This is a genomic window from Roseibium aggregatum, from assembly GCF_014692675.1.
In the GTDB taxonomy this organism is placed as follows: domain Bacteria; phylum Pseudomonadota; class Alphaproteobacteria; order Rhizobiales; family Stappiaceae; genus Roseibium; species Roseibium aggregatum_C.
On record NZ_JABFCZ010000008.1, the window covers coordinates 57339 to 171707 of the forward strand.

100 protein-coding genes, 1 tRNA gene and 1 pseudogene (2 of these 102 running past the window's edge) are annotated in these 114369 nt (G+C 61.6%); 67 read left to right on the top strand and 35 right to left on the bottom strand.

Annotated features, from left to right (window positions below; all coding sequences use genetic code 11):
- The 8 genes from HK439_RS08355 to HK439_RS08390 all read left to right on the top strand — a co-directional run.
- On the top strand, positions 1-72 hold the 3' end of the coding sequence (locus HK439_RS08355) for a cysteine desulfurase family protein (protein WP_190291079.1). The gene continues 1098 nt to the left of window position 1, outside the view; the window shows 72 of its 1170 coding nt (coding positions 1099-1170); its start codon lies beyond the left edge, outside the window; its stop codon occupies positions 70-72.
- A gap of 118 nt (positions 73-190) precedes the next feature.
- Positions 191-1663: a Fe-S cluster assembly protein SufB gene (sufB, locus tag HK439_RS08360; protein ID WP_190290946.1), complete on the top strand. Its 1473-nt coding sequence runs from the start codon at positions 191-193 to the stop codon at positions 1661-1663.
- 79 nt (positions 1664-1742) lie between these two features.
- A complete protein-coding gene (gene sufC, locus HK439_RS08365) occupies positions 1743-2501 on the top strand; it encodes a Fe-S cluster assembly ATPase SufC (RefSeq protein WP_190290947.1) in 759 nt (252 codons plus the stop codon).
- 17 nt (positions 2502-2518) lie between these two features.
- Positions 2519-3841, top strand: coding sequence for a SufB/SufD family protein (locus HK439_RS08370; RefSeq protein ID WP_190290948.1), 1323 nt, complete (start codon positions 2519-2521; stop codon positions 3839-3841).
- 61 nt (positions 3842-3902) lie between these two features.
- Complete coding sequence (locus HK439_RS08375) at positions 3903-5156, top strand: cysteine desulfurase (protein WP_190290949.1); 1254 nt, start codon at positions 3903-3905, stop codon at positions 5154-5156.
- 11 nt (positions 5157-5167) lie between these two features.
- Positions 5168-5563 carry an SUF system Fe-S cluster assembly protein gene (locus tag HK439_RS08380; protein WP_190290950.1) on the top strand — a complete coding sequence of 132 codons (396 nt, stop codon included), beginning with the start codon at positions 5168-5170 and terminating at the stop codon, positions 5561-5563.
- A gap of 82 nt (positions 5564-5645) precedes the next feature.
- The gene (gene sufA / locus HK439_RS08385; RefSeq protein WP_190290951.1) at positions 5646-6032 is read left to right on the top strand and encodes a Fe-S cluster assembly scaffold SufA; all 387 of its coding nucleotides are present in this window, start codon (positions 5646-5648) and stop codon (positions 6030-6032) included.
- Position 6033: 1 nt separating this feature from the next.
- Positions 6034-6711 carry a TenA family protein gene (locus tag HK439_RS08390; RefSeq protein ID WP_190290952.1) on the top strand — a complete coding sequence of 226 codons (678 nt, stop codon included), beginning with the start codon at positions 6034-6036 and terminating at the stop codon, positions 6709-6711.
- A gap of 24 nt (positions 6712-6735) precedes the next feature.
- Here the strand turns inward: HK439_RS08390 and HK439_RS08395 are convergent, their stop codons facing one another.
- From HK439_RS08395 to parE, 4 genes are all read right to left on the bottom strand, one after another.
- Positions 6736-7794 carry a GGDEF domain-containing protein gene (locus tag HK439_RS08395; protein ID WP_190290953.1) on the bottom strand — a complete coding sequence of 353 codons (1059 nt, stop codon included), beginning with the start codon at positions 7792-7794 and terminating at the stop codon, positions 6736-6738.
- A gap of 117 nt (positions 7795-7911) precedes the next feature.
- Entirely contained in the window at positions 7912-9414 is a 1503-nt protein-coding gene (locus HK439_RS08400) for a DEAD/DEAH box helicase (RefSeq protein WP_190290954.1), read from the bottom strand.
- A 303-nt stretch (positions 9415-9717) separates the two neighbouring features.
- The gene (locus HK439_RS08405; RefSeq protein ID WP_190290955.1) at positions 9718-10530 is read right to left on the bottom strand and encodes a sulfotransferase family 2 domain-containing protein; all 813 of its coding nucleotides are present in this window, start codon (positions 10528-10530) and stop codon (positions 9718-9720) included.
- A gap of 157 nt (positions 10531-10687) precedes the next feature.
- Complete coding sequence (parE, locus tag HK439_RS08410) at positions 10688-12739, bottom strand: DNA topoisomerase IV subunit B (protein ID WP_190290956.1); 2052 nt, start codon at positions 12737-12739, stop codon at positions 10688-10690.
- An 858-nt stretch (positions 12740-13597) separates the two neighbouring features.
- Here parE and HK439_RS08415 point away from each other — a divergent pair.
- The gene (locus HK439_RS08415; protein WP_190290957.1) at positions 13598-14437 is read left to right on the top strand and encodes a tetratricopeptide repeat protein; all 840 of its coding nucleotides are present in this window, start codon (positions 13598-13600) and stop codon (positions 14435-14437) included.
- Positions 14438-14445: 8 nt separating this feature from the next.
- Here HK439_RS08415 and HK439_RS08420 read toward each other — a convergent pair whose 3' ends face one another.
- The 3 genes from HK439_RS08420 to erpA form a co-directional block, all read right to left on the bottom strand.
- On the bottom strand, positions 14446-14808 hold the full coding sequence (locus HK439_RS08420; protein ID WP_190290958.1) for a hypothetical protein: 363 nt from the start codon (positions 14806-14808) through the stop codon (positions 14446-14448).
- Between the two features lie 88 nt (positions 14809-14896).
- A complete protein-coding gene (xth, locus tag HK439_RS08425) occupies positions 14897-15679 on the bottom strand; it encodes an exodeoxyribonuclease III (protein WP_190290959.1) in 783 nt (260 codons plus the stop codon).
- A gap of 119 nt (positions 15680-15798) precedes the next feature.
- Complete coding sequence (erpA, locus tag HK439_RS08430; protein WP_190290960.1) at positions 15799-16140, bottom strand: iron-sulfur cluster insertion protein ErpA; 342 nt, start codon at positions 16138-16140, stop codon at positions 15799-15801.
- A 180-nt stretch (positions 16141-16320) separates the two neighbouring features.
- Between erpA and HK439_RS08435 the strand changes: the two genes are divergently transcribed.
- The 4 genes from HK439_RS08435 to HK439_RS08450 all read left to right on the top strand — a co-directional run bounded on the left by HK439_RS08435 (position 16321) and on the right by HK439_RS08450 (position 22882).
- Entirely contained in the window at positions 16321-17544 is a 1224-nt protein-coding gene (locus HK439_RS08435) for a deoxyguanosinetriphosphate triphosphohydrolase (protein WP_190290961.1), read from the top strand.
- Positions 17545-17635: 91 nt separating this feature from the next.
- On the top strand, positions 17636-19405 hold the full coding sequence (gene argS / locus HK439_RS08440) for an arginine--tRNA ligase (RefSeq protein WP_190290962.1): 1770 nt from the start codon (positions 17636-17638) through the stop codon (positions 19403-19405).
- Positions 19406-19855: 450 nt separating this feature from the next.
- A complete protein-coding gene (locus HK439_RS08445; protein ID WP_190290963.1) occupies positions 19856-21826 on the top strand; it encodes an SPOR domain-containing protein in 1971 nt (656 codons plus the stop codon).
- Positions 21827-21952: 126 nt separating this feature from the next.
- Positions 21953-22882 (top strand): DMT family transporter, encoded by a 930-nt coding sequence (locus HK439_RS08450; RefSeq protein ID WP_190290964.1) that lies wholly within the window; start codon positions 21953-21955, stop codon positions 22880-22882.
- On the opposite strand, the gene HK439_RS08455 is transcribed toward HK439_RS08450, so the two are convergent.
- Positions 22879-23892 (bottom strand): alpha/beta hydrolase, encoded by a 1014-nt coding sequence (locus tag HK439_RS08455; protein ID WP_190290965.1) that lies wholly within the window; start codon positions 23890-23892, stop codon positions 22879-22881. The genes HK439_RS08450 and HK439_RS08455 overlap by 4 nt on opposite strands.
- Positions 23893-24029: 137 nt before the next feature.
- Between HK439_RS08455 and nagZ the strand changes: the two genes are divergently transcribed.
- The 11 genes from nagZ (at position 24030) to HK439_RS08510 (ending at position 34003) form a co-directional block, all read left to right on the top strand.
- A complete protein-coding gene (gene nagZ, locus HK439_RS08460) occupies positions 24030-25061 on the top strand; it encodes a beta-N-acetylhexosaminidase (RefSeq protein WP_190290966.1) in 1032 nt (343 codons plus the stop codon).
- Positions 25062-25087: 26 nt separating this feature from the next.
- A complete protein-coding gene (locus HK439_RS08465; RefSeq protein ID WP_190290967.1) occupies positions 25088-25897 on the top strand; it encodes a segregation and condensation protein A in 810 nt (269 codons plus the stop codon).
- A complete protein-coding gene (scpB, locus tag HK439_RS08470; RefSeq protein WP_190290968.1) occupies positions 25887-26579 on the top strand; it encodes an SMC-Scp complex subunit ScpB in 693 nt (230 codons plus the stop codon). Before HK439_RS08465 ends, scpB begins: the two co-directional genes overlap by 11 nt.
- 29 nt (positions 26580-26608) lie before the next feature.
- Positions 26609-27766 (top strand): ABC transporter ATP-binding protein, encoded by a 1158-nt coding sequence (locus HK439_RS08475; RefSeq protein ID WP_190290969.1) that lies wholly within the window; start codon positions 26609-26611, stop codon positions 27764-27766.
- Positions 27767-27906: 140 nt separating this feature from the next.
- Positions 27907-28131: a twin-arginine translocase TatA/TatE family subunit gene (locus HK439_RS08480; RefSeq protein ID WP_190290970.1), complete on the top strand. Its 225-nt coding sequence runs from the start codon at positions 27907-27909 to the stop codon at positions 28129-28131.
- 39 nt (positions 28132-28170) lie between these two features.
- Entirely contained in the window at positions 28171-28785 is a 615-nt protein-coding gene (tatB, locus tag HK439_RS08485; protein ID WP_190290971.1) for a Sec-independent protein translocase protein TatB, read from the top strand.
- Positions 28782-29579 carry a twin-arginine translocase subunit TatC gene (gene tatC, locus HK439_RS08490; protein ID WP_190290972.1) on the top strand — a complete coding sequence of 266 codons (798 nt, stop codon included), beginning with the start codon at positions 28782-28784 and terminating at the stop codon, positions 29577-29579. The genes tatB and tatC overlap by 4 nt, the downstream gene beginning before the upstream one ends.
- Before the next feature lie 75 nt (positions 29580-29654).
- Complete coding sequence (serS, locus tag HK439_RS08495; protein WP_190290973.1) at positions 29655-30929, top strand: serine--tRNA ligase; 1275 nt, start codon at positions 29655-29657, stop codon at positions 30927-30929.
- A 9-nt stretch (positions 30930-30938) separates the two neighbouring features.
- Complete coding sequence (gene surE, locus HK439_RS08500; RefSeq protein WP_190290974.1) at positions 30939-31697, top strand: 5'/3'-nucleotidase SurE; 759 nt, start codon at positions 30939-30941, stop codon at positions 31695-31697.
- Positions 31698-31723: 26 nt separating this feature from the next.
- A complete protein-coding gene (locus HK439_RS08505; protein ID WP_190290975.1) occupies positions 31724-32416 on the top strand; it encodes a protein-L-isoaspartate(D-aspartate) O-methyltransferase in 693 nt (230 codons plus the stop codon).
- 222 nt (positions 32417-32638) lie between these two features.
- Complete coding sequence (locus HK439_RS08510; RefSeq protein ID WP_190290976.1) at positions 32639-34003, top strand: M23 family metallopeptidase; 1365 nt, start codon at positions 32639-32641, stop codon at positions 34001-34003.
- Positions 34004-34077: 74 nt separating this feature from the next.
- Here HK439_RS08510 and HK439_RS08515 read toward each other — a convergent pair whose 3' ends face one another.
- A complete protein-coding gene (locus HK439_RS08515; protein WP_190290977.1) occupies positions 34078-34950 on the bottom strand; it encodes an ATP-binding protein in 873 nt (290 codons plus the stop codon).
- A 241-nt stretch (positions 34951-35191) separates the two neighbouring features.
- On the opposite strand from HK439_RS08515, the gene yajC reads away from it, so the two are divergent.
- The 6 genes from yajC to HK439_RS08545 all read left to right on the top strand — a co-directional run bounded on the left by yajC (position 35192) and on the right by HK439_RS08545 (position 41655).
- A complete protein-coding gene (gene yajC / locus HK439_RS08520) occupies positions 35192-35524 on the top strand; it encodes a preprotein translocase subunit YajC (protein ID WP_190290978.1) in 333 nt (110 codons plus the stop codon).
- Positions 35525-35626: 102 nt separating this feature from the next.
- Positions 35627-37237, top strand: coding sequence for a protein translocase subunit SecD (gene secD, locus HK439_RS26855; protein ID WP_190290979.1), 1611 nt, complete (start codon positions 35627-35629; stop codon positions 37235-37237).
- A gap of 15 nt (positions 37238-37252) precedes the next feature.
- Positions 37253-38209, top strand: a complete 957-nt coding sequence (secF, locus tag HK439_RS26860; RefSeq protein ID WP_190290980.1) for a protein translocase subunit SecF — start codon at positions 37253-37255, stop codon at positions 38207-38209.
- Positions 38210-38227: 18 nt separating this feature from the next.
- Positions 38228-38605: an Mth938-like domain-containing protein gene (locus tag HK439_RS08535; RefSeq protein ID WP_190290981.1), complete on the top strand. Its 378-nt coding sequence runs from the start codon at positions 38228-38230 to the stop codon at positions 38603-38605.
- 130 nt (positions 38606-38735) lie between these two features.
- On the top strand, positions 38736-39593 hold the full coding sequence (locus tag HK439_RS08540; protein ID WP_190290982.1) for a phytoene/squalene synthase family protein: 858 nt from the start codon (positions 38736-38738) through the stop codon (positions 39591-39593).
- Positions 39594-39777: 184 nt separating this feature from the next.
- The gene (locus tag HK439_RS08545; protein WP_190290983.1) at positions 39778-41655 is read left to right on the top strand and encodes a mechanosensitive ion channel family protein; all 1878 of its coding nucleotides are present in this window, start codon (positions 39778-39780) and stop codon (positions 41653-41655) included.
- Between the two features lie 261 nt (positions 41656-41916).
- On the opposite strand, the gene trmFO is transcribed toward HK439_RS08545, so the two are convergent.
- Entirely contained in the window at positions 41917-43311 is a 1395-nt protein-coding gene (gene trmFO / locus HK439_RS08550) for a methylenetetrahydrofolate--tRNA-(uracil(54)-C(5))-methyltransferase (FADH(2)-oxidizing) TrmFO (protein ID WP_190290984.1), read from the bottom strand.
- 219 nt (positions 43312-43530) lie between these two features.
- Between trmFO and HK439_RS08555 the strand changes: the two genes are divergently transcribed.
- A complete protein-coding gene (locus tag HK439_RS08555) occupies positions 43531-44148 on the top strand; it encodes a hypothetical protein (RefSeq protein WP_190290985.1) in 618 nt (205 codons plus the stop codon).
- A 139-nt stretch (positions 44149-44287) separates the two neighbouring features.
- Here the strand turns inward: HK439_RS08555 and HK439_RS08560 are convergent, their stop codons facing one another.
- From HK439_RS08560 to uvrA, 3 genes are all read right to left on the bottom strand, one after another.
- Positions 44288-44437: a DUF1127 domain-containing protein gene (locus HK439_RS08560; RefSeq protein ID WP_190290986.1), complete on the bottom strand. Its 150-nt coding sequence runs from the start codon at positions 44435-44437 to the stop codon at positions 44288-44290.
- A gap of 412 nt (positions 44438-44849) precedes the next feature.
- The gene (locus HK439_RS08565) at positions 44850-45002 is read right to left on the bottom strand and encodes a DUF1127 domain-containing protein (protein ID WP_190290987.1); all 153 of its coding nucleotides are present in this window, start codon (positions 45000-45002) and stop codon (positions 44850-44852) included.
- Between the two features lie 220 nt (positions 45003-45222).
- Positions 45223-48177 carry an excinuclease ABC subunit UvrA gene (gene uvrA, locus HK439_RS08570; RefSeq protein WP_190290988.1) on the bottom strand — a complete coding sequence of 985 codons (2955 nt, stop codon included), beginning with the start codon at positions 48175-48177 and terminating at the stop codon, positions 45223-45225.
- A 387-nt stretch (positions 48178-48564) separates the two neighbouring features.
- On the opposite strand from uvrA, the gene HK439_RS08575 reads away from it, so the two are divergent.
- A complete protein-coding gene (locus tag HK439_RS08575) occupies positions 48565-49116 on the top strand; it encodes a single-stranded DNA-binding protein (protein ID WP_190290989.1) in 552 nt (183 codons plus the stop codon).
- Positions 49117-49623: 507 nt separating this feature from the next.
- Entirely contained in the window at positions 49624-51570 is a 1947-nt protein-coding gene (locus HK439_RS08580) for a L,D-transpeptidase family protein (protein ID WP_209011652.1), read from the top strand.
- A 70-nt stretch (positions 51571-51640) separates the two neighbouring features.
- Here HK439_RS08580 and HK439_RS08585 read toward each other — a convergent pair whose 3' ends face one another.
- Positions 51641-52630 (bottom strand): zinc ABC transporter substrate-binding protein, encoded by a 990-nt coding sequence (locus HK439_RS08585; RefSeq protein ID WP_235987707.1) that lies wholly within the window; start codon positions 52628-52630, stop codon positions 51641-51643.
- Positions 52631-52896: 266 nt separating this feature from the next.
- On the opposite strand from HK439_RS08585, the gene HK439_RS08590 reads away from it, so the two are divergent.
- Positions 52897-53649 (top strand): sulfite exporter TauE/SafE family protein, encoded by a 753-nt coding sequence (locus HK439_RS08590; RefSeq protein ID WP_209011653.1) that lies wholly within the window; start codon positions 52897-52899, stop codon positions 53647-53649.
- A 63-nt stretch (positions 53650-53712) separates the two neighbouring features.
- Here HK439_RS08590 and HK439_RS08595 read toward each other — a convergent pair whose 3' ends face one another.
- From HK439_RS08595 to HK439_RS08615, 5 genes are all read right to left on the bottom strand, one after another.
- On the bottom strand, positions 53713-54861 hold the full coding sequence (locus HK439_RS08595; protein ID WP_190290991.1) for an acyl-CoA dehydrogenase family protein: 1149 nt from the start codon (positions 54859-54861) through the stop codon (positions 53713-53715).
- Positions 54862-54873: 12 nt separating this feature from the next.
- Positions 54874-56076 carry a pimeloyl-CoA dehydrogenase large subunit gene (gene pimC, locus HK439_RS08600; protein WP_190290992.1) on the bottom strand — a complete coding sequence of 401 codons (1203 nt, stop codon included), beginning with the start codon at positions 56074-56076 and terminating at the stop codon, positions 54874-54876.
- Positions 56077-56086: 10 nt separating this feature from the next.
- Complete coding sequence (locus HK439_RS08605) at positions 56087-57274, bottom strand: acetyl-CoA C-acyltransferase (RefSeq protein ID WP_190290993.1); 1188 nt, start codon at positions 57272-57274, stop codon at positions 56087-56089.
- Between the two features lie 64 nt (positions 57275-57338).
- Positions 57339-59009 (bottom strand): dicarboxylate--CoA ligase PimA, encoded by a 1671-nt coding sequence (gene pimA, locus HK439_RS08610; RefSeq protein ID WP_190290994.1) that lies wholly within the window; start codon positions 59007-59009, stop codon positions 57339-57341.
- Positions 59006-61120: a 3-hydroxyacyl-CoA dehydrogenase NAD-binding domain-containing protein gene (locus HK439_RS08615; protein ID WP_190290995.1), complete on the bottom strand. Its 2115-nt coding sequence runs from the start codon at positions 61118-61120 to the stop codon at positions 59006-59008. The genes pimA and HK439_RS08615 overlap by 4 nt, the downstream gene beginning before the upstream one ends.
- Before the next feature lie 159 nt (positions 61121-61279).
- On the opposite strand from HK439_RS08615, the gene HK439_RS08620 reads away from it, so the two are divergent.
- The 6 genes from HK439_RS08620 to HK439_RS08645 all read left to right on the top strand — a co-directional run bounded on the left by HK439_RS08620 (position 61280) and on the right by HK439_RS08645 (position 67063).
- A complete protein-coding gene (locus HK439_RS08620; protein ID WP_190290996.1) occupies positions 61280-62137 on the top strand; it encodes an IclR family transcriptional regulator in 858 nt (285 codons plus the stop codon).
- Positions 62138-62357: 220 nt separating this feature from the next.
- Positions 62358-63137, top strand: a complete 780-nt coding sequence (locus HK439_RS08625; protein WP_190291082.1) for an ABC transporter ATP-binding protein — start codon at positions 62358-62360, stop codon at positions 63135-63137.
- Between the two features lie 5 nt (positions 63138-63142).
- A complete protein-coding gene (locus tag HK439_RS08630) occupies positions 63143-63886 on the top strand; it encodes an ABC transporter ATP-binding protein (protein ID WP_190290997.1) in 744 nt (247 codons plus the stop codon).
- 11 nt (positions 63887-63897) lie between these two features.
- Positions 63898-64776: a branched-chain amino acid ABC transporter permease gene (locus tag HK439_RS08635; protein WP_190290998.1), complete on the top strand. Its 879-nt coding sequence runs from the start codon at positions 63898-63900 to the stop codon at positions 64774-64776.
- A gap of 5 nt (positions 64777-64781) precedes the next feature.
- Positions 64782-65810, top strand: a complete 1029-nt coding sequence (locus HK439_RS08640) for a branched-chain amino acid ABC transporter permease (RefSeq protein WP_419247580.1) — start codon at positions 64782-64784, stop codon at positions 65808-65810.
- 29 nt (positions 65811-65839) lie between these two features.
- Complete coding sequence (locus HK439_RS08645) at positions 65840-67063, top strand: ABC transporter substrate-binding protein (protein WP_190291000.1); 1224 nt, start codon at positions 65840-65842, stop codon at positions 67061-67063.
- A gap of 54 nt (positions 67064-67117) precedes the next feature.
- Here the strand turns inward: HK439_RS08645 and HK439_RS08650 are convergent, their stop codons facing one another.
- Together HK439_RS08650 and HK439_RS08655 are read right to left on the bottom strand one after the other, a co-directional pair.
- Complete coding sequence (locus HK439_RS08650) at positions 67118-67882, bottom strand: SDR family NAD(P)-dependent oxidoreductase (RefSeq protein ID WP_190291001.1); 765 nt, start codon at positions 67880-67882, stop codon at positions 67118-67120.
- Between the two features lie 2 nt (positions 67883-67884).
- Positions 67885-68931, bottom strand: a complete 1047-nt coding sequence (locus HK439_RS08655; protein WP_190291002.1) for an NADP-dependent oxidoreductase — start codon at positions 68929-68931, stop codon at positions 67885-67887.
- Between the two features lie 238 nt (positions 68932-69169).
- Here HK439_RS08655 and HK439_RS08660 point away from each other — a divergent pair, with 238 nt between their 5' ends.
- The 6 genes from HK439_RS08660 to HK439_RS08685 are packed head-to-tail and all read left to right on the top strand — an operon-like array spanning position 69170 to position 74384.
- Entirely contained in the window at positions 69170-69616 is a 447-nt protein-coding gene (locus tag HK439_RS08660) for a MaoC family dehydratase (RefSeq protein WP_190291003.1), read from the top strand.
- 19 nt (positions 69617-69635) lie between these two features.
- Positions 69636-70616 carry an NAD(P)H-dependent flavin oxidoreductase gene (locus tag HK439_RS08665; protein WP_190291004.1) on the top strand — a complete coding sequence of 327 codons (981 nt, stop codon included), beginning with the start codon at positions 69636-69638 and terminating at the stop codon, positions 70614-70616.
- 23 nt (positions 70617-70639) lie between these two features.
- Entirely contained in the window at positions 70640-71875 is a 1236-nt protein-coding gene (locus HK439_RS08670) for an acyl-CoA dehydrogenase family protein (protein ID WP_190291005.1), read from the top strand.
- A gap of 6 nt (positions 71876-71881) precedes the next feature.
- Positions 71882-72544, top strand: a complete 663-nt coding sequence (locus tag HK439_RS08675) for a histidine phosphatase family protein (protein ID WP_190291006.1) — start codon at positions 71882-71884, stop codon at positions 72542-72544.
- A gap of 27 nt (positions 72545-72571) precedes the next feature.
- A complete protein-coding gene (locus HK439_RS08680) occupies positions 72572-73603 on the top strand; it encodes a phosphotransferase family protein (protein ID WP_190291007.1) in 1032 nt (343 codons plus the stop codon).
- The gene (locus HK439_RS08685; protein WP_190291008.1) at positions 73596-74384 is read left to right on the top strand and encodes an SDR family NAD(P)-dependent oxidoreductase; all 789 of its coding nucleotides are present in this window, start codon (positions 73596-73598) and stop codon (positions 74382-74384) included. The genes HK439_RS08680 and HK439_RS08685 overlap by 8 nt, the downstream gene beginning before the upstream one ends.
- 9 nt (positions 74385-74393) lie before the next feature.
- Here HK439_RS08685 and HK439_RS08690 read toward each other — a convergent pair whose 3' ends face one another.
- A complete protein-coding gene (locus HK439_RS08690; RefSeq protein ID WP_190291009.1) occupies positions 74394-76475 on the bottom strand; it encodes an acetate--CoA ligase family protein in 2082 nt (693 codons plus the stop codon).
- On the bottom strand, positions 76472-78124 hold the full coding sequence (locus HK439_RS08695) for a thiamine pyrophosphate-dependent enzyme (RefSeq protein ID WP_190291010.1): 1653 nt from the start codon (positions 78122-78124) through the stop codon (positions 76472-76474). The genes HK439_RS08690 and HK439_RS08695 overlap by 4 nt, the downstream gene beginning before the upstream one ends.
- Positions 78125-78229: 105 nt before the next feature.
- Here HK439_RS08695 and HK439_RS08700 point away from each other — a divergent pair, with 105 nt between their 5' ends.
- From HK439_RS08700 to HK439_RS08745, 10 genes are all read left to right on the top strand, one after another.
- Positions 78230-79384: a TAXI family TRAP transporter solute-binding subunit gene (locus HK439_RS08700; protein WP_190291011.1), complete on the top strand. Its 1155-nt coding sequence runs from the start codon at positions 78230-78232 to the stop codon at positions 79382-79384.
- 71 nt (positions 79385-79455) lie between these two features.
- Positions 79456-81417 (top strand): TRAP transporter permease, encoded by a 1962-nt coding sequence (locus HK439_RS08705; protein ID WP_190291012.1) that lies wholly within the window; start codon positions 79456-79458, stop codon positions 81415-81417.
- 4 nt (positions 81418-81421) lie between these two features.
- A complete protein-coding gene (locus HK439_RS08710) occupies positions 81422-82225 on the top strand; it encodes an IclR family transcriptional regulator (RefSeq protein ID WP_209011654.1) in 804 nt (267 codons plus the stop codon).
- The gene (locus tag HK439_RS08715; protein ID WP_190291014.1) at positions 82222-82635 is read left to right on the top strand and encodes a PaaI family thioesterase; all 414 of its coding nucleotides are present in this window, start codon (positions 82222-82224) and stop codon (positions 82633-82635) included. Before HK439_RS08710 ends, HK439_RS08715 begins: the two co-directional genes overlap by 4 nt.
- Before the next feature lie 130 nt (positions 82636-82765).
- Complete coding sequence (locus tag HK439_RS08720; RefSeq protein ID WP_190291015.1) at positions 82766-83209, top strand: DUF3775 domain-containing protein; 444 nt, start codon at positions 82766-82768, stop codon at positions 83207-83209.
- 89 nt (positions 83210-83298) lie between these two features.
- Entirely contained in the window at positions 83299-84036 is a 738-nt protein-coding gene (locus HK439_RS08725) for an SDR family oxidoreductase (RefSeq protein ID WP_190291016.1), read from the top strand.
- Positions 84037-84150: 114 nt separating this feature from the next.
- On the top strand, positions 84151-85296 hold the full coding sequence (locus tag HK439_RS08730) for a CaiB/BaiF CoA transferase family protein (RefSeq protein WP_190291017.1): 1146 nt from the start codon (positions 84151-84153) through the stop codon (positions 85294-85296).
- Positions 85297-85327: 31 nt separating this feature from the next.
- Positions 85328-86491, top strand: coding sequence for an acyl-CoA dehydrogenase family protein (locus HK439_RS08735; RefSeq protein WP_190291018.1), 1164 nt, complete (start codon positions 85328-85330; stop codon positions 86489-86491).
- Complete coding sequence (locus tag HK439_RS08740; protein ID WP_419247582.1) at positions 86488-87300, top strand: HpcH/HpaI aldolase/citrate lyase family protein; 813 nt, start codon at positions 86488-86490, stop codon at positions 87298-87300. Before HK439_RS08735 ends, HK439_RS08740 begins: the two co-directional genes overlap by 4 nt.
- A complete protein-coding gene (locus HK439_RS08745) occupies positions 87297-88115 on the top strand; it encodes an FAS1-like dehydratase domain-containing protein (protein ID WP_235987709.1) in 819 nt (272 codons plus the stop codon). Before HK439_RS08740 ends, HK439_RS08745 begins: the two co-directional genes overlap by 4 nt.
- Positions 88116-88136: 21 nt before the next feature.
- Here HK439_RS08745 and HK439_RS08750 read toward each other — a convergent pair whose 3' ends face one another.
- The 5 genes and pseudogenes from HK439_RS08750 to HK439_RS08770 all read right to left on the bottom strand — a co-directional run bounded on the left by HK439_RS08750 (position 88137) and on the right by HK439_RS08770 (position 93903).
- On the bottom strand, positions 88137-88853 hold the full coding sequence (locus HK439_RS08750; protein WP_190291021.1) for a hypothetical protein: 717 nt from the start codon (positions 88851-88853) through the stop codon (positions 88137-88139).
- 185 nt (positions 88854-89038) lie between these two features.
- On the bottom strand, positions 89039-89842 hold the full coding sequence (locus HK439_RS08755; RefSeq protein WP_190291022.1) for a transporter: 804 nt from the start codon (positions 89840-89842) through the stop codon (positions 89039-89041).
- Between the two features lie 73 nt (positions 89843-89915).
- A pseudogene (locus HK439_RS26865) lies at positions 89916-91799 on the bottom strand (multiheme c-type cytochrome); the annotation flags it as partial.
- A 45-nt stretch (positions 91800-91844) separates the two neighbouring features.
- Positions 91845-92843: an HAD family hydrolase gene (locus HK439_RS08765; RefSeq protein WP_190291023.1), complete on the bottom strand. Its 999-nt coding sequence runs from the start codon at positions 92841-92843 to the stop codon at positions 91845-91847.
- A 268-nt stretch (positions 92844-93111) separates the two neighbouring features.
- On the bottom strand, positions 93112-93903 hold the full coding sequence (locus HK439_RS08770; RefSeq protein WP_190291024.1) for an aldolase: 792 nt from the start codon (positions 93901-93903) through the stop codon (positions 93112-93114).
- Positions 93904-94994: 1091 nt separating this feature from the next.
- On the opposite strand from HK439_RS08770, the gene HK439_RS08775 reads away from it, so the two are divergent.
- Positions 94995-95582 carry a toxin-activating lysine-acyltransferase gene (locus HK439_RS08775; protein ID WP_190291025.1) on the top strand — a complete coding sequence of 196 codons (588 nt, stop codon included), beginning with the start codon at positions 94995-94997 and terminating at the stop codon, positions 95580-95582.
- A gap of 186 nt (positions 95583-95768) precedes the next feature.
- Entirely contained in the window at positions 95769-96425 is a 657-nt protein-coding gene (locus HK439_RS08780; RefSeq protein ID WP_190291026.1) for a hypothetical protein, read from the top strand.
- Between the two features lie 49 nt (positions 96426-96474).
- Here the strand turns inward: HK439_RS08780 and HK439_RS08785 are convergent, their stop codons facing one another.
- On the bottom strand, positions 96475-97062 hold the full coding sequence (locus HK439_RS08785; RefSeq protein WP_190291027.1) for a hypothetical protein: 588 nt from the start codon (positions 97060-97062) through the stop codon (positions 96475-96477).
- Here HK439_RS08785 and HK439_RS26870 point away from each other — a divergent pair.
- A complete protein-coding gene (locus tag HK439_RS26870) occupies positions 97052-97552 on the top strand; it encodes an ATP-binding protein (protein ID WP_328804124.1) in 501 nt (166 codons plus the stop codon). The two genes, HK439_RS08785 and HK439_RS26870, sit on opposite strands and share 11 nt — an antisense overlap.
- Before the next feature lie 248 nt (positions 97553-97800).
- Here HK439_RS26870 and HK439_RS08795 read toward each other — a convergent pair.
- Positions 97801-97874: transfer RNA gene (locus tag HK439_RS08795), tRNA-Gln, on the bottom strand.
- A 297-nt stretch (positions 97875-98171) separates the two neighbouring features.
- Here HK439_RS08795 and HK439_RS08800 point away from each other — a divergent pair.
- The 4 genes from HK439_RS08800 to HK439_RS08815 all read left to right on the top strand — a co-directional run bounded on the left by HK439_RS08800 (position 98172) and on the right by HK439_RS08815 (position 103549).
- On the top strand, positions 98172-99806 hold the full coding sequence (locus tag HK439_RS08800; RefSeq protein ID WP_419247581.1) for a Ppx/GppA phosphatase family protein: 1635 nt from the start codon (positions 98172-98174) through the stop codon (positions 99804-99806).
- Positions 99803-100513 carry an RlmE family RNA methyltransferase gene (locus HK439_RS08805; RefSeq protein ID WP_190291029.1) on the top strand — a complete coding sequence of 237 codons (711 nt, stop codon included), beginning with the start codon at positions 99803-99805 and terminating at the stop codon, positions 100511-100513. The genes HK439_RS08800 and HK439_RS08805 overlap by 4 nt, the downstream gene beginning before the upstream one ends.
- Before the next feature lie 189 nt (positions 100514-100702).
- On the top strand, positions 100703-102205 hold the full coding sequence (gene guaB / locus HK439_RS08810) for an IMP dehydrogenase (protein ID WP_190291030.1): 1503 nt from the start codon (positions 100703-100705) through the stop codon (positions 102203-102205).
- Between the two features lie 51 nt (positions 102206-102256).
- Complete coding sequence (locus HK439_RS08815; RefSeq protein WP_190291031.1) at positions 102257-103549, top strand: RsmB/NOP family class I SAM-dependent RNA methyltransferase; 1293 nt, start codon at positions 102257-102259, stop codon at positions 103547-103549.
- A 6-nt stretch (positions 103550-103555) separates the two neighbouring features.
- Here HK439_RS08815 and HK439_RS08820 read toward each other — a convergent pair whose 3' ends face one another.
- A complete protein-coding gene (locus HK439_RS08820; protein WP_190291032.1) occupies positions 103556-104620 on the bottom strand; it encodes a tetratricopeptide repeat protein in 1065 nt (354 codons plus the stop codon).
- Between the two features lie 266 nt (positions 104621-104886).
- On the opposite strand from HK439_RS08820, the gene guaA reads away from it, so the two are divergent.
- The 3 genes from guaA to HK439_RS08835 all read left to right on the top strand — a co-directional run bounded on the left by guaA (position 104887) and on the right by HK439_RS08835 (position 108093).
- Positions 104887-106443: a glutamine-hydrolyzing GMP synthase gene (guaA, locus tag HK439_RS08825; RefSeq protein ID WP_190291033.1), complete on the top strand. Its 1557-nt coding sequence runs from the start codon at positions 104887-104889 to the stop codon at positions 106441-106443.
- Between the two features lie 148 nt (positions 106444-106591).
- Positions 106592-107311: a hypothetical protein gene (locus tag HK439_RS08830; protein WP_190291034.1), complete on the top strand. Its 720-nt coding sequence runs from the start codon at positions 106592-106594 to the stop codon at positions 107309-107311.
- A gap of 59 nt (positions 107312-107370) precedes the next feature.
- Positions 107371-108093 (top strand): GNAT family N-acetyltransferase, encoded by a 723-nt coding sequence (locus HK439_RS08835; RefSeq protein WP_190291035.1) that lies wholly within the window; start codon positions 107371-107373, stop codon positions 108091-108093.
- A gap of 10 nt (positions 108094-108103) precedes the next feature.
- Here the strand turns inward: HK439_RS08835 and HK439_RS08840 are convergent, their stop codons facing one another.
- From HK439_RS08840 to HK439_RS08855, 4 genes are all read right to left on the bottom strand, one after another.
- Positions 108104-111226: an efflux RND transporter permease subunit gene (locus tag HK439_RS08840; protein WP_190291036.1), complete on the bottom strand. Its 3123-nt coding sequence runs from the start codon at positions 111224-111226 to the stop codon at positions 108104-108106.
- A gap of 34 nt (positions 111227-111260) precedes the next feature.
- On the bottom strand, positions 111261-112439 hold the full coding sequence (locus tag HK439_RS08845) for an efflux RND transporter periplasmic adaptor subunit (protein WP_190291037.1): 1179 nt from the start codon (positions 112437-112439) through the stop codon (positions 111261-111263).
- 145 nt (positions 112440-112584) lie between these two features.
- On the bottom strand, positions 112585-112917 hold the full coding sequence (locus HK439_RS08850) for a TraR/DksA family transcriptional regulator (RefSeq protein ID WP_190291038.1): 333 nt from the start codon (positions 112915-112917) through the stop codon (positions 112585-112587).
- Between the two features lie 69 nt (positions 112918-112986).
- A complete protein-coding gene (locus tag HK439_RS08855; protein WP_190291039.1) occupies positions 112987-113961 on the bottom strand; it encodes a cation diffusion facilitator family transporter in 975 nt (324 codons plus the stop codon).
- Positions 113962-114090: 129 nt separating this feature from the next.
- Here HK439_RS08855 and HK439_RS08860 point away from each other — a divergent pair, with 129 nt between their 5' ends.
- On the top strand, positions 114091-114369 hold the 5' portion of the coding sequence (locus tag HK439_RS08860; RefSeq protein WP_190291040.1) for a hypothetical protein. The gene runs 93 nt beyond the window's last position; 279 of the gene's 372 nt are visible here — the first part of the coding sequence; its start codon is at positions 114091-114093; the stop codon falls past the right edge of the window.

Genomic DNA, 114369 nt, shown 5'->3' on the forward strand with positions numbered 1-114369 from the left:
GACCGTTTTCTGGAGGTTTGGCCGCAGGTCGTCGACCGGCTGAACCCGGAGGCCCGGAACCGGGCCGCATGACTTACCCGGCGGGCAACCGCCGACCCCGTTTTCGCTTGACGATCGTTAAGTCGGCGTCGGGCGATGCAAACTAAGAAGAACCGCGGGACAGGTGAGTCCCGCGCAATGGAGTGAAGACATGCCCGCTGTGCAGGAGACAATCGATCAGGTCAAGGCGATCGATGTTGACCAGTATAAATACGGCTTCGTGACCGACATCGAATCGGAAAGGGGCGCCAAGGGCCTTACCGAGGAAACCGTCCGTTTCATCTCCGCGAAAAAGAACGAGCCGGAGTGGATGACCGAGTGGCGCCTGGAGGCGCTGCGCCGGTTCAAGACCATGGACGAGCCGACCTGGGCCCGGGTGCACTATCCGAAGATCGATTTCGACGAGCTCTACTACTACGCGGCGCCGAAATCGGTGGAAGGGCCGAAGAGCATCGACGAGGTCGATCCGGAACTTCTGGCAACCTATGAAAAACTCGGCATTCCGCTGCGCGAGCAGGAAATTCTCGCGGGCATCAAGCCGGAGAACCGGGTCGCGGTCGATGCCGTGTTCGACAGCGTTTCCGTGGTCACCACCTTCAAGGAAGAGCTGAAGAAGGCCGGCGTCATCTTCTGCTCGATCTCCGAGGCGCTGCGCGAATATCCCGACCTGGTGAAGAAGTACCTCGGCTCGGTCGTTCCGGTGACGGACAATTTCTACGCCACGCTGAACTCCGCGGTCTTTTCCGACGGATCTTTCGTCTACGTGCCTGAAGGCGTCCGCTGCCCGATGGAGCTGTCGACCTATTTCCGCATCAACGAGCAGAATACAGGCCAGTTCGAACGTACGCTGATCATCGCCGACAAGGGCGCCTACGTCTCTTACCTGGAAGGCTGCACGGCCCCCCAGCGCGACGAGAACCAGCTGCACGCGGCCGTGGTCGAGCTCGTCGCCCTGGATGACGCCGAGATCAAGTATTCCACGGTGCAGAACTGGTTCCCGGGCGACGCGCAGGGCAAGGGCGGCATCTACAATTTCGTCACCAAGCGCGGCGACTGCCGGGGTAAGAATTCCAAGATCTCCTGGACCCAGGTCGAGACCGGGTCCGCGATCACCTGGAAATACCCGTCCTGCATCCTGCGCGGCGACAATTCCCGCGGGGAGTTCTACTCGATCGCCGTTTCCAACGGCTATCAGCAGGTCGACAGCGGCACCAAGATGATCCATCTGGGCAAGAACACCTCCAGCCGGATCATCTCCAAGGGCATCTCCGCCGGTCGGTCGCAGAACACCTACCGCGGTCTGGTCTCGGCCCACCGCAAGGCCTCGAACGCGCGCAACTTCACACAGTGCGACTCGCTCCTGATCGGTCAGGACTGCGGCGCCCATACCGTGCCCTACATCGAGAGCAAGAATTCGACGGCGACCTTCGAGCACGAGGCGACCACGTCGAAGATCTCCGACGATCAGATGTTCTATTGCCAGCAGCGCGGCATGTCCGACGAAGAGGCCGTGGCGCTGATCGTCAACGGCTTCGTCAAGGACGTCATCCAGCAGCTGCCGATGGAATTCGCGGTCGAGGCCCAGAAGCTGATTTCGATCAGTCTGGAAGGCTCCGTGGGCTAGGAACTCCACCGGAAAAACGAACTAATTAAACAGTCCAGGCCGCGAAGATCGGCCTCTTGAATGAACAAGGACTATCTCAATGCTTGAGATCAAAAACCTGCACGCCCGCATCGCCGAAGACGGCAAGGAAATCCTGCGCGGCGTCAACCTGACTGTGAACGCCGGCGAAGTGCACGCCATCATGGGCCCGAACGGCTCGGGCAAGTCGACCCTGTCCTATATCCTGGCCGGCAAGGACGACTACGAGATCACCGAAGGCGAGATCCTGTTCAACGGCGAGAACCTTCTGGAACTTGGCCCGGACGAGCGGGCGGCCGCCGGTGTCTTCCTGGCGTTCCAGTATCCGATCGAGATTCCCGGCGTCGCCACCATGGAATTCCTCAAGACGGCGATGAACGCCCAGCGGCGCGCCCGCGGCGAGACCGAAATGACGATCCCGGCCTTCATGAAGGCGGTCAAGGAAAAGGCGGCAGACCTCAAGGTCTCCATGGACATGCTGAAGCGTCCGCTCAACGTCGGTTTCTCCGGCGGCGAGAAGAAGCGCGCCGAAATCCTGCAGATGTCCCTGCTGGAACCGAAGCTCTGTGTGCTCGACGAGACGGATTCCGGCCTCGATATCGATGCGCTCAGGATCGTGTCGGAAGGCGTCAACAAGCTGCGGTCGCCGGAGCGCTCGATGATCGTCATCACCCACTACCAGCGCCTGCTCGACCATATCGTGCCGGACGTTGTGCACGTCATGTCGCGGGGCCGGATCGTCAAGACCGGCGGCGCGGATCTGGCGCTTGAGCTGGAAAAGAGCGGCTACGCCGATTACGTCGAAGACGCAGCAGCCTGAGCGGCGGGGAGACAAGGATGAACGCCAATACCCCGATCACGCATACCCAGGCCGAAACCGGCCTGATTGCGCGCTACGACAGCGCCCGCGCCGGGTTTGCCGGTACGGATGCGGTCATCGCGCTGCGCGATGCGGCCGCCGAGCAGTTGCGGCGGAAGGGCCTGCCGCACCGGCGGGTCGAGGAATACAAGTACACTGACCTGCGCGCCTTCATGAAGTCGAGCGCGCGGCTTTCGGCAGCCGCATCGGCAGACGAGGCCAGGGCCGTACTGGAGGCCTCCGACGGCTTCGGCGATCTCGGCCGCTACCGGATCGTGATCGCCAATGGCCGGTTCGTCGAGGCCCTGAGCGATGTTGCCGCTCTGGCAGGCGAGGGCGTCACGGTGACCGATTTCACCGAGGCACTTGGCGGTGACAACGGCGCGGCTCTGCTCGCGATCCCGGCCAGTGCCGAAGGCGACGGGACGCTCGCGCTCAATACCGCCTTCGTGCAAGGCGGCGTGATGCTATCGGTCAGGGAAGGCGCGGAGGTCTCGAAACCGGTCGAACTGCTGCATGTGGTCGCGGGCGAGGGCGCACAGGTCACCCGCTGCCGGATCGCGGTTGCTCCCGGCGCAAAGCTCAAGCTGCTTGAAACCTTCGCCGGCAATACCAGTTCGGGCGAAACCAACGCCGTCTTCGACTACGATATTGCCGATAGCGCGGAACTCACCGTTACCCGTCTGATCGACGGCGATGGCGAAGGCGCAAGGCTGTTCACGACCCTGGCCCGCCTTGGATCGGAAGCGCGGTTTCACACGCTCGGCTTCATCGCCGGACCGTCCTTCGTGCGCAACCAGCAGTTCGTCGCCTTTGCCGGCGAGAATTCCGAAGCCCGGCTGTTCGGCGTGACCATGGCCCGTGACAAGGCGCTCGCGGATCAGACGCTGATCGTCGATCACGCGGTGCCCAACTGCTCGAGCCGCGAGTTCTTCAAGACTGTTCTCGACGATGAGGCCAGGGGGGTCTATCAGGGGCGCATCAACGTGGCGCCTCATGCCCAGAAGACCGACGGCGAAATGATGACCCAGGCCCTCCTGCTGTCGGAAGGCCCGGAGATGGCCAACAAGCCGGAACTGGAAATCTTCGCCGACGACGTTCTGTGCGCCCATGGCGCCACGAGCGGCCAGATCGACGAGGACCTGCTGTTTTACCTGCGCGCGCGCGGCATTCCGGAAGACGAGGCCAAAACGCTCCTCGTCCTTGCGTTCCTGTCCGAAGCCATTGAAGAATTCGGCGAGGACGATGTGACCGGGATGCTGGAAGAGCGGGTCCGTGCCTGGCTGGCGGCCAGAAGCTGATGATCCTCGCCGGTGAGAGAACGCACCGGCGGGTCGAAAGATACAAAGGGAGCAAGGCGGCATGACGGTCGCATCTGCAATCGCTGAAACGGACGCCGGCTACGACGTCGAGGCCATCCGTAAGGACTTTCCGATCCTCTCCCGAGAGGTCTACGGCAAGCCTCTGGTCTATCTCGACAATGGCGCATCGGCGCAAAAGCCGCAGGCGGTAATCGACGCGGTCTCCTATGCCTATTCCAACGAATACGCCAACGTGCATCGCGGCCTGCATTTCCTGTCCAACACCGCGACCGACAATTACGAGGCCGCGCGCGAAAAGGTGCGTCGCTTCCTGAACGCACCGTCGGTGGACGAGATCGTGTTCACCCGCTCCACGACCGAGGCGATCAACCTGGTGTCCTACGGCCTCGGTCCGGAGACCTTCGGTCCGGGCGATGAAATCGTGATCTCCATCATGGAGCATCACTCCAACATCGTGCCCTGGCATTTTCACCGCGAACGCAACGGCGCGGTGCTGAAGTGGGTCTATGTGCGAGAGGACGGGTCCTTCGATCTCGATGCCTTCGCCGACACGCTGACCGATCGCACCAAGCTGGTCGCCATCACCCACATGTCCAACGTGCTGGGCACGGTCGTGCCGGTCAAGGACGTCTGCCGGATCGCCCATGAACGCGGCATTCCGGTGTTGGTCGACGGCAGCCAGGCCGCCGTTCACCTGCCGGTGGACGTGCAGGATATCGACTGCGACTACTACGTCTTTACCGGCCACAAGGTCTATGGACCGACCGGCATCGGGGCTCTCTGGGCCAAGTCGGACAAACTGAAAGCCATGCGTCCGTTCTGCGGCGGTGGCGAGATGATCCTGGACGTGACCGAAGACGTCGTCACCTACGCCGATCCGCCGCACCGGTTCGAGGCCGGCACGCCGCCGATCGTGCAGGCGATCGGCCTGGGCGCAGCTCTCGATTACATGGACAGCATCGGACGCGACCGGATTGCCCGCCACGAGGCCGATCTGTGCGCCTACGCCCATGAACGGCTGTCGACGATCAATTCCCTGCGGATCTTCGGCACGGCGCCGGGCAAGGGCGCGATCGTCTCCTTCGAGATCGAAGGGGCCCATGCCCATGACGTTGCCACGATTATTGACCGGGCCGGCGTGGCGGTCCGGGCGGGAACCCATTGCGCACAGCCGCTCTTGGCAAAATACGGCGTGACCTCTACATGTCGGGCAAGTTTCGGGCTCTACAACACCCGCGCGGAAGTGGATGCGCTTTACGAGGCCTTGATCAAGGCGCAGTCATTTTTCGCCTGAGGACGGACAAGATGGAAAACGGCACCACCATAGATCACAACGAGGCAGGCGAAGAACTGCGCGCGGACGTCGCCGCGGGCTCCGCCATCCCCATGGAGGAACTGGACCGGCTCACGAATGACATCGTGACGGCCCTGAAGACCGTCTACGATCCGGAAATTCCATGCGATATCTATGAACTCGGGCTGATCTACAAGGTCGACATCGAGGACGACCGGTCGATCAACATCGACATGACGCTGACCGCGCCGGGCTGCCCGGTTGCCGGCGAGATGCCGGGCTGGGTGGAAAATGCTGTCGCCTCCGTACCCGGTGTCGGGCCGGTCAATGTCGACATGGTGTTCGATCCGCCCTGGTCGCCGGAGCGCATGTCGGACGAAGCCAAGGTTGCGCTGAACTGGTACTGATTGCGCAGGCCCCTTTTTGACGATGGCCGGCACACCTATATGTTGGATATGACCCGAATCCTTTGCAAAACCCGAGGATGAGATGGCAGCAGCAAGCAAATTCCAGGTAATGACCATGACCGACGCCGCGGCGGAACGCGTGCGCGAACTGGTCGATAATGCCGATGGCGATGCGCTGGGTCTGAGGGTCGGCATCAAGAAGGGCGGCTGCGCCGGCATGGAATACACCATGGACCTGGTCAAGGAAGCCGGCCCCGGTGACGATGTCGTCGAGGACAAGGGCGCAAAGCTGTTCGTCGACCCGTCCGCCGTTCTGTTCCTGCTCGGCACGGAAATGGACTTTGAAGTGACCAAGTTCCGCTCCGGTTTCGTCTTCAAGAACCCGAATGAGGTGTCCGCCTGCGGCTGCGGCGAATCCGTGTCGCTGCAGGAGGCCAATCCCGCCGTCATGGCCGGCCAGGACCGGTAATTTGGACCTGTTCAAGCGGCTGAAGGCCGATGCGAAGCCGGAATGGTCCGCTTACGTTTCCCATGAATTCGTCGAAGAGCTTGGCGCCGGTTCGTTGCCGGAGGCCTGTTTCCGCCATTACCTGGTACAGGACTACCTGTTCCTGATCCAGTTCGCGCGCGCCTATGCGCTTGGCGTCTATAAAAGCCCGACCGTCGACGACATGCGTGCCTCGCTCGAAGGCGTCAAGGCCATCCTGGATACGGAACTCGACCTGCATATCGAATTGTGCGCCGGCTGGGGCATGACCAGGACCATGATCGAGGCGTCGGAGGAAGACAGGCCGACCATGGCCTATACCCGCTTCGTTCTGGAAACCGGAATGGCCGGGGATCTTCTGGACCTGCAGGTTGCCCTGGCACCCTGTATCATCGGTTATGCCGAGATCGGCGCCGATCTGGAACGGCGGTACGCAGACGGCCTTGCCGGCAATCCCTATCGGCGCTGGATCGCGGAATATGCGGGCGACATGTACCAGGCGCTGGCGCAGGATTTCGGAGGCTGGATGGACCGGACTGCGGAGATTTATCTCACGGAAGCCCGGTATCCCCGTCTTGCCGCGATTTTTCGCAAGGCCAGCATACTGGAGGCCGATTTCTGGCAGATGGGATTGAACGCAGCCGTTCCCGGACAACATTAGCCCGGATAATCATGGCTCTGCCGTTCAGGCGACGTCCGAGGCTTGATTTGAGGGCAGGTCGGATTCCGTTTTCACAGCATTCCGGCCGGCAGCCTTGGCTGCATACAATGCTTCGTCGGCGCGTCCGATGATCGAATGGGTGGTGTCATCCGGCCGGAAGATCGATATGCCGATGGAGATCGTGATCCGGCCGAGGTTCTCACCCGTGGACCGTTTGACCAGTTCCTTCGACATGACCGAATTGCGGATCAGTTCCGCGACCTCGACGGCTTCCTGCAGTCCGGTCTGCGGCAGCAGGATTGCGAATTCCTCGCCGCCATAACGGCAGGGAACGTCGCCGTTCTTGACGTTCTGCTTGACCGCCAGGGCCACAAGCCGCAGCACCTGGTCGCCGGTCTGATGGCCCCAGGTGTCGTTGAACTTCTTGAAGTGATCGATATCCGTCAGAAGCAGGGCGAATCCGCGTTTGCTTTCAGCCGCGTTGGCTATCAGCCGGCCGATCGATGTGTCGAAATGCTTCCGGTTGTTGAGCGTCGTCAGTTCGTCGGTCAGGGATTCGTAGCGGATCGTCTCAAGGCTCGATTGCAGGTTCTCGATCTGCCGTTTCGATTCAAGCAGTTGGGATTCGAGCTTGCGGTTAGAAGCGACCGCGGAGTGGGTCGATTTCATCAGATGGGTGACGAAGACTTCCAGATTTTCCGGGTCTTTCAGTTTCTTCAGCTTCTCGCCGGCGCGCTCGAGCAGCGTGCCGTAGTCCGAGGTGGCATCGGCCCCCATCTTCAGGGCATCGACCAGATCTTCCACTTCCCGCGATACCTTGTCGCCGACTTCATCCAGCTGATCGCCAAGCTTGTTCGGGGACAGGAAGCGACCGTAAATCGATTGCATTTCTTCCGTGCTGACACGACCTTTTTGTTTCAGCACGTCATTGATGGCGCGGTTCAGTCCGTGATTGTAGCCTGCACAATAGGTGTACCAGAATTCATAGGACCGAGGATACGCCGGAAGCACGTTCCTCTTGATATAGGCCAGGGCGGACTCTGCATAAACAATCGTCCGCTTATGGTCGTCTTCATCTGACATAAAAAATCCCACACACCGAGCTTGCGGATGGTTCCCGCACGTCACTTGCTCGAATCGTAAAATCCTACAGGAGGATTTAAGGCCGGGTTAAACTTGTCTCCCGGAGACCTTCGATACTCAAGAAACTTTCTTGGGGCGCGGTTCTCTGAGGAGAAATGCCGGAACATGTCCGTCCCTGCCGAATGCGGGTTCGTTCCTGTCCGGCTTTGAACGGGTTGTCGGCCGCGAGGAGGACGAATCGCTCTGATCCTGCCGTACGGGGCGCCGGCGCGGTTTCGGCTGTGTGTCTTCCGTAATGACGGCGTCGTCGTTGTCGGCCTTTTTGCGCCTCGCGGGTTTTTCCGCAGTCGATTTGGAGGCCGGTTTTTCTGCAGTCGATCTGGAGGCCGGTTTTTCCGCAGTGGTTCTGCTGGACGGCTTGCCATCGGTCGCTTCGGGCTTGGCCGTCTTCGAACGTCGGCGCGCCTTGCGTTCTTTCGCGGCTGCCTCGAAGTCGATCGGTTCGCCTTCCCATTCGATGGGGTTGTTGATCAGTTTTTCAATCGCATCGAGGTATTTCTGGTCGTCGGGGGTTACGAGCGTATAGGCAACCCCGGATCTTCCGGCCCGGCCGGTTCGTCCGATGCGGTGGACGTAGTCTTCCGCATGGCTCGGTACGTCGTAGTTGAAGACGTGGCTGACTTCCGGAATATCCAGACCGCGGGCGGCCACATCGCTGGCCACCAGCAGGGTGATGTTACCTTTGCGGAAATTGTCCAGCATCATCATCCGGGTCCGCTGGTCCATGTCGCCATGAAGGGCGCCGACATTGTAGCCGTGGCGCTCCAGGGACCGGAACAGCGTCGTGATGTCGCGTTTGCGGTTACAGAACACGATAGCGTTCTTGAGATCTTCGGACTTTTCCAGAAGCTCGCGCAGAGCAGCGCGCTTCTCGAAGTCCTGGTTTTCGGTAGCCTTCAGGAACTGCGCGACATTTTCCGCGGTCGTCAAAGTGGGGGCTACCTCGATTTTGGCCGGGTTCTGCAGAAACGCTTCGGTCAGGCGCTGAATTTCCGGCGGCATCGTCGCCGAGAAGAACAGGGTCTGGCGCGTAAACGGGATCAGCTTGCAGATACGTTCGATGTCCGGAATGAAGCCCATGTCGAGCATGCGGTCGGCTTCGTCGATCACGAGGATCTCGACCCCCTGCAGCAGCAGCTTGCCGCGCTCGAAGTGGTCGAGCAGGCGGCCGGGGGTCGCAATCAGGACGTCTGCGCCGCGATCGAGCTTCTTGTCCTGTTCACCGAAGGAAACGCCGCCGATCAGCAGGGCAACATTCAGTTTGTGGTTCTTGCCGTATTTTTCGAAGTTTTCTTCCACCTGAGCGGCGAGCTCGCGCGTGGGCTCCAAAATCAGGGTGCGCGGCATCCGCGAGCGTGCGCGGCCCTTTTCCAGAAGGGTCAGCATCGGCAAGGTAAAACTTGCGGTTTTGCCCGTTCCGGTTTGCGCAATGCCAAGGACATCGCGTCGCTCCAGCACGCGGGGGATCGCTCCCGCCTGAATTGCTGTCGGTTCCGTATATCCCGCCGCTTCCACTGCAGCGAGAACCTTCTCGCTAAGACCGAGAGTATTAAATGACATATAGAGCCTTTAGCCCGGATTTATTGATCGATCGAATGACACCAGTTGCCGGCAGACGCCGTGCAAAGTCGGGCACACCCTACATTTGTCGGCGCTAGTGTCAATGTGAAGACCAGGCAAAATACGAAGAAATTCGCCGATATCGGAGAATAAAAACGTATATCAGTTAACTGTGGCCGCCAGGGGGAGGTCGAAATTTAAATTATCTCGCAAATTGGTAGTACCCGATGACTTTGCCGTGAAAAGAAATTGCAACTTTAAAACGCAGTGTTGCATGAAATAACAATACGGGAGCGAAGCCGCTCAGACTGCTCCGGAAGAGCTTGCCTGCCCGTTCAGTTCATTGGCCGGATCGGAATTTTTCCACGAGCGTTGGCGAGCGGTCGGCCCGCCGGCGCCGTTTTCGAAAAACAGCTTGTAGTCGCGCCGGTAATGTCTCAGAACGTTGCCGAAATACTGGGAATTGCGAATGGCTTCCGCTGTTTCATGCGTCGGCATTTCGATGGCCGCCGGACCTTCGCCGATGTCCACATTGCTCTGCCGTTTCAGCAACGAGCGCAGCTTGCTCCAGTCCGACGGCAACCTGTTGAAGTCGAGGACCAGGTCCGGAATGAGCGCACCCTTGTGGTGGAGCATGGACGCCTGGCTGCGCAGCAGATTGTCGGCGCCGAGATCGGTCGTTTCCAGAACCCGTTCCAGAAACTCTTCGATCGGCATCTGTTTGCGGAAGCGGTTTTCCTCAAAATAGGCGGGCAGGTCGGCGTCGCCGAGAATAAGGTGCTCGTAGCAGGCGGCCAGTCGGGTATGGGGATACTGAACGACGGTAAAGACCGGAAAATCGGGATGCCGCCGTTTGAGCTCGCTGGCCGTCAGCAGCTGTATATCGCCTTCCCAAAGGCCAGTGTAGTCGTGTCCGGTGTAGTCGGCGGTATAGGCTTGCGCGGCATGCGGGTCTGCGGCCTGACCGCTCAGCATTTTCAGGACCGGGAAAACCGTTGCCATCGGGGCGCCGGGAATGCGGGCATATCCCACCCGCGCTTTCCGGAACACCATGTAGTGACGGTTTCTGAGCGGCCGTCGCTGACGGTCGAATACATCATACATCGCTTGCAGCATGGTCGCGGTCCGCAGACTTTTTACTTGCTTGTTTGCGCCAGAAGCGAGGGCAACAAAGACTTTTGCGTGAACATTGGGAAACATGATAGTGCCTAACCGCGCGGAGCGATAGGGCAGACTTGCGGTTTCCTTCGATTGATACAGTCGGGCCCCTGCCTCAGATGTCCAGATCCTCGGCGAATTCGGCGTTGTCCTGGATGAAGCGGAAGCGGGCCTCCGGCTTGTTCCCCATCAGGCGTTCCACAACGTCGTTGGTTTCCGCAACGGCCTGTTCATCGACCCGGACCAGCAGCATGGTGCGGTTTTTCGGATCCATGGTGGTTTCCTTCAACTGGGCGGGAAGCATTTCGCCGAGGCCCTTGAACCGGCCGATTTCGACCTTTGCCTTTCCCTTGAAGGTGGTCGCCAAAAGCTCGTCCTTGTGAGCATCGTCCCGGGCATAAAGCGTCTTGCCGCCCTGGGTCAGCCTGTAGAGGGGAGGGACGGCCAGAAACAGGTGGTCGTTGCGGATGAGCTCCGGCATTTCCCGATAAAAGAACGTGATCAGAAGCGAAGCGATATGCGCGCCGTCCACGTCCGCGTCGGTCATGATGACGACCTTTTCGTAGCGCAGGTCCGTATCGCGATAATTCGACCGGGTTCCGCAGCCGAGCGCCTGGACCAGGTCGGCCAGCTGCTGGTTGGCGGCAAGCTTATCCCGCCCCGCGTTGGCGACGTTCAGGATCTTGCCGCGAAGCGGAAGGACGGCCTGGTTGGAACGGTTGCGCGCCTGCTTTGCCGAGCCGCCTGCCGAATCCCCTTCCACGATGAACAGTTCCGTCCCGTCCGCCTGGTTGGCGGAACAGTCGGCGAGCTTGCCGGGCAGGCGCAGCTTGCGGACGGCCGTCTTGCGGGCGACATCCTTCTCCTGCCGCCGGCGCAGGCGTTCCTCGGCCCGGTCGATCACCCATTCCAGCAACTTGTTCGCCTGGTTGGGCGATGCCGTCAGCCAGTGGTCGAAGGCGTCGCGGACCGCGGTTTCCGTGATGCGGGTTGCCTCGTTCGTCGCCAGCCGGTCCTTCGTCTGGCCGACAAACTCCGGTTCCCGGATAAAGACCGAAAGCATTCCGCCGGCCGATGTCAGCACATCGTCGCCGGTGATGATGGACGCCTTCTTGTTGTTGGTCAGCTCGCCATAGGCCTTCAGGCCGCGCAGCAGCGCATAGCGCAAGCCTGCTTCATGGGTGCCGCCTTCCGGCGTCGGAACCGTGTTGCAGTACGAATTTATGAAACCGTCGCCGGCAAACCAGGTCACCGCCCATTCGACCGACCCGTGACTGCCCGCCTTGTCCGTGCGTCCGGCGAAAATGTCGTCGACAACGGTCCGCTCCTTGGAAAGCCGCTCAGACAGAAAGTCGCGCAGTCCGCCGGGGAAATGGAACACGGCTTCCGCCGGGGTTTCGTCCTTTTCCGACAACAGGGCCGGGTCGCAATGCCAGCGGATTTCGACGCCGCCGAAGAGATAGGCCTTCGATCGGGCCATCTTGAGCAGGCGCGCAGGAATGAATTTGGCGCCTCTGCCGAAAATCTCCGGATCCGGCTTGAAGCTGACGCTGGTGCCGCGGCGGTTCTGCGTATCGCCGACGAGCTCCAGCGGGCCTTGCGGGATGCCGCGCTGGAAGCGCTGCCGGTAGAGCTTGCGCGTCCGCGCCACCTCGACGACCAGGTCCTCCGACAGGGCATTGACGACCGAAACGCCGACGCCGTGGAGACCGCCGGACGTCTCGTAGACCTTGCTGTCGAATTTCCCGCCCGCGTGCAGCGTGGTCATGATGACCTCAAGCGCGGACTTGTCCTTGAACTTCGGATGCGGATCGACCGGAATACCCCGGCCGTTGTCGGTCACGGTCAGATAACCGTCCGCGGAAAGGGAAACATCGATCCAGGTCGCGTGGCCGGCGACGGCCTCGTCCATGGAGTTGTCGATAACTTCCGCAAACAGGTGGTGCAGCGCCTTTTCGTCGGTGCCGCCGATATACATGCCGGGGCGGCGGCGAACCGGTTCCAGGCCTTCCAGGACCTCGATATCGGCGGCGGAATAATCCTCGCCGCCGGTCACGGCTTTGAGGGCGGGCCGTGCGGTCTTTCGTGCCGGAGTTGCTGGCGGATCGCGGTCAATCGGGACAGCTGCCTGTGCGTTTCCTGCAAAAAGATCGTCTTTTCCGCTCATTCAGTTTCCGCCGTCTTGGTCTTTCCAGATCTCATTCGCCGACAAACCCTGTCCCGCGAATCACCAGATGAGTTTCGCAGGACAAAGCCGGAACAGCAAAGCGTTCCGCGCATTCACCCCCAATTTACACACGCAGCCGCAGCGAATGCTCTCGCGGCAACCGAATGTCAACCCGTCTGTGGTTTCATCGCACCTGGAAAAAAGAGCGGCGCAACAAAACCGCTGAAACCAAAGGGGAATGGGCAAATGATCAGACAGTATGGAGTCGCAGTCCGGCAGCAGGCAGATCTGTTCTGCGCGGGCACCTTGGCAATTTGTGCAGTGATTATGGCTCTGATGGGGTGAAAACCCAGGTGGGGGTGTGACATCGAGGCAACAGGCGCGCAGGAAGTCTCCTCTCAGGAGGGGTGTCGGCATTGCTGCCGTTCTTCGGCCATGTTTCATCTTCACCCGTTGATCTTGCGCGGCATGAGACCGGACTGTGTCGGTTGGCATCTTCCGGTCGGGATAATGGCGCGATGGAGATTTAACGGCACCAGGTTGGGGCAGCACGGTCCGCAAGGCCGGTTGCCGGATCGGCGGAAATGCGACGAACGCAAGCAAGCGGCCGGAAGCGCAACAGCAGCATGCATTGGCATGTGCGCTTCGGCCGGGCCTGCAGAAGGCGGGTTTGACAGAAGATTGTCCAGCTCCTGCCGCATTCCGTCCGACAAGGGCCCAACTCTGGTCGAAATGAGCGGATACGCTGTGCGCAACGTGTTCAATAAGACCGATTTCGCTGAGAAAAACGGTCAATGTGATGAGTTCAGGATGATGCCTCGGACGTGGCGACAGACAGGAACAGGGAAAAAGGCACCGATGCCGGCGGTATCGGCGTGCCTTGCTGTCTGTCTTGTTCTGGCAGGCGGCTTCGGTTCGCTTGGGCAGGCCTTGGCATTCGATGGCAAGCCGGCAGCCGACGATGCGATCAAGGTCGAGGATCTGTCCCCGCGCGAGGCGCTGCGGACCGGTGCCCGTCAATATTACGCCGGCGACAAGGCCGCCGCGTTGAGTTCCCTGCAGTACGCTGCAAAGAAGGGACAGCCGATGGCTGCCTGGAAACTTGGCGAAATGTACGCCAAGGGCGACGGCGTCAAGGAAGACGATATCAAGGCCTTCGAATATTACAGCCAGGTGGTGCGCGAACACGGCGACAGCGGGCCGCACGAACCGGACGCCCCGTTCGTGGCGAGTGCATTCGTCGCGCTTGGAACCTATTACCTGAACGGCATCAGCGATGCGGTGCCGCAGAACCTGGCGCGCGCCCGGCAGATCTTTACCCACGCGGCATCCTATTTCGGCGACCCGGAAGCGCAGTACGAACTGGGTCGCATGTACGAGGGCACCAGCAGCCGTCTGGCCGTGCGCTGGTACAATCTGGCCTCGCTCAAGGGGCATATCGGCGCGCAGGCCCGGCTTGGTGAAACGCTCTACAATATGGCGCATACGGACGCCCAGAAGGCCCGCGGCCTGATGTGGCTGACAGTTGCCCGCCGTCAGGCCCACGGAGCCGACGCCGACTGGATCAACGAAATGCACGAGCGGTATTTCTCGCTTTCAAGCGAGAACGTGCGGAAGCTGGCCCGTGGCATGGCCGACAGCTGGATCAACCAGAACCGTCCCGACATGGTCACGGCACAGCAGGTTCCCACGCAGTAGATCCGGAATTACCCGTTCGAACTGATCCGCAGGATGGACAACGGTACCGGTGTCATCCGGGCCGTGGGGCAGGGCGTCTTGCTGAAGCTCCAGGACGTGTTGTTGAGAACCATGTCACAGGTCGCCATTCTCGGCCCCGACGGCCCGTTCAGGCAGACCGCATCGCCCAGGTTATAATTGGTGCCCCGATAGCGGCAGGTGCAGTTGACGACGGGCTTTGGCGCCGCCGCGGCCTGCTTTATTTCTCCCGAAAATGCGGATGAAGCTCCTGAACCGATCAGGAAAGCGGCCGCTAAAAGCGAAGCGACAGATCTGTTCAGGCCCGCACGTTCCGGCAGGCCGCTTGCGAAGAAGGTCAGGATCTGTCTCATGGCCATCCCAATGCCGTGTCTTCTTAATAAGAGAAAACTCTAGCATATCCGTGACCGGGACGGAAATTCTTACAGAATGCCGCCGTTTTCAGGCAGCCAGGTCGACCCAGACGGGAACATGATCGGACGGCTTTTCCCAGCCGCGCACATGTTTGTCGATCCCGCAGCCCTTCATCCTGTCGGTCGCCTGGGGCGACATCAGGATGTGGTCGATCCGGATGCCGTTGTTCTTCTGCCAGGCGCCCGCCTGATAATCCCAGAAGGTATAGGTTTCCGGCGCTTGTGTGCAGGCGCGGACCGCTTCCGTCAGACCCAGGTTGATGAGGGTTCGGAATTTCTGCCGGCTTTCCGGCTGGAACAGGGCATCGTCAACCCAGGCATCCGGATTTCTGGCGTCGATCGGATCGGGAATGACGTTGTAGTCGCCAAGCAGCAGGAACGGGGTTTCCTCGGCAAGGCGCTTTTCGGCATGGGCGATCAGCCGGTCCATCCAGCCGAGCTTGTAGGGAAATTTCTCGGTTCCGAGCGGGTTGCCGTTCGGCAGATACAGGCAGCCGAAGCGTATCGCGCCTTTATCTGTCGAGACGCCCGCCTCGATGTAGCGTGCCTGCTCGTCGCTGTCGTCGCCGGGCAGGCCGCGCTCGACGTCTTCCATAGGCAGCTTCGACAGCAGTGCGACGCCGTTGAAGCTCTTCTGGCCGTGAGTCGCAACGTTGTAACCGAGTTCTTCGATCGCTTCTCTCGGGAAATTCTCGTCGACGGACTTGATCTCCTGGAAGCAGGCAATGTCCGGCTGGGCTTCCTTGAGCCATTCGAGCACCGTGTCGATCCGGGCCTTGACGCCGTTGATGTTCCAGGTGGCAATTTTCATCGCTTGCTTCCCGCTTCGCTACAGAATGCGGAAATTGGTAGCATCGCAGACACCGCTTTGTCCCGCCTTTGAAAACAAAACCGGGATCGGCCAACAGGAAACGGCGGAATGCGGGAAATTCAGATGGTAAAGCTGGTTCCGCACCCGCAGCCGGCGACGGCATTGGGGTTGTTGATCTGGAAGGACTGCCCGATCAGGTCGTCGACGAAGTCGATTTCCGATCCCGCCATATATTGCAGGGAGATGCTGTCGATCAGAACGGCGATGCCGTTCTTTTCGATCACCAGATCATCGTCTTCACGCTCGGTCACGAGATCGTATTTGTACTGCAGTCCGGAGCATCCGCCGCCTTCCACGCTGACGCGAAGATCCGTTCCGGCCGGTTCATTGGCCAAAATCCTTGCGATCCGCTTGGCAGCGCGGTCACTGACTGTTACGGGATGTTCAAGTGTCTCGGTCATGGTTCGCCGTCGTGAAAGATCGGTTGAAGTTGGCTGCTGCAGAACACGGTCAAGCCGTGCCGCTGTCTTGATCATGACAGATAGGTATGGTCTTCAAGGCACCGCGTCAATGTACGGGGGTACAGACATGGCGCTGAGGGTCGAAGCAAAATCATCGCACAGGGATAGGACTGCTCTGAAATGACTGCCCAGGGAAATCTCGGGTATGGCGCGCAGCCGCTGGCCCCATTTGCGCAGGATCCGAACGATACGCGCGGCCGTCTCTGTCCGGAACCGTCCAGCCCGACGCGCACGCCGTTCCAGCGCGATCGCGACCGGATCATCCATTCTTCCGCCTTCCGGCGGCTGAAGCACAAGACCCAGGTCTTCGTCTATCACGAGGGCGATCATTTCCGCACCCGGCTGACCCATACGATCGAGGTGTCCCAGATCGCCCGGGCGCTGGCGCGCGCCCTGCGGCTCGACGAGGATCTCGCCGAATGCCTGGCCCTTGCCCACGATCTGGGGCATACGCCCTTCGGCCACGAAGGCGAGGACGTGATGCACGAATGCATGGCGCCTTACGAGGGCTTCGATCACAATGCCCAGTCGCTGCGGGTGGTGACCAGCCTGGAACAACGCTATGCGGAGTTCGACGGGCTGAACCTGTCCTGGGAAACGCTGGAGGGGCTGGTCAAGCACAACGGTCCCCTGGTGTCGCCGGAAGGAAAGCCGCTTGGCAAATTTGAAGGCAGCGTGTTGCCTTTCGCCATTCGCGAATATGCGCAAAAGCAGGATCTGGAGCTTCATACCTGGCCGAGCGCGGAAGCCCAGGCGGCCGCGATTGCCGATGATATCGCCTATGATGCTCACGATCTTGACGACGGCCTGCGCGCGCGGCTGATCGCGGTCGAGGATATCAGGAGCGTTCCGTTCCTCGCCGATATCCTGCAGGAGGTCGACGCCAAATATCCCGGCCTTGAAGAGCATCGCCGGATCCATGAAATCGTGCGCCGGTCGATTACCCGCATGGTCGAGGATGTGATTACCGAATCCCTGCGCCGGATCGGCGAGGCGGATCCGAAATCCGTGACCGAGGTGCGCAACGCCGGCCGTTGCCTGGTGAATTTCTCCGACACCATGGCCAGGGCGGAACGCGAGGTGAAGACTTTCCTGTTCGCCAACGTCTACCGGCACGGCGATGTTCTGGCGATCCGCAAGCTTGTGGCCGGCATCGTGCGGGACCTGTTCGCCAGGTTCATGGCGGAACCCGGCCTGATGCCCGCGCCCTGGAACATGGACCTGGAGACAATCAGCGAATCGGTTCTGGCGCGCCGGGTTTGCGACTACATCGCCGGGATGACCGACCGTTTTGCCATCAGCGAACATCGCAGATTGTTTGACGATACTCCCGAATTAGGTTAGCCCGCCTTTCCAAGCCTGCGTTGCTCGACGGAAAATCCGTCTGCAGCACGCGGGTTTGTTGTGTTTGACGTTTCCAACCGGTCGGATGGTCATGAATATCTTTGCTGAATTCGCAGAACGGGTAAAAGCGGCCGTTCAGGGGCTTGATCTGAAAGGGAGCGACGGCGCGAGCCCCGACCTTTCCCGTGTGACCGTGGAATCGCCGCGCGATCCGGCTCATGGCGATCTGGCGACCAATGCGGCGATGGTGCTTGCCAAGCAACTGGGCATGAAACCGCGCGATCTGGCCGAGCAACTGGCCGAAAGCCTTCGCGCGGATGCCGACGTGACCGAAGTCAGCGTCGCCGGCCCGGGCTTCATCAACCTGAGGGTCGCGCCTGCTGTCTGGCACCGGATCCTGGGAGCGGTCATCGAGGAAGGGCTGGATTTCGGCCGGTCCGCGCGCGGCGCGGGCAAGAAGGTCAATGTCGAATATGTCTCCGCCAACCCGACGGGGCCGATGCATGTCGGCCATACGCGGGGCGCCGTTGTGGGCGATGCGCTCGCCGGCCTGCTGGCCTATGCCGGCTACGATGTAGTAAAAGAATACTACATCAACGACGCGGGCTCGCAGATCGACACCCTGGCGAAAAGCGCCTTCCTGCGTTACCGCGAGGCGCTGGGCGAGGAGATCGGCGAAATTCCGGCCGGCCTTTATCCGGGCGACTATCTGAAGCCGATCGGCGAGAAGCTTGCCAGGCAACACGGCGGCGCCCTGAAGGACATGGACGAAGCCGAGTGGCTGCCGATCGTCAAGGAAGAAGCCGTCGCCGGGATGATGGATCTGATCCGGGACGACCTGGCGACCCTGAACGTCCATCACGACGTCTTTTTCTCCGAGCGCACCCTGCATATGCATGTCGACGGCAAGCCGTCGAAAATCGACGAGATGCTCGAGGCGCTGCGCAAGGAGGACCTCGTCTACCAGGGCACGCTGCCGCCGCCGAAAGGGCAGGTGCCGGAGGATTGGGAAGACCGTGAGCAGACGCTGTTTCGGGCCGAGGACTTCGGTGACGACACCGACCGCGCACTGAAGAAGTCGGACGGGTCCTATACCTATTTCGCTGCCGATGTCGCCTATTTCCGCGACAAGTACCTGCGCGGCTTCGATGAAATGATCTATGTGCTCGGCGCCGATCACGGCGGTTACGTCAAGCGCCTTCAGGCCGTCGGCAAGGCGATTTCCGGCGGCAAGTCGGAAGTCATCGTGCGTTTGTGTCAGCTTGTGAAGCTGTTCCGCGGCGGTGAGCCGGTGAAAATGTCCAAGCGGTCTGGCGATTTCGTCACCCTGCGCGACGTGGTCGAGGAAGTCGGCCGCGATCCGGTGCGCTTCATGATGCTCTACCGCAAGAACGACGCGCCGCTCGACTTCGATTTCCAGAAGGTCACGGAGCAGTCAAAGGACAACCCGGTCTTTTACGTTCAGTACGGCCATGCACGTTGCCGTTCGGTCATGCGTCAGGCGCTGGAGGAACTGCCCGGGCTGGATGCGAGCGATGCCGTGCTTGCCGGAGCGGACCTTGCTCTGCTCGACGATGTCGGGGAACTGGAGCTGATCGGCAAGATGGCCATGTGGCCCAAGATTGTCGACGCGGCCGCGGAGACGCATGAGCCGCACCGCATTGCGTTCTACCTCCATGATCTCGCCAGTTCTTTGCATGCGCACTGGAATAGAGGCAAGGAATTGCCGCAATTACGTTTTATTAACGGCGATAATACCAAATTAACCCTAGCGCGTCTTGCCCTGGTCCGTGCAGTATCTTTGGTGCTTGCTTCAGGTCTCGCGATTCTAGGCGTTGATGCGCCGGAGGAAATGCGCTGAAGTTGCACTTGAATTTTTGTTGCGCAAACTGCGTGGCGAAGGAAACACGTCCGGCCGGATAGCAAATCGCAAATGTCTAGAGATTCCGACCATCCGAAATCCGATCTCCCGCAGACTGCGGCGGACGTGCGTGATGCTGGCTCCGCGCCGGGGGAAGATCCGTTGGTGGAATTGGCCAGGATTGTGCATCGAAGCAAGCAAACGGGTTCAGGCACGGCCGAAGCTCCCGTCCGGGCTCCGGTGCGGGATGAACCCGGCGATGCAGCGCCCCCAGTCAGCGTTCAGGAACCGGCGCCGGTCCGGCAATCGCCATACCTTTATCCGGGGCCGAAGGCTTCGATCCAGGAGCCGGTCGATGCAACAGGCGGCGTTGCCGGCCAGTCAATGCCGGGTTCCGACGAGAGTGAAACAATTGCTTCGCAAGCGACGCAGCATCCTGCAGCAGGTGACATGAGTACATATTCCGCAAGCGGTCCCACGGCTATGGCGGATGAACCCGTCGAAGCAGAGATCCCGCAGAGCCAGCTTCATCATGCGGTGTCCAAGAACCTGGAAGACAACCTGACGGCGGAACTGGAGGACGAACTGATCGGCGCCTTCCGCCAGTCCTTTGCACCCGCCGGGGTCTCCGATGTCCGGCCTCAGCCTCAAACGACGGAACCCGCGCAGCCGGAAGCCCCGGAAGCCTACGAATACGAGACCGAAACTGCCCCAGAGACCGCCCCAGAGGCGGTGCCTGAGGAGCGCGCACCGGAATACGCCGCTTCTTCCGCCTATCAGGAAACGGCTTCGGCTCAGGAGAGCGGGTGGCAGCATACCGGCAGCAGCAGCCTGGGTCATCTGGGCGTGAGCGCCTATGGCCAGCCGGCAAATGACCGGAACCCGCCGCAGGACGATGATCTTTTTGCCGGGCTCGATACCCTTGAGGCGGAAATCGGCGGCCGGCACAACGCGCGGTCCGAGTCGGAACCGTCCGGTCTGGACACGCTTTTCGCCGACCTTGAATTTTCGCCTGAGCGGGAAACCCGGCCTGAGCGGGATGTTCGGCCGGAACGGGATATCCGGCCCGAACGGGATATCCGGCCCGAACAGGGTATCCGGCCCGAACAGGATATCCGGAATGAGCCCGTTTTCGCCGAACCGGCCATCGAACAGCAACCGGTTCCGCGGTATGAGCAACCGGCGCGGTCCGATGACATTGATGAAATGGTCTGGCCGGATGCCGCAGCCGCGATACCGGTGGCGGACGAAAACGAGGAGATGCCGCCCCCGCCGGAAGGATATGATCTCGATGCCGTGGCGCGGGCCATGCAGGAGAGCGATCCCTCCCTCGACGGGTCCGGCGTTCTGCCGCCGCATCCCAGAAAGGAACGGGCGGCAGCGCCCGGATACGAGCGAAATTCCCGCAAGGGGCTCTACACGGCTGCCGGCGTCGTTGCGGTTGTGCTCGTGGGTGGTGCGGCATTCATGCTGTTCGACGGATCTTCCGTCGATGTTCCCTCCGGTCCGCCCCCCGTTATCGCCGGGCTTCAGGAGCCGTTGAAGGTTTATCCGGATAACAAGCCGGCACCGGAAGAGAATTCGGCCTCCAAGCTGATCTACGACCGTGTCGGAACGGCCGAAGACCAGACGAAAGAACGGCTCGTCCTGCCGGAGGAAACAAAGCCGGCAGAGTTGCCGCCAGCGCCTGAAGGGGCTGAGACAACCGATCCTCTCGTTCCTGGCGCTCCGAAGAAGGTAAGGACGCTGGTCGTCCGTCCGGACGGCACGATCATTTCCGGAGAACCGGACGCAGCACCTGTGCGGACCGTGGAAACGACGCCGGTCCGGCCGACGGGCGAGACGCCTGCACCGGCGCCGGCGGCGCCGGAAACCGCTACGCAGCCGGCGCCTGCCGCGGAAGCCCCCGTGCCGGCAGAACCCGAAACACCGCAAATTGTCGCTTCGACCGATGGCGGAACCCAGGAGGCCGAAGCTGCCGGCCCGGTGACGACCGTCGTTCCGCGGAAAAAGCCGGAGGTTCCGGCCCAGGTGGCACGTGCGCCGGAGCCGCAGGCAACGGCGCCTGCGCCTGCGCGAAACGATGGCCCGCTGAACCTTGTCAATCCGGCACCTGCCGCGCCGCAGGCCGCCGCACCGGCTGCTCCGGTCTCGACTGCCGGTCGGATCGCGCCGGGTACCTACGTGGTCCAGGTGACGTCGCAGCGCTCGGAGGATGCTGCCCGCTCCGCCTATCAGGCGCTGCAGCAGCGGTATCCGACCATTCTGGGATCCAGGCAGGCCGTGATCGTGTCCGCGAATATCGAAGATCGCGGAACCTTCTACCGGGCGCGGATCCCTTCCGGGTCGCGTGACGAAGCGATTTCGCTTTGCGAAAGCCTGAAAGCCGCCGGCGGCGATTGCTTCGTGCGGCGCAACTAGGGGCAGGCTTTGCCATCCGGTTCCGGCACAGGTCTCTTCGACGACACCCGCTCAACGTGAGTTGAGCGGGTTTTCATTTGGAAACCTGAAGAGGCGCGGATAGGAGGGACTGGAAAGGTTTCCCGGATGTCCCTGCAATCGCGCTACCAGCCAGTCGAAAGCACGCCGCTCGCCGTCGGCCTTGTCCTGTGCGGCGTCATCATGTTCACGCCTGTGTTTGCCGCCGGCAAGCTCGCTGACGGTCTTCTGCCTGCCGTGGTTCTCGTCTGGCTGCGGTATCTGGGCGGTGCGATGACCATGGGCGGTGTCGTCATGGTGCGCGGGTTGCCGGACGGGACGCTGAAAAGCCCGCAGTGGAAACTGCACCTGTTGCGGGCCGGTCTTGGAACGGGCGGCCTGGGGTGCATCATCTACGCAAGTTCGAGGCTTCCGGTTGTCGATGCCGCGGCAATCGGACTGACCAAGGGGTTCATGGCGATTGCCCTGGCCGGTCTTCTCCTCAGGGAAACAATATTGCTGCGCCACTGGATCGCCGGGGCCCTGTGCGCCCTGGGAGCCTACCTTGTCGTCCGTTCGTCTGTACCTCCAACCGGTCAGTCCGGATCATGGGTCTGGGACGGGGTGCTCGCGGCCCTTCTCGGGGCCTTCTTCATTGCCTGCGAAGCCTTGATGATCAAGGTTCTCGCCCGTCGCGAAAGTTCGGTTCTGGTGCTCGGCTACGTGAACATGTTTGCCGCGGTCATCATGACGGTTCCGGTGGTGTGGATCGCGGTGACCGATGGCATCGACTGGTCGTTTGCCCTGCCGTTCCTGGCGCTCGGGCCGGTTGCCATCATCGGCCAGACCTTCAATATCGAGGCGTATCGGCGGGCCGACGCGGCGACCCTGGCGCCTGTCGGCTATTCATGGGTGCTGAGCGCTGCCGCCTTCGGCTATCTCTTCTTCGGCGAGGTGCCGACCCCGAAGGCGGCCTTCGGCGCGTTGCTGATAGCAGCCGGCGGCTTCGTGCTGACGTTCGGCGGCCGTTTCCGGCTGCGGTTCTCGGCAGGCCGCTAGGCCATCAAGGCTTCAACCAGGAACGGCAGGCTGCGGTCGAGGCGGTAGTCGATCGAGGAATGATTGTCGTCGAATTCCTCGTAGGTATGCCTGACCCCGGCCGCATGGAGCTTGCGGGCCACGCGGCGCGCGCCGTAGAGAAGGTTGTACTGGTCGACCGTTCCGCAATCGATCCAGAGGCCTTTCAGGGATTTCAGGGCATCCGTATGGCGATCGGCCATCTGAACCGGGTCCCAGGAAAGCCAGTTGGACCAGCGGTCCTCAATCACGTCGCAGGTCTCAAGATCCACCGGCAGGCGGATGCCGCAGAACGTGTCCGGGTCAGGATCGGGATCGTAGGTGGCCGCCATGGCGAAGGTCATCAGGTCGTGCATCGCGCCGCCCGGATATTTGGGACCGCTTTCAAACTCGGTTACGAAGGTTTCGACCGATCCGTACCGCGCAATGGCCCTGAGTGCGCTCGGCATTTCCGGCAGGTAGCAGAGCTCAAACGCCATGTCGCCGGAGTGACAGGCGGCCGCCGACCAGACGTCGGGGTAAAGCATGGCGTGCACCAGTGCGCCATAGCCGCCTGACGATCTGCCGAACAGGCCCCGCCGCCCTTTTCCGCCGCAGCCGAAACGGCTTTCCACCGCGTCCAGCATGTCGCTCGTCAGCCATGTCGCCCAGGGGCCCATGGCCGCGCTGTCGATATACTGGTTGCCGCCGAGACGGGTGAAACAGTCGGGAAATGCGACGACGGTCAGGGGCAGGGCGCCTTCATGGATCAGCCGGTCGAGGCGTTCGGGAATATTCTCGCCGAAATTCTTCCAGTTGACATGGGCGGGTCCGCCGGAGGTGAAGCCGGCAAGGTCGACCAGTAGCGGCAGGCCGGCTCCGTCATGGCCGGCGGGCGTATAGACGATGATGTCCCGCGTCGACGGGTCGCCGAGGCGGTTCTGTTCCAGGACGGGAGACGTCACGCTCAGCCTGTGCAAGGTACCGGCGGGAATATCGGGGCGCGCGCGCATGACAATCTCCTTTCGATGGACTTCGGCACGAAGGCCGAAGCGGATCCCATGTCATCGCAGTCCGGAAGGGGGGATGCAAGTGCAGCCTGCATATCGTTCCGCTTGACCGTCGATTAGCTCCCACGGTAATCCAAACCATGATCAAAGCCTTTATCAGCGGCTGTTCCCGCGCTGCGCTGACACCTGAGGAAACGGCCTTTTTCCGGGAGGAAAATCCCTGGGGCCTCATCCTGTTCCGGCGCAATTGCGAAGCCCCCGACCAGGTCGCCGGTCTGGTGGCTTCGTTTCGCGATGCGGTCGGCCGGTCAGATGCGCCGGTCCTGATCGATCAGGAAGGCGGACGGGTTCAGCGCCTGCGCCCGCCGAACTGGCCGTCCTATCCGACTGCCGGAACCTTCGGGACACTCTATGAAAAGGACCGGCAGTGCGGCATGAGGGCAGCCTGGCTCGGCGCCCGGCTGATTGCCCATGACCTGCTGGCTCTTGGGATTACGGTCGATTGTTTGCCGCTGCTCGACCTGCGGCTGGCTGAAACCGTGGATGCCATCGGCGACCGGGCCTATTCGAGTGATCCTGAGACTGTTGCGGCTCTCGGCCGCGCCACCTGCGAGGGCCTGTTGGCAGGCGGCGTCCTGCCGGTGATCAAGCATCTACCCGGTCACGGCCGGGCCAAGGTCGACAGTCATCTGGAACTTCCCCGGATCTCCGCGTCCCGCCAGGAGCTTTCGCAAGCGGATTTCCTGCCGTTCAAGGCGCTGGCGGACATGCCGCTCGCCATGACCGCGCATCTGCTTTACCTGGAAATCGAGCCCCAGCATCCCGCCACGCAAAGCCCGACGATCATTCAGGACATCATCCGTGGCGAGATCGGATTTGACGGTTGCCTGATGAGCGACGATATCTCCATGAAGGCGCTAGGTGGGGATATGCGCGAGAGAGCGGCGCTAAGCTTTGCCGCAGGCTGCGATCTTGTGCTTCACTGCAACGGCGATATGGCGGAAATGAAGGCTGTTGCAGACGCCGCGCCGGCATTGCAGGGGAAGTCGCTTCAGCGCTGCGATGAGGCGCTGGCAAAGCGGAAGCAGCCGGATGCCGGCTTTGATCCGTTCGCCGCGCGCGAAGAGTTCGACGAGTTGCTTTCAGACGTCCCGGACCGGGCCGTCGGATAGGTAGGGAAAAGGGGATAAGACAGGCGATGGCCCGCGACACGCATCAGGATCTGCTGACGAGTGTGGATGCGACAGAGCGTGCCTCCTCCGATCCCCTGCTGGTGGTCGACGTCGAGGGGTTTGAAGGCCCGCTGGACCTTTTGCTGACCCTGGCGCGCAATCAGAAGGTCGACCTGACGCGCATCTCGATCCTGGCGCTGGTCGAACAGTATCTGGAATTCGTGGCGGAAGCCCGGCGTATGCGGCTGGAACTTGCCGCCGACTATCTCGTCATGGCGGCCTGGCTTGCCTATCTCAAGTCCAGGCTGTTGTTGCCGGAGCAGAAGGACGAGGACGAGCCGACGGGCGAGGAACTGGCTGCCGCCCTGGCGTTCCGCCTGCGCCGTCTTGAGGCCATGCGCGATGTGTCGGGAAAGCTGCTGGCGCGCAACCGGCTGGGCCGGGACATATTCGCCAGAGGCCGGCCCGAGACCACCTCAGTCGAACACAAGAGCGTCTGGACCGCTACCATCTACGATTTGCTCAGTGCCTACGCCACGCAGCGCCAGCGCCAGTCGGTCACCTCTGTCCGGGTGTTGCGGCGGAACGTCTGGTCCCTTCAGGAGGCGCGGGAGCTTCTGGTGCGGCTTGTCGGCCAGATCGCCGAATGGGCGCCGATCACCGGTTATCTGCAGGACTATCTGCGGGATGAGGAAGACTGGGCAACGATCGTCGCCAGCACGTTTTCCGCAAGTCTGGAAATGGTGCGCGAAGGTCAGGTAGAAATCAGGCAAGGCGATCCGTTTTCGCCGATCTACATTCGCGCGCGCCCTGCGGGAGACAAGAATGGACATTGAAGCCGACCTTCTGGATACGGCCGGTTCCGGTCCGGCGGACCAAAGCCGCGTCCCGGACCCGGACGGGCTGCGCATGGTCGAAGCCCTGCTGTTTGCGTCTGCCGAGCCCCTGTCGGTGGAGGAGCTCAAGGGGCGTCTGCCGGAAGGATGCGCGGTAGAGGATCTGCTGGAAGAGCTTCAAAAGACCTATGCCGCCAGAGGCGTCAATCTTGTCCGCGTGGCCGGCAAGTGGGCGTTCCGGACGGCCGAGGACCTGGCCTTCCTGATGCACCGGGACATGGAAGAGCAGCGCAAATTGTCGCGGGCGGCCCTCGAAACCCTGGCGATCATTGCCTATCACCAGCCGGTCACCCGGGCGGAGATTGAAGAAATCCGCGGCGTCTCCACATCAAAGGGCACCTTGGATGTGCTCTTGGAAACCACCTGGATCCGCATGCGCGGCCGCCGGAGGACGCCGGGCCGTCCTGTGACCTACGGCACCACGGAGGCATTCCTGGAGCATTTCGGCCTGGACACCGTCAAGGATCTGCCCGGTCTGGAGGAACTTAAAGGTGCCGGTCTTCTCGACAGTGCCGTGCCCGCAAGCTTCCTGGTCCCGTCGCCGAGCGACGATCCGGCCTTGACGGAAGACGAGGACCCGTTGGAAGAAGGCACGCTGTTCGAGGACGACGACAGGGATTAACAGGTAAGACCGTTGGTAATAAGACCCGCATGAGCGTTAAAGAAACTTCATTGCTGACCCGTCCCGGCCGGGATGCGGGGGCCGCCTTGCGCTGGGGCGCGCGGGGCACCGCTGGCGCCACCATCGCAGCCGGGCTCAAGTTCGAGAACGTCTATCACGCCTACGACGGCAATGAATCCATCGCCGGCCTGTCCCTGGAAATCGCGCCCGGCGAGGTGTTGTGCCTTCTGGGCCATTCCGGCTGCGGCAAAACAACGCTGATGCGCATCGCTGCCGGCGTCGAGCGCCAGGCGTCCGGACGGGTCCTGATCAACGGACGTGAAGTCTCCGGTGCGGGTGGTTTCGTTCCGCCGGAAAGGCGCGGCGTTGGCCTGATGTTTCAGGACTATGCGCTTTTTCCGCATATGACCATTCTCGATAACGTTATGTTCGGACTGACGAATTTGCCGCGCGAAGCGGCAAAGCGCGAGGCTCTCGCGTCCCTTGCCCGGGTCGGGCTCGAGGGTTATGCGGGCGATTATCCGCATGCGCTTTCAGGTGGCGAACAGCAGCGGGTGGCGCTGGCACGCGCCATCGCCCCGCGGCCCGGCGTTCTGTTGATGGACGAGCCGTTTTCCGGGCTTGACCGGCGCCTGCGTGACAACGTGCGTGAGGAAACGCTTGCCATTTTGCGCGAGACGCGCGCGACCTGCATCATCGTCACCCACGACCCGGAAGAGGCCATGCGCATGGGCGATCGCATCGCCCTGATGCGCCGGGGCCGTCTGGTTCAGCACGGTACGGCCGACGACCTTTACAACAATCCGGAAAGTATCTTTGTCGCGAGGTTCTTCTCCGAGGTGAATCAGTTTACCGGCACCGTGGCGGACGGCGGCGTCGATACGCCACTCGGCCTGCTGCCCGGTTCGGGCTACAATACCGGTGTAAAAGTGGACGCCGGTCAGAAAGTGGATGTCTGTGTTCGTCCCCAGGGAATTCTGGTGGGTAATCCGGAGGAGGGGGGCGTTGTCGGCCGGATTTCCAGCAGGCGGTTCGTCGGAGAAGTCGATCTCCTGTCAATCGTTGTGGATGGTCTGGACGACCCGGTACACGCACGGGTACGTGCCGGCGGCGGGTACAGGGCGGGAATGGATGTGGGTTTGACCACAGATCCCAAAGATGTGCTTGTATTTCCCGCCGAGGATTGACATCTGTCAGAATAGAAACCCGCCGGTTAAGCACTTCGGGCATTCATCGAAAGATGAAGCGTTGTCCGTGTTGCGGCTGGTGTGGAATTTTGCCATAAGGGCACTCCGGCCATAGGGCCGCGCAACTGGGAGTTTGGCGTATGAGCATTGGTTTTTGGCAGATCCTGATCATCGCGGTGATCGTTATCCTGCTGTTTGGACGCGGCAAGATATCCGATCTGATGGGCGATGTTGCCAAGGGGATCAAGAGCTTCAAGAAGGGCATGGCCGAGGACGATACCGCTGACGCTGCGAAGACCATCGATCATCAGCCGTCCGAGACCGTTTCGGCTGAAAAGACCGAAGATCAGTCCAAGGCGAGCTGATCCAAGTCCGCGTTTCCTGGCTTGAATGGCGGATTTTAGATGTTTGATATCGGATGGACTGAACTGCTGGTGATTGCCTGCGTGGCGATTATCGTGGTCGGTCCCAAAGACCTCCCGCGGATGCTGCGTACCCTTGGCCAGACAATCGGCAAGGTTCGGCGCATGTCACGCGAATTTCAGTCGACCTTCAACGATGCTCTGCGTGAAGCCGAGCAGCAGGCCGATATATCCGACATGAAGAAACAGGTCGAGGAGGCCGGTAACTTCAATCCGCTCGGCGATCTGAAGAAATCGATCGAAGACGACAAGGCCGCGTCTCAGGCAAAGGTCGACGCGGCAAACAAGGCTGCCAGCGAACCTCAGCCGTGGATGCCGAAGGACGAGGCGCCTGCCGAAAAGGCCGAGGCACCCGCCGAGGCGAAGGCTGCAGCCAAAGCCAGGGCGTCCGCCAAGGCATCGGCCGGGACCAAGGCCGGAAGCGCCCCTGCATCGAAAACTCCTGCTGAGGCGAAAACCCAGACTTCCGCTAAAGCAAAGGCGCCGGCCAAGGCTCCCGCAAAGGCCAAGGCCCCAGCCAAGTCTACGGCAAAGGCCAAGGCTCCTGCCAAATCGACGGCAAAGGCCAAACCGGCACGGGAAGACACCAAGGCATGAGCCAGGAAGATATCGAAGCGTCGAAGGCGCCCCTGATCGAGCATCTGATCGAACTGCGGCAGCGGCTGATGTGGTCCATCGTGGCCGTCGTCGTGATGTTCATCATCTGCTTTTATTTCGCGACCGATATCTACAACATCCTGACGGTGCCCTATCTGCGCGCCGCAGGGCCGGATGCGCATGTGGAGATGATCTACACCGCGCCGCAGGAATGGTTTTTCACCCAGATGAAGCTGGCGCTGTTCGGCGCCCTGTTCCTTGCCTTTCCGGTGATTGCGTCGCAGATCTACATGTTCGTCGCGCCCGGCCTCTACAAGAACGAGCGTTCCGCGTTCCTGCCGTTCCTTGTCGCCACGCCGATCCTGTTTCTGATCGGCGCCTGCCTGGTCTATTTCCTGGTCATGCCCATGGCCATGAAGTTTTTCCTGTCGATGGAACAGGCCGGCGCCACGGGCAAGGTCGCGATCCATCATCTGGCCAAGGTGAGCGAGTACCTCGGCCTGATCATGATCCTGATTTTCGCCTTTGGACTGGTGTTCCAGCTGCCGGTGGTGCTGACCCTGCTCGGACGGGCCGGGATCGTCACGGCCGACGGGCTGAGGTCCAAGCGCAAATATGCAATTGTCGCCGCCTTTGCGGCCGCGGCCATCCTCACGCCGCCAGATCCGATCTCACAGATCGGTCTTGCGCTCCCGACCTTGCTTCTCTACGAAGTCTCCATCATTTCTGTCCGGCTTGCCGAAAAGAAACGTGCGGAGCTCGAAGCGGAACGGGAGGCCGGAGAAGAGGCCTGAGGTTCCCCGTCTTCCCGCACAGTTCGTCAGGCCGCCAACCCAGGTTTGACCCTCAAGCGCTGTCCGGGAAGCACGATGTTCGATATCAGATGGATCAGGGAAAACAGCGAAGCCTTCGACAAGGCTTTGGCACGCCGCGGCTATGAAGCCTCTGCCGAAAAGCTGATTGCGCTCGACGATGCGCGCCGGTCCCATATTTCCCGCCTGCAGGAAGCCCAGGAGCGCCGGAACGCCGCCTCCAAGGAAATCGGCAAGGCAAAGGCGAGCGGCGACGAGGCCGCTGCCCAGGCCCTGATCGATGAGGTTGCCAAGATCAAGTCCTTCATCCAGGAGGGTGAAGAGGAGGAACGCCGCCTGATCGCCGATCTGGAAGCCGCCATGGCGGTTATCCCCAACTTGCCGCTCGATGACGTGCCGGACGGGGAAGATGAGGCGGACAACGTCGAGTTCAAGACATGGGGCGAAAAGCCGGCCTTCGACTTCGAGCCGAAGGAACATTTCGAGCTGGGCGAGGCCCAGGGCGGCATGGATTTCGCAACCGCGGCAAAGCTCTCCGGCTCGCGTTTCGTGCTCCTGAAAGGGCAGATCGCGCGCCTTGAACGGGCCATCGGCCAGTTCATGCTGGACGTGCACACCGGTGAGAACGGCTACACGGAAGTGTCGCCGCCGCTTCTGGTGCACGGCTCCGCGCTGTACGGTACCGGTCAGCTGCCGAAGTTCGAGGAAGACCTGTTCAAGACCGGCGGCGAACACTACCTGATTCCGACCGCGGAAGTGCCGCTGACCAACATGGTCACCGGTGAGATCCTGGCCGAGGAAGAGCTGCCTCTGCGCGTCACCGCGCTCACCTATTGTTTCCGCTCCGAAGCAGGCTCCGCCGGCCGCGACACAAGGGGCATGCTGCGCCAGCACCAGTTCATGAAATGCGAGCTGGTTTCCGTCACCGCGCCCGACCAGTCGCTCGAAGAACTCGAGCGCATGCTGGCCTGTGCGGAGAAAGTCCTGGAACTGCTTGGCCTGCATTACCGCGTCATGACGCTTTGTACCGGCGACATGGGCTTCGGCGCCCGCAAGACCTACGACATCGAGGTCTGGTTGCCGGGGCAGGATACCTACCGCGAAATCTCGTCCTGTTCCGTTTGCGGCGATTTCCAGGCCCGGCGCATGAATGCCCGCTACCGGGTCAAGGACAGCAAGCAGCTTGGTCATGTGCACACGCTGAACGGCTCCGGTGTCGCCGTTGGCCGGGCGCTGATCGCGGTTATGGAAAACTACCAGAACGCCGACGGGTCGGTCACGGTGCCGGAAGTTCTGCGTCCTTACATGAACGGCCTGGAAAAGATCGGTTAAAAGGTAGCCATGCGTATTCTCATTACAAATGACGACGGCATTCACTCGCCGGGACTGGCCGCGCTCGAGCGGATCGCGCTGACGCTTTCCAACGACGTCTGGGTGGTGGCGCCGGAGACCGACCAGAGCGGTGTCGCCCACTCGCTGACGCTGAGTGAGCCGCTGCGCCTGCGCAAGATCGACGACCGCCACTACGCGCTCAGGGGCACGCCGACCGACTGTGTCATCATGGGCGTGCGCAACGTTCTGCCCGGCCTGCCGGACCTGGTGCTGTCCGGCATCAACAAGGGCCAGAACCTGGCGGAAGACGTCACCTATTCCGGGACGGTTGCCGGAGCCATGGAAGGAGCGATCCTCGGCATTCGGTCCATTGCGGTATCCCAGGCCTACAGCTGGGATGTCAGCAGCGAACCCAATTACATGACCGCCGAAACCCATGCGCCGGACCTGTTCCGCAAGCTGATCGACTTTCCGCTCGCCCAGTACACGCTGCTCAACGTCAACTTCCCCGCCTTCGGGCCTGAGAACGTCAAGGGCGTAAAGGTGACGGTCCAGGGACATCACGAGCAAAGCGGACTGATCATCGACGAGCGCAGGGACGGTCGCGGCTATCCCTATTATTGGCTCGGTTTCCGGGACCGCGGCCCCTCCGTCCTCGGCAATTCCGATCTTCAGGCGGTCGCCGACGGCTATATTTCGGTCACGCCGTTGCGGATCGATCTGACCGCACATGATATGGTTGAAGGACTGGCAAGGGATTTGGGATAGATTCGAAAGGGGAGGCGGAGCGCATCATGACAGATCATCCGGGTTCGATCGTTCCCGAAGATGCGACCGCCGTTTCCCTTGATGAGGCCGAGGCCCGGGCCGGTCTGGTTCTTGCGCTGCGCGGGCGCGGTATCGGTGACCGGTCCCTGCTGTCCGCCATCGAACGCCTGCCGCGCCGGCTGTTTCTGTCCGCCCGCTATCACCGGCTGGCCTATGAAGATGCCTCGATCCCGATTGAATGCGGCCAGACGGTTTCAGCGCCCTCCTATGTTGCCCGTGTGGTCCAGGCATTGGGCCTGACCCGGGACCACCGGGTTCTGGAGGTCGGGACCGGTTCCGGCTATCAGACCGCCGTGCTGGGGCATCTGGCCGGCGAAGTCGACAGCATCGACCGCTACAAGACCCTGGTGGAGCTGGCGACGCAAAGGGCGGCGGCGCTCAAGCTGAAGAATGTGCGTATCCACCATGCGGACGGACTTGGCGGATTGAAAGAAAGAGCTCCGTTTGACCGGATCGTTCTGACCGGGGCCGTTCCCGATGTTCCGGAAGTCCTGATCAGCCAACTGGCACCCGAAGGCATTCTGATCGCACCTGTCGGCGAACCGGGCAAGCCGCAAGCCCTGACCAGGATCCTGCGCGGAGCGGCTGGAGATGACTATCAGGAGATCGATCGCGTTCGCCTGGTGTCGTTGACGCAAGGCCGTGCCGACCGGCTGTAGCAAAGCGCGAATAGATCGCAATATTCACCGTGCTGAATGGGAAGAATGCGTTGCAGTGGTTGTTCGGTTAAGCGCGCAATCCAATCAATGGCTCCGGATCTCGCATTTCCTCCCCATTCGTGAATATTGGGTGCAATTTAAGTCGGTATCTTAGCTCTTTATAAACCTTACTGGTTTCTACTCTTAACCATAACCTTCATGTCTATCGGTTTGAGTAGAACTATGAAAAAGCGGAAGCGTATCGTCCGCAGCGGCCGGGTCCTCAAGGTCGCTCTCGTTTCAGTGGCAGCCGGGATCCTTGCCGGATGCAGCGCCGATGTCGAGCGCTTCGGCGAAGCCCCGATTTATACCGGCGGGACGAACAATCAGCGTGCCATTCTGAGCGGCGGGACCAAGCAGCCGACCTACCAGGATATCGTGAACGGCCCCGGAGGGACCGAACGGGGCCTGCCGCCCGCGGCGTCCCAGCCGACCTATACGGGCTCGGTGACCAAACGCAGCGCCGTGGAACGGGCGAGCCTGCCGTCCTCAAAACCGCAGATCGTGAAAAGCCAGCAGTCCCGGCCGGTCGAAACCATGCCTGCGCCGGAGGTTGCCTCTTCCGGTGCCGTGCGGTGGAAGAACTGGACGTCCGCCGGCGGGACAAGGGTGACCGTTCGCGAAGGAGATACGGTCGACACCATATCCCGCCGCTACGGTGTGCCGGTCGAAGCGATTGCAGCCGTCAACGGCATCGAATATCCGGGCCAGGTCAAACCCGGCCAGTCCCTGCTGATCCCGACCTATGTCCATCCGGCAACGGCGTCGGTCAATACAACGGGGAAGACCGCCAGCCGGCCGCTTTATACCGGGTCGGTCCGTCCGACTGCGCCGGTTGGCGGCGATACGCCGTCTCCGGACCGCAAACCCGTTCACCAGCCGAGCTTCGCCGAAGTGCGTTCCGGCAAGACATCCGACACGGGCCCCATTCACGTTGCCGCCTTGCCGAAGCGCAAGCCGGTGACGACGACCGGATCGGTGCGCACCGCGTCTGTCCAGAGCGTCAGCGGCAATGTGCCGGTGCCGCCGGAAATGCCGGCCCATAACAGCAATTCCTCGACGCCGCGGGTCGCGGTCATCACCACCGAAAAGGGTGACGAGGCGAGGCCGACCGCGCCGATCAAGCCGCAGCAGCAGGTCGCCAGCGTCGAAAAGAGCGATGGCAGCGGGCCGCTGTTCCGCTGGCCGGTGCGCGGCCGGATCATTTCGGACTTCGGCTCCAAGCCGGGCGGAACCCGCAACGAGGGCGTCAACCTGGCGGTTCCTGAGGGAACGCCGGTGAAGGCAGCCGGAAGCGGGACCGTGATCTATGCCGGCAACGAACTGAAGGGCTTCGGCAATCTGGTTCTGCTGCGCCATGCGGATGGTTGGGTGTCGGCCTATGCGCACAACAGCAAGCTGAATGTGAAGCGCGGCGACAAGGTGTCGAGAGGCGAGGTGATCGCCAATGCCGGGGCGACCGGTTCGGTGTCCCAGCCGCAGGTCCATTTCGAACTGCGCAAGGGAAACAAACCCGTCGACCCGATCCAGTATCTGCCGAAAAGCTGAAGCCGACCGGGTTTCCCGGTGCCATGAACGAAGAAGCCCGGCCAGGCGCGCCGGGCTTTTTTTGTTTCGTCGGATCAGTCCAGGGTCTGGCCGAGACGGCCGGCAAGATCCTGAATGAACTGGAAAGCGACGCGGCCGGAGCGGCTGCCGCGTGTGGTGGCCCATTCCAGGGCTTCGGCCCGCAGCCGGTCTGCTTCGAGTTTCAGGCCGTAATGGGCCACATAGCCGTTCACCATGTCCAGATAATCGTCCTGGCTGCACTTGTGGAAACCGAGCCACAGGCCGAACCGGTCGGACAGCGATACCTTTTCCTCGACCGCCTCGGCCGGATTGATCGCGGTGGACCGCTCATTTTCGATCATGTCGCGCGGCAGGAGATGGCGCCGGTTGGACGTGGCGTAAAAGATCACATTGTCCGGCCGTCCTTCGATACCGCCTTCCAGCACCGCCTTCAGGGACTTGTAGGACGTGTCGTCCTGGTCGAAGCTCAGGTCGTCGCAGAAGATGATGAAGCGGTAGGGCGTGTCGCGCACCATCTTCATCAGGAGCGGCAGGCTTTCGATATCCTCCCGGTGAATTTCCACCAGTTTCAGGATGTTGGAGCCCAGTTCTGTGTTGATCGCGGCCTGTGCGGCCTTGACCAGCGACGATTTGCCCATGCCGCGCGCGCCCCACAAAAGCGCGTTGTTGGCCGGCAGGCCTTTGGCGAAGCGCCGGGTGTTGTCCAGCAGAAGGTCGCGCAGGCGCGAAACGGCGCAAAGCAGGGTGATATCGACCCGGTTCACCCTGGTCACGGGAACAAGCTCGCCCGGGTGAGGGGACCAGACAAAGGCTTCGGCTGCGTCGAAATCGGCCGGGCGGGGCGCCGCCGGCACGGCCCGTTCAATCAGGCCGATCAGGGTATCGAGTTTTTCGTTCAAGCGTGATAGGTCGCTTCCGTCAGACATCTGGTCTTGTAACCCTTTGCAATGGGGACCATTTCAGCCCCTGTGTGTGCGTGGCAAAGGACTATCATGGCTGGCGGTAACCGAAAACGCCGGATATTCCGGTTTCGGTACGCCGGATCCCGGTTCAATCCCTTGAAAACCGGAGCGCCGTCGTTATAGTCCGCGCCACTGGAATTGAGGCTTTCTTTCCGGAAACCGTTCAACGGGATCCGGAAGATGGAGCCGCCCTTAGGAGAGATTAATGTTCATCACCCCAGCCTATGCGCAGACCGGATCTCCCATGAGCCCGGATTTTCTCATGTCTCTGCTGCCTTTCGTGCTGATCTTCGCGATCATGTATTTCCTGATCATCCGCCCGCAGCGGCAGCGCATGAAGCAGCATCAGGACATGGTGGCAAACCTTCGCCGCGGCGACACGGTCGTCACGTCCGGCGGCCTGATCGGCAAGGTTTCCAAGGTCGTCGATGACAACGAACTGCAGGTGGAATTGGGCGAAGGCGTGAAAGTGCGCATCGTTCGGTCGATGGTTCAGGAAGTACGCTCCAAGTCGGAGCCGGCGAAGGACGGCGCCTGAGGCGCCGTCATTTTTAATCACCGTCTCACTTTGCCCGGCCGATGCTGCAGGCCGGGTAGCCCGGAAAGGGCCTTTGAACAGGCCCCAGCTTAGGCTCAAGTCATGCTATACTTCGCTCGCTGGAAGATCGCGCTGATTGCCGTTGTGATCGCCATAGGCGCCCTTACGACGCTGCCGAACTTCTTTTCTGCCAAGACACTGGAGAGCTGGCCCGGTTTTCTGCCGAAGAACAAGATGGTTCTCGGCCTCGACCTTCAGGGCGGCGCCTATCTTCTCTACGAGATCGACAAGCAGGACTACATGCAGAAGCGTCTGAAGACGCTGGTCGGTGAAATTCGCACGGCACTTCGCGAGCAGCCGCGCATCGGTTACACCGGATTGGGCATTCAGGGCGACAGCGCCCAGGTTCGCATCCGCGACCTGACCAAGCTGGACGAGGCGCGCAAGCGCCTTGACGGGCTGAGGAACCCGCTGGTCAATTCCCTGTTCGGCGGACAGCAGGTGTATGAATTCGCACTGTCCGTATCCGACGACGGCCTGGCCCGCTTCACCTATACCGAGGAAGGCCTCGCCGACAGGATGCAGTCGATCGTCGAACAGTCGATCGAAGTGATCCGCCGCCGCGTCGACGAACTGGGAACCACGGAACCCAACATCCAGCGCCAGGGATCGGACCGGATCCTGGTTGAGGCGCCCGGTGAAAGCGATCCGCAGCGGCTGAAGGATCTGATCGGCCAGACGGCGCAGCTCACCTTCCATATGGTCGACACCTCCATGTCCGCCGAACAGGCCCTGCAGGGCCGCCCGCCGGTCGGCACGATCATCCTGAATTCGGTCGATGACCCGCCCATTCCCTATCTGCTTGAGGAAAATCCGCTGCTGAGCGGCGAGGACCTCGTCGATGCGCAGGTCAGCTTCGATCAGCGCACCAACGAGCCGGTCGTGAATTTCCGCTTCAATACCGCCGGCGCGCGCAAGTTCTCGATCGTCACCCAGCAGAACGTCGGCAAGCCGTTTGCCATCGTTCTGGACGACGCGGTGATCTCCGCGCCGGTCATTCGCGAACCGATTACCGGCGGGTCCGGCCAGATCTCCGGCAACTTCACTGTCGAGGGCGCCAACGACCTGGCGGTTCTGCTTCGCGCCGGTGCGCTGCCGGCCAAGCTGACCGTCATCGAGGAACGCTCGATCGGTCCGGGGCTCGGCGCCGATTCCATCGAAGCCGGCAAGCTCGCCTCGCTGATCGCGGGCGCCGCGGTGGTCATCTTCATGGTGCTCGCGTACGGACGCTTCGGCGTGATCGCGGATATCGCGCTTGGCGCCAACGTGATCCTGATCTTCGGTGCGCTGACGGTGCTGCAGGCGACGCTGACCCTGCCGGGCATCGCCGGGATCGTACTGACGATCGGTATGGCGGTGGACGCCAACGTGCTGATCTTCGAGCGTATTCGCGAGGAGGCGCGGGCAGGGCGCTCCGCCATCTCGGCGATCGATGCCGGCTACAAGCGGGCATTGGGCACCATCATGGACGCCAACATCACGACCCTGATTGCGGCCCTGATCCTGTTCCAGCTCGGTTCCGGCCCGGTCAAGGGCTTCGCTGTGACGCTCGCCATCGGTATCTTCACCACGGTGTTTTCCGCCTTCACCTTCAGTCGCTTGCTCGTCTCCCTCTGGGTGCGGACGCGCCGGCCGTCGAAACTGCCGATCTGATCCGGGAGAAGAAAAATGGCATTGCTCAGACTTATTCCGGACGACACCAAGTTCCGCTTCATGTGGTTGCGGAAGGTCAGTTTTCCGCTTTCGATCGTGCTCGCGATCGCATCGGTGACGCTGTTCTTCACGGTCGGCCTCAATTTCGGTATCGATTTCAAGGGCGGTACGATCATTGAACTGAAGACCGACGGTCCCGCCGATATCGGGGGGATCCGGTCGGAACTCGGGGCCCTGAACCTGGGCGACGTTCAGGTGCAGCAGTTCGGCGCCGATGACGAGGTTCTCGTCCGGATCGAGGAACAATCCGGCGGCGAACTGGCCCAGCAGTCGGTGGTCGCAAAGATCAAGGCTGCCTTCGAGGGCCAGAAGATCGAATTCCGCCGCACGGAAGTGGTCGGTCCGCGCGTTTCCGGCGAACTGGCGCGTGCAGGTATAATGGCTGTCGCGGCGGCACTGCTTGCGATCCTGGTCTACATCTGGTTCCGGTTCGAATGGCAGTTCGCCATCGGCGCGATCCTGACGACCGCCAACGATGTGCTCGTCACCATCGGCCTGTTCGTCATCCTGCAGCTGGATTTCTCGCTGTCGAGTATCGCGGCGGTGTTGACCATCATCGGTTATTCGCTGAACGATACGGTGGTCGTCTACGACCGTATTCGCGAGAACCTGCGGCGCTACAAGAAGATAACGCTGACCGAACTGCTCGACCGCTCGATCAACGAAACCCTGTCGCGGACGACACTGACATCGTTCACCACCTTGCTGGCGCTGATCGCGCTGTGGATCTTCGGCGGCGAGGTGATCCGGTCCTTCACGCTGGCCATGATCTTCGGCATCGTGATCGGTACCTATTCGTCGATCTTCCTTGCGGCACCCTTCCTGATCCTGTTCAACCTGCGCGGTGACGGCAAGACGCCGGGCGGCGAGGATGCGTCGGAGCCGGATGTCGACGCGGAAGCGGCAGCCTGATCTTCGGGCGAGGGACAAATGGAAGTCCGCGATGCGCATTTTCCGGGACGGGCCCCGCTGGACGCCTATGGCGACGGCGGGTTCCGTTTCGCGAACATGTCCCACCGCGGGTCGCTCTTGTGCGTTCCAAGCGGGATCTACGGCTGGAACCTGACCGATCCGTCGCAGTTCGATGCGACTGCCTTCGAGCGGGTGTTCGAGGAGCACGACGACATTGAAGTGCTTCTGATCGGCACCGGGAAAGACTTGCGGCCTTTGCCTGAAGAGCTGAAGGCGGCCTTCCGGGAGGCTGGTATCCTGGCCGATCCCATGTCGACCGGCGCGGCGGTGAGAACCTACAACGTGCTTTTGTCCGAGGACCGGGCGGTTGCCGCAGCGCTTCTGGCTGTGGACTAACCGCGGTGCTAGATCGACAGACATCCAATCGGAAGCGATTGGATGTCTAAAGTTGATTGCTTTCAAAGTATTAGAGCATCTTTACTGCGTTCAATTGAACGCAGGATGCTCCAGAACCATATGATCCCTCATGAGTTCCGATTTCGACCATGCCCGCGATCTGGTTTACGAAACCGACCGCGATCGCTACCTGACCGCCCTGTTCGCGGACGCAGAAGACCGGCCCGGTCTGCTGGCGCTTTATGCCTTCAACGCCGAAATTTCACGGGTGCGCGACATGGTCAGTGATCCGCTGCCGGGCGAGGTCCGGCTGCAATGGTGGCGCGATTATCTTGAGGGCGTGGAGCACGGAACCGCATCGGCCAATCCCGTTGCCGCCGCATTGGGAGAAACGATCGAAAGGTATCGCCTGCCCGGAGAGCCCCTGATTGCGATGACGGAGGCAAGGATCTTCGATCTTTACGACGATCCCATGCCGAACCTGAACGATCTGGAAGGCTATGCGGGGGAGACGTCTTCAGCCCTGATCCAGCTCGGCAGTCTGATCTTGAACCGTGGAGAAGATCCGGGAACGGCCGCCATTGCCGGTCATGCCGGCGTTGCCTATGCACTTGCAGGCCTGATGCGGTCGCTGCCATGGCATGCGGCGCGGGGCCAGATGTATCTGCCGACGGATCTTCTGGACCGGCATGGCGTGGATCCGCAGACCGTCTTCAGGGGCGAAGCCACGAACGAATTGCGCTCGGCATTGGCGGAATTACGGTCCCATGTGCGCCATCACCTGGAACGGGTCCGGCAGCAGGTCGGGGATATTCCGCCCCATGTCGCCCCGGCCTTTTTGCCCGTCGCCCTGGTGGAGCCGTTTCTGAAGCGCATGGAAAAGCCGGGACATGATCCGTTGCGCGAACCGGTGCGCATGTCCCAGCTCCGCCGGCAATGGATCCTGTGGCGCGCAGCCCGCAAATCCGGCGCCGTGATCTCCCGCTAACCCCTACGCCCTCAGCGGACTTGGGCGCACGTAACCGACTATTCAACCTTCCCTGATAGGCTCCTCCTGATTTCGGGAAGGGAAGCGGGCATCCTTGTCCGCCAGGGTATTGTTGGTGATGGCCGGTTTGCGAGTGCAGGGTGGAAATATCTTTCGCCTGTTTCAGGTTGTAACTGCTGTTCTGATGCTTTTGTCCGCAGCGTCTCTGTGCGTATCCGACGGTATCGCCCAGACGGTATCGGGTGTGAAGGCCGATCCTGAACTGGCGGCCATGCGCGCCATAAGACAGGTTCGGGATCCAGCTGACAAGACCAGCCTCGACATCAAGACCTACCTGCGTGAAAACCCTCTGGCTCCGCCCGACACCAGCAGTCCGCGCGCAGCCCTTGAAAGCTATCTCCTGCTCATGGGCGAGGCGCAAAGCATCTGGCGCAATGTCCGCTCCGAATTCCAGGAAAGCTCGAACAGGTTTCTAACCGACGAGCAGGAACACAAGCTGACCCTGGTCAGGGCGCTTTTTGAAAAAGCGGCGGCGATCTTCGACCTGAGCGACATTCCCGATACGGCGCGCAAGAGCGCAAGCCTCGAGATCGTGCTGCAGTTTCAGGAAATTCTCGACCGGATCTATCTCCCGGCCATGGAGGATGTGCCCGGCGGGCCCGCAGGCTCGTTCCTGAATTCCAAGGCGATCGGTGAATTGCCGGAACGGTGGAAAATTCCCGGTACGGATATCGTCTTCGAGAAAACCGAAATGCCGGGCAACGGCAGCCGGTTTCTGATCACCGGCTCATCTGTGGACCGGATCCCCGAGGACTACGAACTGATCAAGTCGTTTCCCTCCCGGCAGGACCGGGGCGACGACCTCTATGCCTATTACATCTACACGCCCGGAAATCTCGTTGCGCCGAAGTGGTACAACCTGATCCGCTCCGGCCCCGACTGGCTCGGCAACCAGGTCCTGTCCCAGGCCTACTGGCAGTGGATTGCGCTCGTGCTTCTGACGGCGATCACGCTTGCCATACCGGTCCTGTTTCACCGCTGGAGCCGCTGGCGCGCCGTTCCTCTTTCCGACACGAGACGCAAGCTGCGCGGTTTGCAGATGCCGGTTATCGTCATGCTGGCCGTGCTTGCCTACCGGTATCTCACTGAGGAACAGGTCAATATTACCGGCGATGTGATGATCGCGGTCGGGACCGTCTCCACCGCCATCGTCTGGACGGCGATGGGCTGGCTGGCGTTCCGGATCGTCGATCTCATTTCCGCCTGGATCATCAAAAATCCGACCGTTCCGACCAGGAGCCTGGATTCCAGCCTGCTTCACACCGCCTTCCGTCTGGTCGGCGTCGCCGTCGCCGTACTGGTCATCGGCTACGGGGCGACCCAGATCGGCATTCCGGTCTATGGCGTGATCGCCGGTCTCGGCGTTGGCGGCCTTGCGGTTGCCCTTGCCGCACAGCCGACGCTGGAAAACCTCATCGGCGGGATCATCCTCTATGCGGACCGGATGGTCCGTGTCGGAGAATTCTGCGAGTTCGACGATCTCGCAGGCACGATCGAAACGATCGGTATCCGCTCAACACGGATCCGGGCGCTTGACCGCACCGTCATCACCGTTTCGAACGCGGACCTGGCGAAACGCAAGATCATCAACTACAGCCGCCGGGACCAGTTCCATCTGAAACACCGGATTACCCTGCGCTACGAGACCGGCGAAGAGCAGCTGAAGCAGGTGATCGCGGAAATCCGGTCCTTCCTTGAGAGCCATGAGATGGTCGCGGAAGAGCCGTTGCGCGTGCGCCTGGTCGAGCTTGGCGCCTTCTCCCTCGACATCGAGGTCTATGCCTATATCCAGACCTCGGCGCGCGATACCTTCCTGGAAATCCAGGAAGATATCCTGATGAAGATCATGGAAATCGTCCACGAAAGCGGCACTGACTTCGCGTTCCCGTCCTCCACCACCTACCTTGCGCAGGACGGCGGGCTGCCGGCGGACAGCCGGAAATGGATCGAGGACCACGCGTCCGGCGCCGACATTTCGGAAAGCGAACGGCAGGCGGGTTAGAGCATCGGGCGTTAACTTTGAAATATTTGACCGGCGCGCTTTTGTCTGCTGACAAGGCGGGTCGCGTGTCGTGGTGTTTCCCACCACAAGCGCGAGCCAACGCGGTCAGCGGGCAAAAGAGCCCGGCCCATCGGGTGTCAGAAAGCAGCCCATCGGCTGCGTTGCGCCGCTTACACGATGCACCGCATCGCGCTTCACGACGCGCCTAGCCGAATGAACTGCTTTTAGACATCAAATAATCCAAAGTTATCGCCCGATGCTCTAACCGCAGACTTCGCTGAACCAGGCCTCGAAATCCGCCTTGGCGCGCTGGGTCATGGCGAGCTTCTTCGCTTTGGTCTTTTCCTTGCCCTTCAGACGCTTGCCGTCAGGGCCTGTCTTCGGGGCTTCCACCGGCGGGAACAGGCCGAAGTTGACGTTCATCGGCTGGAAGGAACGGGGACCTTCGTCGTCGCGGGCAATGTGGCCACCGGTGATGTGACCGATCAGGGCGCCCATGGCCGTGGTCCCGGGCGGTACGGTGATCGGCCGGCCGAGACGTTCCAGGGCGGCAAAGATCCCGGTCATGCAGCCGACGCTTGCTGATTCCACATAGCCCTCGCAACCGGTGATCTGGCCGGCAAAGCGCAGGCGCGGCTCGGCCTTGAGCCGGAGCGTTCCGTCGAGCACCCTGGGCGAATTCAGGAACGTGTTGCGATGCAGGCCGCCGAGGCGGGCGAACTGGGCGTTCTCCAGTCCCGGGATCATCTTGAGGATCTCCGCCTGCGCGCCGTATTTCAGTTTCGTCTGAAAGCCGACCATGTTGTAGAGCGTGCCAAGCGCGTTGTCCTGGCGCAGCTGCACCACCGCATAGGCCTTCACCTCCGGATTATGCGCATTGGTCAGCCCCATCGGCTTCATCGGGCCGTGGCGCAGGGTTTCCCGGCCGCGGGCCGCCATGATCTCGATCGGCAGACAGCCGTCGAAATAGGGCGTGTTTTCCTCCCACTCCTTGAAGTCGGTCTTTTCGCCGGCAAGAAGCGCGTCTATGAAGGCCTCATACTGGTCCTTGTCCATGGGACAGTTGAGGTAATCCTTGCCCGTGCCGCCGGGGCCCACCTTGTCGTAGCGCGACTGGAACCAGGCCTTCGAAAGGTCGACGCTGTCGAAGTGGACGATCGGCGCGATTGCATCGAAAAACGCCAGCGCGTCCTCTCCGCTCTTTTCCAGGACCGCCTGCGACAGGGCAGGCGACGTCAGCGGGCCGGTCGCAACGATGACGCTGTCCCAGTCCTCGGGTGGCAGGCCTGCGATTTCCTCGCGCTCGATGGTGATCAGAGGATGGTCTTCCAGCGCCCTGGTGACGGCCGCGGAAAAGCCGTCGCGGTCGACGGCCAGCGCGCTGCCGGCCGGCACCTGATTGGCGTCGCCGCAACGCATGATCAGCGATCCGGCCCGGCGCAGCTCATGATGCAGCAGTCCGACCGCATTGTGCTCGCTGTCGTCTGAACGGAACGAGTTGGAGCACACGAGTTCGGCAAGGCCGTCGGTCTTGTGCGCATCGGTTCCGCGCACCGGCCGCATCTCGTGCAAGACAACCGGTATACCGCGTTCGGCGATCTGCCAGGCGGCTTCGGAACCTGCAAGGCCGCCGCCGATCACATGGATGGGGGTCATCCTGTCTAACCTTCAAAGAGTTCAGGGTGGTGGGGCTGCCATCTCCCGGCCGGCATGCCATCGGCACGGGCGCCATCGTGGAGGGACTGCCTTTTCAACATTCCCCTCCTTTACAGTGAGCTGCTTTTTCAGGCAATGGTCGTATCTGGATTGACCTGAGGGAACGGCGTTGGTTCACTCAGCCACTTTGAACAATTACGATTCGTAAGCGAGGACGCTTTGAAGATCGCGACGAAGGCCCTTTATCCGGCCGGCCTGGCAGGATTGTTGTTGCTCAACGCCTGCGCCGGACAATCGACCGGTCAGGCGACGTCCTGGTACGCATCCCACGACGGCGTAGCGCCCCGGCCGGACCGCATCTATGTCTGTCACGGCTTCGGCTGCACCTATACCACGCCGGTGAATTTCTCTGCCAGGGACCTCAATCGTCTGAAACGCATTCTGGCCGCAGGCAGCCGTTCGCCGGAGGCCGAGCGAAAGGCGATTGCAAATGCCGTTGCCTGGAACGAGAAGCGTGTCGCACCCGAGGTCGGATCCGCAAACGACATCGGCGGACTGGACCTGCACAACGCCGGTGTCCGGGGCCAGATGGACTGCATCGACGAGGCGACCAACACGGCAAGTCTTCTGCTGGTTGCCGAAAAACACGGTTATCTGAAATACCATTCGGTCAGCGGACCGGTTGCGCGCGGCTTTTTCCTGGACGGCCGTTATCCCCATGCGACGGCGACGGTGAAGGAAAAGAAGACCGGAGAGGTCTTCGCCATCGATTCGTGGCCGAAGGCCAACGGCGAAAAGCCGGTGGTCCAGGACCTGAATGTCTGGATGGCCGGTTAGGAATCAAACCGGGACGGGTCTCAACCCGAATTGAGCGCAAAAAAACACCTGCCGGCGGGAGGAGCGGGCAGGTTTTTTTTGATGCCGCTGTTCGCGGCCTGGTCAGGCGGGCTGCGGGAGGAGAGGCAGCCGGCCTTTGTTATTTTGCCGCCATGCGGGCATAGCGCGCGATATCGCAGCGGCTGATGCCGATGTCGGCGAGTTCACGGTTCGACATGCGGGAAAGTTCGTCGTAGGTGCTCCGGTACTGCTTCCAGTTCCGGTAATGGCGAACAACCTGGTCAAGCATGATGAGGCCTTTCTATCTTTTGTGTTTTCAGACCTGGCGCTTTCGTTCTGCGTCTGGCTCATTTGTTTCTTTGAATGAGCGGGATATAGGCGCCCGATTTCACGGCAGCTAGAAGGGAAACTGCACGTCTGGTCTTCGAAAAATGCAGACCTCGCAGCCGGTTATGCGCGAGCCGGATAACTGGTTTCACTGGCGTGGGGCGCGTGAAGGCACAAAAAATCCCCGGTCAATCGAGATTGCCGAGGGCGCGGTGTGCGGGGACGGATGTTCAGGCCTTAAAAAAACGATCGCCCGCCAGTGGGAGGAGGATCTGGCGGGCGTCGTTTTGGTTGACAAGACTGGGAGGAGGATGTCTTGCCAAGGTCGCGCGTTCCGTAGCTTGGGAGGAGGTAGCTGTAGGAACGCGAGCTCTTTACTGGGCGATGGTGCGGCGTGCGACGAAGCGGATGTCACTGCGGCTGATGCCGAGGTCGCTCAGTTCGCGGCTGGACAGGCGGGAGAGCTCGTCCACAGTGCGCCGGTAGTTGACCCAGTTATTGTATTTGCGAACGACGTTGTCGAACATGGCGTAAGTCCTTGTAGATTGCGTCGCAGCATCGTTTGTGTGCGCCGCATCATTGATCTGATGAGTGGAATATAATTCGAGGCCAAAAAAAAAGAAGTGCCATGTATGCATGTCAGTCATGCGTTTAGTGCAATGCAAAATAAACGGCCCGGCGTTGATGCGCGCCGGGCCGGAAAGTCAAAGCGAATCAATGCGGAATGGGAATATGTTGCATTGCAACCTATTCGGCGGCATCCGATGCGTGCTGTGGCCTGCGTTGCAAAAGCTCCCGCAAAAACCGGCCCGTATAGCTGGTCTCGATTTCGGCCACATCCTCCGGCCGGCCGGTTGCAACAACCGTTCCGCCGCCGTCGCCGCCCTCCGGTCCCATGTCGATGATCCAATCGGCCGTCTTGATGACTTCCAGATTGTGTTCGATCACCAGAACCGTGTTTCCCTGGTCGACCAGCTCGTGCAGGACCTCCAGAAGCTTGGCGACGTCATGGAAGTGCAGGCCGGTTGTCGGCTCGTCGAGAATATAAAGGGTGCGCCCGGTGGAGCGCCGAGACAGTTCCTTGGCCAGCTTCACCCGCTGGGCTTCGCCGCCCGATAGCGTCGTTGCCTGCTGGCCGACCTTGATATAGCCGAGGCCGACGCGCGCCAGGGTTTCCATCTTGTCCCGAACCGCCGGAACCGCGGAAAAGAACTCGGCGGCCTCTTCGACCGTCATGTCGAGCACGTCGGCGATCGACTTGCCCTTGAACAGGACCTCAAGGGTTTCCCGGTTGTAGCGCTGGCCCTTGCAGACATCGCAGGTGACGTAGACATCGGGCAGGAAGTGCATCTCGATCTTGATGACGCCATCGCCCTGGCAGGCCTCGCAGCGTCCGCCCTTCACGTTGAAGGAAAAGCGTCCCGGCGCATAGCCGCGCGCCTTGGCCTCCGGCATGCCGGCGAACCATTCGCGGATCGGGGTGAACGCGCCCGTATAGGTCGCCGGGTTGGAGCGCGGTGTGCGTCCGATCGGCGACTGGTCGATATCGATCACCTTGTCCAGATGTTCCAGCCCGTCGATCCGGTCATGCGGGGCAGGGTTGTCGCGCGCGCCGTTCAGCCGCCGGGCGGCCGACTTGTACAGGGTGTCGATCAAAAACGTCGACTTGCCGCCGCCCGAAACCCCGGTGACGCAGGTGAATGTGCCGAGCGGCACATCGACGGAAACGTCCTTGAGGTTGTTGCCGCGGGCGCCGACCACGGAAATCTTGCGGGTCTTCTTGAGTTTACGCCGTTCTTCGGGAAGCGGAATCATCCGGGCGCCGGAGAGATACTGGCCGGTCAGCGAGGCCGGGTTTGCCATGATCTCCTGCGGCGTTCCCTGGGCAACGATCTCGCCGCCATGAACGCCGGCACCCGGGCCGACATCGACCACGAAATCCGCCGTCAGTACCGCGTCCTCATCGTGCTCGACGACGATCACCGTGTTGCCGAGATCGCGCAGGTGCTTCAGCGTGTCGAGCAGCCGGGCATTGTCGCGCTGGTGCAGGCCGATGGACGGTTCGTCCAGAACGTAAAGCACGCCGGTCAGACCCGAGCCGATCTGGGAGGCCAGGCGGATGCGCTGGCTTTCCCCGCCCGAAAGCGTGCCCGAATTGCGCGACAGGGTCAGATATTCCAGGCCGACGTCATTGAGGAATTTCAAGCGTTCGCGGATCTCCTTCAGGATCCGGCCCGCGATGTCGTTTTGTTTCTGCGTCAGCTTTTCGGGAAGGTCATTGAACCAGTCATTGGCGACGCGAATGGAAAATTCGGTCACCTGGCCGATGTGCAGGCCGCCGATTTTAACGGCCAGCGCCTCCGGCTTCAGGCGGTAACCGGTGCAGGCCGGGCAGGCATGGTCGGACTGGAACCGGGAGAGTTCCTCCCGCACCCAGGTGGATTCGGTTTCCCGCCAGCGCCGCTCGATGTTGCCGATGACGCCTTCGAAGACCTTTTCGGTCTTGTAGCTGCGTGCGCCGTCATCATAGATGAACGCGACCTTGTCCTTGCCGGTGCCGTAAAGAATGGCCTGGCGGACGTCCTCCGGCAGTTCCTTCCACGGCGTCGCCATGGAGACGTCGAAGTGCCGGCAAAGCGCTTCCAGGGTCTGGACGTAATAAGGCGAGGTCGAACCGGTCTTCGCCCAGGGCAGAACGGCGCCTTCGCGCAGGGACAGGGTGTGATCGGGCACGACGAGTTCGTCTTCGAAGGCAAGGGTCGTCCCCAGGCCGTCACAGGCCGAACAGGCGCCGAAGGGGTTGTTGAAGGAAAACAGCCGGGGTTCGATTTCCGGAATGGTGAACCCGGAAACCGGACAGGCGAATTTCTCCGAAAAGACAATACGTTCGTGGGTTTCGTTCAAGTTCTGCAGAACCGCACCCGCTTGAGGTGCAGCCAGAGCCTTGTCGGCGAACTCCGCGATCGCAATGCCGTCGGCGAGCCTGAGCGCGGTCTCAAGGGAATCCGCCAGTCGGCCGGCAATGTCTTCGCGCACCACGATCCGGTCCACGACTACGTCGATGTCGTGCTTGAACTTCTTGTCGAGCGCCGGGGCTTCGGCGATTTCATGGAACTCGCCGTCGATCTTGACCCGCTGAAAGCCCTTCTTCATGAGCTCGGCGAGTTCCTTGCGGTACTCGCCCTTGCGGCCGCGGACGATCGGGGCCAGCAGGTAGAGCCGCGTGCCTTCCTCAAGCTCGAGGATCCGGTCCACCATCTGGGAAACGGTCTGGCTCTCGATCGGCAGGCCGGTTGCCGGAGAGTAGGGGACGCCGACGCGCGCGAACAGGAGACGCATGTAGTCGTAGATTTCCGTAACCGTCCCGACCGTGGAGCGCGGGTTCCGCGAGGTGGTCTTCTGTTCGATGGAAATGGCCGGCGACAGACCGTCGATCTGGTCGACATCCGGCTTCTGCATCATTTCCAGGAACTGGCGCGCATAGGCCGACAGGCTTTCCACATAGCGGCGCTGGCCCTCGGCATAGATCGTGTCGAAGGCGAGCGACGACTTGCCCGATCCCGACAGGCCCGTCATCACGATCAGCCGGTCCCTGGGCAGGTCCAGATCGATCCCCTTCAGATTGTGTTCCCGCGCGCCGCGCACGGAAATGATCCGGGTGGGATCCGGGGCCTTTGTGTCGGCGTGAACGTCATGCGCCATGTGGTGTTAATCCTCTCGGGCGGCCTTGGGAGTCCGGAAAGCCTGAACGAGCCTGGGGGAGGCGGCTTGCTGTGGCACTGTCCGGCGACGCTCCATATTTAGAATGTTCGAAGGCGAAGGCAAATGACGGGCGTCAAAAAAACGCAAGCACACCCGATCTCTCCTGACACCTGGTAGAGTGTAGCCTTGACAATAAGAACATAAAGAGAACAAAAATAGCAACTGGAAAAGCATTGCACCTTTCGCTTGACCAAGCCTTTGTGGAAAAGGCTGGATTCAAGTGGAAAGACCCGGCGTACCCTTGTGTTTGGCGTTAGGGTCTGCGGACGAAAAGACGGAATGAGCCGGCGTCCGCAACGCCGGAGGTATGATCTCGGGAGTTCAGTCATGGCGGGCAGCGTCAACAAGGTAATTCTGGTCGGCAATCTGGGAGCGGATCCTGAAATCCGCCGGACCCAGGACGGCCGGCCGATCGCAAATCTTCGGATCGCGACGTCGGAGACCTGGCGCGACCGCAACAGCGGCGAACGCCGGGAAAAGACCGAATGGCACCGGGTGGTGATCTTCAACGAGGGTCTTTGCAAGGTGGCGGAGCAATATCTGCGCAAAGGCTCCAAGGTTTATCTCGAAGGCCAGCTGCAGACCCGCAAGTGGCAGGACCAGAGCGGTCAGGATCGCTATTCCACCGAAGTGGTGCTGCAGGGCTTCAATTCGAACCTGACCATGCTCGACGGCCGGGGTGAGGGCGGTGGCCAGGGCGGCGGTAGTCTGCCTGACTACGGATCCTCCGGCGGCGGCTTTGGCGGCGGCGAATCGTCCGGCGGCGGCTACGGCGGCGGCCCGGGCGGTTATGGCGGCGGCTCCGGCGGCTCTGGCGGCGGATATGGCGGTCCCCAGGGCGGCGGCTCCGGCCCCATGGACGACGAAATTCCGTTCTAACCTTTCTCAGGCGGCAGAAGTGCGGTCTTGCATGGTGCCGGTCAGGCTTGCTAAGGCCCCGTATCAAGGCTCTGCGAGCAGAGGTGTGCCGGGTTGTGCCCCGTTGCAGCACACGCTTGCGGTGCCGTCCTGCGTCGTTTCGGTCACAGCCTCGTGATTGTTAATGCCGAAAAGGCTTTGGTTATTAACCCTGTGTCGAAGTTTGGTGTAATATTTTCCGAGCTGCCGTAACGCCAACCTGGCCCGGAGTTCGGAACCGGAAGCCGAAATCGGACGTTGGTCCCGTAGGACCGGAGCCGGCAGGCGGAGCGGATGCGGATCCGTAAGGCAGGCGGTTCGCACGGAAAGAAATTATGTTTCGGGCACGGCGGAGTGTGTCGTTCGCCGGCCCCACGAGCTTAAGGCGGTTGGAATATGCGGATCCCGGCGAACGTTGTAACGATGAAGCCCGGTAACGGGAAGACAGGTGTCCGGAGAGCCTCCGGCACGACGGAAGGTGACCAGAAGGTGAAACGCCGGGCTTTGTCCTCGACCGTACTGGCAGGGCTGGCGACGGCGGTGCTCTGCAGCGCCTTTGTCGGGGCCGGGGCCGATACGGCGCAGGCGCAAGGATTTTTCGAGCGCCTGTTCAATCCGAAATATCACCGCATGCAGGAGCTGAAGGCGCGTGAGGAACTGTTGCGCGAAAAGGCGCGGACGGTTCGGGTCTCCGCGCCGAAGTTCTACACCTACAAGCCCGATGTCTGGAAACGCGTGTCCTTTGCCGCCCTCGCCGAGGTGAAGACGGCCGCCGTCACGGCGAAGGAGGACCAGGCCGGCGAGGGGGAAGGTGTTGCCGCGGATGCGGCTCCCGCCGTTCTGACGGAGTTCGACAAGGCCCGTCCGGCCCTGAAGGGACTGGACTTCGAAATGCTTCCCGAAGTGGCCGACGCGCTGAAGGCCTTTTACCGCGAACACCCGGATTTTCTCTGGATCGAGGACGGCAACGTCAACAGCCGTGCGCTGAGCGCGAAGATGGCGCTTGCCGATGCGGACAAGGAAGGCCTGAACCCGGAAGACTACAAGGTCGATCTGCCGACGTTCGAGAAGGCCGGGACGGAGATGGCATCGGCGGATGACGACGCCGCGAAGCTGGAGCGCGAAAAGGCTCTGATGAGTTTCGAGCTGACCTTTTCCAGCGCGGTGCTGACCTACGTCCTCGACGCGGAGCGCGGCCGGGTCGATCCCGACCGGATTTCCGGCTATCACGATCTGCCGCGCCATGAGGTCGATCTCGTCGCCGTTCTGGAAGAGATCAAGTCCAAGGACGATCTGGAAGCCTATCTGGTCTCCCGCAATCCCCAGAATGCCCAATACGCGGCGCTGAAGAAGGAACTCGCCCGCCTGCGCGCGCAGGACGAGGAAGAGGGCCAGATCGTAATCGCGCCCGGCACGTTCCTGAAGGCCGGCGGCTCCAGCCCGGAAATGAAGCACATCGTGGCTGCGATCAATAAGAACGGATCGGACGCGCTGAAGGAAAAGCACGCCGATACCCTTGCCGCCTATGCCGGAGAAGAGGCCTACACCCCTGAACTGGTCGCACTGGTCAAGGACTTCCAGAAGGAAAACAAGCTGTCGGCCGACGGGATTGTCGGCAAGAACACGATCAAGGCCATGGTCGGTGAGACCAATGCGGCCAAGATTGCCAAGGTGAAGCTGGCCATGGAGCGCCGTCGTTGGCTGCCGGTCGATCTCGGTGCCCGCCGGGTCTTCGTGAACCAGCCGGCGTTCACCGCGACCTACTACGAGCCGGGCAAAGAGCCCTATTCCATGCGGGTGATCGTTGGCAAGAAGTCCAACCAGACCAGCTTCTTCTACGACAAGATCGAGCTGGTGGAATACAACCCCTACTGGGGCGTTCCCTATTCCATCATCGTCAACGAGATGCTGCCGAAACTGGCGCAGGATCCGAGCTACCTGGACCGCGCCGGCTACGAGGTCACGACCGTTTCCGGCCACCAGGTGTCGTCTTCGTCCGTCGACTGGTATGCAGTTGCCACCAAGCAGCAGAGCATCAATGTCCGCCAGTATCCGGGCGCGTCCAACGCGCTCGGCCAGGTGAAGATCCTGTTTCCCAACTCGCATGACATCTACATGCATGACACGCCGACAAAGAGCCTGTTCAACAAGGATGTCCGCGCCTTCAGCCATGGCTGTATCCGCCTGCAGGATCCCAAGGGCATGGCCGCCGCCGTTCTCGGCAAGTCTAAGGACTATGTCACCGGCCGGATCAATCAGGGTCAGAACGCCCAGGAAGACGTGACCGGCAATATTCCAGTCTACATCTCCTATTTCACGGCCTGGCCGAATGACGAGGGCACGATCAGCTATTTCGACGACATCTACGATCGCGACATGTACCTACTGAAGGCACTCGACATCACCGAACAGACCCGGGAAGACGCCCGGGTCTGAGGGGCCAGAAGATTAGGAACGAAAAAAGCCGCGGAGAACCTGCTCCGCGGCTTTTTCTGTTTCGCGATTATCAGGAGCCGGACAGGCAGTCCGCCATGGCGTCGGCCATGCCGGAAATCAGCGCGAAATAAAGTCCGGGTCCATCCTCAAGCTCCGCCCCGAGCGGGTCCAGCGTGCCGGACCGCGCCTGCGTTCCTTCCAGAACGACCCGGATCAGCTTTGGTTCGAACTGGGGTTCTGCAAAGACGCATACGGCCTGCCGTTTCTTTATGATGTCGTGGATTTCCGCGACTCGGTCCGCACCGGCCGGGACTTCCGGATTCAAGGTGATGGCGCCGGCGGCCGGCATGCCGAAACGGTCCTCAAAATAATGGTAGCCGTCATGGAAGACGATGAAGGACCGGCCTTTTACGGGGGCAAGCCTTTCGTTTGTGCTTTGGATCAGGTCGGCGAGCTTTCGATCCATGGCATCGGCGTTCGCCTTGTATGATGCGGCATTTTCCGGATCGGCGGTACTCAGGCTTTCGGCGATTTCCCGGACCATGGCGCGGGCGTTTTCCGGGTCGAGCCATATGTGAGGGTCCAGTCCGTCCGCGCCGTGATTATGGCCGTCATCCTTGCCGCCGTCGGCCCGGTCATGCGCTTCGCCGTGGTCATGGTCGTCCCCTTGAAATCCGTCGCCGTCGCGGAATTTCAGATGCTCGACACCCGGAGCGTCGAAAAGTTCGATCCGGAGCGCCTTTTCGGCCATCGTCGAAATCGGTTTGGCGAGTGAGGTTTCCAGATTGTCGCCGATCCAGAAAACCACATCGGCATCTTGAAGCTGTGCGGCCTGCGACGGTTTCAGGGAAAAATCATGAGGCGAGGCGGCGCCCTTGATCAGGAGCTGCGGAGATCCGACACCTTGCATGACGCCGGCAACCAGTGAATGCACCGGCTTGATGGTCGTTACGACGGAAACGGCTGCCTGTGCGAAGGTGGGCGCCAGGGTAAGACTGGCGACAAGGATCATGCGTGGAACCAGCGTTTGAATGCGGCGTGAGCGAAAAAGAACGGGCAAGGGCGACTCCCATTGAACGGTATGTAATAACATTACATGTAACTCTATAACGTTCACTGAACGAAGGCACAAGCCCCAATTCGACCGGTCCCGTATTGCGGGTGTGGAAATATCGATCCTGTCTCAAGTTTCACTTCGAACCCCGAAAAGATGAGAATTGTCGCCAGAGACTGGTTTTCGCGCCTGAAAAGTCTTATCCGTCATTACCGTTTGCAGCCAAACCGATTCCAACCAGGCTGCGTTTTCAGGTGCTTCCGGAGCGTTTCTTGTCTCACATCGATCTCGCATTGGTTCTTCCGGCCTTGCTTGCCTGCGTCCTTGGCGGTCTCTTGAAGGGCGCGACCGGGGCGGGGGCGCCCGTCATCGGCGTGCCGGTGCTGGCGGCGCTGACCGACGTCCAGTTTGCCGTCGCCGTCTTCGTCACGTCCAACCTCCTGACAAACGTCAATCAGGCCTGGCAGCACCGTAAGGCGCGGCTGCCCTGGCAATTCATGGTCCTGTTCGCCGGCGGCGGAGCGCTGGGGGCCATGGGCGGCACCGTTCTGCTCGCCGGCCTGCCGTCCGACACCCTGTCGATCGCCATGGCGCTGGTCGTTCTGGGATATGTCGGCTTCCGAATTCTGAAGGCGGACTGGATGTTGAGCTATGCCGCGGGCGTCAGGCTGGCCGGACCGATCGGCCTTCTGGGCGGCGCCCTTCAGGGCGCGACCGGCATTTCCGCGCCGGCCTCCATCACCTTTCTGAATGCCCTGAAACTTCCGCGCAGCACGTTTATTGCCACGATTTCCGTGTTCTTCATCGTCATGTCCATCGGGCAGATCGAGCAACTCGTCACCGTCGGACTTCTGGACTGGCACCGGTTCTTTCTCGGACTCGGCGTAACGGTTGCCATCGCCCTGTTCATGCCAGTCGGCAATTATCTGGCCCGGCATCTGGCGAAGGAAACCTTCGACAAGATCATGCTCGGCCTGCTGACCCTGATCGCGACGAAAATCCTGGTCCAGGAACTGTTCTTCTAGGCCTCCTGGATAAAAAAGGCCCGCAATTGCTTGCGGGCCTTGCAGCGAACATTCGCACTGAAATCAGGCGGCGATCAGACCGCCCGCATCGGCGAGACGGCTCAGGTGATAATCCGCATCGCCGAAGGCCGTATCGATCATCGTCACCCGCTTGAAATAATGGCCGACGGCAAGTTCCATGGTCATGCCGACACCGCCGTGAAGCTGGACCGCCTGCTGGCCGACGAACCGGCCGGAGCGGCCGATCTGCACCTTGGCTCCGGCAATGGAGCGCCGGCGTTCGGCGACGTCCTGTTCGTCCGCCATCATGGTAGCCAGCATCGACATGCTGCGCGCCTGTTCCAGCATCAGGAACATGTCGGCCGCCCGGTGCTGCAGCACCTGGAAGTCGCCGATGGGCACACCGAACTGTTTGCGCGTCTTCAGATAGTCGACCGTGGTCTCATGCATCACCGACATGGTGCCGACCGCTTCCGCGCACAGGGCGGCGATGGCTTCGTCGGTAACCTGTTCGATCAGCGGCAAGCCATTCTCAGGTTCTCCGATCACCCAGTCGGCCTCGACGCGAACGCCTTCCAGCAGTACTTCCGCCGCCCGCTGGCCGTCCTGGGTCGGATAGCCTCGCCGTGAGACGCCCGCGGCATTTCCGTCAACCAGGAAGACGCCGATCCCGGACCGGTCGCGCCGGTCGCCGGCGACCCGTGCCGTCACGATCAGCTTGTCGGCGCTGTCGCCGTGAACGACCACGCTTTTCGCGCCGTCCAGGACATAGGAACCGCCGTCCTTGCGCGCCGTCGTCGTCACGTCCGCCAGATCGTAGCGGGAATGACGTTCCGTCTGGGCAAAGGCGAGCGTCAGGCTGCCGTCGACGATCTGCGGGATCAGGTCCGCTTTTTGGGCTGCATTCGCGCCATTGCGCAGGAAACCGCCGCCGAGGACGACGGTTGCCAGATAGGGCTCCAGTGCCAAAGCGCGGCCGAAAGCCTCCATGACGATCATGGTACCGACCGGGCCCTGGTCCATGCCGCCGTCGTCTGCGGAAAACGGCATGGCGAGCAGGCCAAGGTCGGCATATTGCGCCCACATGTCGGCGCTCCAGCCGCGTTCCGAGGCTCCATGGGCCTTGCGCTGCTCGAAACCGTAGCGATCGGCGAGCAGGCGCTCGACGCTATCCTTGATGAGCCGTTGCTCTTCGTTCAGATCAAAATCCATCTCACAGCCCCCTCACAGACCCAGGATTGCCTTGGCGATAATGTTCTTCTGGATCTCGTTGGATCCGCCGTAGATCGAGACCTTGCGCCAGTTGAAATAGGTCGGTGCGGCGGTCGCAGCCCAGTCCATGCCGATGGGCGGCTCGTTCGAGCCTTCAACAAGCCCCGGTTGGAAGGGCAGGGCATAGGGGCCGACCACTTCCATGAGCAGTTCCGTGGTCGCCTGCTGCAGTTCCGAGCCCTTGATCTTCAGGATCGACGAAGCCGGATCCGGCTTGCCCTTGTCGCCCCGCTTGGCCTCGGCGGCCACGACCCGGAGCTGGGTCATTTCCAGCGCCTTCAGTTCCACCTCGACGGCGGCAAGCTTTTCGCGGAAGCGCTGGTTCTCGATCATCGGCGCGGAGCCGTAGAATTCCTGGCCCGCCAGTTCCTTGATCCGGCGGATGCGCTGCTTGGAAATGCCGATCCGTGCAATGCCGGAGCGTTCGTTGCCGAGCAGGAACTTGGCATAATCCCAGCCCCTGTTTTCCTCGCCGACCAGGTTCTCCACCGGTACGCGGACGTCGGTAAAGAAGACCTCGTTGACCTCCTTGCCGCCGTCGATGGTCTGGATCGGCCGGACCTCGATGCCCGGCGTCTTCATGTCGATCAGCAGGAAGGAAATCCCGACCTGCTTCTTCACGTCGGGATTGGTGCGCACCAGGCAGAAGATCCAGTCCGCGTGCTGGGCAAGGGTGGTCCAGGTCTTCTGGCCGTTGACCACATAATGGTCGCCGTCGCGCACGGCCTTGGTCCTCAGGCTGGCAAGATCGGATCCGGCGCCGGGTTCGGAAAAGCCCTGGCACCACCAGTCATCCAGATTGGCAATCCGCGGCAGGAAGCGCTGTTTTTGGGCCTCGTTGCCGAAGGTAGCGATCACCGGTCCGACCATGTGCACGCCGAACTGCAGCGGCTGCGGCGCAGGCGTCTGCTGCATTTCCTCCCAGAAGATGTAAAGCTTGATCGGATCCCAGCCCGTTCCGCCATATTCGACCGGCCAGTGGGGCACGGCCCAGCCCTTGGCGTTCAGGATCCGCTGCCAGGTCACGAGGTCCTGCTTTTCCAGCGAATGCTGGTCGATCATTTTGGCGTGGATGTCGGCCGGGATGTTCTCGTGGAAGAACGTGCGCACTTCCTCGCGGAATGCCTGTTCTTCCTTTGTAAATGCCAGGTCCATGGCTAAGGCCTCACGAATTGATTTCAAACAGACCGGCAGCACCCATGCCGCCGCCAACGCACATGGTCACCACCGCATACCGGGCGCCGCGGCGCTTGCTCTCGATCAGGGCGTGGCCGGCAAGCCGGGAGCCCGACATGCCATAGGGGTGGCCGACCGAGATCGCCCCGCCGTTGACGTTGAGCCTGGCCGGATCGATCCCGAGCCGGTCCCGGCAATAGATGACCTGAACGGCAAAGGCCTCGTTCAGTTCCCAGAGGTCGATGTCATCGACGGAGAGACCATGACGTTCAAGGAGGCGTGGAACGGCAAAAACCGGCCCGATGCCCATCTCGTCCGGTTCGCAGCCGGCGACCGCGAAGCCCCGAAAGATGCCAAGCGGTTCCAGGCCGCGCTGTTCGGCAAGTTTTCGCTCCATCACCACGCAGGCCGATGCGCCGTCCGAAAGCTGGCTGGCATTGCCTGCGGTAATGGTCATGCCGTCGCCGCGCACCGGCTTCAGCCCGGCAAGGCCTTCCGCATTCGTGTCCGGGCGCGGGCCTTCGTCAGCGGTCAGTTCCACGTCCTTGAAGGAGACCTCGCCGGTCTGCCTGTCGGTTACGGCCATGCGGGTGGAAATCGGCACGATTTCCGCATCGAACCATCCGGCTTCCCGCGCCGCCGCGGTGCGCTTCTGGCTTTCCAGGCCATAGGCGTCCTGATCCTCGCGGGAGATGCCATAACGTTTGGCGACGACCTCGGCTGTGTCGATCATCGGCAGATAGACGTCGCCCTTGATCTCCTGCAGCGCCTCGTCGATGGCATGAAAGCTGTTGCGGTGGTCGTTCTGCACGAGCGAGACGGATTCCACGCCGCCGGCGACGCCGACGGACATGCCGTCGTGGATGATGGAGCGGGCAATGACCGCAATCGACTGCAGGCCGGACGAACACTGGCGGTCGATGGTCGCGCCGCCGGTGGTTACCGGCAATCCGGCGCGCAGGAGCGCGCGGCGGGCGACGTTGCCGCCGGTGGTGCCTTCCTGGAGCGCACAGCCGAAAACAACGTCTTCGACTTCCGAGCCTTCGATGCCGGCCCGGTCGACGGCTGCGGCAATCGCGTGGCCGGCAAGGGTCGGTCCGCAAGTGAGATTAAGCGCACCGCGATAGGCCTTGCCGATCGGAGTGCGGGCCGTGGAGACGATGACGGCTTCCCGCATGTGTTCTGCTTCTCCCTGTAAGCGTTGTCAGGCGCCTCGGCGGCGCATTCTTGTTCCTTGAGCGTCAAGAGCCGCTTGCGCGTTTCTCGATCTCTTCCTGTTTCAATTGCAGCTTGGAAAACTTGCCGACCGCGGTGCGGGGCAGCGCGGATCGGAATTCCAGATCCCGGGGCATTTCGTGGCGTCCGACCTTGTCGGCGAGAAAGGCCTGCAGCTCTTCCAGCGTGAACGGGGCGGCGCCGGAGCGCAGGGCAACAAAGGCCTTGGCGGACTCGCCGCGGTAGGCGTCCGGAATGCCGACCACGAGGACTTCGGCGACGGACGGATGTTCATAGATCGCCTGTTCCACCACCTGCGGATAGACGTTGAATCCGCCCGACAGGATCATGTCCTTCTTGCGGTCGACGATATAGAAATAGCCGTCTTCATCCATGGTGCCGATGTCGCCGGTCAGGAAATAGCCGTCGGCAAAGGCCTGCCCGGTTTCCTCCGGCCGGTTCCAGTAGCCGGACGTGACGTTCGGGCCCTTGATCCGCAGTTCGCCGGTTTCGCCCGGTTCGAGTTCTCGCGTCGGATCCTCCAGGGCGACAATCCCCATCTCGATACCCGGCATGGGAATGCCGATCGATCCTGGCTTGGCCGGATTGGAGCAGGGCAGGTTGGTGCCCGCCGGCGCGGTTTCCGTCATGCCCCAGCCGCCCAGGAGCGGCAGGCCGGTCAGCGCCTCGAACCGCTTGCCCACCTCCACGGGAAGCGGCGCGCCGCCGGAGCTGCAATAGGTGAGGGATGAGAAATCCCTTGTGTCCAGGTCGGGCAGGTTGGCAAGCGCGATCCACATGGTCGGCACGCCTGGAAAGATCGTCGCTTTCCTGATCTCGATATCCTGCAGCACGCTTTCGGGATCGAAGCGCGGACGCAGCATGATCTCGTTGCCGTTTTCGACCTGCCGGATCAGGATTGTCGTCAGGGCATAGATATGAAACAGCGGCAGGACGCAGATGATCTTGTCCGTTCCCGGTGTGGAAGGGCGCTGCTGCTGAAACCAGTTGTTATAGATCGCCGCCGACGTGGTCAGGTTGCCATGGGTCAGGATGGCACCCTTCGGCATGCCGGTGGTCCCGCCCGTATACTGGAGCAGCGCGATATCTTCCGGGGAGACCTCCGGCCACCGGTCCGGGAGCGGCGCGCCCTTGGCGAAGTCCGCCCAGGTTACGACGTCGGGCCGGTCCGGGATCTCCGCAAGCGGCGCCGGTGAGGCGCCCCAGGCGCCGTCCTCGGCGACGATGAGCTTGTCGAGATGGCCGGCATCCAGAAGCTTTAAAGCCATGGACAGCATGGGGCCGATGTCGGTCGTGACCATCACCCGCGCGCCGCTGTCCTTGAGCTTGTAGGCGAGTTCCCGCTCCGCATCGAGCGGGCTGAGCAGGATCATCCGTGCGCCCGTCTTGCAACCGCCGAAGAAGATCGCCGGAAAATAGGGCGTGTTCGGCAGATAGAGCGCAAGGGTCGTTCCCGCACCGATGCCCTCCCGCAGGAGGGCGGCCGCAGCGGAATTCATCTTGTGTCCGAATTCCGCATAGCTGAGCACATGGCCGCGGTATTCCAGCGCCCGATGTTCCGGATAGCGGGCAACCGCCGTGTCCGCGATCCGGGAAAGCACCGAAGGCTCCGGCTTGAAGTCCCAATCCATGCCGGGCGGATAGGACTTCTCCCAGGCAAACGGCCGTTTGCTCATGCCGCCTTGGCCTCTTTCCGGGCAAGGGACGCAAATCCCTGCCCCTCGTCGGCAAGGCGGTTGAGGAGCGGTGCGGGCTTCAGGGCCGCGTTGCCGGTTGTCTCGGCATAGTGGTTCAGCCGGTCACGGATATGCGCAAGGCCGACCTGGTCGGCATAGAACATCGGACCGCCGCGCCACAGCGGGAAGCCGTAACCGAAGACCCACACCGCGTCGATGTCGCCGGGACGCTGGGCGATGCCTTCGTCCAGGATCTTCGCGCCTTCGCTGATCATCGGATAGATCAGCCGTTCGACGATCTCTTCCTCGCTGATCTGGCGGCGGGTAATACCCTTCTTTGCCGCCGTCTCCTTGATCAGTGCCTCGACTTCCGGATCCGGCGTGCCGGCACGGGAACCCTGTTCGTAGATATAGAAGCCCCGGCCGGTCTTCTGGCCGAAGCGGCCCATTTCGCACAGCGCATCGGCAATGTCAGCGCTGCCGCCGTCGGCGGATCCGCCCATCTGCTTGCGGATACGCCAGCCGATGTCGAGGCCGGCCAGGTCGCCCATGGCAAAGGGGCCCATCGGGAAGCCGAAACCGGTGATGGCGGCATCCACCTGTTGCGGTGTCGCGCCTTCCAACAGCAGGCGCTCGGTTTCCAGCGACCGGGCCCGGAGCATCCGGTTGCCCACGAAGCCGAAGCAGACGCCGACCACGACCGGAACCTTCCGGATCCGCCGGCCGATCTCGATGGCGGTCGCCAGCACTTCCGGTTCGGTTTCCGCGCCGCGCACGATCTCCAGCAGCTTCATGACGTTGGCCGGGCTGAAGAAATGGGTGCCGAGAACCGATCCCGGCCGTTTCGTCATCTGCGCGATTTCATCGACGTTGAGATAGGAGGTGTTGGTGGCAAGAACCGCTGTCGGCTTTGCAATCCGGTCCAGGTCGCCGAAGATCTGTTTCTTGATGTCCATCTCTTCGAACACCGCCTCGATGATCATGTCCGCGTCGGCGAGGTCGTTCATGTCGGTCGACCCGGTCAGCATGCTCATGCGCGCTTTCAGGTCGTCTTCGGTCATCCGTCCGCGCGAGACGGAGATGCGGTAGTTCTTCTCGATCGTGGCAAAGCCCCGGTCGAGCGCCTCCTGCGAGGTCTCGATGATGGTGACCGGAATGCCGACATTGGCGAAGTTCATGGAAATGCCGCCGCCCATCGTGCCGGCGCCGATGACACCCACCTTTTTGACGTCGCGCGGTTTCACGTCTTTCGGCATGTCGGCAACCTTCGCCGCCTCGCGCTCGGCAAAGAAGATATGCCGCTGGGCCTTGGACTGGTCGTCGTCGATCAGTTTCATGAAGGTCTCGCGTTCTTTTACCAGCGCTTCCTCGACCGGCAGGTCCATAGACCATCGCACGGCATCGATACAGGCGGCGGGCGCCTTCAGGCCCTTGGCCTTTTTCAGCAGGGCCGCGGCGGTTTCCTCGAAGGCTGAGCGGTCGGCTTTCGCAGCAGCCAGTGGTGCATCGTTCTCGCGGACCTTCACCAGCGGCGCGCCATCGGCCGCCATCTGGGCCGCGCGGTCCACCGCAGCCTTGACCGGGTCGTCCGATATTGCGTCGATCACGCCCATTTTGAGGGCAGCTTCCGTGCCGACCGGCTCGCCGGGAACGATGATCTTCAGGGCCGCTTCCGGGCCGATGATGCGCGGCAGGCGCTGGGTACCGCCGGCGCCGGGCATCAGGCCAAGCTTGACCTCGGGCAGGCCGACCTTTGTACCGGGGGCTGCGATCCGTGCATGGCAGCCGAGGGAAAGTTCGAAGCCGCCGCCCAGAACCGTGCCGTGAAGGGCGGCCACCACCGGCTTCGGCATGTCTTCGACCTTCTGGATCACGACCGGCAGCCAGGGCTCCTGCGACGGCTTGCCGAATTCGCGGATATCGGCGCCTGCGCTGAAGGTGCGCCCGGAGCCGGTAAGAACCACGCCGGCGACGGTGTCATCGGCCGCAAGTTGCTCCATGGCATTGAAGATTCCGGCCCTGATATCATAGCCGAGAGCATTGACCGGGGGATTTTCGATGGAAACGATGGCGATGCTGCCGTTGCGCGTAATCGTGACCAAATCGCTCATTTTTCGGCGTCCTTCCTGACCGAGTCTGCTTCACTTGCGGTTCCGGGTATCTGCTCCAGTTCCGCTGTGCGAAATAACATTTTATAATTTGACGTGGACGCTAGATTATGGTGCAGTCCTTGTCAATCGCTCCCACAGGTGTACTGGGGATTAGGGATCATGTCAGGAAAACGTGCCGACAATGGCCACGAAGTCGATGCGGGGAACGCCCGGTTTGCGGGCGACCGCAAGTTCGTTGTGGCACTTGCGCGCGGTCTTGATGTGCTTCGCTCGTTTCGTCCCGACGACGACATGCTCGGCAATCTGGAGATCGCCACGCGGACCGGCATTCCCAAGCCGACGGTGTCCCGTCTGACCTATACGTTGACCCAGCTCGGCTACCTCGCGCACGTGGAGCGGTTTTCCAAATACAAGATCGCGCCGGCCGCGCTCGCCCTGGGCTACAGTGCTTTGGCCCAGATCGGTATCCGCCAGATTGCTCGCCCCTACATGCAGGCGATCGCGGATCACGCGGGAGCGTCCGTTGCTCTTGGCGCTCCCGACAGGCGGCGCATGATCTATGTCGAGCACTGCTTCAATGCGACGGCCCTGATGGTGCGTCTGGATATCGGTTCGCGTATTCCGCTTGCCGCCTCGGCCATGGGGCGGGCTTATATCGCGGTCCTGCCCCAGGAAAAGCGCGAAGAACTGTTTGAAGACCTGGCCTGGTACTACGGCGACCGGTGGCCGGGGTTGCGCAAGAATATCGAGGGGGCCTGCGAGCAGGTCGCGCGGCGGGGATTTTCGCTTTCAATGGGTGACTGGCGGCAGGACATCAACGGCATCGGCGTGCCGCTGGTCATGCCCGACGGCTCCGGCATCTATGCCTTCAATTGCGGTGCCGCGGCCTTCTCACTGTCGAGGGACAGGCTTGAACAGGATATCGGACCGCGGCTGCTCGACGCTGTCCGGCAAATAAGAACCGTCCTCAATGGCGGTGCGGGCGAATGGCAGACCGGCAGAAACCGGCGCCACTAGATCAACAGACCTCCAATCGGAAACGATCGGAGGTCTAAAGTTGATCGCTTTCAAAGTATTAGAGCATCCTGCGTTCAATTGAACGCAGGATGCTCTAGGCGGAAGTTGTGCGGGCAAGCGGTTCCAGAACGCTGGTTCGTGAGCGACGTCAGGCTCTTGGGAGGAGCGCGTGAGATCTGTTGCAAGTCGCCCGGCCGATACATGGCCGGGTAAGGGGGACGTGCATTCGGCGGCTGAGCCGTTGCTGGCATTGGACGATGTGACCATCCGCTTCGGCGGCATTGTTGCACTCGATGGAATTTCATTCGACCTGCAGCCGGGCCGCATTCTCGGGCTGATCGGCCCGAACGGCGCCGGCAAGACGACGCTGTTCAATTGCGTGAGCGGGCTCTACTTCCCGAACAACGGAACCATCCGCTTCGATGGCCGCGAACTCCTCGGCCGGCCGGCGCACAGGATCGCGCAGCTGGGCATTACCCGGACATTCCAGAACATCGCGCTCTTCAAGACCATGAGCGTGCTCGACAACGTCCGCTTGGGCGCCCATTCGGGGTCCTCGAGCAATTTCGTCACCGATGCGCTCAGGCTCGGGGAAGCGAAGCGGCAGGCCGCCATCGACGAAACGGCCCTGGAACTGATCGAGACCTTCGATCTGACCGATTGCCTGCACACGCGTGTTGCCGATCTGCCGACAGGCACCCAGAAACGGGTCGAACTGGCGCGCGCCCTGGCAGGAAAACCGAAGCTGCTTCTGCTCGACGAGCCGGCCGGCGGCCTGACCCACGGCGAGGTCGGCGAGCTTGGCGACATGATCCGCAGCATCTGCAGTGAGCGGGGCGTCACGGTGCTTCTGGTGGAGCATCACATGAGCCTTGTCATGTCGGTCTCCGACCAGGTCGTGGCCCTCGATTTCGGGCGCAAGATTGCCGAAGGCACGCCGGAGGAGGTGCAGAACGATCCCGAAGTGATCCGGGCCTATCTCGGGGGGACGAAACATTGAGCGCCATGACAGCAGCACAAACCCGGGCGGCGTCCGGCGAGGCCTTGCTTCGGGTCCGTGGCCTGAATGCCTTTTACGGTCGTATCCAGGCGCTCTTCGATATCGATTTCGACATCGCCCCCGGCTGCGTGACGACCCTGCTCGGCGCGAACGGCGCCGGCAAGACGACCACCCTGCGGGCGCTCTGCGGCATGATCCCGACCAAAGGCGATATCGAACTCGACGGGGTCAATATCGGCGGCAGGGCGACGGAGGACATTGTCTCGCTCGGCGTTGCCCATGTCCCCGAAGGCCGGGGCACATTCATCGGCGTGACGGTGGAGGAAAACCTCAGGCTGGGTGCCATGACCCGCCGGGATAGGCGGGAGATTTCCGCCGATATCGAGCGGATGTATCAGCTCTTTCCCCGGCTTGCGGAACGCCGTGCCCAGCAGGCGCAGACCCTGAGCGGCGGCGAGCAGCAGATGCTTGCCATCTCAAGGGCGCTGATGCTGCGGCCCAAACTGATGCTGCTCGACGAGCCGTCCTTCGGTTTGGCCCCGCTCATTATCGAGGAGCTGTTCGAAACGCTCAGCCGCCTGAAAACGGACGAGGGCATTTCCATGCTCATCGTGGAACAGAACGCCGCGCTCGCGCTCGAAATCGCCGACCACGCCTATCTGATCGAAACCGGCCGGGTGGTCATGTCCGGCCCGGCGGACGAGATCGGCCGGGACGAAAGCATACGCCGCGCGTATCTGGGCTATTAGGAGCACACCGAATGGAACTCTTCATCCACCAGGTTCTCGCCGGACTGGCAACGGGCGGTATCTATGCCTGTATCGCCCTGGCGATCGTGATGATCTACCAGGCCATCCACCATCTCAACCTGGCCCAGGGCGAGATGGCGATGTTCTCCACCTTCGTCGCCTGGCAGCTGATCGAATGGGGCATGCCCTACTGGGCTGCCTTTGTCCTGACCCTCGTGCTGTCCTTCGCGGCCGGTGTCGCCATCGAGCGGATCGTGTTCCGGCCGCTGCACAACGCCCCGGTCCTGAGCCACATCGTCGTCTTCATCGCGCTGTTCAGCATCTTCAACAGTGCGGCCGGCTTTATCTGGGATTTCACCATCAAGTCCTTTCCGAGCCCGTTCGGCTCGCAGCCCCTGTTCGAGGGCGCACCGGTCAGCGCCCATGACACGGGCATGTTCGGTGTCACCTTCGTCCTGCTGATCCTCCTGTTCCTGTTCTTCCGCTTTACCCGGGTCGGACTGGCCATGCGGGCCGCCGCCGTCAATCCTGAATCGGCGCGTCTGGTCGGCATCCGGGTCGGCTGGATGGTTGCACTCGGCTGGGGCATGGCCGCGGCAATCGGTGCGGTCGCCGGCATGTTGATCGCGCCCGTGGTCTTCCTGGAGCCCAACATGATGCTGTCGATCCTGCTTTACGGCTTTGCCGGTGCGGTGGTCGGCGGGCTCACCAGTCCGGCCGGCGCCGTGGTCGGCGGTTTCATTGTCGGTGTGGTTGAAAACCTCGCCGGCTCCTTCATCCCCTACATCGGCCAGGAACTGAAACTGACCATAGCGCTGGCCCTGATCGTGGCCGTGCTGATGGTCCGGCCGAGCGGCCTGTTCGGCAGCCGCCTCGTCAGCAGGGTCTAGTGGATATGAATCAGATGCCTTCTACACTCGCTGCTCGATTTAAATCCCTGCGCCAGATTCCCGCGAAGCCGCGCGAGGTTCCTCTGTCCTGGAGCCGGATAGCGCTGATCGCCGGGCTCGTGCTGGCGGTGACCTTGCCGTTCGTGGTCAAGAACTTCGTCATCTTCCAGCTGACGATGGTGCTGATCTATGCCATCGCCATTCTCGGCCTCAACATGCTGACCGGCTTCAACGGCCAGTTCTCGCTCGGTCACTCGGCCTTTTATGCCATCGGCGCCTATACGACCGCGATCCTGATGGAAATCTACGGCTTCGATTTCTACCTGACGATCCCGGTCGCAGCCCTGATCTGTTTTGCCTTCGGGTTCCTGTTCGGGCTGCCAGCCTTGCGGCTGGAGGCGATCTATCTGGCGCTGGCGACCTTTGCGCTCGCCGCCGCCACGCCGCAGATCCTCAAATCCACCCCACTGTCGCCCTGGACCGGAGGCGTACAGGGGATCTATGTCCTGAAGCCCGATCCGCCGTTCGGCTTACCCGTCAATTCGGACCAGTGGCTCTATTTCCTGACGCTGGGGATCGGCCTGGTGCTGGCGGTCATCGCCCGCAACCTGATCGACAGCCGGTCGGGCAGGGCGATCATCGCGATCCGCGACAATCCGATTGCCGCGCGCGCCATGGGCGTCGATATCGCCCTCTACAAGACGCTGGTGTTCGGCGTCAGCGCGCTTTACGCCGGCATTGCCGGGTCGTTGAGCGCCGTCGTCGTCCAGTTCGTCGCGCCCGACAGCTTCACCTTCGTCCTCGCCATCGCGCTCTTCGTCGGGCTCGTCATCGGCGGTGTCGGATCCATTCCCGGTGCCGTGATCGGCGGCCTGTTCCTGGTGTTCGTGCCCAATTTCGCGGAGGAGATCTCCAAGGGGCTCGCAGGCGCCGTCTACGGCGCCATCCTCATACTCGTCATCTATGCAATGCCGTCGGGAGCAGCGGGCCTTGTCCGCATGCTCGTGGCGAAGCTGGCCGGAAGAAGCCGGTGAAATTTGGTCTGTAAAGGGAGGAAATATCGATGAGACTAGCAAGAACCGCATTGCTCGGCGCCGTTGCGCTGGGCTTGGGAATAGCCGTTTCCGGAGTGGTTCCGGCAATGGCCGAGAACGGACCGGGCGTGACCGACACGGAAATCAAGATCGGTCATATCGGCCCCTACAGCGGACCTGCGTCCGCCTATGGCACAATCGGCAAGACGATCGGCGCCTATTTCGACAAGGTCAACGCCGAGGGCGGCATCAACGGCCGCAAGATCAACTTCATTTCGTACGACGACGGCTACAGCCCGCCGAAAACGGTGGAACAGGCGCGCAAGCTCGTCGAAAGCGATGAGGTGCTCCTGATCTTCCAGAGCCTGGGCACGGCAACCAACACGGCGATCCAGAAATACATGAACGCCAAGAAGGTGCCGCAGCTGTTTGTGGCCACCGGCGCGACCAAATGGGGCATGCCGGAGAAGTACCACTGGACCATGGGGTGGCAGCCCAACTATCAGAGCGAAGGCCGCATCTATGCCGCCTATATTCTGCAGAACTATCCGGATGCAAAAATCGGCGTGCTCTACCAGAACGACGACTACGGCAAGGACCTGCTCGGCGGGTTGAAGGAAGGGCTCGGCGATAAGACCGGCATGATCGTCGCGGAGGCGCCTTATGAGACGTCCGATCCGACCATCGATTCCCAGATCGTCAACCTGAAGGCATCCGGCGCCGATCTGGTCATCGATATCGCCACGCCCAAGTTCGCCGCCCAGGCGATCCGCAAGATCGGTGAAACCGGCTGGAATCCGGTCCAGATCGTCAACAACGTCTCCCAGTCCGTCGGCGGCGTGCTGAAGCCGGCCGGTTTCGAGAACGCCAAGGGCGTGCTTTCGACCGGCTATCTGAAGGACCCGACCGATCCGAACTGGAAGGACGATCAAAGCTTCAAGGACTGGTCCGCCTTCATGGACGAGTACTATCCGGACGGCGACCGCTCCTCCAGCTTCACGGTCTACGGTTATTCCGTTGCCCAGACCCTGGAGCAGGTACTTCGTCAGGCGGGAGATGACCTGTCGCGCGAAAACGTCATGGCACAGGCGGCCAACCTGAAGGACTTCGTCATGCCGATGGCCTTGCCGGGGATTGTCGTCAATACCAGCCCCACGGACTATTTCCCCATCCAGCAGATGCAGATGATGCGCTTCAATGGCGAGCGCTGGGAAATGTTCGGTCCGGTGATCGAAGGATCCGGCGGCAACTGATGACCTGAAGAAAAGAAGCGCCGGCAATCTGCCGGCGCTTCGCTTTTGGAAAGCCTACTCGCAGACGGACCAGCCGCCGTCGATGATCAGCGTCTGTCCTGTCGTCCAGGCGCCTGCCGGACTGGCCAGAAAAACCGCAACGCCCGCGATGTCGTCGGGATCTCCAAGCCGCTTCAGGGCGTAGCTGTCGGCGACTTTCTTCGCCCGCTCCGGATCTTCCCAGAGCGTGCGGGCGAAGTCCGTACGTACCAGGGCCGGCGCGATCCCGTTGACCCGGATGTTCTGCGGACCATAGGTGACAGCCAGATTGCGCACGAGCTGTGTGTCGGCGGCCTTGGTCAGGGCATAGATGCCGAGCTTGTCCGATCCCTTGAAGGCGGCGATCGACGACACCACCACGATACTGCCGTCCTGCCGTTCCACCATGCCCGGCAGCACCAGTTTCGCCAGCCGCATGTTGGAGCGGATGTTGACGCGGATCGTCTTGTCGAAGGCATCGTCAGGCGTGTCCAGGAACGGCCCGTAATAGGGATTGACCGCCGCGTTGCAGATCAGGCTGTCGATGCGCCCCCATTTGTCCAGCACCGTGGCAACGAGCCGTTCAAGGTCCGCGTCCTCGGAGATATTGGCGGGCACAGCAAGGGCTTCACCGCCTTTTGTGCGGATCTCCTCCGCGACCTGGTCGCAGGCGTCCTGCTTCCGGCTTGAGATCACCACTTTGGCTCCGGCTTCGGAAAGCGCGATGGCAATGGCCTTGCCGATCCCCTTGGTAGAACCGGTGATCAGCGCCACCTTGCCGGTCATGTCGAACAGTCTCATGCTCAAAGCTCCCCGATCTTCACCAGTTGCTTGCCGAAATTGCCGCCCTTCAGCATGTCGAGAAAGGCCTGGGGGGCGGCTTCGAGGCCTTCGGCGATATCCTCCCGGTAATGCAGCCGTCCGTCGCGGATGTATCCGCCCGCTTCCTTCAGGAAATCCGGGAAGCGGTCGTAATGGTCGGTGATGATGAAGCCGTTGACCGACAGGCGCCGCACCAGGATGGTGCGCCAGGCCTTCGGCAACTGGTCCTTGCCGTCTCCACCGCCGAGGCCGAGGCCGCCGAGATCGTACCAGGCGATCATGCCGCAGATCGGGATCCGGCCGGCGACATTCATCTGGGGCAGAACCGCCTCCAGCGTCTTGCCGCCGACGTTTTCGAAATAGATGTCGATCCCGTCCGGGCATTCGGCGGCAAGCTGCTGCCGCAGGGCGGATGCATCCGCTGCGGCGCGGTGGTCGATACAGGCATCGAAGCCCAGGTCATTGACCGCGAAGGCACACTTGTCCGCGCCGCCGGCAACGCCGACCACCCGAAGGCCGTAGATCTTGGCCAACTGGCCGACCATGGAGCCGACCGCGCCGGTCGCGGCGCCGACCACCAGCGTCTCGCCCGCCTTTGGCCGGCCGTATTCGTTGAGGCCCAGCCAGCCGGTAAAGCCCGGCATGCCGAGCACGCCGACCGCCGTCGATACCGGCGCTACATCCGGATCGACCTTTCTGAGCTGGTTGGCGGGCAGAACTCCGTGGCTCGCCCAACCGAACATGCCGTTGACGATATCGCCCGGCTTCAGGCGGTCGCTGTTGGAGGCAATGACTTCGGCCACGCAGCCGCCTTCCATGGTTGCGCCGATCTCCACCGGAGCGGCGTAGGACTTCACATCGTCCATCCGCCCGCGCATATAGGGGTCCAGCGACAGATAGAGCACGCGCACCAGGACTTCGCCGTCGCCCGGTTCGGGCATCGCGACTTGCTCGAACCGGAAATTTTCCAGACGCGGGGCTCCGTTCGGCCTCTCGGCGAGAACGATACGTTTCATGGTTTCGGTCATTTCAGCCTTCCTGATTTTCGGTTCGGTGTGGATCTTCGGATGCGAAACAGTGTTTCGCAACAGAAAAGATGGAAATGGCGCCTGCAGGGAAATTGCCTGTGGTGGTTACGTAGCGACAGCCTTGTCAGTCATGTTGCGAAACGCTATTCCACTATGCGAACAAATTGCAGAGGCGACCGGAATCGGGGTTAGTCTGTCCGTCATTCGTAAAACGGACCGTCATGGAGAACACGAAAACATGAGCGTGAAGGACTATCTCGATCAAACCGGCACGACCTATCCGCCGTCCCCCTGGATCACCATCACCCAGGAGATGATCGACACCTTTGCCGAAGTGACCGGCGACCACCAGTTCATCCATACCGATCCCGAGCGCGCCGCGAAAACGCCGTTCGGCGGCACCATCGCCCACGGGTTTCTGACGGTCTCGCTCCTGTCGAACATTTCCTCGCAGGTGGTGCCCATTCCGGACGACTGCAAGATGAGCGTCAACTACGGCGCAAACCGTCTCCGTTTCCTGTCGCCCGTGCCGAGCGGAGCGCGCATCCGCGGACATGTGACCCAGGCCAATGCGGAGGAAACCGCTCCGGGTGAAGTGACGCTGACATGGGAAGTCCGTATCGAGATTGAAGGGCAGGAAAAGCCGGCGCTTTACGCCGAATGGCTTGTCCGCCGTTATTTTTGAACCCGTCGTGGAGTAACTGATGACACAAACCCGTCTCCCGGATGTTCTGACCGGCCTGCGCATTCCCGTTGTCGCGTCGCCCATGTTCATCGTCTCCGGGCCCGAACTGGTGATTGCCCAGTGCAAGGCAGGCATTGTCGGCAGTTTCCCGGCGCTGAATGCACGAGAAGCCGAAGGCGAACCGGTCGAACTGGAGCGCTGGCTGAAGCAGATCACGGAAGAGCTGGACCGGCACAATCAGGCCAATCCGGATCGCCCGGCCGCCCCCTTCGCGGTCAACCAGATCGTGCACCGGTCGAACGAACGCCTGCAGCGGGATCTGGAAATCTGCGCCAAGTGGAAGGTACCGATCTGGATCACTTCGCTCGGGGCGCGGGTGGAGGTGAACGACGCGGCCCATTCCTGCGGCGGCATCGCGCTGCACGACATCATCAATAACACCTTTGCCAAGAAGGCGATCGAGAAGGGCGCCGACGGACTGATCGCCGTTGCCGCCGGCGCGGGAGGCCATGCCGGCCCGCAGTCGCCGTTCGCGCTCGTCCGTGAAATCCGCGAGTGGTTCGACGGTCCGCTGCTTCTCTCCGGTTCGATTGCGACCGGCGAGGCATTGCTGGCGGCTCGGGCGCTCGGCGCCGATCTTGGCTACATCGGCTCGCCCTTCATCTCCACCGACGAAGCCCGCGCAGCCGATGCCTACAAGGACATGATCGTCGAGTGCGGCGCGGAGGACATCGTCTATTCGTCGCTCTTCACCGGCATTCACGGCAACTACCTGAAACCCTCGATCCGCAATGCCGGCATGGATCCGGACGCTTTGGCATCAGCGGATCCGAGCAGCATGGATTTTTCCAGGGGATCGTCAAAGGCCAAGGCCTGGAAGGAAATCTGGGGCTCCGGCCAGGGGATCGGCGCGATCAAGGAACGGGCACCGGTCGAGAAGCTCGTCGCCCGGATCGAGGCGGAATATCATGCGGCCAGACAGAGGATCTGCGCCGAGTAGAACAAACAGTCTGGGAGGACATCATGGATCTGGGCGTTACGGAACGTGTCAAGCCGCTGATTGAAGCGGTACGCAGGATGATCGAGGAAGATATCGCGCCGCTCGATGCGGAATATCATGCAGAAGTCGGCAAGGCCTTCGGCGGCGGGCGATTTGCGCTGACCGAGCGCCAGCTCGAAATCCTCACCACCTTGAAGGCCAAGGCCCGCGAACGCGGCCTGTGGAACTTCTGGCTGACGGACTCTGAGAAGGGCTACGGGCTGAGCACCGTCGAATACGCCTATCTGGCCGAAGAAATGGGCAAGGTCCGGCTGGCCGCGGAAATCTTCAACTGCTCCGCGCCGGACACCGGCAACATGGAGGTGTTCGAACGCTACGGCTCGCCCGCCCACAAGGAGAAGTGGCTGAAGCCGTTGCTGGAAGGCGAGATCCGCTCCGCCTATCTGATGACCGAGCCGGACGTGGCCTCGTCGGATGCGACCAATATCTCGATGTCGGCCGTCAAGGACGGCGACCACTGGGTGCTCAACGGCGAGAAATGGTGGGCGTCCGGCGCCGGCGATCCGCGGTGCAAGGTCTATATCGTCATGACCTGTTCGGACCCTGACGCGGAAAAGCATGCCCGTCATTCCATGTTCGTCGTCTCCGCCGATACGCCGGGCATCGAGGTGCTCCGCCCGATGGAAGTGTTCGGCCACGACGATGCCCCTCATGGCCACATGCACATCCGCTTTACGGACGTGCGCGTTGCGGACGAGGACCTGATCCTCGGCCGCGGGCGCGGCTTCGAGGTGGCGCAGGGGCGTCTCGGACCGGGCCGGATCCATCACTGCATGCGCGCCATCGGTCAGGCCGAACGGGCCCTGGAGATGATGTGCAAGCGGGCTCTTTCCCGCACCGCCTTCAAGCGGCCTCTGGCCGATCTCGGCGCCAACCATGACATCATCGCCAATGCCCGCATGGAAATCGAAATGGCCCGGCTGCTGTGCCTCAAGGCCGCCTGGATGATGGATACCCAAGGGGTGCGCGCCGCCCAGCCGTGGATTTCCAAGATCAAGGTGGTCGCGCCGCTGATGGCGACCAAGGTGGTCGACGAAGCCATGCAGATCCACGGCGGTGCCGGTATCAGCCAGGACTATCCGCTGGCGTCCATGTGGACCAACCTGCGCACCCTGCGGTTTGCCGACGGGCCCGATGCGGTGCACAGGCGCCAGATCGCCCGCGCGGAACTGCGCAAATACACCAACGAAAAGCGCTGACACTAAATGCAGGAACTGATTTTGATCCGCCATGCCCAGGCGTCGTTCGGGGCCGACAATTACGATCTCCTGTCCGACCTCGGCCATACCCAGTCGGAATGGCTTGGCGAGTTGCTTGCGGGGTACGGCCTGAAACCGGACCGTCTGGCGACAGGCACCCTGCGTCGCCACAAGGAGACCCTGGACGGCATCCGCAAGGCCTTCGGCGACCTGCCGGAAACGGAGGAATATGCCGGGTTCAACGAGTACGACTTTTCCGGCCTTCTGAACGCCCATCACGGCGGAGAGGCGCCGGAGCACCTGCACAAGGATCAAAAGGCGCATTTCCAGGCGCTGCGGCAAACACTGGCCGCCTGGCAGCGCGACGAGATCGACAATCCGCCCGAAATGTTCTCGGAATTTGCGTCGCGCGTGGAAGATGCCCGCCGGAAAACATGCCGGCCTGGGGCAAAGCGGGTCCTTGCGGTGACGTCGGGCGGCCCGATCGCCGAAATCCTGGGTGCCGCGCTGCGCATGCCCTTGGACTCGCGCGTCGAATTCAACATGCAGGTGAAGAACACCTCCATAACCCGGTTCATCTTCAATGAACGGGTCTTCTACCTTCACAGTTTCAACGAGACGCCGCACCTCGACCGGCTCGACCGGGTCGCGCAGCGGACATACAGCTAGGTCAAATTACACCAGGGGAGGGGCGTCGTGGAACACAGTGCCCGGTATCTCGATACAGTGGCCGTGGAAGGCTATCTGAAGGATCACTTAGCCGGGTTCGCAGGGCCATTGAAGGCGGAGAAATTCGCCTTCGGCCAGTCCAATCCGACCTTCCGGCTGACGACGCCGGGAAAGACCTACGTCCTGCGCCGCAAGCCGCCGGGCGTCCTGCTGAAGTCGGCGCACGCCATCGACCGGGAATTCCGGGTGCAGAAGGCCCTGGCCGGAACGGATGTTCCGGTCGCTGACATGCTGCTTCTGTGCGAGGACGAGCGCGTCATCGGCACCATGTTCTATGTGATGGAACATGTGAAGGGCCGTCATTTCGACGATCCGAGCCTGCCCGGTCACGCCAACGAGGACAGGGCTGCGATCTTCGACGAGATGAACCGGGTGCTGGCGGCCCTGCACAGTGTCGATCTCGACGCGGTCGGACTCGCCGATTTCGGTGCTCCTGGCGCGTATGTCGCCCGGCAGATCGACCGCTGGACCAAGCAGTACCGGGCTTCGGAAACTGAGACCATTGCCGACATGGATGCGCTGATTTCGTGGTTGAACGACAATGTTCATCTTGACGACGGTCAGCGCACGCTGGTCCACGGCGACTATCGCATCGACAACATGATCTTCGAAACCGACCGTCCGCGCGTGGCCGCCGTTCTCGACTGGGAACTGTCGACGCTCGGTCATCCGGTGGCCGATCTGGCTTACCAGACCATGCAGTGGCGAATGCCGGTTGGTTCGGAAGGCAGGGGCCTTGCCGGCCTCGACCGCAAGGCGCTGGGGATCCCCACGGAAGAAGACTACGTCGCCCGTTACTGCGAGCGCCGGGGCCTCTCCGGTATCCCGGATTTCAATTTCTTTGTCGCTTTCTGCTTCTTCCGCATGGCGGCGATCCTGCAAGGGGTGAAGAAACGCGCGCTCGACGGCAATGCCTCCAACCCGGAACGCGGGCTTAAAATGGGCGAATTTGTTCCCTTCTATGCAGCCGGCGGATTAAAGGCGGTGCAGGATGGCTGAGAGAATTTATAACGGAAAAACGCTTCTGATCACCGGGGCAGCGAGCGGCTTCGGGGCGCGGGCCGCCGAACGGTTCGCCGAAGAAGGGGCCAACCTCATTCTGTGGGACAAGGCGAGCGAAGCGCTGGCGGAAAAAAGCCGGTCGTTTGCGGAAACCGGCAGCAAGGTCCTGACCGCCACCGTCGATGTCACCAGCGAGGATCAGGTCCGCGGCGCGATGGCCATGGCCAAGGCGAAATTCGGCACCCTGGACATCGCGATCAACAACGCCGGGATTGGCCATGAAATGGCGCCGCTTCCCTCAATCGATGCGGCGACCTTCGACCGGGTGATGGCGGTCAATGCAAAGGGCGTGTTCCTCTGCATGAAGCATCAGTTGCCCTGGATGAAGGAAGCCGGGCAGGGGGCGATCCTCAATGTCGCCTCGGCGGCCGGTCTGGTCGGCGCCGGCATGCTGTCGGCCTATGCCGCCTCCAAGCATGCGGTGATCGGCCTGACGAAAAGTGCAGCCGACGAGGTCGCGCGCAAGAATATCCGCGTCAACGCACTCTGCCCGTCCTTCGCGGTGACGCCGCTCTTCGATGACATGGCTGATGAGGTCGCCGACCGTCACGGCATGGACCGGGAAGACGCCTATGACCGGATCACCCAGCGAATACCCATGCACAGGGTGGCGACGGTGGATGAGGTTGTTCAGGCGATGCTGTGGATCTGCAGCCCGGAAAACAGCTTCATGACCGGACAGGCGGTGTCCATCGACGGCGGCCTGACGGCAGTCTGAACCGAAGGGTCAACCCTTGCGCGGAACGATCAGCGCATCGAGACCCAGGCAACGGTCCGGATAGGCGCGCAGGGGGTTGATTTCCGCGCTGTCGATCCGGTCCGCATGGGCAGCCAGGAACACCGAGAATTTCTGGATGGCATCGGCCAGTCTGGACTTGTCGCACGCAGGCGCGCCCCTCACGCCATTCAGAAGGGCGACCGCGTCCAGTTCCTCGATCATCTCCAGGGCCGTTGCCTGCGTGACCGGTGCGTGGCGGAAGGCAACGTCGGAAAAGACTTCGGTGAAAACGCCGCCGAGGCCGAACATGACGACCGGGCCGAAGGCCGGATCGATCTTGCCGCCAAGAATGCAGTCGATGCCCTCCGGCGCCATTTCCGAGAGGATGACCCCGTCGAGCTTTGCAGAGGGAACCGCCTTTCGCACCGTTTCCATGATCCGGGAAAAGGCTTCTGTAATTCCGTCCGCCGGTATGTTCAGGGCCACACCGCCGACATCCGTCTTGTGGGCGATATCCGGCGAGGCGATCTTGAGGGCGTAGGTGCCGGAGCCGCGCCGGGCAAAGGCGCCGGCCTCGGCTTCGTCACGCAGCAGCGCGTCGGTAACGACCGGCAGGCCGAAGCTCGCGAGAATTTCCTTGGCTTCCCGTTCGCCAAGCGCCGTATTCGGCAGGTCGAAGGGGACGGGCAAAGAGATCGGCTCGCCTTTTTCGCGCGCAAAGGCTTCGCCGAGCCGGGCCAACGCGGCAATCGCGGCAACCGCCCGCGTCGGGTCCTCGAAGACCGGATAACCTTGGGCTTCATAGCTTGCCACGATCTCCGGCTCCGCCAGGATCGACTGCACGATCAGCACATCCGGATTGTCGGCAAGACCGGCGCGCATGGCGTCCTGCAGCGCACCTGCGATCATTTTTGAGCCGGCGACGGAGGTCCAGAAGGCCAGGATGGCATCATAGCCGCCGCGCTCGATCATCTTCTTCAGGAAGGCGGAAATCAGCGACAGGTCGTTGAAGGCCTGGGCTGTGACATCCACCGGATTGCGCGGCGCTGCGAAGGGCAGGAGCGCCTTCATCTCCGCCTGCGCGTCCTTCGGCATGGGCGAAACATCCAGGCCGTAGTCGGCGGCATCGTCGGCGATCAGGACACCCGCACCGCCGGAAATCGTCACCACCCCGAGCTTTCGCCCCGTCGGATAAATCCCCGGCTGAGCGGCATAGGCGATATCGATCATTTCTTCTGTCGTCTTCGCCCTGACCGCGCCATATTGCTTGATCATCGCGTCGAAGACGGCATCTTCTCCCGCAAGCGATGCGGTATGGGATGCGGCAGCGGCCGCGCCGACGTCGGACCGACCGACCTTCATGAAGATGACCGCCTTTTTCGCTGCCCGGGCCGTTTCGAGCGCATCGATCAGCAGGGGGCCGTTCTTGATGCCCTCCGCATAGGCCAGGATCGTGCGGACATCGTCCTTTTCCGCCATCAGCTTGATGACTTCGGCCACCTGGACGTCGCCTTCATTGCCCGTCGTCAGGAAATAGCCGGTGCCGAGGCCGCGCTGGCGGGCCAGGAAATAGATGTGGCTGCCGTAGGCGCCGGACTGGCTGGCAATCGCGATCGGGCCGGGTTTCGGTGCGCCCCGGTCCAGCGTCGTCGAAAAGCACGGCTGGAAGCCGGAAAATGCATTGAAGGCGCCAAGACAATTGGGCCCGATCATCCGGATACCGACATCCCGCGCCGTGCGAATCAGCTCATCTTCCAGCGCCGCACCTTCGGCGCCCGCTTCCCGAAAGCCGGAACTGAAGATCAGGCAGGTCTTCGCGCCCTTGGCGCGCGCTTCTTTCACCGCGTCGGCAACCAGCGGTGCGGGCAGGGCGATCAGGGCGAAATCGATGGTTCCATCAATATCCGCCAAGCTCGGGGCAGCCGGCAGGCCCTGGATCGTGTCCCGTTTCGGATTGACCGGAATGAGGCGCCCGCCGAAGCCCGCGGCCTTCATATAGGCGATTGGCCGCCCGCCGATCCGCTTCGGATCATCCGAGGCCCCGACGATTGCCACCGATTGCGGATTGAGCAGATCGTCGAGCGTGGTCATGCCCTGGCCCTGATCTGGGAAATGGAAATATAGGCGGAAATGGCCTCGGTGCTTGAATTCACCTGGATCACCACCGGACCGTTATGCGCCAGCGCTTCGGCGACCTTCGAGGCGACATCATCCCCCTTGGATATGGTAATTCCCAAAGCACCGAATGCTCGGCCCCAGGCCGCGAAATCCGGGTTGGTCAGGCCTGTTCCGGAAGTCCGCCCGGGAAAACCCTTTTCCTGATGCAGGCGGATCGTGCCGTAGGTGGCGTTGTTGGAAACCACGATCACCGGCTTCGCGCCGACCGACACGGCCGTCGCCAGTTCGTTCCCCGTCATCATCGCCCCGCCGTCTCCGACGTAAGCGATCACACGTTTTTCCGGATGCCGGAGACAGGCCGCAACGGCGGCCGGGACGGCAAGGCCCATGGCGCCGCCGACGGCGCCGATCGCCGTCTGGGTGCCGTCCCAGGGCCAGTGGCAGTGTACCCAACTGGAAAAGTTGCCGGAATCGGTGATGACGATGCTGTCGTCCGGCGCCTGGTCGGCAAGGGCGATGACGACGGCACCGAAATCGATCCCGTCGTCCCAGTCTTTGGGAGCCTGATCGGCAAGCTTTCGCGCTACCGTGTTGAGCGTGCCTGCCCAGGTCTTCCTCGGCTCAGGCATTTCCTGGTTGATTTGCGCCAGCGCTTCCAGGAACGAGGCGGGATCGGCGGCGATACCCAGGTCCGTCCGGAACACCCGGCCGATGGCATCGGCATCGGGATAGACATGGATCAGCGGCTGGTCTGGAACCGGCGCCTTGGGGAGCCGGAACCCCTGGGTCGGCGTATCCCCGAGCCGCGTGCCGACGGCAATGATCAGATCCGCCTTCTGCATTTCCTTGACCTGCATCGGCGGGATCTTAAAGCCGAGGTGGCCGGCGTAGAGCGGATGGGAATTGTCGAAGATATGCTGGTACTTGAAGGTCAGACCGACCGGAATGCCATGGGCCTCTGCTGCTTTGCGTAAGGACGCCCGGCCTTGCGGCGTGTCGAGCTGGCCGCCGGCGATGAGCAGCGGGCGCTCCGCCTTTTCCAGCAGTTCTACCGCCTTCCGGGCATCGTCCTGGGAAGCTGATGCACGGGCGACCGGCAGAATTGGAACCGTGGGGTCCGAGACCGTATCTCCCAGCATGTCCTCCGGCATGACAAGGATCGCCGGACCGGGCGTGCCGCTTTCGGCGGCATGAACCGCCCGGGCGAAGGTCTCCGACAGGCGTTCGGCTTCCGTCACCTCCCAGATGCCCTTGGCCATGCCACCGAACATCTGTTGATAATCGACTTCCTGGAAGGCGCCGCGGCCGCGCTCGAAACGGGCGACCTGTCCGACCAGAAGGACGAGCGGAACCGCATCCTGATTGGCCAGATGGACGGCGATCGATGCATTGGTCGCTCCCGGTCCCCGGCTGACGGCGGCAAGACCGGCCCGGCCGGTCAGGCGCGCATCGGCCACCGCCATGAACCCGGCGCCGCCTTCGTGGCGGCAGACGACGAGATCGATGTCCGAGCCGTGAAGCGCGTCGAGAAGCGACAGATAGCTCTCACCCGGCACGCAGAAGATACGATCAAGCCCGTGGGCGCGAATGGTCTCTACGAGCCTGTCTGCTGCGCGGGTCATTCCGGATGCTCCCCCATCATGTGTTGACTACGCATCGCATTTGCGAAATGCTGTTTCGCAGAAACAAACAGCAGATGCAAGTTTGTTCGATCAGGGAGGAACTCAATGGGAATATTTTTGAGGCCGGTTACGGCCGTGCTCACCTTTGCCGCTGCCGGAATTGTGTCGGGAGGCCTTTGCGCGGCGGAACTGAACCTGCCGAAACAGCTTGCCTGGACGGCCTATAACACCGGTTCCGCGGGCTACAACCAGTCCGTCGCCATCGGTGCGGCGCTTCAGAATGCGACCGGCACCAACCTTCGCGTCCTGCCGGGCAAGAACGATGTGGCGCGCACAGAGCCTCTGCGCCAGCACAAGGTCCAGTTTTCCGCGACGGGTGTCGGCGGCTCGTTCATGGCACAGGAAGGCGTCTTCGTCTTCGGCAAGCCGAACTGGGGCCCGCAGGCGGTCCGCACGCTTCTGGCGAACAACGGCGGGGCCGTGGGGCTTTCCGTCGGTGTGGCTGGGGATATCGGCGTCAAATCCTATTCCGACCTGAAGGGCAAGCGCGTTGCCTGGGTGCGTGGCGCGCCGTCCTTGAACGTGAACACGACCGCCTATCTCGCCTATGGCGGGCTGACCTGGGACGATGTCGAGAAGGTCGAGTTCGGCGGCTTCGGCGAAAGCTGGAAAGGCCTGATCAACGGCCAGGTGGATGCGGCCTTCGCCTCGACCAATTCCGGTTTTGCCTATGAGGCAGCTTCCTCTCCGCGCGGCCTGATCTGGCCGGCCATCGACCCGGCCAACAAGGAAGGTCTGGCGAGAATGCAGGAGATCGCCCCGTTCTTCTCGGCGGCGAAGGTGACCGTCGGTGCGACGATCGACGGGACCGACGGCGTCGAGACCGGCGCCTATGCCTATCCGGTTCTCGTGGCCATGGTCGATCAGGACGAAGACCTCGTCTACAACATGACCGCCGCTATGGTTCAGCTCTTCGACCAGTATGACGGCAAGGCGCCGGGCATCGGCGGCTGGGCGATCGGCAAGCAGAACTTCGAATGGGTCGTGCCCTATCACGATGGCGCCATCCGCTATTTCAAGGAAATCGGCGTGTGGTCGGATGCGGCCCAGAAGCACAACGACCACCTTGTCGCCCGTCAGGCGGCTCTGGCCAAGGCCTGGGACACCCTGAAGTCGGAAAACCCGGCCGACTGGGAAACCGCCTGGGCCGAGGCGCGCAAGAAAGCTCTGACGGACGGTGGCTTCTCCGTCGTCTTCTGATCGAGAAACAACAATAACAACCTCGCGCCCCGCACGGACCGACCGTGCGGGGCCACCAGTCGGAGCGGTCAATGGACGCCAGCGATAAACGTGAGCTGGACGGTGCGACGGATGCAGGCCTTCCGCGTGCCGCCAATGCGGTTGTAGGTATCGGAACGCTGGCGGCGGTCCTGCTGTCGATCCACCAGTTATTCAATCTCCAGCTCTTCGGGGTCGTCCTGCTTCAGGGGCGGTATCTTTATCTCCTCTCGGGGATCTTCCTGAGCCTGAGTTTCCTGGTCTTCCGGATGCGCCGCGGCGACAGGCCGGTTCCGATCTATGACTGGATCCTTGCGATTGCCGCGGCCGTCTGTGCCGGCTATTTCGCCTGGACCGCCGAAATCAGCCTGGACATGGGCTGGGAATATGCGGCCCCCGACACGGCCCGCTGGTTCGCGATCGTCTTCTACCTGCTGATCCTCGAAGCAACGCGTCGGGCCGGCGGTTGGCCGCTGTTTTCGATCGTGCTTGCGTTTTCGCTCTATCCCACCTTCGCCGACAAGATGCCCGACCCCTTGTCCGGCTTCCAGTCGCCTTTCTGGGATCTGGCGCCTTATCACATCATCTCTTCGGAAAGCTCCTTCGGCATTCCGATGCGCGCCTTCGGCAATCTGGTGATCGGCTTCATCCTGTTCGGGGCCGTCCTGCAGCGCACCGGCGGCGGGGCATTCTTCAACGACCTGGCGCTGGCCCTTGTCGGCCGGTACCGGGGCGGGGCGGCCAAGGTGGCGGTCTTTGCCAGCGGCTTCATGGGGTCCATGTCCGGCTCGGTGATTTCCAACGTGCTGACCACCGGCGCGGTCTCCATTCCGGCCATGAAGCGCACGGGGTTTTCGCCCGGCTATGCGGCCGCGACCGAAGCCTGCGCATCGACGGGCGGCGTGCTGATGCCGCCGATCATGGGCGCAACCGCCTTCGTCATGGCATCCTTCCTGGGCGTGCCTTACGTGGAAATCGCGCTCGCGGCGGCGATCCCGTCCTTCCTCTATTATTTCGGTCTGTTTGCGCAGCTTGATTCCTACGCCGCCCGGCGCGGGCTGACCGGCCTTGCGAAACAGGATGTGCCGAAGCTCGTCGGTGCGATGAAGGAAGGCTGGCCCTATATCGCGGTTTTCGCGGTGCTGATCTATCTGATGGTCGGATTGCGCCAGGATACGCTGGCTCCCTTTTACGCCACGGCGCTGCTGCTGGTGATCAATCAGTTCCTCCGCCGGTTCCGCTTTACGATGAAATCGGCTGCTCACCTGGTCGTCGGCGTCGGCAAGTCGCTGACCGAACTGACCGCCGTTCTGCTGGGGGTCGGGCTGATCGTTGGTGCCTTTTCCGCCACCGGTCTGGCGGGAACGCTTGTCAACGAGCTGATCTTCATCGCCGGCAGCAACACGTTTGTCCTGCTTCTGATGGGAGCGCTCACCGCCTTCGTCTTCGGCATGGGGATGACGGTGACCGCCTGTTACATCTTCCTGGCCGTCGTTCTGGCGCCGGCCCTCGAACAGGCCGGCCTGGACCAGCTCGCGGTGCACCTGTTCATCCTCTACTGGGGCATGGTCAGCTATATTACGCCACCGGTCGCACTCGGCGCCTTCGCGGCGGCGACCATGGCCGGAGCCTCGCCCATGCGGGCCGGTTTCGAAGCGATGCGCTTAGGCGGCGTGATCTATATCGCGCCGTTCCTGTTCGTGCTCAACCCGGCGCTTGTCGGACATGCGCCGGCCGGCGAAATCATTCTTTGGTTCACATTGACCGTTGCCGCTGTCTGGCTGATGTCGTCTGCCTTGCAGGGCTACATCATCTTTGCCGGCGATCTGGGAAGCGACGGCCTCGGGATATTGTGCCGGTTTGCATTGATCATCGCGGCGGTCCTCATGGCTGCGCCGATTGGCGCGTACACAGGCTTGCCTTCCCCGGTTCTCCCCGTTACCGGTGTCATATTGGGTGCTGCAATACTGTTTGTGGCACGGCGCCGGAATACGGATCTGAAATTGGCAGTATGAAATGATGAGCGACGTTTTGGAGGAAGAACAGGGGGCGGACCGGAAATTCGTGTCGGCCCTGGCCCGTGGCCTGGAGGTCCTGCGCTGTTTCCGTCCCGGAGAAGCGTCGCTTTCCAACAATGACATTTCGGAACGCACGGGGCTTCCCAAGCCGACCGTGACCCGCCTGACCCACACCCTGCGCAAGCTCGGCTATCTGGTCTATTCCGAAAAGAGCGGCAATTACCAGCTGGGCTCCGGGGTTCTGTCGCTCGGTTACGGCGTGCTGTCGGGCATGGAAATGCGCGCACGGGCGGCCGAATACATGGACGACCTGTGCTCCGGCCCCAATCCCCATGTCACCATCGCGCTGACGGAACGGCATCGCCTGAGTGCCGTTTATGTCGACGTCAGACGGTCCGACCAGACGGTCGCGCTTACGATGAATATCGGCGCGCGTCTGCCGCTGGCCTTTTCCGCCGTCGGCCGCGCGATCCTGACGGCTATGCCCGACGAGGAGCGCGAACACATGCTGCACCTTATGGAGCAGGACAAACCGGAAAAGGTCGCCGAAATCCGCGAAGGTGTGGCTAAAGCCGTCAAGCAGGTCGCTGAACTCGGCTATTGCACTTCCTTCGGCGATTGGCGCCCGGAGGTCAACGGTATCGCGGCCCCGATTGTGTCGCCTGATGGAAGCCGGATCTTTGCGATCAACGTGGGCGGACCGTCGTTCCTGGTGTCGCCGGAAGAGCTGACGGAACACTATGGCGCAAGGCTTGTGGCCGCCTGCCGGGCGCTCAGCCTCAGCACGGACGGCAAACGCGTATGAACGATTTTCCCGATCCGCTTGCCGCAGAGGAGCCATATCCGCTGCAGCGCACACTCGGGTTCACGATCGCCGAATGGGCGGAGAACTATGCCCGGATCGAACTGCCGATTGCCGACCACCTGATGAACCGCTACGGCATCCCGCACGGCGGCGTCTATGCGACGATCCTCGACACGGCCCTCGGTTTCAGCGGCAGCTACACCGGTTCGGGAGACGATAAACGGATGGCGATGACGCTGTCCCTGAACGTCAATTACCTGTCCCGGCCAAAGGGCAAGCTGCTCATCTGTGAAGGGCGCAAGACCGGTGGCGGCAGAAAGACCTTTTTCGCCGACGGGATCCTGTTTGACGAGACCGGAGAACGGATCGCCTCTGCCAGCGGCGTTTTCCGCTACCGGAGCGGCTCCTGATCAATCCGGTGCGACCGGTATTTTCCCTGAATTGACCCAGCACAAGGTCATTGGCCTCGATCTCCGGTGATACTGTCTTTCGAACCTGCGCCCGCAGGCGGAAAGACACTCGATCTGGAGGTGGATGGCCATGACGCAACGCTCTTCGCAAACCGAAGCCGATCAGACGGAACTGACAATTCCGCTGGAAAAGGTCTGCTTCATCATCTTCAAGGCGCGGGAATTCGACGCCAAGGATGTGAGCACGACCTCGGACGATGGTTCCAATCCATCCGACGACGGGGACCGGTCAGTGCTAGAAGACCGGGACGATGACCCTGTGCTTCAGGAACTCATGTCCCTGATCGCATCCCTGTCCGTTGACGAGCAGGTCGATCTGGTCGCCCTGATGCATCTGGGACGTGACGACAATACGGCACAGGATTGGGATGATGTCCGGACGGAGGCGGCCGAAGCTCATACCGACCGGACGGCGGAATATCTTTGCGGCACCCCGCTTCTGGCCGATTATCTGTCCGACGGGCTCTCCGCACTGGATTATTCCTGTGCGGACTATGAAATGGATCACTTGTAAAAGCGGTTGCGTTAAGACCTGAGAGAGACCTGTCTGCTTCTTTTCCGAAGGCCAGGGGCGTGGGTCTGAAACAAGTGACGGGAGGGGACATGAAGCGACTTGAAGGAAAGACCGCGCTGGTGACAGCTGCGGGGCAGGGGATCGGCCGGGCGTCTGCCCTGCGCATGGCCGAGGAGGGTGCGCGGGTCATCGCGACCGATATCAATCCCGAAACCTTGAAGGAAATCGAGGGAACGCCGGGTATCGAGACCCGGGTTTTCAACGTCCTCGACAAGGAGGCGATTGACGCGATCGCCCGGGATCTGGGCGCCATCGACATCCTGTTCAACTGCGCCGGCATCGTCCATGCCGGCACGATCGAACAGGCGACGGAAGACGAGTGGGACTTCGCCTTCGATCTCAACGTGAAGGCGCAGTTCCGGATCATCCGGGCTTTCCTGCCGGCCATGATCGAAAACGGCGGCGGATCGATCATCAACATGTCGTCGGTCGCCGGGCCCATTACCGGCCCGGTCAACCGCTGCATCTATTCCGCCTCGAAGGCCGCGGTCACGGGCCTGACCCGATCGGTTGCGGCCGACTATGTCACCAAGGGGATCCGCTGCAACGCCATCTGCCCGGGTACGGTGGACAGTCCCAGCCTGCACCAGCGACTGCGCGACACGGGCGATTACGACGGCGCCCTGAAACAATTCATCGCCCGTCAGCCCATGGGGCGGGTCGGCCGGCCGGAGGAGGTAGCCGCACTCGTCGCCTATCTCGCCTCCGACGACAGCGCCTTCACCACCGGGACCGAACAGGTCATCGACGGCGGCTGGACGACCTGAGCGCACAGTAGCGCTACTCGGGAGTTCCCGTTTCCGGCACGTGCCGCTATCTATCTCGAAGCAGCTGGCTTTGGTTCAGCCGCCAATCCTTTCGTGATCCGCTGAGGGAAGCGCATGAAGAATGACGATGACCTGCCGTTGTCCGGCACCCTGGTCGTGAGCATCGAACAGGCAGTTGCCGGACCCTATTGCGGCCGACTGCTGGCGGATCAGGGTGCACGGGTGATCAAGGTCGAACGTCCGGACGGCGGCGACTTTGCCCGCCGCTACGACCGGCGCATCAACGGCGAGGCGAGCTATTTCGTCTGGTTGAATAGGTCCAAGGAAAGCCTGTGCCTCGATCTGAAGGCCCCGGAGGATATCGCGTTCCTGTGGCGGCTGATCGAACGGGCGGATGTCTTTATCCAGAACCTCGCCCCGGGAGCGGCCGACAAGCTCGGCCTGACCCGCCAATCGCTTGAAGAGCGCAATCCGCGGCTGATCTCCTGTGCGATCTCCGGCTTCGGGCCCGGCGGACCATACGGCTCGCGCAAGGCCTACGATCTCCTGATCCAGGCGGAATCAGGCCTTTTGTCGATTACCGGCACGAAGGAGTCGCCCAGCAAGGTCGGCATTTCCATCGTCGATATCTGTACCGGCGTGACCGCCTATCACCTCATCCTGGCGGCCTTGTTGAAACGGTCACGAACGGGGAAGGGCGATCACATCGAGCTCTCCATGCTGGAAGCGATGGCGGAATGGATGGGATATCCGCTCCACTACACTCATGAGGGCGCGCCGCCGCCGGAACGCTCTGGTGCCGGGCACGCGACGATCTACCCCTACGGCCCGTTTGAGACAGCCGACGGCATGGTGCTGTTCGGCCTGCAGAACGACCGCGAGTGGCAGGCCTTCTGCCGCGAGGTGCTGGAATTGCCGGACTGGGCGGACGAGCCGCGCTATCTCGGCAACGACGGACGGGCCGGCCATAAGGACGAGCTCGATCCGGTGATCCGGAAAAAGCTGGCACTGCTTTCCACAGCCGAAACTCAAGAGCGTCTTGGAAAGGCCGGTATCGGAACTGCGGAAGTGCGTGACATTGCCGGCCTATGGGCACACCCGCAACTGGCCGCCCGTCACTGCTGGGGCACTGTGGCAACCGGTGCCGGCGTCGTGCCTGCCTTCCTGCCGCCGTCTGCAGAGAGCTGGGACCCGCGCATGGACCCGGTTCCCGCGCTTGGCGAGCACAGCGACGCAATCCGGGAAGAATTCAGCGTTTGAGACGGGGCCACCGTCCGATCAGGAGAAGAAGATGAAAACCTCTGCACCGACAGATCACGATGACCTGAGAGAGGCGCTACGCGCCCTTTGTGCCGAGTTCCCCGCCGAATACCACCGCGAACATGGTGCGAAGGAAACCTATCCGGAAGAATTCATCGATGCTCTGACGGAAGCCGGCTGGCTGGCGGCGATGATCCCGGAGGAATACGGCGGCTCCGGGCTTGGACTGACCGAAGCCTCTATCGTCATGGAGGAAATCAACCGTTCGGGCGGCAATGCCGGCCATTGCCATGGCCAGATGTACAACATGGGCACGCTGCTCCGGCACGGATCGGACGAACAGAAGAAGCTCTATCTGCCGAAGATTGCGTCCGGCGAATTGCGCCTGCAATCCATGGCCGTGACGGAGCCGACGACGGGGACGGACACCACCAAGCTCAAGACCACGGCGATGAAACAAGGCGACCGTTATGTCGTCAACGGCCAGAAGGTCTGGATCAGCCGCATCCAGCACTCCGACCTGATGATCCTGCTGGCGCGCACGACGCCGCTTTCCGAGGTCAAGCGCAAGTCTCAGGGGCTGTCGATCTTCCTGGTTGAACTGAAGGACGCGATCGGCAAGGGCATGGAGGTCCGGCCGATCGAGAACATGGTCGGCCACGAGACCAATGAACTGTTCTTCGACAATCTGGAAATCCCGGCCGAAAGCCTGATCGGGGAGGAGGGCAACGGCTTCCGCTATATTCTTGACGGATTGAATGCGGAACGGACGCTGATTGCCGCCGAATGTATCGGTGACGGCTACTGGTTCCTGGAAAAGGCCCGTGCTTATGCCAATGAGCGCGTCGTCTTCGACCGGCCGATCGGCCAGAACCAGGGCGTTCAGTTTCCGCTGGCCCGGGCTTATGTGAACGTGGAGGCGGCGAACCTGATGCGCTTCGAGGCCTGCCGCCGGTTCGATGCCCACGAAGACTGCGGCGCACAGGCCAACATGGCCAAGCTGCTGGCCGCCGACGCCTCCTGGCAGGCGGCCAACGAATGTCTCCAGATCCATGGTGGCTTCGGCTTTGCCAATGAATATGATGTGGAACGCAAGTTCCGGGAGACTCGGCTCTATCAGGTCGCGCCGATTTCGACCAATCTGATCCTGTCCTATGTTGCCGAGCATGTCCTTGGCCTGCCGAGATCGTTCTGACCATGACTGACGCCATTTGTTTGCCCCTGTTCGTTCCCGGCAACCGGCCGGACCGGTTTGCCAAGGCGGCCGCGGCCGGATCGGGCATGATCATTCTGGACCTGGAGGATGCGGTTGTTGCGGGAGCAAAGGCGGAGGCGCGCGATGCTGTCGTCCGCGAGGCAGGAGCGTTCGAAGGAACGCGGGTTTTCGTCCGGGTGAACGGTGCCGATACGCCATGGTTCGAAGACGATATCTCCGCTGTCACCGCGCTCGCCATCGATGGCATTGTCGTGCCCAAGGCGGAGAACCCGGAGATTATACGTGAAATTGCGAAGGCGCTTGGGCCAGGCCGTGAAATATGGGCGCTGATCGAATCCGTCAGGGGAATGGCAAAGGTGAGGGACATTGCCGGGGCGGCGGACCGGATCGTTTTCGGCAGTGTGGATTTTTGTGCCGATCTCGGTATGGCTCATGAACGGGAGATCCTGCTGCCGTTCCGTCTGGAACTTGCCATGGCCGCCCGGCTTGCCGGCAAACCTGCACCGGTCGACGGGGTGACGACAGTGTTCGACAAGGCCGATCTTGTCACCGAAGATGCCGTCCATGCTCGCGCGCTGGGCTACGGCGGCAAGCTTCTGATCCATCCCAAACAGATCGAACCGGCACGTGCCGGGTTCCGGCCGACCGAGGCCGAAGTGGAAACGGCCCGCAGGATCCTGCAGCAGGCTGAGGGTGTCGGCGCGGTGGCGGTCGACGGCCAGATGATCGACGAACCGGTCCTGATCCGGGCGCGGGATGTCCTCGCAAGATGGGAGGCGCTGTCATGAATGACTTCGCCGACTGGATCGGCCGTTCGGAGGAAGCCGGCGAAGCGGTCAGTGAAGGCCTGGTGGAGCGGTATCGGGCAACGCTCGACAGCAATCTCTGGACCGGAGGCGAGGGCGCGCCGCTCGGAATTCACTGGTGCCTGGCGCCTCCGGCCGTCCCGCCGGCGATGCTCGGCCCCGACGGCCACCCGCGGCGGATCGACGATCCGTCCAGCTTCCTGCCGCCGGTGCCGCTGCCCTCGCGCATGTGGGCGGGCGGCGAGATCCGTTTTCACGCCCCGATCCCCGTCGGCGCGATGATCATGCGTCGCTCCCGGATCGCCAGCATTTCGGCAAAGGAAGGCAAGAGCGGCCCGCTGGTCTTCGTCGCCGTTGAACACAGTTACGATGCCCGCGCGGAGACGCTCGTCAGCGAACGTCAGGATATCGTCTACAAGAAGGCCCCGGAACCGGGACAGGCTCCCGCCTATGCGCCCGATGCCGATATGCCGGAAGACGGGATCCGGATCGGGCCGGTGACCATGTTCCGCTATTCGGCCCTGACCTTCAACGGTCACCGTATCCATTACGATGCCGACTATTCCCGCGAGGTAGAGTTTTATCCGGCCTGCGTGGTACACGGTCCGCTTCAGGCAACCCTGCTCATGAACCGGGCGGCCCAGATCCTGGGCCGCATGCCGAGGGTCTTTTCCTATCGAGGACTGGCACCCTGTTTCGTTAACGAGCCTCTGCGGCTGACAGGCGGTGTAGAGCCGGGAAGCCTTCAGGCGGAAGGGCCGGCAGGGCGGATCACCATGTCGGCACGGTTCGAATAGGAAATGGCTGTTCCGGTTGCCCTAGAACCGGAACCGGGCGCCGACGATCGGGCCGTGGGTATACAAGTCGTCTAGCTTGGCTTCGTTGTCGAAATTCCATCTCATCGCGCGGTAGCCTGCAAACAGATCGAAATTTTCAAAGGCGTAGCCGACGCCGCCGAAGGCCTGGCAGGTCACGTCCGACTGGCCGGTGCCGATATCGCCGAGATAGGCAAGGCTCCAGCGGTCGGATAGTTTGGTTTCCCCGCGAAGACCGACCACGCCGTCGATCACACTTCCCTGGGAGTTGGCACTGGCATTGAAGGCGCCAAGCGAGAAATCGAGGTCGACACTCATCCACAAGTACCGGAAGCCGCCGTATCCGCTGATCTTGGTGCTTTGCGTATCGATCACCCGGTAACCGAGAGCATTGGTCGTGATAAAGCCTTGGATGGTTGCGTCCAGGTTCAGCGTGACCGGGTTGCCGACGATGTTGCCCGTCGCGGAATCCGATCCCTGAAGGTTCATGTAGATAAGATCGGAATAGATGCCGAACCGGCCCTTCTCGGCCGCGATGCTGGTCATCAGCGCGAAGCTGAGATTGTCGAGGACCTTGTAGAACGGCATGTCGAAACTGTCGCCCGCTGCGGTCTTTCCGCCCATGGCGGCCATCCACATGTATGGCGTGACTTTGAATGTCCACCTGTCCTCGATGATCTGTGACGGCGGGTCGGCGGCCAGGACAGGCGTTTGCCACATTGTCAAAGCAAGTAAGGTTGCTGTTTTTACCAAAGTAGACTTCGCCATAATTTCAAGCCCGCCATTCATTCAAGTTCTCAAACTATGGTTGAAACATAATAGCACACGGGTATTTTCCGAAATACCTTACGGAACCCGCTGCGCCATTTTAAATCAATCATCCACCGAACCTTTTCGGATAGACCTCATTTCGGAAACAGGAACGTGATCGCCGCCCGCGCACCAAAGCCGTCTGGCCCGTTCGCCGAACTGGCCGCATAGTAGCGTGCGCCCAGCTGAAGACTGACCGGCTGTTTGTCGATGGTGACGAGCTTGGCGACCATGGCGTTGATCGGAACGGACCAGTCGTTTGCGGTCCAGTCGTAGGTGGATTCCGAATTCAGCGTGAAGGTCCAGGCGTCAGGGGTCGTGTAGGAGAGGAACGGCTGCAGGAAGGTGGAATTCACATCCTTCGCCCCGTCCGGACCGGCATAGGACCAGATGTGATTGGCCAGCGCGCCATAGGTCCAGGGGCCGGATTGGCGCAACACGACGCCGGTGGGACCCGCCCCCCACTTTTGGGTGCTCAGAAGGTTTTCTGTACCGGTCGGGAACAGCAGCGCCGGGCCCAGGCCCCAGATGATGCCGTTTGCCGTTGGCTGCTTGGGCGAGAAGAACAGGCTTTGCGTCACATCGCTCAAGCCGAACTGGGTGCCGGAATTCCCGGCAATGTCGTTTTGCCAGACGACCGGCACGATCGTGCGTGAGATCAGGTTCCAGTCTGCATTGAGCGAGATCGGAATGACCGGCTGGATATTGAGCGTGACCTTGTCGCCGTCGCTCGACCCGAAGCCATGGTCGTAGTTCCACTGGAACGGCACGCTGATCAGCGAGGCGACCGGATTCGACAGCTTTTTCGCCAGATCGGCATCGGCGCCGATTGCCGGGGTGATCAAGAGGGGCAGAACGGCGGTGGCGGCTGCCAGTATACGCTTCTTGGAACAGATCATTCTTTCGCCCTCCAAGCTGCTGCTTATAAGCCTTGAGATTGGCGTCATCGGGATTGGCAAGCAGACCCTTCTGAAGGCTTGTCTGTGCCCCCGCCATGTCGCCGATGGCGAGGCGGATACGGATCTGCATGATCCACGCATTGACCATCTGCGGATCGAGCTTCGTCACTTCCTCGAACGCGGCGAGCGCGCCTTTTGCATCGCGCATGACCAGAGCGGTTCCGCCGATGACGAGGTGCGTTTCGGGAAAGTCCGCCTTGTTGCCAAGCGACTGATGCCATTCCCTGGAGGCTTTGGCCGCCGCGTCGCTCATGGCCTTGGGCATGTAGGCGATAGGCGCACCGATCAGCAGGCGCGCGGCCGCCATCCTGACCGACCGGACCGGATCGCTCAAGGACGGAATAATCGTCTGGATGCGTTCTGTCGGCGGCACGTTTTGCTGCAGGGCAAGAGCTGCGGCTCGGACCAGAGGATCCTTGTCGCCGATCAGGGGCACGGCTTTCTTGGCGATGTCAGGTTCCGGGCTCGCGCGTAGCAGGTCCAGGGCCGACGCCCGGACAATCCCCGGAAACGTATCCTGCCCGGCAATGGCCATTAGCTCGTTGCCCATGGACCCGGGGTCCTGTCTGGCCGCCGCAAAGACTTCGCCAAAGTGAGGTCCACGATGCGTGCTGTCCGGAAACCGCTTTTCCAGTTCTGCCGCTGCCCAGGACGCTGATATGTCCGTGTGACAGTCGTTGCAGGCATTCGGCGTGCCGATCTTGACCGTCAGATCAGGGCGCGGAACGCGGAAGGAATGATCCCGGCGGCCGTCGATCCCCATGTAGATCCGTTCGATCATGTGACAGGACTTGCACTGGGCCCCGGGCGTGCCCGGTTCATGGAACGTGTGAGACGGGTCGTCGTAGAGTTTCGCTTTCAGGACCGGAAAGGCCGGATTGGCCGCCGGTGAATGGCACTGGGTGCAGATCGCGTTGCCTTCGGCTTTCAGCTCGCCGCTGTGGGGCTCGTGGCAATTGGTGCAGCGTACGCCGTTGGCGTACATCTTTGACTGCAGGAACGATCCGTAGACATAGACCTCGTCCTGGATCTGTCCGTCCGCATGATAGAGCCCCGGCCGCAACAGGGACAGGCGGTAAGCGTCATGATAGGGCGTTCCGGGCAGCGGGTTGCCGTCCTGAAAGGCTTCCCGCCGCGAGTGACAACCGGCGCATTGCTGGATTTCCGCTTCAGGCCGGCGTTTGGAATAGCCGATCAGGAGGCCGGCGTTGCCCGTACCGGGGAAGGGGCTCTTTGCGTAGGTCTCGGGAGATTGAGCCCATGCGGCGTGAGCTTCTCCCGGACCGTGGCAGGCCTCGCAGCCGACGCCGATTTCCGCCTCGGTGCTGTGATAGCTGCGCGTATCCGTCTGATAGTTTTTCTTGAAATCCGTTGAATGACATTCCGCGCAGCGGCCGTTCCAGTTCTTGTAAGGGCCCGTCCAGTGCAGGCCGTCGCTGGGCGGCGGGGGATCATCGGCATAAAGATGATACCAGACCTCCTTCTCCTGATCCCAAACCACGTCGAAGGACTGCAGTTTTCCCGGAGCGGTCTCGACAAGATACTGCTGCAGCGGCCGGATTCCGTCTACGCCGACGACCTTGAACGTTTTCGGCGGACCCGCAACATCGGTGGTTTCGATGAAATAGTCGCCGTCCTTGCGGAAAAACCGGGTGGTCTGCCCCTTGAACTTGAATTCGGCGTTGTCAAAATCTCCGTCAACATGTTCGGGCGTCGGTGTCATCCAGGCGTGGGCATGATCGGAAACCTTCCAGTTCCTGGCTTCCGCCTCGTGGCAGCCGGCGCAGACCTCCGACCCTACGTATTTCGGAACCGGCCGCTGGCCGTCTTCTGCGGCAAACGCCGTACCGGTCGCGGTGATAAAAACGACTGCGATCAGGGATCGAAAAACACGCATTCGACGGTTCCGGTAAAATGGGACGGTCAGGATCCGGGGCCTGTCCTACTCGGGAAAGATCTGCTTCCAGTCGTTTTTCATGCTGATCAGGTGCCAGCCTTCTTTCGGGGCGTCGTCCATCGCCTTGTCCAGCGTGCCCACATGGGTTTTCCGGTCATAGGCATATTCGCGGTCAGCGTCGTCGTGATGAACGATCATTCCGAGCCGCTTCCCCGGACCGGCCGTCGTCCATTGCAGCATCTGGTAGTCGCCGTCGGAGTTGCCGAAGGCGGCGGTGGGACGCTTGCCGATATGGGTCAGGATGCCGACCGGCTTGCCCTCCTTGTCGTCGATGAAGGCAATCTTGGGAGAGCGCATCAGGCTGGGAACGCCGTCGACGACCTTGTATTCGACCACGATCGAGGAGCCGACGACCTGTTCCGGAGGGATGCCGTAGATCTTCTCCGTCCAGGGCCGCATGAATTCGATCCCGCCGCCGGAAACAATGAAGGTCCTGAAACCGTTGGCCCGCAGGTAGTCCATCAGCTCGAGCATCGGCTGATAGACGAGGCCGGTATAGAGCTTGTCGAATTTCGGATGTTTCGCCGTGGCGATCCATTCCGAGACGGTCTTTTCGAACTCCGCCGTGCTCATTCCGGCGTGCGTAGCTCCGACGATTTCCATCAGGCCCTTCATGCCTGACTTGCCGAGGGCTTCCATGTCGCCTTCAAGCACCGCCTGGAACGGCTGGGTCGTCTTCCATTCCGGATGTTGCGGGGCGAGCGCCATGACCCGGTCGAAGGCGAAGGCGAGCTGGGTGTAAATGGGATGTTCGACCCAGAGCGTGCCGTCGTTGTCGAAGGTTGCGATCCGGTCGCCCGGAGCCACAAAGTCTGCGCCCCCCTGCGTCGTGACAGCATCCACGAATGCGATGATCGCCTGTTTGTTGGCACCGTCATTCCAGGAAGGAAGCGGATCGGATTGCGCCGCAGCGGAGAAACTGACGGTGATACCTGCCGCCAGGGCCAGGACCGGCACCAGAAATTTGCGGATATGCGTATTCATGATGCGTCCTCCCTGAGCGGATTGCAGGTTTGCCGCGGGCGCCCGAAACCCGGATCCTTAGTCATCAAATGGGTTGCGTCTCAAATTATAGATGAACTCTGGTTGAAATGCAGTGCCCCCTGAAACACGTGTCGGGCGCAGGCCAACCGGGTGAACCCGATCAGGATACCGGGATGACTGGCCCGGAACCGATTTCCCCTAGGGATAAACGCGGGCCTCCATAAGAACAGGTACGCACGGGTACGAACGTGTATCAAGGCGACCGGTTTCAATCCGCATACCCGGGCGACCGGCTGTCGAGCATCCGCTTGATGCTTTCCAGGTGAAGCGCGGCACTGGCCGCGTCCCCTTCGCGGATCTGGCGGGCTGTCATCCTGGCCACGTCTTCCGGTACCGGCTGCAGGGGACGGCCGGTGCTCATCGCCCTGAGCTGCACGTCTGCCGCGCGCTCCAGATAATAGAGATCGTCCCAGGCTTCGGCGATGGTCGGTGCGCAGACCATGACGCCATGGTTCTTCATGAACAGGATGTCGTTGTCGCCGAGAACCGAGGCGATCCTGTCTCCCTCCCGGTTATCGAGCGCAAGGCCGTTGTAGTTTTCGTCGACGACGGTGCGCCCGTAGAACTTTAGCGCCGACTGGCCCGCCCAAACCAGCGGGTCGCCTTCCACCATGCTGAGCGCGGTCGCGTTCGGCATATGGGTGTGAAAGGCAGCCCCGATGCGCGGTTCCATCTTGTGCAGGCGCGCGTGGATATAGAAGGCGGTGGCCTCCGGCTCGCCGTCGCCGCTGACAACATGACCGTCGAAATCGCAGATCAGCAGACTGGACGCGGTCGCCTCGTGAAAGGACCAGCCGAGCCGGTTGACAAGGAACAGGTCCGGATGACCGGGCACGACCGCGGAGAAATGGTTGCAGATGCCTTCTTCCAGTCCGAGGTGGGCCGCCATGCGCAGGCAGGCTGCAAGGTCGACGCGCGCCTGGCGGATCTCGTCCGTGTCCAGATCGATGTTTCTGACGAGAGCCGGAGCGGTACCGCCGGACGACAATTGATGAGCCATCGAAAAATCCTCTCTTCTCGGACCCGGTGACATCCCTCCGGTGGACGCAAGAATGTCCCGCCTCCTGAAAGAAGAAGGTACGATTGCATTAGGTGAAATGTCAGGCAAGGGCTAGTGATCGGTTCCAACGAAATTCGCCGCTGAATGCCGTGCGCACGACCAGGACGTTATGGCCCTCGCCCCGTAATCTGCGATGTCGGGATTTCAAACGATCAGCACATTTGAATGAAAGTTGGCTGAGCTTCCTGGAAGCTTTTAGAACTTTCTGGCTTGCTCTTCCGGTGGAGTTGCGGACGCTTATGGAGGAGGTCAGGACAATAGAGGATGCTACAGCGCAATCCTAACCAAAGGACGCATTTGGGATGCCAACTACCACTCGTTCCACAGCCATGTTCTTGGTGACAGCTGTGCGGGTAAATCAAGATATCGGTCGTTTCCCCCATTATGGTTAGTCTTGGTTTCAGCGAGATGAATTCGGCCAGTCGTCGGCTCCCAAAGCCGGTCTGCAGGTTGATGAAGTAGGGGAAATTTACGAAAAATTTTTTTGAACTGACGCGTTTTAATCTCGGGATCCAAACTGCTCATGGCGGGACATAAGTCGCGGTCAGTCGGTAGCGCTATCTAGGCGTTTTCCACAGCCGAATTTTTCCGTCGAGAAACATTACGCCCGCCGTTCCGTCGGTCTTAATCGCGTAATAAGCCGGGTACATATTATCCCGTATCAATCGCTGGGATTGCTTCGTCTGGAGCGACGTGAAAAGATGCATTTCAGGTTGCACTTTCCAGAAGTTGCCCCTCAACATTTGCCCTCCAACCGGATGTCATAAAACGCACTCCAACTTTTACGGGCAAAAATTCCATTTACAATCATTGGTAAATTTTGCAGCCTTCTGCCCGGTGAGTTTATGCCGGAGGGAAGCTGTTCCTTAACAGGGATTCATGCTTCGCGGATATCTCCGGCACAAAGCACGTCGCGAAAAAGTGGCTACCGGTTTTTCGCAATAAGACGTGCGTCCACAGATAGATAAAGCGTGTCGTGTGAATTCGAATGAACGCGACAAGCTTTGGCAGTTGGTGACGGGCAGGGTTTGATGACGGAACAGGTGGAAGCAGCTTCTTCGGCGACATCGGCTGAAGCGGCGACGGGCTCCAGCGGCATGGTGCGGCCGCGGGAAGCAATGGAGCCATCCGGCGAGGGTAAGAGTTCGCCGGGATCTTCGGGAAAGACGGGGAACAACGTCCAGATCGCCCAGGCCGTGAAAAACCTCAACGCGGGTTTCGGAGAGGTGGTCGGGCTCCTGATGCGCGATCCCAAATGCCGGCATCTATCGCTCGCGGACCTGGAATGGCTGGTACTGCCGGCCCTGGCGGCGAACCAGATGATGAGTGCGCGCGGCAAGGTGAAGGATAAGGCCGGAAACGAGGCCGGCCTGACCGTCCCGCTCGCCCTCGTGTTGTGGGCGAAGGTGTCGGAAGAGGTTGACCAGAAGCTTGAGGCTCAGAAAAAGGCCGGCGCGCCGCTGCGGCTCGCGCCGGGTGATTGGACCAGCGGCGATATTCCGTGGCTGGTGCTGAGCCTCGGTCCAAAGGAGCTTCAGGCAAAGCTGCAAGAAAAGCTGGACGAGGAGACCGGGGCGGGAATCAAGGTGTTTGCGGCGTCTAAAGAAAGTGAAGCTTGAGGCTGGGGATACGGACTGCTCTAACAGCAGAACGAATGACTCCAGATTGAAAGGCATTGAAATGACGGCTGCTATCTTTTCCACAGTCCAGCGGAAAATTCTACAGATGGAAAATGCCGCGATACGCGCTGGCGGGGATTGGCCCCTTCGTGACCATAGACGGTTCCCAACCTTTGGGAGGGCTGAATGATGGCAAAGGGAGAAGGCAAGGTTTGGGTCTGCGATAGCTATCTAAATTCTACTATCGTAAAGCGATTTACGCTTCTACCCGAGCAGAGTTCGCCGGACTACAAAGTCGAAATGTACCGCTGGGGAGAAATTCAGGAAAAATATCGCCAAGGCCTGAAGCTCGCAAACGATGAATTGCCACGGGAAGCCTACGGCAAATATCAGGATACGCGTTTTAAAAAACTTCCGGAATTTTTCAATATCGAGGGAGCTCTCATCGTTTCGGGGAAGTTTGCCGAAGTGCTCCGCGGGTTCGAAATTGGTGATACCGACCTGTCGCCAGTTGACCTTTATCAAGGCAACCGCTTCGAGAAAATCGAGGGCCCATGGTTATTCCTCAACATAGGCTGCCACAAGCATGCCTTTCTGCCTGAGAAGTCTATGGGTGGGTATCGATTTCCCGACCATTGGCCGAGCGGGAAAGCCAGGGTTGGTTTACCGAAAGATAATGAAATCGCGGTCGCGCATTCTGCGCTTGAAGGATGCGACCTCTGGTACGACCCCGGTTTGTATGGAGCATTTTTCATCAGCGGTCCTCTGGAGGCAGCGCTGAAAGAGGCAAAGGTAACACGCACTCTGCGGCGGCATCGCTGCGCGGTGGTCGATGACGACTAACGGGGATGGGGGAATAGAGTCGTGAGCGATTATTTAAACAGCAATTCATTCAATCGTCTACCCTCATCCTAATAAACCAATTTTCAAAGTATTTTATTCCTGCTTTCCGCACTCCCTCTTCAGTTCGCGCTTTGTCAGGAGAGTAACCCAGCGACATTTGGCCAATGTGATCAGGGCGATTGGATGCTGTTATGCACGATAAATAAAATCGTGCATCTTGTTTGCTGGTTCCAACGTAAGCAGTTTCTGTATGGAGCGGTACTGTCTTTTTCGTATCAGTAGAATACTCTGTTCCATCGAAACTTCTATTGAAGCTCCACCAATCGCTAGCGCTCGCGGAATGTACAGTTTTACTCATCTGTTCAATCGAAGGGCTCGCTGAAGCTTCGACGTCGCCGCTGCCGAACGGGTTGTCGGTCGGTTTCTTTGGAAATGTGATTTTAGGACCCGATTTCTCAACATCGCCCGGCCAAGAAAAACGGACAAGGATCTGTTCGTTTTTGGGTTCATATGGACCGCACCTTACAATCGCCCGAACCGCAGACTTTGCGAACGCCAGTCCGGCATCGTCTGCCGGCTCGTATTTTTGAACATTGACCTCTTCGACATTGCCGCCGGCACCTAATTTGACCAACATTTCCGTTAGACGTCTGGCATCAAATGTAACGGGTGGTGCGAAACATCGCATAGCTTGGTTCTTCAAGACGTCAGATTCACCTGCGATCGCTGGAAAGCAGGCTGCTGTCGCCAACCTGGTAGCAAGCTCGCTGGCGCAGTGGCAGGCGGCCGGACATCTCGGCGACCTGCTCAAGGCCATGCGCCGCACGTTCGCGGAGGCCAGAAAGAAGGCGCCCTGCGTATTGTTCATCGACGAGTTCGACTCTGTCGGCGACCGCGCCACTGCGGGCGGAGACAACGCGCTCTACATCATTGAGAAGATCAATGGACTTCTGGAATGTCTGGACGGCGTCGAAGACCGTGAAGGTGTCGTTGTCGTCGGAGCGTGCAATCACCCTCATCGGATCGACCCGGCGTTGTTGCGTCCCGGGCGGCTGGAACGAACCGTGCTGATCCCGTTGCCGGACGAGGAAGCGCGCGAGCGGATCCGATTGTCTCAGGCTGAATGACAGCTTCTGGTTAAGGTCTGATTGAGAAAGGGAGACCGGAAGGCGAGGGCGCCAGTACCAGATGTTTCCGCGGCGCAGGAGATTTTGAACGTCATGTCGACGAGCCATAGCCCATATTCCTTGTGCCGGACGGCGCCAATGGGCACCAGTTCCGGGGACCAGTTTTGGGCATCACTTGGTCGATATGACTGAGAGTACGGATTCCCCGAACCGATTATCTCAATGATATCAATAACTTATGGAAGAGTTGGCTGGGGAACCTGGATTCGAACCAGGACTAACGGAGTCAGAGTCCGCGGGTCTACCGTTAACCTATTCCCCAACTGGAGCGCCAAAGAGACGGTATTCGTCGAGGCGCTCTATGGCGGTTTCGACCCGTGCGGGCCAAGGCGCCAACGTTGTGTAGGCAGCGTATATATCCAACTTGGGGCATGATGCAACAGGGCAGATGCATTTTTCAAGTGTCCGGTCTCACCGTCACGTTGGGCCGGGAGCCGGATGCCCCTTAATTAAAATCTGACGCTTTTCGCCGCACAGACAACCTGTTACAGTTTCACCAACGAAAGATATGCATGAGGCGGGGCGCTTGCGCCCGGGCTTCGTGCCGAAAGGCTGAAACGTGACACAGTCAGGTCAGGAACCGCCCGATACCGGGCGTGGTGCCCCTGATGCGTCCGGAATCGACAGCGCCGTCAAGGCGCAAACGCGGTCCAAACGCCGGCGACGCAGGCGGCGTAGCGGCAAGATGCACGGCGCGGCGGAAAACGGGGCAAAACGTCCCGCTCCGCCAGCAGCGGCATCCACCGGCGGACAGGCGGACTCCGGCTTCGCATCGGCACTTCAGGCAGAGACCGGGGCTGCAAACGGTGGTTTGCAGGCGAGGGCGGAGGTGTCCGCTGACGGACGGAATTCGCCCGACAGTCCCCCGAGCGCGAAGGGGCAGAAGGCGAAACGGCGGCGCAACCGCAAACGCGGGGGCAAGAACGGCGGCGCGGGCCGGGAGCTGCCTGAGAAATTCGCGGCTAAGGAGATCGCCACTGATCGCAAGCCCGGCAATTCGGAAGCTCCGCAGGCCCCCACGGAGAACGGCGCTTATTTGCGGCCGTCCGGGCCCGGACGGCGGAGGCCGGTCCATGGAAAGGGCCAGCCGGACGGGCGCGGTCGAGGGCCGAGGCCGGGGCCTGCGAATCGAAGCCGCGGTCCGGTTGCCCGCCAGGAGAACCGCAAGCTCTACGCGGCGCTGGACCTTGGTACCAACAATTGCCGTCTGTTGATCGCACGGCCCGAGGAGCGCGGATTCCGGGTCGTCGACGCCTATTCGCGCATCGTCCGGCTCGGCGAGGGCGTCGGCGCCCACAGGCGCCTTAGCGACGCGGCGATGGACCGGGCGATCGATGCCCTTGCCAATTGTCACCGCAAGCTTGCCGAACGGGGTGTGGAGCGGTCGCGGCTGATTGCGACCGAAGCCTGCCGGGCCGCGGAAAACGGGGCCGAGTTCATCTCGCGGGTCCAGGCGGAAACCGGGCTTGCCCTTGAAATCGTCAATCGGGAGACCGAAGCCCGGCTTGCCGTGGCCGGGTGCGTTTCGCTGGTCGATCAGGAGGCGGAAGGGGTCATCCTGTTCGACATCGGCGGCGGGTCTTCGGAAATCGTCTGGCTGGACCTGCGCAACCGCTGCGGTGCGCGCGGCTACGCCCTGACCCGGTTTATCCGCTCCTGGATTTCTCTGCCCGTCGGCGTCGTCAATCTCGCCGAACGTCACGGCGGCGTGCATGTCACGCCGGATATCTTCGAGGCCATGGTGGCCGATGCGGCCGGGCACCTGGCCGCTTTCAGCCTCGGCGAGGAACTGACGGCGGCGATCGCGTCCGGCCGGGTTCACATGCTCGGCACGTCCGGAACGGTAACGACGCTTGCCGGTGTCCATTTCGGGCTGAAGCGCTATGACCGCAGGAGGGTCGACGGGGCCTGGCTGGAGAACACCCAGGTCGGCGCCATGATTGATCGTCTGCGCGACATGCCCTACGAAGAGCGCGTCGAGAACCCTTGTATTGGCGCGGATCGTGCCGATCTAGTGCTTGCCGGCTGCGCCATCCTGGAGGCGATCCGCCGCCGCTGGAGCTGTTCCCGGCTGCGTGTCGCCGACCGGGGCCTGCGCGAAGGCATTCTGACAGAACTGATGGCCGCCGATGGTGTGTGGTCGAGAAGAAAAACGAACGGCCGGCAAACGGGCCGTCAAAGAGGCAAATCATGAGCCGATCAAAACGGGGATCCGGAGACCGGGGCCTGAGTGTGCGTGTGAAAACCGCCGCCGGCCGGCGCGAATCCTCCACCCGCTGGCTGCAGCGGCAGTTGAACGATCCGTATGTACGCCGGGCCAAGGCCGACGGCTACCGCTCGCGCGCGGCCTACAAGCTGATCGAGATCGACGACCAGCACCGGATTCTCAAGCCCGGCTACCGGGTCGTCGACCTGGGCGCGGCTCCCGGCGGCTGGTGCCAGGTCGCGGTCGAACGGGTGCAGTCGAGCGTGGACGCGCCGAAGGTGGTCGGTATCGATTATCTCGACATGGACCATGTCCGCGGCGCAGTTTTCCTGAAAAAGGATTTTCTGGACGAAGATGCGCCGGACGCCCTCTTGGAAGCGCTCGGCGGCCACAAGCCGGATGTCGTTCTTTCCGATATGGCGGCGCCCACGACCGGTCACCGCCAGACGGATCACTTGCGCACGACCCATCTCTTCGAGATCGCCATCGATTTTGCGCGCCGCAATCTGGTGCCGGGCGGCTCATTCCTCGCGAAGGTCTTCCGCGGCGGCACGGAAAACGCGCTCCTTGCCGACCTGAAGCGGGAGTTCAAGAGCGTTGCCCATATCAAGCCGCCGGCGAGCCGCAAGGAGAGCCCTGAGCTCTATGTGATCGCCAAGGGCTTTCGCGGTATGAGCGAGGACGACGACCGCTAGGGTTCAGGGTGCGGCAAACTTGCAGCCGGTTTCGCGGGGCAGGGGCTTTTCTTCCTGTCACCTGCATGTTATTGACCCGCGCCAACTTCTCCGGCAAAGCCGAAGCGAATCGTCAGATGCAGGAACACCACCATTCCTGCGTCGCAAATGCTCATTAACTCATGCCCACTAGCTCAGGGGGAATTGGCAATGGCCTCATTCTTTGTCCCGTCGACCGGAATGGAAGCGCTCACCTTCGATGATGTACTGCTGATCCCCGGGCATTCGGAAGTCATGCCGGGTCAGACGGAAATCCGCTCCAGGGTCACGAAGGACCTCGTTCTCAATCTGCCGATCATCTCGTCCGCAATGGATACGGTCACCGAAGGCCGGCTTGCCATTGCCATGGCCCAGGCCGGCGGGATCGGCGTCATCCACCGCAATCTGTCACTCGACCAGCAGGCCGAAGAGGTCCGCAAGGTGAAGAAGTTCGAATCCGGCATGGTGGTCAATCCGCTGGTGATCGGTCCGGACGCAACCCTGCAGGATGCCCTCGACCTGATGGAACGCTTCGGGATCTCCGGCGTGCCGGTTGTGGAAAACGGCGGGCAGGGCGGCCAGCACACCGGCAGGCTGGTCGGGATCCTCACCAACCGCGACGTGCGCTTCGCCTCGAACCCGGGTCAGAAGGTCTATGAACTGATGACCCGGGAGAACCTGGTCACCGTTTCCGACGGCGTCACCCAGGAAGAGGCCAAGCGCCTCTTGCACCAGCACCGGATCGAGAAGCTGCTGGTGGTCGACGGCGACAACAACTGCATCGGCCTCATCACCGTCAAGGACATGGAAAAGGCCAAGCTCAACCCGAACGCGTCGAAGGACGACCAGGGCCGGTTGCGCGTGGCAGCCGCGACCAGCGTCGGCACGGAAGGCATGGAGCGGGCGGAACGTCTTGTCGATGCCGGCGTCGACATGGTGGTCGTCGATACCGCGCATGGCCATTCCGCGCGTGTTCTGGAAATGGTGTCCAAGGTCAAGACCCTGTCGAATTCGGTTCAGGTGCTGGCCGGCAACGTGGCGACGGCGGAAGGCACCAAGGCCCTGATCGATTCCGGCGCGGACGCGGTCAAGGTCGGTATCGGCCCGGGCTCGATCTGCACCACGCGCATCGTGGCCGGCGTCGGTGTTCCCCAGCTCACGGCCATCCTGGAATCTGTGGAAGAAGCCAACAAGCACGACATTCCGGTCGTCGCCGACGGCGGGATCAAATATTCCGGTGACCTTGCCAAGGCAATTGCCGCCGGTGCATCCTCCGTCATGGTCGGGTCCCTGCTTGCCGGAACCGAGGAAAGCCCCGGAGAAGTTTATCTCCACCAGGGGCGTTCCTATAAATCCTACCGGGGCATGGGGTCGGTCGGCGCCATGGCGCGCGGTTCTGCGGACCGCTACTTCCAGGCGGAAGTGCGCGATACGCTCAAGCTCGTGCCGGAAGGAATCGAGGGGCAGGTGCCCTACAAGGGGCCGTTGTCGAGCGTGCTGCATCAGCTGGCAGGCGGTCTGCGCGCGGCAATGGGATATGTGGGCGGCAAGACGATTGAGGAGTTCCAGGAAAAGGCGCGGTTCGTGCGCATTTCCGGAGCCGGACTTCGCGAGAGCCATGCGCATGATGTGACCATCACGCGCGAAAGCCCCAACTATCCCTCGAATGTGTAATACCGTTTCGGTGCCATCGATCTGATTGCGGATGGCTTTCTGGAGTTTTTCATGAAGGATGGCGGACGCCTATCTGCGGCAATTGAGGTTCTCGAAGAAGTCGAGACCCGCCATCGCCCGGTTCAAAATGCCCTGAAGGACTGGGGAAACGCGCACCGGTTTGCCGGTTCCGGCGACCGGACGGTCATCGGCAACCTGGTTTTCGACGCCCTGCGCCACAAGGCAAGCCTTGCCTGGCGGGTGGGCTCGGAAAGCCCGCGTCTGCTGGTGTTGGCAACCTATGCGCTGACGTGGCAAAACGGCCTGGAACGGCTGGAAACCGTCCTTTCCGAGGATCAGCATGCCCCGGAAGCCATGAGCGACGCGGAGCGGACAAGCCTTGCCGGCGAGCCCAAGCAGGAACCGGACGGGGCAGCCGCTGCCGATGTCCCTGACTGGCTCTGGCCGCAGTTCCAGCAGGTTTTCGGCGAGAACGCGATCGCGGAAGGGCAGGCACTCGCCAGCCGTGCGCCGATCGACCTTCGGGTCAACACGCTGAAATCCGACCGTGAAAAGCTTCTGAAACGCCTTGCGCATTCGGGCGCCGTCGCCTGTCCGCTGTCGCCTGTCGGCATGCGGATTGCGCCGAAGCCGGGAGCGGCGCGCATGCCCCATGTGCAGGCTGAAGAAGGCTATCGCAAGGGCTGGTTCGAGCTGCAGGACGAGGCGAGCCAGCTGGTTTCGCTGCTGGCCGGTCCGGAGCCGGGAATGCAGGTGCTGGATTTTTGCGCCGGTGGTGGCGGCAAGACGTTGGCGTTGGCGGCGCAGATGGAAAACCGCGGCCAGATCTACGCCTATGACGCCGACCGGCTGCGTCTGGCGCCGATCCATGAACGGCTTCAGCGGGCAGGCGCCCGCAATGTCCAGGTCCGGGATCCGAAAAATGCCGGGCTGGAAGCTCTTGCCGGGGAAATGGATCTGGTCTTTGTCGATGCGCCCTGCACCGGAACGGGCGTCTGGCGCAGACGGCCGGATTCCAAATGGCGCCTGTCGGAAAAGGCATTGGCGGATCGCATCGAGGATCAGCGCAAGGTCCTTGCGAACGCGTCCCAATACGTCAAGCCGGGCGGGCGGATCGCCTATGTGACCTGCTCATTGTTGCCCGGAGAAAATGCCGATCAGGTCACCTGGTTTCTGGCGCAGAACACAGGCTTCACTCCCGTATCGGCCCTGGAAACCTGGCGTACCCGTCTGCCGGGTGTCGCCGAGCCGGCCTATGCCAATGACAGGGGCGACATCATGCTGACCCCTGCAACGACGCAGACGGACGGGTTTTTCCTGGCGTTGCTGGAAAAGACCGGCTGAAGCAGCCTAGTCCGCCGAGTTCTCTGCATCCGGTTCGAGAGCGGCTGTTTCGGTAGTTGCCTGTCCGGATACGGCCTTTCCGCTGCGCTCTCGCGCTTCGATCTTCGCACACAGCGAGGAGATCCGGCTCTCGACGTCCGGTTCCAGTCGGCGCTTTTGTGCGATCGCGGTCAGGACGGCCTTGGCATCCTTGGGGTGCCCGAGGGCGGCAAGCGCGGACCCCAGTGCATTGCCGGCCTCCTTGCCGGTCGGGTGTTTAACATGGGCCTGCCAGGCATGCAGAAGGGCGGCCGTGTAATCTTCCAGCTTGCGGCTCGCGATGCTGAGGCGCGTGAGCACTTCAGCGTCCCCCGGTTTCAGGCTCAGCGCCTTGAGGAGCACATCCCTTGCGGTGGCAAAATCACCGGCCGCCAGATGCGCCCCGGCGACAATGCGGTATGTGTCGGCGTTGCCGGGTTGAAGGGCCAGGGCTTCTTCACCGAGCGTGATCGCCTCGGGGAAGCGCCGTGCCCGGATCAGGACTTCGGCAAGACCGGTGAGCGCCGGGACGTAAGCCGGATCGAGTTGAATGGCCTTCCGGAAGGCTGCTATGGCTGCGGATGGCTGCGGATCGCGGGCGCGGCTTTGGGCGTAGAGTGTCTGGGCAGGGGCGCTGTTTGGTAGGAGGTCGACGAGACGTTGCGCGGGAGCGAGGGCTTCCTGCGCCTTGTCCTGCTGCAAACGGACGGTCGCCAGGCCGTAAAGCGCATTGTGATTGTCTGGCGCGCCCTCCAGGACCTCCTGGAAATTGATTTCCGCGTTGTCCAGATCGCCGAGCAGGAGCTGGCAGTTTCCCAGGTTGGCCCGGGCGGCCGAGTGGGCCGGTTCGGCAAAGACGATTCGCCTGAGCTGGGAGACCGCTTCTTCCAGCATGCCGGCGCGCAACAGGGCCGTTGCGGTCCGGTAGGCGATCTCCACATCGTCGGGCGCTAGATCGAGCGCCTCGAGATAGGCGGCGAGGGCGGCCTCGCCATCTCCGGCACGTTCCAGGGACAATGCATGTTCAAAGGCACGCCTGGCCGAAGATGTCATGAAATTGTCCTTACATTTTGCGCAAACCGGTGGTTCGGCGCCACTGATGATATCAAGCCTAGGAGCGCAATCGGAAACCGTCAAAAGCGAATCGCACGTTATCAAACGGCTTCTTGGTGCTTGGCGGTGATCCTGGCCAATGGATTGGGAGGGATTAGGGCGAAGGGTCGCATCTACGGCGTCTTCCCCGATATTTTCAGCGAAAATGCGGGAAGCCGTTGTTATTGGTGGTTCAATTTCCAATCGGAACGCATTAGAAGCTTGCCATGACCCAGCATGACCGTCTCCTGATCATCGATTTCGGCTCACAAGTCACCCAGCTAATCGCCCGGCGCCTGCGCGAGCTGAAAGTCTACTGCGAAATTCACCCCTATCAGAACGTCACCGATGCCTTTCTGGCCGAGTTCTCGCCCAGGGCGGTGATTTTCTCCGGGGGGCCTTGCTCCGTCTTCGATGAAGGGGCGCCCATGCCGCCCAGATCCGTGTTCGATCTGGGTGTTCCGATCCTGGGGATCTGTTACGGCCAGCAAGCCATGATGCAGATGCTCGGCGGCAAGGTCGAGCGCGGGCACAAGACGGCGGAATTCGGCCGGGCCTATGTGGTTCCCAAGGACGGCAAGCTGGATCTCCTGAACGGCTGGTTCGAGGACGAGCGCGAACAGGTCTGGATGAGCCACGGCGATCACGTCAGCGAGATCGCTCCGGGTTTCGAAGTCTACGGCACTTCTCCGAACGCGCCCTTCGCGATTACGGCCGATCCGTCGCGCCACTTTTATGCCGTCCAGTTCCATCCGGAAGTACACCACACGCCGAACGGCCGGAAGCTCTATGAGAACTTTATCAGGATCGCGGGCTTCACCGGCGACTGGACCATGGGCGCCTATCGCGAGGATGCCATTGCCAAGATCCGCGAGCAGGTCGGCGACAAGAGGGTCATCTGCGGTCTGTCCGGCGGCGTGGACAGCTCGGTGGCGGCGGTCCTGATCCACGAGGCGATCGGCGACCAGCTGACCTGCGTCTTCGTCGACCACGGCCTTCTGCGCCTGAACGAAGCCGATGAAGTGGTCAGCATGTTCCGGGATCACTACAACATCCCGCTCATTCATGCGGATGAGAGCAAGCTGTTCCTCGGCGAGCTTGAAGGCCAGTCCGATCCGGAAACCAAGCGCAAGATCATCGGCCGGCTGTTCATCGACGTCTTCCAGAAGCACGCCAACGAAATCGAAGGCGCGGAATTCCTGGCCCAGGGCACGCTCTATCCGGATGTGATCGAAAGCGTCAGCTTCTCCGGCGGCCCGTCGGTGACGATCAAGTCCCACCACAACGTGGGCGGCCTGCCGGAAAAGATGGGCCTGAAACTGGTCGAGCCCTTGCGCGAACTGTTCAAGGACGAGGTGAGGGCCCTTGGCCGCGAACTCGGCCTGCCGGAAAAATTCATCGGCCGGCATCCCTTCCCGGGGCCGGGGCTTGCCATCCGCTGCCCGGGCGAGATTACCCGAGACAAGCTGGACATCCTGCGCCAGGCCGATGCGGTCTATATCGACCAGATCCGCAAGCACGGTCTCTATGACGAGATCTGGCAGGCCTTCGTTGCCATCCTGCCGGTGCGCACCGTCGGCGTCATGGGCGACGGACGGACCTATGACTATGCCTGCGCCTTGCGCGCGGTGACCAGCGTAGACGGCATGACGGCGGATTACTATCCCTTCAGCCATGATTTCCTGGGCGAAACGGCCACACGGATCATCAACGAGGTGAAGGGTATCAACCGGGTCACCTATGACATCACGTCGAAACCACCGGGAACGATCGAGTGGGAATAAGACGTGACAGAAGCCTTCCGGGTTCCGGATGCCTTCAAATCGAACCGGTCACAAAGGTGGATGAATTTTGTCCATCTGCCATCGGCCTTGGTGCCGGCCGGGGATGGAAAGGTCCGCTTGTTTCGACACATAAGCAAAGGGTAGCGAAATGAGTCGATTGCTGTTGCTTGGCGATATTTATGTCCAACAACTGAATGGTGTCAGCGTTCGGTACCAGTTCAGTGAGATCCCCGAAGACAGGGAACTGGATATCGACGTCCTTTGTGTCGGCGGTGTTACCCCGCAGGGCGCCGTCAATCCGAACGCAAGTTTCGACGGCATGGATATCTTCAAGGAAAAGCTGATGGACCTTGAAGAGGGAAAGTACGACTACGTGGGATTGATGCTGGGCGAAGTCGACTGCGGTTTCGTGTTCTGGTACCACGCGGAAAAAAGCAACGTCTCGATTTTCGAGCAGCTCGACCGCTCATTGAAGAATTACGAGAAATTCATAACGACCTACATCCTGCCCAAATACCATCCGGAACAGGTCTGTATTTTCGGCAGTGTTCTGCCGACCATTCCCGATGACACCGAGAAAAAGTATTTGAAGGGCGCACGCGCGGAAGTGAATGCGACCCAATACCAAAGGACGGCACTGACCCTGGTCTACAATGGGCGGTTGCAGAGCCTGGCCCGGAAACTGGGCGTCTATTACATCGATATCACGGTGGAAACGATGGATTTTGGCAGGGGCCTGTTAAGCGAGGCTTTTGCAAACCCCGATCCGGCGAACCATCTTCTCGATGAAGGCCGGGCTGCCCCCTTGCTGGCAGACCGTATCGTCAATGACTGGGTCAGCAGGGAAGATTTCAGGAACAACTTCTGAGCATTCGCCTGTATCCGAAGGCGCATTGATCAGCGGGTAATTGTTGGAAGGCCGAGAGCATGGCTGACAGGGATCTTGCGGAAGACTTGACCGGCTGGCGTGAACCAGACGCGCCGACGGATCTTCGTCTTGCCGGTCGCCATGTCGCGCTCACGCCGATGACTTCGGCAGAACATGCCGAGCCGCTTTTCAATGCGTTCCGGACCGATAGGGAAGGCCGGATTTGGGACTATCTGCCTTACGGGCCCTTCGACACTCTGGACGGCTTCAAGGACTGGGTGAAAAACTTCGAAGGGAAGAAGGATCCTTACTTCTTCGCCATCGAACGCCTCGACCGGAACCTGGTCTGCGGCGTCGCCAGTTTCCTGCGCATCAGCCCGAAGGACGGGTCCATCGAGGTCGGCCACATCAATTTTTCCCCGCTGTTGCAAAAGACGGTGGCGGCCACCGAAGCCATGTACCTGATGATGAAATGGGCCTTCGAGGCCGGCTATCGCCGCTACGAATGGAAATGCAATGCGCTCAACGCCGGCTCGCGGCGGGCGGCCCAAAGGCTCGGGCTGTCCTATGAGGGTATTTTCCGGCATGCGACCGTCGTGAAGGGACGCAATCGGGATACAGCCTGGTTTGCCGCCATCGACAAGGAGTGGCCAGCCCTTTCCAGGGCGTTCGAAGCCTATCTGAGCCCGGATAATTTCGGCGCCGACGGAAAGCAGAAGGTCCCGCTTTCCAGTCTCACCGAGCCGCTGCTCCATATCAAGGATCCGGTGCTCGCCGGATAACCTGGTCCGGCTATTCGCCCGGTGCAGCTTCGATGGACTTGGCGGCATCGATCTCCCGGTGCAGCCGCTCTTCCTCTTCGACCTTGGGCGTAACAAAGCGCCCGAGCAGCAGGTAGGCGACAGGCGTCAGGAACAGGGTCGACAGGGTCGCCAGGCCAAGACCTCCGACAATGACCCATCCAAGCGCGATACGGGCTTCAGCCCCGGCGCCGACCGCCAGGATCAGCGGCACACCGCCGACGATGGTGCAGATCATCGTCATCATCACCGGTCTGAGGCGGACATTGGCGGCATTCTCGATTGCTTCGCGCACCCCCTGGCCCCGGTCCCGCAGCTGATTGGCGAATTCCACGATCAGGATACCGTTCTTGGCCATGATGCCCACCAGCAGGACAAGTCCGATCTGGCTGTAGACATTGAGGGTGGTGCCGGTCAGGAGCATGGCGAAGACCGCGCAGGCGAGGCCGAGAGGCACGGTCGCCATGATGATCAGCGCGCTGACGAAACTCTCGAACTGGGCGGCGAGCACCAGCAGGATGATGACGATCGCAAAGCCGAAGGTGCGGGCCATGCTCGACGACTGCTCGCCAAGCGTGGCCGTTTCGGCCAATGGAATGATGCGCGATCCGGGCGGCAGAAGCGGTTCCGCGATTTCCTGGGCCACCTGATAGGCTTCCCCGAGCGCGAAATCGGGAGCCAGGCCGGAGGTAATCCCCACCGCGCGCATCTGCTGTTCCCGGGAGAGCGACGGCGGAACGGCCTTTTCGACAAGGCTAGCGATTGTCGAAACCGGAACGAAACGCCCGTCACCCGTCTTGATGAAGATGTTTTCCAGGTCCGTCGGATCGTTGATCGGGTTGGTCGTGGAAACGAATTTCACATCGAAGGCCCGGTCGTCGATGAACACCTGGCCGATCTTGCGTCCGTCCAGCATGGCCTGCATGGCGGTGCCCAGGCCGTTGATGTCGATGCCGAGATCCGATGCGCGTTCCCGGTCGATGGAGACCGAAAGCTGCGGCTGGGTTGCCTCGGTCGTCAGCCGTGCCTGCCGGAACCGCGGATCCTTTTCCATCTCGGCCACGACACGACTGGCCGTTTCGCCCAGCTCCGCATAATTGCTGCCGGCGATGGCAAACTGCAATCCGGAGCCGGCGCCGCGAATGCCGAGACTGTTGGGCTGGAAGACAAAGGCCCTGACGCCCGGGACCTTTCGCACCAGGGCGTTGATATCCGAAACGATCTGCTGCTGCGACCGGATGCGCTGGTCCCAAGGCGCAAGGCGCAGCACCATGAAGCCCTGATTGGAGGAGCCGCGCCAGCCGGCAACGGAAAACGTGCTGGAAACTTCGCCCGCGTCCCGGAACGGCTGCAGGAGCCCTTCGATGGTCTGGATCTGATTGGAAAGATAATCGAGGCTGACGCCCTGCGGTGCGGAAATCCTCAGGAATGCCAGCGACCGGTCTTCAGGCGGCGTCAACTCCGACTTGAGCATGGGGAACATCAGTCCGGCGGCGGCCGCAAAAAGGATCGACACCGCGACCACGACCAGGGGCGCGTTGAGGCAGGCGCGCAGGCAACGCCTGTAAAGGGCAGAAAGGACGCGGCCGAGGCCCCCGGTCAGCCCGCCGTGTCCGGAATGATCGGACCCGGACTTGAGGATCCTCGACGCCAGCATCGGGCACAGCGATAGGGCCACGATGGACGACAGGAAAACCGCGATGGCCAGAACGAAGCCGAATTCTCGGAACAGTCCGCCGGTCTGCCCGGGAAGGAAGGACAGCGGTACGAAAACCGCAATGAGGGTTGCCGTCGTGGCAATCACCGCGAAAAACACCTCGTCGGTGCCGAGCACCGCGGCCGCCCGCGGGCCGATGCCTTCATTGCGCCGGCGGACGATGTTTTCCAGAACCACGATCGCATCGTCAACGACAAGGCCGGTCGCCAGAACCAGCGCAAGAAGCGTCAGGATGTTGACCGAAAAGCCGGCGAGATAGATCGCCGCGAGTGTGCCGATCAGCGCCACGGGCATCGAGACACCCGGTATGAGCGTGGCCCGCCAGTCCCACAGGAACAGGTAAATGATCAGGAGCACGACGCTGACGGAGATGATCAGCGCGATTTCCACCTCGTGGATCGAGCCGTTGATGAAGGTCGCATCATCGCTCGTCACTTCGATCGTCATGCCTTCGGGAAGGTTCTCCTGGATACGGGCCGCCGCGGCGCGAACGCCTTCGGAGATTTCCAGCGTGTTCGACTGGGCCGCGCGGACGATACCCATGCCGATCCCGGACTTGCCGTTGGCCCTGAGCTGCGATTGGCCGAGATCCGGCCCGAGCGTGACGGTTGCGAAGTCGCCGAGCCGGGCGCGGCGATTGATGATCATGCGCTCGAAAGCATCCGGTGTGTTGACCGACGCGGTGGCGCGGACGATCAGGTCCTGGTCGCGGCTGGTCAGCGATCCGGCGGGTGTGTCGAAGGCCATGGACGACAGCGCCTTGGCAACATCGGCAATGGTGAGATTGAGGCTCGCCATCTTGGCCTGGTCGATGTCGATGCGGAAAATCTTCTCCCGGTCGCCATAAACCTGGACATCGGCGACACCGGGAACGGCGGCGAGCGCATCGGAAATTTCGTCCTCGACCAGCACGGTCATGTCCTCGACCGACGTCCGGTCCGAGGTCAGCCCGAGACGCACGACAGGAGAAGCGTTGGCGTCGGCCTTGATGATCCGGGACGGATCGGCATCTTCCGGAATGTCATTGGCGACGCGGCCGAGGGCGTCGCGCATGTCCGATGCCGCCGTATCCAGGTTGACGTCATCGGAAAATTCGACCGTAACCCGGCTGTCTCCGTAGGAGGAGGTGGAAGAGATCGACTTGACACCCGAGACGCGCGACACGGCGCCCTCGATCACGCCGGTCAGTTCCCGGTCGACCGTCTCGGCCGCCGCGGACGGATACGTGGTCCGCACGGTGATGACCGGCCGGTCGACATCCGGCAGTTCGCGGATCTCCACGCCGAAGAAGGCGGCAAGGCCGGCCACCACGATCAGCATGTTGATGACGAAGGCAAACACCGGGCGCCGTACGAAAAGCGCGGTCAAACCGAGTTCGGGTCTGCGGCCGATATTCATGTCATAGCCTCCCCACCATCACGAGCCCCAATCATCACGAACCTTGCGCGGCCGTCGCCGGTTCCGCAGAAGGGGGCGGAGAGGGGGCTTTCTCCTGATTGGCGACGTTCAGCTCGGCTCCCTGTCGAACGAGGTGAAGGCCTTCGGTGACGACTTCGTCCTCGGTGGTCAGCTCGGCATCGACGAGGACGCTGTCGGTATTGCGCTCGACGATCTGCACGGGCACGCGTGCGGCCTTTCCGTCACGGACCGCCCAGACGTAGGCGCCGTCGGATCCCCACTGCACCGCAAGCGGACTGACGGCCGGATACTGGTCTCCGGGAAAGCGCATCGCGACCAGGAAGGACATGCCGGCTCTCAGCCGGTCGGCCTCGTTCGGCAGGCTCGCCTGCACCTGAAGCGTGCGGCTGGCGGAATCGACATGGTTGTCGATGGCGCTGACCTTGCCTTCGAAGGTCTCGCCGGGGCGGGCGACCGACGTGGCCGTCAGTGGCATGTCGACGGCCACGGCCGACGCATAGCGTTCCGGTATCCAGAAATCGACGAGGATCTCCGAGCGGTCGTCGACCATGGCGAGGACGGTCTGGGAGGTGACGTAATTGCCGGCGGTAATCGGCAGGATGCCGACGATGCCGGCGATCGGGGATTCGATGGAGCGTCGGGACAGGGCCAGCTTCGCTTCGCGCAACTGGAGGCGGGCGTTGTCGACGACAAGCTCGGCATCGGTCACCTGTACGGCCGTGACGGTGTTCGTTTTCTGCAGTGCCTTCATCCGTTGAAGGCGGGCTTCGGCGTCGCGAACGGCCAGGGCGGCCCGTTCCGCAGCGATTTCCTCAGCGTCGGAATCGAGTTTGGCCAGCACCTGACCCCGTGTCACGGTCGCTCCCGATTTTACGAGAATATCCGTAAGCCGGCCGGTCGCGTAAGGGCTGACTTCCACCGAGCGGGCAGCGCGGCCGGTGCCGATCGCCGAAAGCCGGTCGTTGATGGTCAGTTCGACGACCGGGGCGGTCGCGACAACACCCTGCGGTCCGCCGCGCCCCTTTCTCTTTTCCCCGGGTCCGGCCCGTTTCACCTTGGCCGTCTCAAACGGCAGCCAGTCGACGCCCCAGCGGTCGAGCCGGTCACCGGCGCCTGGATAGAACCGGGCCCATAGTCCGGCCGCAACAACGCTTACAATCAGGATAAGCGCCAATTGTCTCCAGGCTGCCATTCACTTCCCCGTCCGGCGTGAAACATTCGTGCCGCGAATACATTTCGGCGGCACAGAATATATGATCCGAAATAGCGCGAACTGCACGCGGAAAATCAATCAATTAAATGTAACGAAATGTCCGCGATCGCAGCCGGTCGGGGCATTATTTTGCGCAACTGACGCAAAGCGCGGCTGCCGGGTCGATTTCCAGCCGTTTTTCGGGAATTTCCTCGCCGCAGTCCAGGCAGTAGCCATAGTCGCCTTCCTCGAGACGTTTCAGCGCCGCCTCGATCCGGACAAGATCGGTCCTGCGCTGACGTTCGGAGGCCTGCGCCATCGCCTGTCCCTGCAGCGCGTCCATACGCGAAAGCCGCCCGACCGACTGCTGGTCGAGTTCGACGGTCGCGCGGGCGTCTTCCGACATCTCGCTGAGCTGTTCCAGTTCCTGTTTCAGAGTCAGCAGGCGGCTTCGGGCGGTTTTTTCGTCAAAAGGCATAAGTTGGCTATCCCCGGTAATCCATCCTAACCGTTCGGCGACGGCCTTGAAAGGCGGTCACATGCCAGTTTAGCTGTCACTGATGGGCGGCGGGGCGTCGCGCTGCTCCCGTTCCGCCTTCAGCATTTCCTGGTGATGTTCCCTGGCCTGGACTTCGATGAACAGACGGGTCACGGAGGGATTCTGCTTCTTGATTGCGATTTCCAGGGCGTAGATCGTGTCTTCCACGGTGCCGACGTTGACGCTGTCCTCGAAATCCAGCGAAAGCGCCAGCAGAATGTCCTGAGGCCCCCGGTGCAGGGTGCGGATTTCATTCAGGGAATGGACGGCGGGAGCCGCCGCGACGATCGACTTGATCGAGTTGACGATTTCGGGAGACGCGCCTTCGCCGATCAAGAGCCCCTTGGTCTCATAGGCAAGCAGGGCTGCCGTCCCGGCCAGGATCAGGCCGATGCCGATGGAGGCTGCACCGTCGAGCCAGGGCATGTTCAGGAATTGCGCACCGAGCAGGCCGATGAAGGCTACGACCAGTCCGAGCATGGCAGCCGTATCCTCGAACAGCACCGTGAAAACGGTGGGATCCTTGGATTCGTGCATGGCCGCGGCGAAACTTTTCGATCCGCGGGCCTGGTTGAATTCCTTGTAGGCGATCAGCCAGGCGCCGCCCTCGAAGATCATCGCGAGGGCGAGCACGATATAGGCCACATAAGGGTCGCTGACCGGATGGGGATGGATTACCTTCTGAATGCCTTCGTAGATCGAAACCCCTGCGCCGACCGCGAAAATCAGGATCGCCACCACGAAAGACCAGAAGTAGAGTTCCGCGCCATAGCCGAAGGGGTGCCGCTTGTCCGCCGGCTGCTTGGACTTCCGGATCCCGTAGAGCAACAGGCCCTGGTTGCCGGTATCGACCAGGGAGTGGATGCCTTCCGAAAGCATCGCCGACGAGCCGGTATAGGCAGCCGCCGCGAATTTCGTCACCGCAATGAGCGTGTTGCCGGCCAGAGCGGCATAAATCACTTTTTTCGAGCCATGTCCGGCCATCAATTTGTCTCCGTATGCGTCCGATAGGCCGGTAAGGCTGTACCGATGACGACGTCGTGAACCCGGTTCCCGTCCCGTTCCCGGTAAAAAAGCATGGCATCAGTTTCAAGACGAAGAAGGGGAAAGGCAATGCGTCAGTTCATTCGAGCGGGTCTTTTGGCATTGGTTGCTGCTTTTTGGGCCACATCATCCCGAGCCGGTGAAGTCAGTGTCGTCAAGGTCGAAGCCAACCGCAGCGCAGATGGAACCTGGCGTTTCGACGTCACCTTGCACCATGCGGACGAGGGATGGGACCACTATGCCAATTTGTGGCGGATCGAGACACCTGACGGGAAAATCCTCGCAGAGAGGGTGCTGGCTCATCCCCATGTAAATGAACAGCCTTTCACCCGCTCGTTGAGCGGGGTC

What these genes read in the sequence shown, in the direction of transcription:
- HK439_RS08620 (WP_190290996.1), top strand. Translation starts at nt 61,280, where the DNA reads ATGTCAGGAAAACGTGCCGACAATGGCCACGAAGTCGATGCGGGGAAC.
- HK439_RS08465 (WP_190290967.1), top strand. Translation starts at nt 25,088, where the DNA reads ATGGCCCGCGACACGCATCAGGATCTGCTGACGAGTGTGGATGCGACA.
- HK439_RS08735 (WP_190291018.1), top strand. Translation starts at nt 85,328, where the DNA reads ATGAAAACCTCTGCACCGACAGATCACGATGACCTGAGAGAGGCGCTA.
- HK439_RS08445 (WP_190290963.1), top strand. Translation starts at nt 19,856, where the DNA reads ATGAGTACATATTCCGCAAGCGGTCCCACGGCTATGGCGGATGAACCC.
- sufA (WP_190290951.1), top strand. Translation starts at nt 5,646, where the DNA reads ATGGCAGCAGCAAGCAAATTCCAGGTAATGACCATGACCGACGCCGCG.
- HK439_RS08660 (WP_190291003.1), top strand. Translation starts at nt 69,170, where the DNA reads ATGAGCGTGAAGGACTATCTCGATCAAACCGGCACGACCTATCCGCCG.
- secF (WP_190290980.1), top strand. Translation starts at nt 37,253, where the DNA reads ATGGCATTGCTCAGACTTATTCCGGACGACACCAAGTTCCGCTTCATG.
- HK439_RS08775 (WP_190291025.1), top strand. Translation starts at nt 94,995, where the DNA reads ATGACGGAACAGGTGGAAGCAGCTTCTTCGGCGACATCGGCTGAAGCG.
- HK439_RS08605 (WP_190290993.1), bottom strand. Translation starts at nt 57,274, where the DNA reads ATGCGGGAAGCCGTCATCGTCTCCACGGCCCGCACTCCGATCGGCAAG.
- nagZ (WP_190290966.1), top strand. Translation starts at nt 24,030, where the DNA reads ATGATCAAAGCCTTTATCAGCGGCTGTTCCCGCGCTGCGCTGACACCT.
- HK439_RS08805 (WP_190291029.1), top strand. Translation starts at nt 99,803, where the DNA reads ATGAGCCGATCAAAACGGGGATCCGGAGACCGGGGCCTGAGTGTGCGT.
- HK439_RS08535 (WP_190290981.1), top strand. Translation starts at nt 38,228, where the DNA reads ATGGAAGTCCGCGATGCGCATTTTCCGGGACGGGCCCCGCTGGACGCC.
- HK439_RS08480 (WP_190290970.1), top strand. Translation starts at nt 27,907, where the DNA reads ATGAGCATTGGTTTTTGGCAGATCCTGATCATCGCGGTGATCGTTATC.
- guaA (WP_190291033.1), top strand. Translation starts at nt 104,887, where the DNA reads ATGACCCAGCATGACCGTCTCCTGATCATCGATTTCGGCTCACAAGTC.
- HK439_RS08845 (WP_190291037.1), bottom strand. Translation starts at nt 112,439, where the DNA reads ATGGCAGCCTGGAGACAATTGGCGCTTATCCTGATTGTAAGCGTTGTT.
- HK439_RS08785 (WP_190291027.1), bottom strand. Translation starts at nt 97,062, where the DNA reads ATGTTGGTCAAATTAGGTGCCGGCGGCAATGTCGAAGAGGTCAATGTT.
- HK439_RS08650 (WP_190291001.1), bottom strand. Translation starts at nt 67,882, where the DNA reads ATGAGACTGTTCGACATGACCGGCAAGGTGGCGCTGATCACCGGTTCT.
- HK439_RS08560 (WP_190290986.1), bottom strand. Translation starts at nt 44,437, where the DNA reads ATGCTTGACCAGGTTGTTCGCCATTACCGGAACTGGAAGCAGTACCGG.
- HK439_RS08720 (WP_190291015.1), top strand. Translation starts at nt 82,766, where the DNA reads ATGACGCAACGCTCTTCGCAAACCGAAGCCGATCAGACGGAACTGACA.
- HK439_RS08505 (WP_190290975.1), top strand. Translation starts at nt 31,724, where the DNA reads ATGACAGATCATCCGGGTTCGATCGTTCCCGAAGATGCGACCGCCGTT.
- HK439_RS08435 (WP_190290961.1), top strand. Translation starts at nt 16,321, where the DNA reads ATGACTGCCCAGGGAAATCTCGGGTATGGCGCGCAGCCGCTGGCCCCA.
- HK439_RS08725 (WP_190291016.1), top strand. Translation starts at nt 83,299, where the DNA reads ATGAAGCGACTTGAAGGAAAGACCGCGCTGGTGACAGCTGCGGGGCAG.
- HK439_RS08685 (WP_190291008.1), top strand. Translation starts at nt 73,596, where the DNA reads ATGGCTGAGAGAATTTATAACGGAAAAACGCTTCTGATCACCGGGGCA.
- HK439_RS08840 (WP_190291036.1), bottom strand. Translation starts at nt 111,226, where the DNA reads ATGAATATCGGCCGCAGACCCGAACTCGGTTTGACCGCGCTTTTCGTA.
- HK439_RS08540 (WP_190290982.1), top strand. Translation starts at nt 38,736, where the DNA reads ATGAGTTCCGATTTCGACCATGCCCGCGATCTGGTTTACGAAACCGAC.
- yajC (WP_190290978.1), top strand. Translation starts at nt 35,192, where the DNA reads ATGTTCATCACCCCAGCCTATGCGCAGACCGGATCTCCCATGAGCCCG.
- guaB (WP_190291030.1), top strand. Translation starts at nt 100,703, where the DNA reads ATGGCCTCATTCTTTGTCCCGTCGACCGGAATGGAAGCGCTCACCTTC.
- HK439_RS08455 (WP_190290965.1), bottom strand. Translation starts at nt 23,892, where the DNA reads ATGCGCGCGCGCCCCGATATTCCCGCCGGTACCTTGCACAGGCTGAGC.
- HK439_RS08450 (WP_190290964.1), top strand. Translation starts at nt 21,953, where the DNA reads ATGTCCCTGCAATCGCGCTACCAGCCAGTCGAAAGCACGCCGCTCGCC.
- HK439_RS08375 (WP_190290949.1), top strand. Translation starts at nt 3,903, where the DNA reads ATGACGGTCGCATCTGCAATCGCTGAAACGGACGCCGGCTACGACGTC.
- HK439_RS08750 (WP_190291021.1), bottom strand. Translation starts at nt 88,853, where the DNA reads ATGTGGCAAACGCCTGTCCTGGCCGCCGACCCGCCGTCACAGATCATC.
- tatC (WP_190290972.1), top strand. Translation starts at nt 28,782, where the DNA reads ATGAGCCAGGAAGATATCGAAGCGTCGAAGGCGCCCCTGATCGAGCAT.
- HK439_RS08710 (WP_209011654.1), top strand. Translation starts at nt 81,422, where the DNA reads ATGAGCGACGTTTTGGAGGAAGAACAGGGGGCGGACCGGAAATTCGTG.
- uvrA (WP_190290988.1), bottom strand. Translation starts at nt 48,177, where the DNA reads ATGGCGCATGACGTTCACGCCGACACAAAGGCCCCGGATCCCACCCGG.
- HK439_RS08780 (WP_190291026.1), top strand. Translation starts at nt 95,769, where the DNA reads ATGATGGCAAAGGGAGAAGGCAAGGTTTGGGTCTGCGATAGCTATCTA.
- HK439_RS08380 (WP_190290950.1), top strand. Translation starts at nt 5,168, where the DNA reads ATGGAAAACGGCACCACCATAGATCACAACGAGGCAGGCGAAGAACTG.
- HK439_RS08420 (WP_190290958.1), bottom strand. Translation starts at nt 14,808, where the DNA reads ATGAGACAGATCCTGACCTTCTTCGCAAGCGGCCTGCCGGAACGTGCG.
- HK439_RS08565 (WP_190290987.1), bottom strand. Translation starts at nt 45,002, where the DNA reads ATGTTCGACAACGTCGTTCGCAAATACAATAACTGGGTCAACTACCGG.
- HK439_RS08665 (WP_190291004.1), top strand. Translation starts at nt 69,636, where the DNA reads ATGACACAAACCCGTCTCCCGGATGTTCTGACCGGCCTGCGCATTCCC.
- HK439_RS08715 (WP_190291014.1), top strand. Translation starts at nt 82,222, where the DNA reads ATGAACGATTTTCCCGATCCGCTTGCCGCAGAGGAGCCATATCCGCTG.
- HK439_RS08645 (WP_190291000.1), top strand. Translation starts at nt 65,840, where the DNA reads ATGAGACTAGCAAGAACCGCATTGCTCGGCGCCGTTGCGCTGGGCTTG.
- HK439_RS08635 (WP_190290998.1), top strand. Translation starts at nt 63,898, where the DNA reads ATGGAACTCTTCATCCACCAGGTTCTCGCCGGACTGGCAACGGGCGGT.
- tatB (WP_190290971.1), top strand. Translation starts at nt 28,171, where the DNA reads ATGTTTGATATCGGATGGACTGAACTGCTGGTGATTGCCTGCGTGGCG.
- HK439_RS08675 (WP_190291006.1), top strand. Translation starts at nt 71,882, where the DNA reads ATGCAGGAACTGATTTTGATCCGCCATGCCCAGGCGTCGTTCGGGGCC.
- HK439_RS08370 (WP_190290948.1), top strand. Translation starts at nt 2,519, where the DNA reads ATGAACGCCAATACCCCGATCACGCATACCCAGGCCGAAACCGGCCTG.
- HK439_RS08395 (WP_190290953.1), bottom strand. Translation starts at nt 7,794, where the DNA reads ATGTCAGATGAAGACGACCATAAGCGGACGATTGTTTATGCAGAGTCC.
- HK439_RS08655 (WP_190291002.1), bottom strand. Translation starts at nt 68,931, where the DNA reads ATGACCGAAACCATGAAACGTATCGTTCTCGCCGAGAGGCCGAACGGA.
- HK439_RS08670 (WP_190291005.1), top strand. Translation starts at nt 70,640, where the DNA reads ATGGATCTGGGCGTTACGGAACGTGTCAAGCCGCTGATTGAAGCGGTA.
- HK439_RS08415 (WP_190290957.1), top strand. Translation starts at nt 13,598, where the DNA reads ATGCCGGCGGTATCGGCGTGCCTTGCTGTCTGTCTTGTTCTGGCAGGC.
- HK439_RS08850 (WP_190291038.1), bottom strand. Translation starts at nt 112,917, where the DNA reads ATGCCTTTTGACGAAAAAACCGCCCGAAGCCGCCTGCTGACTCTGAAA.
- HK439_RS08745 (WP_235987709.1), top strand. Translation starts at nt 87,297, where the DNA reads ATGAATGACTTCGCCGACTGGATCGGCCGTTCGGAGGAAGCCGGCGAA.
- serS (WP_190290973.1), top strand. Translation starts at nt 29,655, where the DNA reads ATGTTCGATATCAGATGGATCAGGGAAAACAGCGAAGCCTTCGACAAG.
- HK439_RS08640 (WP_419247580.1), top strand. Translation starts at nt 64,782, where the DNA reads ATGAATCAGATGCCTTCTACACTCGCTGCTCGATTTAAATCCCTGCGC.
- scpB (WP_190290968.1), top strand. Translation starts at nt 25,887, where the DNA reads ATGGACATTGAAGCCGACCTTCTGGATACGGCCGGTTCCGGTCCGGCG.
- HK439_RS08770 (WP_190291024.1), bottom strand. Translation starts at nt 93,903, where the DNA reads ATGGCTCATCAATTGTCGTCCGGCGGTACCGCTCCGGCTCTCGTCAGA.
- HK439_RS08700 (WP_190291011.1), top strand. Translation starts at nt 78,230, where the DNA reads ATGGGAATATTTTTGAGGCCGGTTACGGCCGTGCTCACCTTTGCCGCT.
- argS (WP_190290962.1), top strand. Translation starts at nt 17,636, where the DNA reads ATGAATATCTTTGCTGAATTCGCAGAACGGGTAAAAGCGGCCGTTCAG.
- HK439_RS08755 (WP_190291022.1), bottom strand. Translation starts at nt 89,842, where the DNA reads ATGATCTGTTCCAAGAAGCGTATACTGGCAGCCGCCACCGCCGTTCTG.
- HK439_RS08405 (WP_190290955.1), bottom strand. Translation starts at nt 10,530, where the DNA reads ATGCTGCAAGCGATGTATGATGTATTCGACCGTCAGCGACGGCCGCTC.
- sufB (WP_190290946.1), top strand. Translation starts at nt 191, where the DNA reads ATGCCCGCTGTGCAGGAGACAATCGATCAGGTCAAGGCGATCGATGTT.
- secD (WP_190290979.1), top strand. Translation starts at nt 35,627, where the DNA reads ATGCTATACTTCGCTCGCTGGAAGATCGCGCTGATTGCCGTTGTGATC.
- xth (WP_190290959.1), bottom strand. Translation starts at nt 15,679, where the DNA reads ATGAAAATTGCCACCTGGAACATCAACGGCGTCAAGGCCCGGATCGAC.
- HK439_RS08695 (WP_190291010.1), bottom strand. Translation starts at nt 78,124, where the DNA reads ATGACCCGCGCAGCAGACAGGCTCGTAGAGACCATTCGCGCCCACGGG.
- HK439_RS08515 (WP_190290977.1), bottom strand. Translation starts at nt 34,950, where the DNA reads ATGTCTGACGGAAGCGACCTATCACGCTTGAACGAAAAACTCGATACC.
- HK439_RS08400 (WP_190290954.1), bottom strand. Translation starts at nt 9,414, where the DNA reads ATGTCATTTAATACTCTCGGTCTTAGCGAGAAGGTTCTCGCTGCAGTG.
- HK439_RS08835 (WP_190291035.1), top strand. Translation starts at nt 107,371, where the DNA reads ATGGCTGACAGGGATCTTGCGGAAGACTTGACCGGCTGGCGTGAACCA.
- HK439_RS08730 (WP_190291017.1), top strand. Translation starts at nt 84,151, where the DNA reads ATGAAGAATGACGATGACCTGCCGTTGTCCGGCACCCTGGTCGTGAGC.
- HK439_RS08615 (WP_190290995.1), bottom strand. Translation starts at nt 61,120, where the DNA reads ATGAGCGATTTGGTCACGATTACGCGCAACGGCAGCATCGCCATCGTT.
- pimA (WP_190290994.1), bottom strand. Translation starts at nt 59,009, where the DNA reads ATGAGCAAACGGCCGTTTGCCTGGGAGAAGTCCTATCCGCCCGGCATG.
- erpA (WP_190290960.1), bottom strand. Translation starts at nt 16,140, where the DNA reads ATGACCGAGACACTTGAACATCCCGTAACAGTCAGTGACCGCGCTGCC.
- HK439_RS08855 (WP_190291039.1), bottom strand. Translation starts at nt 113,961, where the DNA reads ATGGCCGGACATGGCTCGAAAAAAGTGATTTATGCCGCTCTGGCCGGC.
- sufC (WP_190290947.1), top strand. Translation starts at nt 1,743, where the DNA reads ATGCTTGAGATCAAAAACCTGCACGCCCGCATCGCCGAAGACGGCAAG.
- HK439_RS08705 (WP_190291012.1), top strand. Translation starts at nt 79,456, where the DNA reads ATGGACGCCAGCGATAAACGTGAGCTGGACGGTGCGACGGATGCAGGC.
- pimC (WP_190290992.1), bottom strand. Translation starts at nt 56,076, where the DNA reads ATGGACCTGGCATTTACAAAGGAAGAACAGGCATTCCGCGAGGAAGTG.
- HK439_RS08545 (WP_190290983.1), top strand. Translation starts at nt 39,778, where the DNA reads ATGCTTTTGTCCGCAGCGTCTCTGTGCGTATCCGACGGTATCGCCCAG.
- HK439_RS08820 (WP_190291032.1), bottom strand. Translation starts at nt 104,620, where the DNA reads ATGACATCTTCGGCCAGGCGTGCCTTTGAACATGCATTGTCCCTGGAA.
- parE (WP_190290956.1), bottom strand. Translation starts at nt 12,739, where the DNA reads ATGAGCGGAAAAGACGATCTTTTTGCAGGAAACGCACAGGCAGCTGTC.
- surE (WP_190290974.1), top strand. Translation starts at nt 30,939, where the DNA reads ATGCGTATTCTCATTACAAATGACGACGGCATTCACTCGCCGGGACTG.
- HK439_RS08830 (WP_190291034.1), top strand. Translation starts at nt 106,592, where the DNA reads ATGAGTCGATTGCTGTTGCTTGGCGATATTTATGTCCAACAACTGAAT.
- HK439_RS08630 (WP_190290997.1), top strand. Translation starts at nt 63,143, where the DNA reads ATGACAGCAGCACAAACCCGGGCGGCGTCCGGCGAGGCCTTGCTTCGG.
- HK439_RS08575 (WP_190290989.1), top strand. Translation starts at nt 48,565, where the DNA reads ATGGCGGGCAGCGTCAACAAGGTAATTCTGGTCGGCAATCTGGGAGCG.
- trmFO (WP_190290984.1), bottom strand. Translation starts at nt 43,311, where the DNA reads ATGACCCCCATCCATGTGATCGGCGGCGGCCTTGCAGGTTCCGAAGCC.
- HK439_RS08815 (WP_190291031.1), top strand. Translation starts at nt 102,257, where the DNA reads ATGAAGGATGGCGGACGCCTATCTGCGGCAATTGAGGTTCTCGAAGAA.
- HK439_RS08690 (WP_190291009.1), bottom strand. Translation starts at nt 76,475, where the DNA reads ATGACCACGCTCGACGATCTGCTCAATCCGCAATCGGTGGCAATCGTC.
- HK439_RS08475 (WP_190290969.1), top strand. Translation starts at nt 26,609, where the DNA reads ATGAGCGTTAAAGAAACTTCATTGCTGACCCGTCCCGGCCGGGATGCG.
- HK439_RS08765 (WP_190291023.1), bottom strand. Translation starts at nt 92,843, where the DNA reads ATGAATACGCATATCCGCAAATTTCTGGTGCCGGTCCTGGCCCTGGCG.
- HK439_RS08595 (WP_190290991.1), bottom strand. Translation starts at nt 54,861, where the DNA reads ATGGATTTTGATCTGAACGAAGAGCAACGGCTCATCAAGGATAGCGTC.
- HK439_RS08510 (WP_190290976.1), top strand. Translation starts at nt 32,639, where the DNA reads ATGAAAAAGCGGAAGCGTATCGTCCGCAGCGGCCGGGTCCTCAAGGTC.